General features: G+C 39.6%; 106 protein-coding genes, 1 tRNA gene and 1 pseudogene (2 of these 108 cut by a window edge). 52 read left to right on the top strand and 56 right to left on the bottom strand.

The genetic code is table 11. The features are described 5' to 3' along the window. From E0H80_RS02515 to E0H80_RS02490, 6 genes are all read right to left on the bottom strand, one after another. Nucleotides 1-105: the 5' portion of a PA4642 family protein gene (locus tag E0H80_RS02515; RefSeq protein WP_131362810.1), read on the bottom strand. The gene continues 183 nt to the left of window position 1, outside the view; the window shows 105 of its 288 coding nt (coding positions 1-105); the start codon lies at nucleotides 103-105; its stop codon lies beyond the left edge, outside the window. Between the two features lie 190 nt (nucleotides 106-295). Continuing rightward, on the bottom strand, nucleotides 296-568 hold the full coding sequence (gene minE / locus E0H80_RS02510) for a cell division topological specificity factor MinE (RefSeq protein ID WP_067862935.1): 273 nt from the start codon (nucleotides 566-568) through the stop codon (nucleotides 296-298). A gap of 3 nt (nucleotides 569-571) precedes the next feature. Next, the gene (gene minD / locus E0H80_RS02505) at nucleotides 572-1,384 is read right to left on the bottom strand and encodes a septum site-determining protein MinD (protein ID WP_067862937.1); all 813 of its coding nucleotides are present in this window, start codon (nucleotides 1,382-1,384) and stop codon (nucleotides 572-574) included. Between the two features lie 67 nt (nucleotides 1,385-1,451). After that, a complete protein-coding gene (gene minC / locus E0H80_RS02500; RefSeq protein WP_131362807.1) occupies nucleotides 1,452-2,186 on the bottom strand; it encodes a septum site-determining protein MinC in 735 nt (244 codons plus the stop codon). A 121-nt stretch (nucleotides 2,187-2,307) separates the two neighbouring features. Then, nucleotides 2,308-3,360 (bottom strand): preprotein translocase subunit SecA, encoded by a 1,053-nt coding sequence (locus E0H80_RS02495; protein WP_131362805.1) that lies wholly within the window; start codon nucleotides 3,358-3,360, stop codon nucleotides 2,308-2,310. Nucleotides 3,361-3,380: 20 nt separating this feature from the next. Next, on the bottom strand, nucleotides 3,381-4,304 hold the full coding sequence (locus tag E0H80_RS02490; RefSeq protein WP_131362803.1) for an acyltransferase: 924 nt from the start codon (nucleotides 4,302-4,304) through the stop codon (nucleotides 3,381-3,383). A gap of 248 nt (nucleotides 4,305-4,552) precedes the next feature. Between E0H80_RS02490 and E0H80_RS02485 the strand changes: the two genes are divergently transcribed. The 9 genes from E0H80_RS02485 to E0H80_RS02445 all read left to right on the top strand — a co-directional run bounded on the left by E0H80_RS02485 (nucleotide 4,553) and on the right by E0H80_RS02445 (nucleotide 14,206). Next, nucleotides 4,553-5,203 carry an OmpA family protein gene (locus tag E0H80_RS02485; protein ID WP_067862944.1) on the top strand — a complete coding sequence of 217 codons (651 nt, stop codon included), beginning with the start codon at nucleotides 4,553-4,555 and terminating at the stop codon, nucleotides 5,201-5,203. Between the two features lie 124 nt (nucleotides 5,204-5,327). Further along, on the top strand, nucleotides 5,328-7,367 hold the full coding sequence (locus E0H80_RS02480) for a UvrD-helicase domain-containing protein (RefSeq protein WP_131362801.1): 2,040 nt from the start codon (nucleotides 5,328-5,330) through the stop codon (nucleotides 7,365-7,367). A 35-nt stretch (nucleotides 7,368-7,402) separates the two neighbouring features. Beyond that, complete coding sequence (gene dut / locus E0H80_RS02475; RefSeq protein WP_131362799.1) at nucleotides 7,403-7,855, top strand: dUTP diphosphatase; 453 nt, start codon at nucleotides 7,403-7,405, stop codon at nucleotides 7,853-7,855. 447 nt (nucleotides 7,856-8,302) lie between these two features. Further along, nucleotides 8,303-9,727 (top strand): phosphomannomutase/phosphoglucomutase, encoded by a 1,425-nt coding sequence (locus E0H80_RS02470; protein ID WP_131362796.1) that lies wholly within the window; start codon nucleotides 8,303-8,305, stop codon nucleotides 9,725-9,727. Between the two features lie 10 nt (nucleotides 9,728-9,737). Next, nucleotides 9,738-10,637 carry an acetylglutamate kinase gene (gene argB, locus E0H80_RS02465; protein WP_131362794.1) on the top strand — a complete coding sequence of 300 codons (900 nt, stop codon included), beginning with the start codon at nucleotides 9,738-9,740 and terminating at the stop codon, nucleotides 10,635-10,637. Nucleotides 10,638-10,844: 207 nt separating this feature from the next. Then, a complete protein-coding gene (locus E0H80_RS02460; RefSeq protein WP_131362792.1) occupies nucleotides 10,845-11,693 on the top strand; it encodes a class II glutamine amidotransferase in 849 nt (282 codons plus the stop codon). A gap of 509 nt (nucleotides 11,694-12,202) precedes the next feature. Then, the gene (locus E0H80_RS02455; protein WP_131362790.1) at nucleotides 12,203-12,658 is read left to right on the top strand and encodes a bacteriohemerythrin; all 456 of its coding nucleotides are present in this window, start codon (nucleotides 12,203-12,205) and stop codon (nucleotides 12,656-12,658) included. Nucleotides 12,659-12,800: 142 nt separating this feature from the next. Beyond that, on the top strand, nucleotides 12,801-13,883 hold the full coding sequence (locus E0H80_RS02450) for a hypothetical protein (protein WP_131362788.1): 1,083 nt from the start codon (nucleotides 12,801-12,803) through the stop codon (nucleotides 13,881-13,883). Beyond that, the gene (locus E0H80_RS02445) at nucleotides 13,883-14,206 is read left to right on the top strand and encodes an RnfH family protein (RefSeq protein WP_131362785.1); all 324 of its coding nucleotides are present in this window, start codon (nucleotides 13,883-13,885) and stop codon (nucleotides 14,204-14,206) included. The genes E0H80_RS02450 and E0H80_RS02445 overlap by 1 nt, the downstream gene beginning before the upstream one ends. A 45-nt stretch (nucleotides 14,207-14,251) precedes the next feature. On the opposite strand, the gene E0H80_RS02440 is transcribed toward E0H80_RS02445, so the two are convergent. Further along, nucleotides 14,252-14,650 carry an outer membrane protein assembly factor BamE gene (locus tag E0H80_RS02440; RefSeq protein WP_131362783.1) on the bottom strand — a complete coding sequence of 133 codons (399 nt, stop codon included), beginning with the start codon at nucleotides 14,648-14,650 and terminating at the stop codon, nucleotides 14,252-14,254. A 112-nt stretch (nucleotides 14,651-14,762) separates the two neighbouring features. On the opposite strand from E0H80_RS02440, the gene fur reads away from it, so the two are divergent. Then, nucleotides 14,763-15,200 (top strand): ferric iron uptake transcriptional regulator, encoded by a 438-nt coding sequence (gene fur, locus E0H80_RS02435; protein WP_067862967.1) that lies wholly within the window; start codon nucleotides 14,763-14,765, stop codon nucleotides 15,198-15,200. A 56-nt stretch (nucleotides 15,201-15,256) separates the two neighbouring features. On the opposite strand, the gene E0H80_RS02430 is transcribed toward fur, so the two are convergent. Next, nucleotides 15,257-16,378, bottom strand: coding sequence for a PilT/PilU family type 4a pilus ATPase (locus tag E0H80_RS02430; protein ID WP_131362781.1), 1,122 nt, complete (start codon nucleotides 16,376-16,378; stop codon nucleotides 15,257-15,259). Nucleotides 16,379-16,403: 25 nt separating this feature from the next. Next, nucleotides 16,404-17,441, bottom strand: a complete 1,038-nt coding sequence (locus E0H80_RS02425) for a type IV pilus twitching motility protein PilT (RefSeq protein ID WP_131362779.1) — start codon at nucleotides 17,439-17,441, stop codon at nucleotides 16,404-16,406. Nucleotides 17,442-17,564: 123 nt separating this feature from the next. Here E0H80_RS02425 and E0H80_RS02420 point away from each other — a divergent pair, with 123 nt between their 5' ends. Continuing rightward, the gene (locus E0H80_RS02420) at nucleotides 17,565-18,251 is read left to right on the top strand and encodes a YggS family pyridoxal phosphate-dependent enzyme (RefSeq protein ID WP_131362777.1); all 687 of its coding nucleotides are present in this window, start codon (nucleotides 17,565-17,567) and stop codon (nucleotides 18,249-18,251) included. 161 nt (nucleotides 18,252-18,412) lie between these two features. Then, nucleotides 18,413-19,210, top strand: coding sequence for a thioesterase family protein (locus E0H80_RS02415; protein ID WP_131362775.1), 798 nt, complete (start codon nucleotides 18,413-18,415; stop codon nucleotides 19,208-19,210). Nucleotides 19,211-19,272: 62 nt separating this feature from the next. Here the strand turns inward: E0H80_RS02415 and E0H80_RS02410 are convergent, their stop codons facing one another. After that, nucleotides 19,273-22,869 carry an AAA family ATPase gene (locus E0H80_RS02410; RefSeq protein WP_131362773.1) on the bottom strand — a complete coding sequence of 1,199 codons (3,597 nt, stop codon included), beginning with the start codon at nucleotides 22,867-22,869 and terminating at the stop codon, nucleotides 19,273-19,275. Nucleotides 22,870-22,878: 9 nt separating this feature from the next. Further along, nucleotides 22,879-24,129 carry an exonuclease SbcCD subunit D C-terminal domain-containing protein gene (locus E0H80_RS02405; protein WP_131362771.1) on the bottom strand — a complete coding sequence of 417 codons (1,251 nt, stop codon included), beginning with the start codon at nucleotides 24,127-24,129 and terminating at the stop codon, nucleotides 22,879-22,881. Between the two features lie 674 nt (nucleotides 24,130-24,803). Between E0H80_RS02405 and E0H80_RS02400 the strand changes: the two genes are divergently transcribed. Next, on the top strand, nucleotides 24,804-25,784 hold the full coding sequence (locus E0H80_RS02400) for a diguanylate cyclase (protein ID WP_131362769.1): 981 nt from the start codon (nucleotides 24,804-24,806) through the stop codon (nucleotides 25,782-25,784). A 46-nt stretch (nucleotides 25,785-25,830) separates the two neighbouring features. Here the strand turns inward: E0H80_RS02400 and E0H80_RS02395 are convergent, their stop codons facing one another. Further along, nucleotides 25,831-26,802: an MBL fold metallo-hydrolase gene (locus tag E0H80_RS02395; protein ID WP_131362767.1), complete on the bottom strand. Its 972-nt coding sequence runs from the start codon at nucleotides 26,800-26,802 to the stop codon at nucleotides 25,831-25,833. Nucleotides 26,803-26,901: 99 nt separating this feature from the next. On the opposite strand from E0H80_RS02395, the gene E0H80_RS02390 reads away from it, so the two are divergent. Beyond that, complete coding sequence (locus E0H80_RS02390; protein WP_131362764.1) at nucleotides 26,902-27,945, top strand: hypothetical protein; 1,044 nt, start codon at nucleotides 26,902-26,904, stop codon at nucleotides 27,943-27,945. Between the two features lie 261 nt (nucleotides 27,946-28,206). Here E0H80_RS02390 and metG read toward each other — a convergent pair whose 3' ends face one another. Continuing rightward, nucleotides 28,207-30,264, bottom strand: coding sequence for a methionine--tRNA ligase (metG, locus tag E0H80_RS02385; protein WP_131362762.1), 2,058 nt, complete (start codon nucleotides 30,262-30,264; stop codon nucleotides 28,207-28,209). A 171-nt stretch (nucleotides 30,265-30,435) separates the two neighbouring features. Between metG and E0H80_RS02380 the strand changes: the two genes are divergently transcribed. Further along, nucleotides 30,436-31,248 (top strand): hypothetical protein, encoded by an 813-nt coding sequence (locus tag E0H80_RS02380; RefSeq protein ID WP_131363005.1) that lies wholly within the window; start codon nucleotides 30,436-30,438, stop codon nucleotides 31,246-31,248. A gap of 519 nt (nucleotides 31,249-31,767) precedes the next feature. Here E0H80_RS02380 and E0H80_RS02375 read toward each other — a convergent pair. Next, nucleotides 31,768-31,962: a hypothetical protein gene (locus E0H80_RS02375; RefSeq protein WP_131362760.1), complete on the bottom strand. Its 195-nt coding sequence runs from the start codon at nucleotides 31,960-31,962 to the stop codon at nucleotides 31,768-31,770. A gap of 667 nt (nucleotides 31,963-32,629) precedes the next feature. On the opposite strand from E0H80_RS02375, the gene sbmA reads away from it, so the two are divergent. The 4 genes from sbmA (at nucleotide 32,630) to E0H80_RS02355 (ending at nucleotide 37,292) form a co-directional block, all read left to right on the top strand. Next, a complete protein-coding gene (gene sbmA / locus E0H80_RS02370) occupies nucleotides 32,630-33,826 on the top strand; it encodes a peptide antibiotic transporter SbmA (protein WP_131362758.1) in 1,197 nt (398 codons plus the stop codon). A 241-nt stretch (nucleotides 33,827-34,067) separates the two neighbouring features. Then, nucleotides 34,068-35,138: a DUF1176 domain-containing protein gene (locus E0H80_RS02365; RefSeq protein WP_131362756.1), complete on the top strand. Its 1,071-nt coding sequence runs from the start codon at nucleotides 34,068-34,070 to the stop codon at nucleotides 35,136-35,138. 391 nt (nucleotides 35,139-35,529) lie between these two features. Then, complete coding sequence (locus E0H80_RS02360) at nucleotides 35,530-36,522, top strand: hypothetical protein (RefSeq protein ID WP_228259937.1); 993 nt, start codon at nucleotides 35,530-35,532, stop codon at nucleotides 36,520-36,522. 248 nt (nucleotides 36,523-36,770) lie between these two features. Further along, complete coding sequence (locus E0H80_RS02355; protein ID WP_131362754.1) at nucleotides 36,771-37,292, top strand: hypothetical protein; 522 nt, start codon at nucleotides 36,771-36,773, stop codon at nucleotides 37,290-37,292. A gap of 385 nt (nucleotides 37,293-37,677) precedes the next feature. Here the strand turns inward: E0H80_RS02355 and E0H80_RS02345 are convergent, their stop codons facing one another. Together E0H80_RS02345 and E0H80_RS02340 are read right to left on the bottom strand one after the other, a co-directional pair. Next, nucleotides 37,678-39,318, bottom strand: a complete 1,641-nt coding sequence (locus E0H80_RS02345) for an SLC13 family permease (RefSeq protein WP_131362752.1) — start codon at nucleotides 39,316-39,318, stop codon at nucleotides 37,678-37,680. A gap of 309 nt (nucleotides 39,319-39,627) precedes the next feature. Then, on the bottom strand, nucleotides 39,628-40,233 hold the full coding sequence (locus E0H80_RS02340) for a hypothetical protein (protein WP_131362750.1): 606 nt from the start codon (nucleotides 40,231-40,233) through the stop codon (nucleotides 39,628-39,630). Between the two features lie 307 nt (nucleotides 40,234-40,540). Between E0H80_RS02340 and E0H80_RS02335 the strand changes: the two genes are divergently transcribed. Next, a complete protein-coding gene (locus tag E0H80_RS02335; RefSeq protein WP_131362748.1) occupies nucleotides 40,541-41,248 on the top strand; it encodes a DUF4145 domain-containing protein in 708 nt (235 codons plus the stop codon). 57 nt (nucleotides 41,249-41,305) lie between these two features. Here E0H80_RS02335 and E0H80_RS02330 read toward each other — a convergent pair whose 3' ends face one another. The 4 genes from E0H80_RS02330 to gatC form a co-directional block, all read right to left on the bottom strand. Further along, complete coding sequence (locus tag E0H80_RS02330; protein WP_131362746.1) at nucleotides 41,306-41,947, bottom strand: hypothetical protein; 642 nt, start codon at nucleotides 41,945-41,947, stop codon at nucleotides 41,306-41,308. Between the two features lie 85 nt (nucleotides 41,948-42,032). Beyond that, a complete protein-coding gene (gene gatB / locus E0H80_RS02325) occupies nucleotides 42,033-43,526 on the bottom strand; it encodes an Asp-tRNA(Asn)/Glu-tRNA(Gln) amidotransferase subunit GatB (protein WP_131362744.1) in 1,494 nt (497 codons plus the stop codon). Continuing rightward, nucleotides 43,526-45,004, bottom strand: coding sequence for an Asp-tRNA(Asn)/Glu-tRNA(Gln) amidotransferase subunit GatA (gene gatA / locus E0H80_RS02320; RefSeq protein ID WP_131362742.1), 1,479 nt, complete (start codon nucleotides 45,002-45,004; stop codon nucleotides 43,526-43,528). The genes gatB and gatA overlap by 1 nt, the downstream gene beginning before the upstream one ends. Nucleotides 45,005-45,057: 53 nt before the next feature. Further along, a complete protein-coding gene (gatC, locus tag E0H80_RS02315; RefSeq protein WP_067863027.1) occupies nucleotides 45,058-45,372 on the bottom strand; it encodes an Asp-tRNA(Asn)/Glu-tRNA(Gln) amidotransferase subunit GatC in 315 nt (104 codons plus the stop codon). Between the two features lie 132 nt (nucleotides 45,373-45,504). On the opposite strand from gatC, the gene E0H80_RS02310 reads away from it, so the two are divergent. The 6 genes from E0H80_RS02310 to E0H80_RS16565 all read left to right on the top strand — a co-directional run bounded on the left by E0H80_RS02310 (nucleotide 45,505) and on the right by E0H80_RS16565 (nucleotide 50,257). Continuing rightward, nucleotides 45,505-46,551, top strand: coding sequence for a rod shape-determining protein (locus E0H80_RS02310; protein WP_067863029.1), 1,047 nt, complete (start codon nucleotides 45,505-45,507; stop codon nucleotides 46,549-46,551). Between the two features lie 16 nt (nucleotides 46,552-46,567). Then, on the top strand, nucleotides 46,568-47,425 hold the full coding sequence (gene mreC / locus E0H80_RS02305) for a rod shape-determining protein MreC (protein ID WP_131362740.1): 858 nt from the start codon (nucleotides 46,568-46,570) through the stop codon (nucleotides 47,423-47,425). Further along, on the top strand, nucleotides 47,412-47,903 hold the full coding sequence (gene mreD, locus E0H80_RS02300) for a rod shape-determining protein MreD (RefSeq protein WP_131362738.1): 492 nt from the start codon (nucleotides 47,412-47,414) through the stop codon (nucleotides 47,901-47,903). The genes mreC and mreD overlap by 14 nt, the downstream gene beginning before the upstream one ends. After that, the gene (locus E0H80_RS02295; protein WP_131362736.1) at nucleotides 47,891-48,457 is read left to right on the top strand and encodes a Maf-like protein; all 567 of its coding nucleotides are present in this window, start codon (nucleotides 47,891-47,893) and stop codon (nucleotides 48,455-48,457) included. Before mreD ends, E0H80_RS02295 begins: the two co-directional genes overlap by 13 nt. 42 nt (nucleotides 48,458-48,499) lie before the next feature. Next, nucleotides 48,500-49,954 carry a ribonuclease G gene (gene rng / locus E0H80_RS02290; protein WP_131362734.1) on the top strand — a complete coding sequence of 485 codons (1,455 nt, stop codon included), beginning with the start codon at nucleotides 48,500-48,502 and terminating at the stop codon, nucleotides 49,952-49,954. A gap of 132 nt (nucleotides 49,955-50,086) precedes the next feature. Next, nucleotides 50,087-50,257: a PA1571 family protein gene (locus E0H80_RS16565; protein WP_165494270.1), complete on the top strand. Its 171-nt coding sequence runs from the start codon at nucleotides 50,087-50,089 to the stop codon at nucleotides 50,255-50,257. Nucleotides 50,258-50,310: 53 nt separating this feature from the next. Here E0H80_RS16565 and E0H80_RS02285 read toward each other — a convergent pair whose 3' ends face one another. After that, nucleotides 50,311-51,693, bottom strand: a complete 1,383-nt coding sequence (locus tag E0H80_RS02285; RefSeq protein WP_131362732.1) for a WS/DGAT/MGAT family O-acyltransferase — start codon at nucleotides 51,691-51,693, stop codon at nucleotides 50,311-50,313. A 171-nt stretch (nucleotides 51,694-51,864) separates the two neighbouring features. Then, a complete protein-coding gene (locus tag E0H80_RS02280; protein WP_131362730.1) occupies nucleotides 51,865-52,599 on the bottom strand; it encodes a phosphoadenylyl-sulfate reductase in 735 nt (244 codons plus the stop codon). Nucleotides 52,600-52,798: 199 nt separating this feature from the next. Here E0H80_RS02280 and thrH point away from each other — a divergent pair, with 199 nt between their 5' ends. Beyond that, nucleotides 52,799-53,416, top strand: a complete 618-nt coding sequence (thrH, locus tag E0H80_RS02275; protein ID WP_131362728.1) for a bifunctional phosphoserine phosphatase/homoserine phosphotransferase ThrH — start codon at nucleotides 52,799-52,801, stop codon at nucleotides 53,414-53,416. Nucleotides 53,417-53,487: 71 nt separating this feature from the next. On the opposite strand, the gene E0H80_RS02270 is transcribed toward thrH, so the two are convergent. Both E0H80_RS02270 and E0H80_RS02265 read right to left on the bottom strand, forming a co-directional pair. Beyond that, on the bottom strand, nucleotides 53,488-54,684 hold the full coding sequence (locus E0H80_RS02270) for an OmpP1/FadL family transporter (protein ID WP_131362726.1): 1,197 nt from the start codon (nucleotides 54,682-54,684) through the stop codon (nucleotides 53,488-53,490). 326 nt (nucleotides 54,685-55,010) lie between these two features. Continuing rightward, nucleotides 55,011-56,537 (bottom strand): outer membrane protein transport protein, encoded by a 1,527-nt coding sequence (locus tag E0H80_RS02265; RefSeq protein WP_131362724.1) that lies wholly within the window; start codon nucleotides 56,535-56,537, stop codon nucleotides 55,011-55,013. Nucleotides 56,538-57,537: 1,000 nt separating this feature from the next. Here E0H80_RS02265 and E0H80_RS02260 point away from each other — a divergent pair. After that, nucleotides 57,538-59,517, top strand: coding sequence for an ATP-binding protein (locus E0H80_RS02260; RefSeq protein ID WP_131362722.1), 1,980 nt, complete (start codon nucleotides 57,538-57,540; stop codon nucleotides 59,515-59,517). Between the two features lie 59 nt (nucleotides 59,518-59,576). Beyond that, a complete protein-coding gene (locus E0H80_RS02255) occupies nucleotides 59,577-60,968 on the top strand; it encodes a hypothetical protein (RefSeq protein WP_131362720.1) in 1,392 nt (463 codons plus the stop codon). A gap of 114 nt (nucleotides 60,969-61,082) precedes the next feature. On the opposite strand, the gene E0H80_RS02250 is transcribed toward E0H80_RS02255, so the two are convergent. From E0H80_RS02250 to E0H80_RS02235, 4 genes are all read right to left on the bottom strand, one after another. Next, the gene (locus tag E0H80_RS02250; RefSeq protein WP_131362718.1) at nucleotides 61,083-61,703 is read right to left on the bottom strand and encodes a hypothetical protein; all 621 of its coding nucleotides are present in this window, start codon (nucleotides 61,701-61,703) and stop codon (nucleotides 61,083-61,085) included. A 12-nt stretch (nucleotides 61,704-61,715) separates the two neighbouring features. Further along, nucleotides 61,716-62,741 carry a hypothetical protein gene (locus tag E0H80_RS02245; protein WP_131362716.1) on the bottom strand — a complete coding sequence of 342 codons (1,026 nt, stop codon included), beginning with the start codon at nucleotides 62,739-62,741 and terminating at the stop codon, nucleotides 61,716-61,718. 116 nt (nucleotides 62,742-62,857) lie between these two features. Further along, complete coding sequence (locus tag E0H80_RS02240) at nucleotides 62,858-63,343, bottom strand: hypothetical protein (protein WP_131362713.1); 486 nt, start codon at nucleotides 63,341-63,343, stop codon at nucleotides 62,858-62,860. A 147-nt stretch (nucleotides 63,344-63,490) separates the two neighbouring features. After that, nucleotides 63,491-63,769, bottom strand: coding sequence for a pyocin activator PrtN family protein (locus E0H80_RS02235; protein WP_131362711.1), 279 nt, complete (start codon nucleotides 63,767-63,769; stop codon nucleotides 63,491-63,493). Nucleotides 63,770-64,354: 585 nt separating this feature from the next. Between E0H80_RS02235 and E0H80_RS02225 the strand changes: the two genes are divergently transcribed. Beyond that, nucleotides 64,355-65,581, top strand: coding sequence for an acetamidase/formamidase family protein (locus tag E0H80_RS02225; RefSeq protein ID WP_131362709.1), 1,227 nt, complete (start codon nucleotides 64,355-64,357; stop codon nucleotides 65,579-65,581). A 1,170-nt stretch (nucleotides 65,582-66,751) separates the two neighbouring features. Here E0H80_RS02225 and E0H80_RS02220 read toward each other — a convergent pair. Then, nucleotides 66,752-67,630: a TIR domain-containing protein gene (locus E0H80_RS02220; RefSeq protein WP_165494269.1), complete on the bottom strand. Its 879-nt coding sequence runs from the start codon at nucleotides 67,628-67,630 to the stop codon at nucleotides 66,752-66,754. Between the two features lie 673 nt (nucleotides 67,631-68,303). Here E0H80_RS02220 and E0H80_RS02215 point away from each other — a divergent pair. The 9 genes and pseudogenes from E0H80_RS02215 (at nucleotide 68,304) to E0H80_RS02175 (ending at nucleotide 75,121) form a co-directional block, all read left to right on the top strand. After that, nucleotides 68,304-68,606 carry a hypothetical protein gene (locus E0H80_RS02215; RefSeq protein WP_131362705.1) on the top strand — a complete coding sequence of 101 codons (303 nt, stop codon included), beginning with the start codon at nucleotides 68,304-68,306 and terminating at the stop codon, nucleotides 68,604-68,606. 3 nt (nucleotides 68,607-68,609) lie between these two features. After that, nucleotides 68,610-69,119: a hypothetical protein gene (locus E0H80_RS02210; protein WP_171457796.1), complete on the top strand. Its 510-nt coding sequence runs from the start codon at nucleotides 68,610-68,612 to the stop codon at nucleotides 69,117-69,119. Between the two features lie 90 nt (nucleotides 69,120-69,209). Then, a complete protein-coding gene (locus E0H80_RS02205) occupies nucleotides 69,210-69,710 on the top strand; it encodes a hypothetical protein (protein WP_131362703.1) in 501 nt (166 codons plus the stop codon). Next, the gene (locus tag E0H80_RS02200; RefSeq protein WP_131362701.1) at nucleotides 69,710-70,126 is read left to right on the top strand and encodes a hypothetical protein; all 417 of its coding nucleotides are present in this window, start codon (nucleotides 69,710-69,712) and stop codon (nucleotides 70,124-70,126) included. The genes E0H80_RS02205 and E0H80_RS02200 overlap by 1 nt, the downstream gene beginning before the upstream one ends. Before the next feature lie 157 nt (nucleotides 70,127-70,283). Then, nucleotides 70,284-72,839, top strand: coding sequence for a hypothetical protein (locus E0H80_RS02195; RefSeq protein WP_131362998.1), 2,556 nt, complete (start codon nucleotides 70,284-70,286; stop codon nucleotides 72,837-72,839). Between the two features lie 138 nt (nucleotides 72,840-72,977). Next, nucleotides 72,978-73,388, top strand: a complete 411-nt coding sequence (locus E0H80_RS02190; protein WP_228259936.1) for a hypothetical protein — start codon at nucleotides 72,978-72,980, stop codon at nucleotides 73,386-73,388. Nucleotides 73,389-73,410: 22 nt separating this feature from the next. After that, entirely contained in the window at nucleotides 73,411-73,917 is a 507-nt protein-coding gene (locus E0H80_RS02185) for a hypothetical protein (protein ID WP_131362697.1), read from the top strand. Continuing rightward, a pseudogene (locus E0H80_RS02180) lies at nucleotides 73,914-74,344 on the top strand (hypothetical protein). The gene E0H80_RS02185 and the pseudogene E0H80_RS02180 overlap by 4 nt, the downstream one beginning before the upstream one ends. Nucleotides 74,345-74,371: 27 nt before the next feature. Continuing rightward, a complete protein-coding gene (locus tag E0H80_RS02175; protein WP_131362695.1) occupies nucleotides 74,372-75,121 on the top strand; it encodes a hypothetical protein in 750 nt (249 codons plus the stop codon). 61 nt (nucleotides 75,122-75,182) lie between these two features. On the opposite strand, the gene E0H80_RS02170 is transcribed toward E0H80_RS02175, so the two are convergent. The 10 genes from E0H80_RS02170 to E0H80_RS02120 form a co-directional block, all read right to left on the bottom strand. After that, nucleotides 75,183-75,554, bottom strand: coding sequence for a hypothetical protein (locus E0H80_RS02170; RefSeq protein WP_131362693.1), 372 nt, complete (start codon nucleotides 75,552-75,554; stop codon nucleotides 75,183-75,185). Nucleotides 75,555-75,556: 2 nt separating this feature from the next. Then, on the bottom strand, nucleotides 75,557-76,933 hold the full coding sequence (locus E0H80_RS02165; RefSeq protein ID WP_131362691.1) for a replicative DNA helicase: 1,377 nt from the start codon (nucleotides 76,931-76,933) through the stop codon (nucleotides 75,557-75,559). Continuing rightward, the gene (locus tag E0H80_RS16765; protein WP_228259933.1) at nucleotides 76,930-77,862 is read right to left on the bottom strand and encodes an Lrp/AsnC family transcriptional regulator; all 933 of its coding nucleotides are present in this window, start codon (nucleotides 77,860-77,862) and stop codon (nucleotides 76,930-76,932) included. The genes E0H80_RS02165 and E0H80_RS16765 overlap by 4 nt, the downstream gene beginning before the upstream one ends. Nucleotides 77,863-78,020: 158 nt before the next feature. Continuing rightward, nucleotides 78,021-78,563: a hypothetical protein gene (locus E0H80_RS02155; protein ID WP_131362689.1), complete on the bottom strand. Its 543-nt coding sequence runs from the start codon at nucleotides 78,561-78,563 to the stop codon at nucleotides 78,021-78,023. Nucleotides 78,564-78,870: 307 nt separating this feature from the next. Continuing rightward, nucleotides 78,871-79,542 (bottom strand): Rha family transcriptional regulator, encoded by a 672-nt coding sequence (locus E0H80_RS02145; RefSeq protein WP_131362685.1) that lies wholly within the window; start codon nucleotides 79,540-79,542, stop codon nucleotides 78,871-78,873. Nucleotides 79,543-79,544: 2 nt separating this feature from the next. Further along, complete coding sequence (locus E0H80_RS02140; RefSeq protein ID WP_131362683.1) at nucleotides 79,545-79,760, bottom strand: transcriptional regulator; 216 nt, start codon at nucleotides 79,758-79,760, stop codon at nucleotides 79,545-79,547. 116 nt (nucleotides 79,761-79,876) lie between these two features. Then, complete coding sequence (locus E0H80_RS02135) at nucleotides 79,877-80,836, bottom strand: hypothetical protein (RefSeq protein ID WP_131362681.1); 960 nt, start codon at nucleotides 80,834-80,836, stop codon at nucleotides 79,877-79,879. 113 nt (nucleotides 80,837-80,949) lie between these two features. Continuing rightward, complete coding sequence (locus E0H80_RS02130) at nucleotides 80,950-82,275, bottom strand: tyrosine-type recombinase/integrase (RefSeq protein WP_131362997.1); 1,326 nt, start codon at nucleotides 82,273-82,275, stop codon at nucleotides 80,950-80,952. Nucleotides 82,276-82,442: 167 nt separating this feature from the next. Then, nucleotides 82,443-82,518 (bottom strand) — tRNA-Arg (locus E0H80_RS02125). Between the two features lie 91 nt (nucleotides 82,519-82,609). Then, nucleotides 82,610-83,965, bottom strand: coding sequence for an amino acid permease (locus tag E0H80_RS02120; protein ID WP_131362679.1), 1,356 nt, complete (start codon nucleotides 83,963-83,965; stop codon nucleotides 82,610-82,612). A 321-nt stretch (nucleotides 83,966-84,286) separates the two neighbouring features. Here E0H80_RS02120 and prpF point away from each other — a divergent pair, with 321 nt between their 5' ends. Together prpF and E0H80_RS02110 are read left to right on the top strand one after the other, a co-directional pair. Further along, nucleotides 84,287-85,477 (top strand): 2-methylaconitate cis-trans isomerase PrpF, encoded by a 1,191-nt coding sequence (gene prpF / locus E0H80_RS02115; RefSeq protein WP_131362677.1) that lies wholly within the window; start codon nucleotides 84,287-84,289, stop codon nucleotides 85,475-85,477. 154 nt (nucleotides 85,478-85,631) lie between these two features. Then, entirely contained in the window at nucleotides 85,632-86,540 is a 909-nt protein-coding gene (locus E0H80_RS02110; protein ID WP_131362675.1) for a polyprenyl synthetase family protein, read from the top strand. Between the two features lie 81 nt (nucleotides 86,541-86,621). Here the strand turns inward: E0H80_RS02110 and putP are convergent, their stop codons facing one another. The 5 genes from putP to E0H80_RS02085 all read right to left on the bottom strand — a co-directional run bounded on the left by putP (nucleotide 86,622) and on the right by E0H80_RS02085 (nucleotide 91,339). Next, entirely contained in the window at nucleotides 86,622-88,112 is a 1,491-nt protein-coding gene (putP, locus tag E0H80_RS02105; protein WP_131362673.1) for a sodium/proline symporter PutP, read from the bottom strand. 176 nt (nucleotides 88,113-88,288) lie between these two features. Continuing rightward, complete coding sequence (locus tag E0H80_RS02100; RefSeq protein ID WP_131362671.1) at nucleotides 88,289-89,143, bottom strand: SPFH domain-containing protein; 855 nt, start codon at nucleotides 89,141-89,143, stop codon at nucleotides 88,289-88,291. A 14-nt stretch (nucleotides 89,144-89,157) separates the two neighbouring features. After that, a complete protein-coding gene (locus E0H80_RS02095; RefSeq protein ID WP_131362669.1) occupies nucleotides 89,158-89,631 on the bottom strand; it encodes an NfeD family protein in 474 nt (157 codons plus the stop codon). A 98-nt stretch (nucleotides 89,632-89,729) separates the two neighbouring features. Then, nucleotides 89,730-90,647 carry a patatin-like phospholipase family protein gene (locus tag E0H80_RS02090; RefSeq protein ID WP_131362667.1) on the bottom strand — a complete coding sequence of 306 codons (918 nt, stop codon included), beginning with the start codon at nucleotides 90,645-90,647 and terminating at the stop codon, nucleotides 89,730-89,732. A gap of 65 nt (nucleotides 90,648-90,712) precedes the next feature. Then, nucleotides 90,713-91,339 (bottom strand): 1-acyl-sn-glycerol-3-phosphate acyltransferase, encoded by a 627-nt coding sequence (locus E0H80_RS02085; RefSeq protein ID WP_131362665.1) that lies wholly within the window; start codon nucleotides 91,337-91,339, stop codon nucleotides 90,713-90,715. Between the two features lie 145 nt (nucleotides 91,340-91,484). Between E0H80_RS02085 and E0H80_RS02080 the strand changes: the two genes are divergently transcribed. From E0H80_RS02080 to E0H80_RS02060, 5 genes are all read left to right on the top strand, one after another. Then, a complete protein-coding gene (locus tag E0H80_RS02080; protein WP_131362663.1) occupies nucleotides 91,485-92,732 on the top strand; it encodes an MFS transporter in 1,248 nt (415 codons plus the stop codon). A gap of 141 nt (nucleotides 92,733-92,873) precedes the next feature. Next, nucleotides 92,874-93,995: a porin gene (locus tag E0H80_RS02075; RefSeq protein WP_131362662.1), complete on the top strand. Its 1,122-nt coding sequence runs from the start codon at nucleotides 92,874-92,876 to the stop codon at nucleotides 93,993-93,995. Nucleotides 93,996-94,113: 118 nt separating this feature from the next. Next, entirely contained in the window at nucleotides 94,114-95,781 is a 1,668-nt protein-coding gene (locus E0H80_RS02070; protein WP_131362996.1) for a phosphoethanolamine transferase, read from the top strand. A 9-nt stretch (nucleotides 95,782-95,790) separates the two neighbouring features. Beyond that, nucleotides 95,791-96,468 carry a response regulator transcription factor gene (locus E0H80_RS02065; RefSeq protein WP_131362661.1) on the top strand — a complete coding sequence of 226 codons (678 nt, stop codon included), beginning with the start codon at nucleotides 95,791-95,793 and terminating at the stop codon, nucleotides 96,466-96,468. Nucleotides 96,469-96,480: 12 nt separating this feature from the next. Beyond that, a complete protein-coding gene (locus tag E0H80_RS02060) occupies nucleotides 96,481-97,803 on the top strand; it encodes an ATP-binding protein (RefSeq protein ID WP_131362660.1) in 1,323 nt (440 codons plus the stop codon). A gap of 7 nt (nucleotides 97,804-97,810) precedes the next feature. On the opposite strand, the gene E0H80_RS02055 is transcribed toward E0H80_RS02060, so the two are convergent. Beyond that, nucleotides 97,811-98,497 (bottom strand): phosphatase PAP2 family protein, encoded by a 687-nt coding sequence (locus E0H80_RS02055; protein WP_131362659.1) that lies wholly within the window; start codon nucleotides 98,495-98,497, stop codon nucleotides 97,811-97,813. Between the two features lie 212 nt (nucleotides 98,498-98,709). Here E0H80_RS02055 and E0H80_RS02050 point away from each other — a divergent pair, with 212 nt between their 5' ends. After that, nucleotides 98,710-99,396, top strand: coding sequence for an HAD family hydrolase (locus tag E0H80_RS02050; protein ID WP_131362658.1), 687 nt, complete (start codon nucleotides 98,710-98,712; stop codon nucleotides 99,394-99,396). Between the two features lie 156 nt (nucleotides 99,397-99,552). Here E0H80_RS02050 and E0H80_RS02045 read toward each other — a convergent pair whose 3' ends face one another. After that, entirely contained in the window at nucleotides 99,553-100,740 is a 1,188-nt protein-coding gene (locus E0H80_RS02045; protein WP_131362994.1) for an ammonium transporter, read from the bottom strand. A 616-nt stretch (nucleotides 100,741-101,356) separates the two neighbouring features. Between E0H80_RS02045 and E0H80_RS02040 the strand changes: the two genes are divergently transcribed. Beyond that, nucleotides 101,357-102,091, top strand: a complete 735-nt coding sequence (locus E0H80_RS02040; protein WP_131362653.1) for a carbonic anhydrase — start codon at nucleotides 101,357-101,359, stop codon at nucleotides 102,089-102,091. A 56-nt stretch (nucleotides 102,092-102,147) separates the two neighbouring features. Here E0H80_RS02040 and E0H80_RS02035 read toward each other — a convergent pair whose 3' ends face one another. From E0H80_RS02035 to E0H80_RS02015, 5 genes are all read right to left on the bottom strand, one after another. Further along, nucleotides 102,148-102,873, bottom strand: a complete 726-nt coding sequence (locus tag E0H80_RS02035) for an amino acid ABC transporter ATP-binding protein (protein WP_171457801.1) — start codon at nucleotides 102,871-102,873, stop codon at nucleotides 102,148-102,150. Nucleotides 102,874-102,887: 14 nt separating this feature from the next. After that, a complete protein-coding gene (locus E0H80_RS02030; RefSeq protein ID WP_131362649.1) occupies nucleotides 102,888-103,571 on the bottom strand; it encodes an ABC transporter permease subunit in 684 nt (227 codons plus the stop codon). Beyond that, nucleotides 103,571-104,314, bottom strand: a complete 744-nt coding sequence (locus E0H80_RS02025) for an amino acid ABC transporter permease (RefSeq protein ID WP_131362647.1) — start codon at nucleotides 104,312-104,314, stop codon at nucleotides 103,571-103,573. The genes E0H80_RS02030 and E0H80_RS02025 overlap by 1 nt, the downstream gene beginning before the upstream one ends. Before the next feature lie 69 nt (nucleotides 104,315-104,383). Continuing rightward, nucleotides 104,384-105,334, bottom strand: coding sequence for a transporter substrate-binding domain-containing protein (locus E0H80_RS02020; protein ID WP_131362645.1), 951 nt, complete (start codon nucleotides 105,332-105,334; stop codon nucleotides 104,384-104,386). A gap of 339 nt (nucleotides 105,335-105,673) precedes the next feature. After that, nucleotides 105,674-106,351, bottom strand: a complete 678-nt coding sequence (locus E0H80_RS02015) for a DUF421 domain-containing protein (RefSeq protein ID WP_131362643.1) — start codon at nucleotides 106,349-106,351, stop codon at nucleotides 105,674-105,676. 267 nt (nucleotides 106,352-106,618) lie between these two features. Between E0H80_RS02015 and E0H80_RS02010 the strand changes: the two genes are divergently transcribed. Both E0H80_RS02010 and E0H80_RS02005 read left to right on the top strand, forming a co-directional pair. Next, entirely contained in the window at nucleotides 106,619-107,689 is a 1,071-nt protein-coding gene (locus tag E0H80_RS02010; protein ID WP_131362641.1) for a molecular chaperone DnaJ, read from the top strand. A 205-nt stretch (nucleotides 107,690-107,894) separates the two neighbouring features. Beyond that, nucleotides 107,895-108,269, top strand: a complete 375-nt coding sequence (locus E0H80_RS02005; protein ID WP_131362639.1) for an endonuclease domain-containing protein — start codon at nucleotides 107,895-107,897, stop codon at nucleotides 108,267-108,269. Nucleotides 108,270-108,398: 129 nt separating this feature from the next. Here E0H80_RS02005 and E0H80_RS02000 read toward each other — a convergent pair whose 3' ends face one another. Both E0H80_RS02000 and E0H80_RS01995 read right to left on the bottom strand, forming a co-directional pair. After that, nucleotides 108,399-109,301: a hypothetical protein gene (locus tag E0H80_RS02000; protein WP_131362637.1), complete on the bottom strand. Its 903-nt coding sequence runs from the start codon at nucleotides 109,299-109,301 to the stop codon at nucleotides 108,399-108,401. 75 nt (nucleotides 109,302-109,376) lie between these two features. After that, nucleotides 109,377-112,268 carry a valine--tRNA ligase gene (locus tag E0H80_RS01995; protein WP_131362635.1) on the bottom strand — a complete coding sequence of 964 codons (2,892 nt, stop codon included), beginning with the start codon at nucleotides 112,266-112,268 and terminating at the stop codon, nucleotides 109,377-109,379. A 185-nt stretch (nucleotides 112,269-112,453) separates the two neighbouring features. Between E0H80_RS01995 and E0H80_RS01990 the strand changes: the two genes are divergently transcribed. Next, the gene (locus E0H80_RS01990; protein WP_131362633.1) at nucleotides 112,454-113,116 is read left to right on the top strand and encodes a hypothetical protein; all 663 of its coding nucleotides are present in this window, start codon (nucleotides 112,454-112,456) and stop codon (nucleotides 113,114-113,116) included. Nucleotides 113,117-113,181: 65 nt separating this feature from the next. Then, nucleotides 113,182-113,988 carry an SDR family oxidoreductase gene (locus tag E0H80_RS01985; RefSeq protein WP_131362631.1) on the top strand — a complete coding sequence of 269 codons (807 nt, stop codon included), beginning with the start codon at nucleotides 113,182-113,184 and terminating at the stop codon, nucleotides 113,986-113,988. Between the two features lie 183 nt (nucleotides 113,989-114,171). Here E0H80_RS01985 and E0H80_RS01980 read toward each other — a convergent pair whose 3' ends face one another. The 3 genes from E0H80_RS01980 to adeK form a co-directional block, all read right to left on the bottom strand. Further along, nucleotides 114,172-114,606 (bottom strand): YbjQ family protein, encoded by a 435-nt coding sequence (locus tag E0H80_RS01980; protein ID WP_131362629.1) that lies wholly within the window; start codon nucleotides 114,604-114,606, stop codon nucleotides 114,172-114,174. A 3-nt stretch (nucleotides 114,607-114,609) separates the two neighbouring features. Next, on the bottom strand, nucleotides 114,610-114,966 hold the full coding sequence (locus E0H80_RS01975) for a YbjQ family protein (RefSeq protein ID WP_131362627.1): 357 nt from the start codon (nucleotides 114,964-114,966) through the stop codon (nucleotides 114,610-114,612). A 105-nt stretch (nucleotides 114,967-115,071) separates the two neighbouring features. Then, nucleotides 115,072-115,343 carry the final stretch of a multidrug efflux RND transporter AdeIJK outer membrane channel subunit AdeK gene (adeK, locus tag E0H80_RS01970; protein WP_131362992.1) on the bottom strand. Its footprint extends 1,189 nt past the window's final position, so only the last 272 of its 1,461 coding nucleotides appear in the window; the start codon falls outside the window, past its right edge; its stop codon occupies nucleotides 115,072-115,074.

The raw sequence follows: 115,343 nt of genomic DNA, 5'->3' as shown, positions 1-115,343 counted from the left end.
GTGAAAATCGGCATTCACGCCTGCAGGAGGAAGCTGTGTTAAATAGGCAAATACACGCTCGTCTGACCATTCTTCATTGAACGTTGCTGGCTGAGATAATGCCATCGCAATCTCTCCTTGGTAAATTGAATAAAATAAAAAAAGGCAAAATATGCAGGACAAGGGAAAGTAGTTTTGCTTGCGCCTGCCAACTTGAAGCAACAGCTTCTCATCTTGCGGCTGGGCAATGACTACTTTGCTGATCCAGTCTCATATTTTGCCTTGATTCAATTTGCTTGACTAATCAGAATTCAGATTATCGCTCTTCAGGCAAATTGATATTCATTTCTAACATTTCGAGGTTTGCTTCAGAACGAACCGACATTTGAATATGCTGTTCATCCACACCACGAACATAACGATTGACCACCTGCATGATTTCTTTCTTCATTTGGTCAATTTTGTCTTGGCTTAAGCGTTTACTTAGACCTTGCTCAGAGGCAACAATTACTTTTAAGCGATCTTTAGCAGTTTGTGCGCTTGAAGGTTTATCATCGTTGCTGAATAACTTACTCCAGAATCCTGCCATTTCTTACGCTCCAAATAATCGTGCTAACCAACCCTTAGGTTTTACCGAAATGTGACGGTAAGGACGTTCTTCACCCAAAAAGCGTGCTACAAGGTCATCATAAGCCTGACCTGCTGCATCTTCAGTAAACAGAATCACCGGTTTACCTTCATTTGATGCTTGTAATACGCTTGGACACTCAGGAATCACACCCAGTGTTGGTACGCGTAAAATATCTTTAGAAATATCGTCAATCGTTAACATTTCCTGTTTATCAGCACGTTCTGGATTAAATCGTGTAATACACAAATGTTTACGGATACGACCTTCGTTTTGTTCTACTTTTTTGGTTTTGCTGTCGAGCATTCCAATAATACGGTCAGAGTCACGTACTGAAGAAATTTCAGGATTGGTCACAATGATCGCTTCATCAGCATGGTACATCGCCATGATTGCACCGCGCTCGATCCCCGCAGGTGAGTCACAAATAATGTAATCAAATTCTTGCGAAAGTTCATCCATTACACGTGCTACACCTTCATCTGTCAAGGCATCTTTATCACGGGTTTGTGATGCAGGAAGGATATATAAGTTCTCAATATCTTTATCGCGAATAAGCGCTTGTTGAAGACGAGCTTCGTTATTTAAAACATTCACAAAATCATAAACAACACGGCGTTCACAACCCATGATTAAATCTAGGTTACGTAACCCCACGTCAAAATCGATCACAACAGTTTTGTGACCACGAAGGGCTAAACCTGTTGCAAAAGATGCACTAGTCGTAGTTTTACCTACACCACCTTTGCCTGATGTTACGACAACAATTTTCGCCACCGAATCCACTCCTGTTATGGTTCAAATCCCCTTTTAGATATGGGGGCTTTTGGTGTTTATTTATACATTAAAATTCGAGAACTTCAAACATAAGTTCTTGTTGATCATTCAAGCAAATATGCACAGCTTTTTTGAGGACATGCTGTGGAATGTCATCTGCTACACAATATGTACCTGCAATCGATACCAGTTCTGCTTCTAGGGAATGACAGAAAATACGTGCTGCACCGTTCCCGCCTACGCCGGCGATGACTCTACCACGCGCGCTACCATAAATATGTATATTTCCTGAAGCAATGACTTCAGACCCACTATTAATGCCGGCATTGAGAATAATATCGCCATGATCTTGTACCAGACATTGACCGGTACGCAAAATTTCATCGTGATAAGAAGTCACATGACGAATCACTGGCTCGGGAATGTCTTCCACTACAGTTTCTTTTACCAGAGTGGCTTCTGATGCTGTAGAGGCAAGTTTGCTTTCAACCACCTGTTCTTTGGTGGGTTTCACTTGCTGCATTGGGCGGTCTGCAGGAATCACCGGAAATTGAATTGAGCGAGCCTGATCTGCCAGTAAACCTTCAGTTACCGCCATTGGTTGTACTTCCAGGCTGATCAATAACTGAATTAAGGCAATAAGTTCTTGTTCAACTGAACTTTCAATCACAACTAATGTACCCGGCGGAAATGCTTTTTGTAGCATTGGCGCGAGTTGCTGGCGGATTGCATCATGATCATTGGTGTCTAAGCTAATGCGAATCGCATTGACCATTCTGCCTTTTATCCGTATATCAGCCATAATTATTCCTTAATACTTCTGACTCATTCATTTTATGTCGAAGTGATGTTGTAAATAGAGCAAATCCTAGAACAAATTGAATGATTTCTCTAGCAACGTTTTAAATATTTTTATCTGATGATCATTCTTTAACTTGATCATGTTGTTCCAGCATTTGTTGCCATTGCTTTACTTTAACCTGTTGACGAATTGCTTCTAAGCTCTCAAAAACGGCAGACTCAACCAGTCTTTCAACATGGACATTATTTTCAAATTGTATTTGACTGATTCTATTTGAAATTTCTAAATAAGTCAGATTTTCTTTGTTTTTATTACTTTGAGCAAAAGGCTCAATCAGTCCTTGGGTAATGTTTTCACCCAAGCGTTGTCCAATACTTTGAATCTGTTGTTCGATCCGTCCGCCCACAATCGGAATTAGTCGTAATAATTGTGTTAATTCGGGCGTATCTTCAATGGCCTGATTGACAATGCTTCCAACATTTTTTGCAATGGTCACTCTTTGCGCTTGCAACTCTTTGCCCAACGATTCTTGTAAAATATCGGCAAGGGCCGTGGCGAACATTTCACGGTGATGGGCGACCAAATCTTCAATCAGTTTTTTATGCGTGGTACTGGTGGAAAGTTCATGTTTTATGCTGTCTAAAACAGTAATCACAATACGGCTGGTTAGTTCCTCGAGCACCACGTTATAATAAAATTTGGCACGCTTATACCAACTGTCAGGAATCACTTTATAGCCATGTTCATGCAGGTTGTAGGCGATTGATCCGGCACGTAATAAACGCAAAAAACGCAGTTGTGGAATAATGGAGAGAATTTCATACCAATGAATAAAAGGAAAGAAAAACCAACGCTTATGATGCTGGCCCAGGATGGCAATGCCCCAACGGATCAGCAGTTCAATCACCAAAAAACTGGTAAACCAACTTTCGGTAATAATCACCCAAGGGCGTAACTCTGTCCGATAAAACTGCAACAGTTCAGGAAGATGGATAAAGTTAAATAACCAGCCGCCAAAATCACTCATGAGAAGGGCGTTGGCACTTAAGCAGAACAAATTAATGATGATCAAAAGCATCATAAAAATGTCATAGCACAGTGCAACTTTCCAGCCCCAAGAGTCTTTTTTCACGAAATGAAAGGTTGGCTTGGCTATTTTCTCGTCTTGATTCATTTTCTTCCTTAAATAATTATTTATGCCTTTGCAGCCAAGTCTTGCTTCATGCGTTCAATTAGTTGATCTTTCTCAGTCCATAATTCATCGACCCATTGCTGAAAGTATTCACGATATTCAGCATCATCTTCATAGTTGCCGCTTAAAACCCAACTTGGAATATCAATTTTACGCAAATTGACTGCAATACGATTAACATCCCCCAACCAAAAATCACCGTAGCCTAGTGGGCCATCCGGATAAACAATGGTCATATCTACCAGAGCATCAATTTTATCACCTAAAATATTTAGGGCCAAAGCTAAGCCACCGGCTTTAGGTTTGAGGAGATGTTTATAGGGAGATTGCTGTGCGTCATGTTTCTCGGGGTTAAAACGTGTACCTTCTAGATAGTTCAGCAAGGTAAAAGGTTGACTCAATAATTGTTCACATGCTTTACGTGATTCTTCTAAATCACGTGTTTTAAGCTCAGGATTTCTAGAAATTTGTTCCTTGCTATGACGTTTCATCATGGGGAAACCCAAGATTTTAAAGGCTTGTCCAACGAAGGGAATAAAGATCAGTTCCCACTTGGTGAAAAAGCGGGTCAGGGGCATACGGGTTAAACCAAAATATTGATTTACAGTGGTATCAACCCAACTTTGATGGTTACAGGTCATCAGATAACGGCCCTGCATGCTCAGATCTAAATCGTCATCAATACTAATATCCCATTTTAAATGCGGTAACAGATGATCAATCAACCAGTTATTGACCCCGAGCCAACTGTTGGTAATTTGAATATTGGTTTCATCCACTTTACGTGATTTTTTAACCAATTTGGTCAATCCTAAGGCAAGCACAGGGGGGCCATGAAAAAACGTACTTCCGGTAATCACTGAGCCGACAGTTAATCCACGAGATAATTTTTTTAATATAGATTGCTTCTTGATTTGCGATGACATAGAAGAACGGTCCTAAAGATGAAGTCGTCTAATGTTTTTTTTCACCATTTAATATAAGTGTAGAATTTGAAATAAAAAAGTCTATTCATGCAACTATGTAGGAATTATGACCAAGATATCTTGCTCACCAGTATAAATTATTACAAAATGTAACTGAGGCATTTATTATTTACAAAAAATCAATGGTATGCCCATTTTTTTTAATCCATCATTCCACCATACGATAAAACACAAGAAGGAGGCATGCAATGCGTGCACTAGCAATTTCAGCAGTAGTAGGGGCAATGGTATTATCAGGTTGTTCAACAACGGGTAATAACTTAGGTGGCGTAGAATACGACAAAACAGCAATTGGCGCACTTGTAGGTGCTGCTGCTGGTTATGGTATTTCTAAAGGTAGTGCAAATTCGAGTGCACAAAACAACCGTGCAGCAGCAATTGGTGCTGTGTTAGGTGGTGCTACTGGTGTTTATCTTGATAATAAAGAGAAAAAACTTCGTCAACAAATGGCGGGTACTGGTGTAGACGTAAACCGTAATCCAGATGGTTCTGTTGGTCTAGTTATGCCGGGTAGCATTACTTTTGATACCAACAAATCAAATATCAAACCAAACTTCTATACGACTTTGAATAAAGTTGCACAAACTTTAACTGAAGATAACAAGAGCGGTATTTTGGTAACGGGTTATACCGATAGTACAGGTAATGACTCAATCAATATCCCATTGTCTCAAGCACGTGCGCAATCAGTAGCTAGCTACCTCGCTTCTCAAGGTGTTTCTACTTCACGTATCAATGCACAAGGTCAAGGTTCTGCGAATCCAATTGCAAGCAACTCAACTGCAGCAGGTCGTGAACAAAACCGTCGTGTAGAAATTAGCATCTACGCTATTCAATAAGTTTTATTGAATATATAAAACCACCTTCGGGTGGTTTTTTTATGAATGTCAAATCTGTATTTTAGGTTATGCAAGTTTGGCTTTGACGACTATAATCTAGCTCGAATCAAAACGAGGAAATACTATGTCGTCGGCAAGTCAACTCAATGACAAGCAACTTGAAGCCATGAAATATACTCAAGGACCCTTGTTAGTACTTGCAGGGGCAGGTTCAGGCAAAACATCCGTTATTACGCGAAAAGTCGCACATTTGGTGCAGAATTGCGGTATTCCTGCACATCGCATTACGGCCATGACCTTTACCAATAAAGCCGCACGTGAAATGAAAGAGCGTGTCGGAAAATTATTATCTCGTGAAGAAGCCAAAGGCCTTTCTGTTTCGACCTTCCATACTTTTGGTTTGAATTTACTTCGTTTAGAAATTAAACATACGCCATTAAAAAATAATTTTTCAATTTTAGATGCAGATGACTGCAAACGTATTCTGATGGATTTAATGCATCGTGATAATTTGTCCGGAGCAGAAAGTAAAGAGCTTATTGCCAAAGCAATGAGAATGATTTCGGAGTGGAAAAATGACCTAATTCCGCCCGAGCAAGCACATACTACCTGCGAGACAGCAGAAGACGTGCAATTTGCGCATTTGTATCAACTGTATGAGCGCAACTTGCGTGCCTATAATGCAGTGGATTTCGATGACTTGATCGTGATGCCGACCCGTTTATTGCAAGAAAATGCCGAAGTCCGCGATAAATGGCAAAACCGTGTTCGTTATCTGTTGGTCGATGAATATCAAGATACCAATACTGCGCAGTATATTTTGGTGAAATTGCTGGTTGGGGTGATGGGACAATTCACCGCTGTAGGGGATGATGACCAGTCGATCTACGCATGGCGTGGTGCCAAGCCAGAAAACATGGCTTTGTTGAAAGAAGACTTTCCGAATCTAAAAGTAATTAAACTCGAACAAAATTATCGTTCGACCAGTCGTATTTTGAAAGCAGCCAATACCGTCATTGGTCACAATCCACATATTTTTGATAAAAAGCTCTGGTCAGATAAAGGTCATGGCGATGTGATTCGTGTCATTACCTGCCGTAATGATGATGATGAAGCAGAACGCGTGGTCAAAGACGTCATCACGCATAAACTGATGAACGGTAAAAACTGGAAAGATTATGCGATTTTATATCGCGGTAATTTCCAGGCACGGGTTTTAGAAACCCAGCTACGCCAAATGCAAATTCCGTATAAATTGTCGGGTGGTCAGTCGTTCTTTGGGCGTGCTGAAATCAAAGACATCATGAGTTATTTGCGTATTATTATTAATCCGGAAGATGATAGTGCTTTCTTGCGGATTATTAATACACCTAAACGTGCAATTGGTCCGGTGACTTTAGAAAAGTTGGGCTTGTTTGCACAAGAAAATCATTTGTCGTTACTCACCGCGGCCGCTGATCAGCGTTTGACCATGGTGATGCCGAGAAAAGCCACTACTCAATTGGCAGAATTTGCCGATTTTATTGGTAACTTTACCCGTAACTTGCTTGAAGATGACGAGCCTGTGCCGATCATTCGTCAGATGATGCTTGAAGCCGGGTATATCGATTACATCAAAGAGCAGGCGGCAACACCTGCACAAGAAAAAACCAAGATCGATAACATTGAAATCTTGTACAGCAGCATTCAAAGCCTGATTAACCGCGCTGAAGATGTCGATGAGAAAAACATTGAAAGTGTGATTCGTAAAATGGTGTTGCTGGATATGCTAGAGCAGCAGAAGGAAGAGGAAGATACCGACAAGGTCAATTTACTGACCTTGCATGCTTCAAAAGGTCTTGAATTTCCTTATGTTTATCTGATTGGTCTGGAAGAAGAGTTATTACCGCATAAAAACTCGATTGCTTCAGAAACCGTTGAGGAAGAACGCCGTTTGATGTACGTGGGGATTACTCGAGCACGTCAAGGTTTAACCATTACGCTTGCCGAACAGCGTAAAAATGGCGGGCAAATGAAGCAAATGAAGCCAAGCCGGTTCCTCGATGAATTGCCTCAAGATGATTTGGACTGGTTAGGTCGCAAGAAAAAATTGGCAGGTAATATTGATCCAAAATTGCAAGCACAGCATTATCTCGAAAATTTACGTGCGCTGATTAAGCGTTAATACCCTATTTAAACCATGCGATTAGGAAAGAACAGATGAAAGTTCAAGTGAAAGTGCTCGATACACGTTTAGGCAGCCAGTGGCCTATGCCAACCTATGCGACTTCGGGTTCAGCAGGTTTAGACTTACGTGCTTGTGTAGAAGAAGCGACTGTCATTGAGCCCGGTCAAACTGTGCTGGTTAAAACAGGTTTGGCCATTTATATTGAAGATACCCACTTCGCAGGTTTGATTTTACCGCGTTCTGGCCTAGGTCATAAACACGGAATTGTTCTGGGTAACCTTGTAGGTTTAATCGATTCAGATTACCAAGGTGAATTGATGGTATCGGTTTGGAATCGTAGCCAAACCGCATTTACTTTAGAGCCGGGTGAACGTTTGGCGCAATATATACTGGTTCCTGTGGTGCATGCGGAATTTGAACAAGTGGAAGATTTTGTAGCGACAGAACGTGGTGCAGGCGGTTTTGGTCATACCGGTAAAGGCTAAACTGTAAATTTAGTTTAAAAAATTGAGAACCTGATAAATGAACAATAACATTGGTTTTTTATCAGGTTTTATTCTTTATTTCACTGTTTATTTCATAAAAGAATTCATAAACAAGGATTTACAATATTGGAATTAGAATGATTGCTTTTAATGCCTTTTTCATCTTTGGATGATTTTTGTTTTTATTTTGTAGATTATTTATTTTTAAATAAAAAATTGCTTGCTAAATATAGTTGTAAAATGGAATAAATGATCTGTTTTTCAATTGTGTATCCTCTCTCTTAAAAATATTTGTAAGACCTTTTACCATTGATAAAATATGAAATGCTTTTAAAATGCTAATCTTCTTCTTTAAGTAAGATGATGCAAGGCTTATGAAATCTAGCCTAATCCAGCATTCCATAAGATTTTCACTTTATGGACTACTTTTAAGTAGAAGAACTCATCATGAATTTAAAATATAAAAAATTTCCGGCACAAATTTTTCGTGCTTATGATATTCGTGGAAAAATATCATTTTTGACGCCTGAAGTTGTAAAAGCGATTGCCAATGGATTGGTGGTCCAATATCAGAAGATGGGACAGACTCAACTTGCCATTGGTTATGATGCGCGTTTAACCAGTCCAGCATATGCAGAAATTATTAGACAGGTGTGTGAAGAGAAAGGCTTGAATGCAACGATCATCGGTTGCTGTTCAACGCCAGTATTATATTTTATTGCGCGTCAATTTAATGGTAACGGGATCATGCTCACGGCAAGTCATAATCCAAAAACCGATAATGGAATTAAATGGATTATTCAGGGCCAACCTCCATGTCCTGAGATGATTCAACAGGTCGGCATAAATGCCAGTCGGGTTTTTGATCCCTCCGAAAAAGTAGGCATCAAACCTGTTCAGCATGAAGTTATTGTTGAATATTGCCTCGAATATCAGCAAGCACTGTTAAACGATATTCAGTTAAAGCGTCCTTTTAAAGTGGTACTGGATGGTTTAAATGGTTCGGCAGGGCGCTGTGCGGCATTGGTATTAAAAAAAATGGGCTGTGAGACCACGACTATTCGCTGTGAGGCGAATGGTGATTTTCCCGATCATGCGCCCGATCCTTCACAAGAAAAAAATCTGGTTGAATTGCGAAAAACGGTAATTGAACAGCAAGCTGATATCGGTATTGCACTGGATGGTGATGGTGATCGTCTGGTGTTAATAGATGAACATGGCACGATTATTTCAGCAGATCGATTACTGGCTTTATTTTCCGAGATGTGTTTGAAAACGCATCCCGGTCATGAAGTTGTTTATGATGTGAAGTGTTCGACCATGGTCAGGAATACGGTTCATCAATTAGGTGGACAGGCGAAAATGATTCGTACAGGCAGTTCTTTCTTGCGGACGTATATGTCGCAATCTAAAGGAAAGGCAGTCTTTGGTGGAGAATATGCAGGTCATTATGTGTTTAATGACGGGCGTGGTTTTGGCTATGATGATGGTTTATATGCAGCCTTGCGTGTGCTGGAATATTTGAGTCAAGAGCCTGGTTTAACCCTGTCAAAAGCATTGCAAGCCTATCCAGAGCGCAGTTGCACTGAAGACCTTTACATTAGTACCCATAGTGAAGACCCTGCAGCGGTATTACATGATGTTGAAGTTAAAAGTCAGAATTTGGGTGCACAATTAAGTAAAATTGATGGTGTACGACTTGATTTTGAAGATGGATTTGGCATTATTCGAGCATCGAATACCGGTGAATATTTTACAGTACGCTTTGATGCGGACAATCCTGTAAGATTAGACGCGATTCGACACACATTTGTTTCCATGTTAAGTGAACGATATCCTAAAATCGCACAAGACATTTTAGATGCTCAATAAGGAGAGGCGAATGCCACATCAGCATACTGGCATCGACAAAGCACAAATTTTGACTGAAGCTTTGCCGTACATTCAACGTTTTGCGGGTAAGACGCTAGTAGTGAAATATGGTGGCAACGCAATGACCGATCCGGAGCTGGAAAGCTCGTTTGCACGTGACATTGTATTGTTGAAAACTGTCGGTTTAAATCCAATTGTGGTGCATGGCGGTGGTCCGCAAGTGGACTCCTTCTTGAAGCAGCTCGGTCGTGAATCTGACCGTATTGATGGCATGCGTGTAACCGATGCTGCAACCATGGAAGTGGTTGAAATGGTTTTGGGCGGCAGCGTGAACAAATCTATCGTCAACCTGATTAATCAACATGGCGGTCGTGCCATTGGTTTAACCGGTAAAGACGGTAATTTGCTGCGCGCTCAAAAGCTGTTGATGCAAAAGACCGCTGCAGATGGCACAGTACAAGAGATTGATCTTGGTTTGGTCGGTGAAGTGGTTGGCGTGAAGACTGACGTGCTTGAAATGTTCACAAACAGCGATTTCATTCCGGTGATTGCACCACTGGGTGTGGATGATGAAGGCAATACTTATAACATCAATGCCGATTTAGTCGCGGGTAAAGTGGCTGAAGCCTTGGGTGCAGAAAAACTCATTCTTCTGACCAATATTTCTGGTGTCCTGGACGAAAATAAAAACCTGCTCACAGGTTTAACCACTCAAGAAGTTGACCGTCTGATTGAAACAGGTGTGATTTACGGTGGCATGATTCCTAAAGTGGGTTGTGCACTTGATGCAGTGAAAGGTGGCGTAGTTAGTGCGCATATTGTGGATGGTCGTGTTCCCCATGCAACCTTGCTGGAAATTTTCACAGATCATGGCGTAGGGACGTTAATTACCAACCGTGCCAAACATTAAATAAGCCATTAAAAAAAGCCTCTTATGTGAGGCTTTTTTATTGCCTTAGGTGGCTATCTTAATTGAATTATTAATAAAATTAACGATTTGAACTTTATTCTTGAGCTAATACATAAAAGAGTGATGAGTATTGTAAATTGAGATTTGCAACGCCTAGTCCAGTCATGCAAAATAGAAAAATCCTGTATTTTCTGTTTGATCAAAACTATGTGCCAGTTGCTCGGAATGAATTGTGCTACGCCAACGGATGTAACTTTCTCATTTCGTGGTTTTTCTCAACGCGCGGGCATTACATCCGACCATTGTGACGGTTTTGGCATTGCCTTTTTTGAAGATAAAGCCTGCCGACTTTTTGTCGATAATCAATCGGCAGTTGAATCTCCGATTGCTGAACTGGTGCGTAATTATCCAATCAAGTCACGCAATGTAATTGCCCATATTCGTAAAGCGACGCAAGGTAAAATTAATCTGGAAAACTCTCATCCCTTTAGTCGTGAACTGTGGGGGCGGGAGTGGATTTTTGCCCATAATGGCGATTTGCATAATTTTAATCCCATTTTATCCGGTCGTTTTACCCCCGTGGGAAATACCGATAGTGAACGCGCTTTTTGTTTTTTACTGGATCAATTGGTGCATAAGTTTGGTTATCATGAACCGAAGCTGAATCAAATTTTTGATCTGTTGGCAGAAGTTTGTCCAAAAATTGCCGAACATGGAACATTCAATTTTTGTCTGTCAAATGGGCAGGCTTTATTTACTTATGCCATTACCAAATTGCATTGGCTGGTACGAGAATATCCATTTAAACCGGCTCAATTGATTGACCTTGATGTGGAAGTTGATTTCAGTCAGGTAACAACACCAGAGGATCGCGTCGCCGTGATTACCACAGAGCCTTTAACGCAAAATGAAGTCTGGACTGCTTTTGAACCTGGAGAGATGATTTTATTTCAGGATGGACGTCCTATTAGAAAACAACAGACTTATATAGAACGGCTAGAACGTGAAAAATTAAATCCAGAATTAAAAAGAATCACCAGAGCAGACCAATATTAATCAATAAAAGTTTAATATATGTAAATCTATAAAGTTATTCGAGTAAATAGTTTTATAGATTTTTTTATGAGTAGAATATTTTAAAAATTAATTCTTTCGGTGGAAATGGAGTTGAATATTTTATTTTAGATCATGTTTTTATCATTCTATAATCTTAATTATTTTTTTCTTAATTATCAAAAAATGTGTTGATTCTTCTGATTTATCTTATCTCCATCCATATTATTTTTTTTAGCTCTAAATTCAACTTAACTATTTTATTTTTTTAAATAATTTTATAAGAACTAAAGTTTTTTGATTCTTATTAAACAGGTTAATGGATTATATTGGTTAAAAAATACTTTATTCTTTTGATTGGGATTTATTTTAAAAACAAAAAATATCATGTACTTAAGTAAAAATTAAAGTTTTATCCTTAAAACCAACTGTTTTGGTTGATTTTTATTTGTTTAAAATCAATATATTATAAATTTATGTGATGAGTCGTATATATTTTATAGGTGGTCGTAATGAAAATGAAATGGATTCCAGAATATAATACTGGTATCGATGTGATTGACGATCAACACAAACGAATTCTTGATTATATCAATGAAATTGATGAAGTTGCACAACATTCAGATCGTGCCCGTATTAAACAGATTTTTGATAATATCATTGATTATACGCAATCGCATTTTACCTTTGAAGAATCTTTGCAAGAAGAAGCAGGTTATAAATACCGCGTACCACATAAACGTGTACATGATTTATTTATTAAGAAGATTGAATCTTACCGTGACCGTTTTGAATTGGGACAAGCTATTGAAAGTGAACTCCATGAAGTGCTTTCAAAATGGCTCATTAACCATATTCAGCACGATGATGCCGATTATGTCGGTGCAGTGAAAGAAAATATGATGGGAATCATTAAAGAAAAGGAAAAGAAAACAGGTAAAAACTGGTTTGCTCGTTTCTTTTCATAAGAAAAATAAACCTGATAACAGCAAATAAAAGTCATAATAATCTTGCGCAGCAAATCATTAGAGATGATGGTTTGCTTTTTTCTTTTTGATTTTCTTGCATGACAAAGGCAAAATAGCCAAAGACTTTTTTAAGGAACGCATCATGCAGGACAATGCTATGTCAGGATGGCTATCACCACTGATGGCATTTTGTTTATCTTTTCTCATCATTGCCACATTAGCACCGATTGTAGGGATTCAAGTTGAGCGTCAACTTGATTTTTGGTTGTTATGGTTAGGGACTATGCTTATTTTGGCATTACCGATCTGTTATTTAGAAATTGCCTTGGCGAAGCGCTCAAAAACCACTGCTTTAAATGCATTGTCTAGCTTGACGCGTGATGCGGATGCATCGCAGAAATGGCGCTTAGTCGGTTGGTTGGCCGTAGTTTTTATTCCATTCCTGGCAGGCGGCATGCTGTCTAATGCAAGTCAGTTATTGGGGCATTTTGCATTTAATGGCATTGCACCAAATCTGTTGTTCATTGGCCTGGCGGTTGTTGCCATTGCACTTTCATTTGCACCGCGAAAAATTATTGTCATTTTAAGTGTTGTGGGTGTTTTAGCCTCCTTAATTCTAGCGAACATAATGGGAACGACTTTGCCTGCTTGGCAAGTAACGCCCGTTGAATTTAGTGAATGGGGCAGTGCGACCGTATTGGCACTCGTTGCTAGCGGTTTGGGTATGGGCTTGTACTGGCAAAGTAGTTTGCCAACGGTGAATCAACAAGAGGTTGTAACCAAAACTGTATTACCAATCTGGATTGCACAATTACTAGCCGTGATTGCTTTTGGCTTCTTTGCTGCCAATGCTCAAATCCCTGGTTTCGCATTCGTGCTAGCTGTAGTGAGTGCATCGGCGCTTTTACTCAATATGGCCCGTGAACAATTAATACAACGTCAACTGAATATCGCGATTCAATGGCTTGTCATCTTAGCTGCTGTATTGGTTTGGGCTATTCCTGCAATGAGTCCAATTTTTAATACAGTGCTTATGCTTTGGGGCTTAGTGATTTGCTTGATCTATGCCATTTTTGCTGGCTGGATTATGAAAATCAGCCATTTACGTAAAGCTATGAATTTTAGTAATGAGCTGTTTTATAACCTGTGGCGTATTGCAGTACGTGTCGTGCTTCCTGTATCGATCGTCTTGGCGATGATTGCAATCATTGGACAATTGGTCTAATGAGTGAGATACAACAGGTTTGGGTGGCGTATGCGGCTCAGGATCAACAGTTTCATCTGGCTATCCCTTTTCATTCGGGCATGACCGCTTTAGATGCGATTGAGCAAAGTGGTATTCGGGCACAAATTACGTTACCCGACCCGCTTGTATTGGGAATCTTTGGGGTAAGATTGCAAGATCCAAATCAATTATTACAAGTCGGTGATCGTGTCGAGATTTATCGTGCCTTAACCATCAATCCGAAGGAAATTCGCCGCAAACGTGCTGCAGAAAATCCGGTCGGACTTTATTGTCGCGGAAATCGCTTTAAACAATTGAAGTGATAAGAAAAACCCCTCATTGAGGGGTTTATTTTTATTTCAAAGCGGCTATAGTGGTGGCGCATTTAGAATCGCTTCTTTTGATCCTGGTAAGCCGGGTTGAGATTCTGGAATGGTTTCCAAACCTTCAATCTTTTGTACTGTTCCTGTTTGATCAAAATAGATTCTTAAATGTTGACCCTGAGCTGCAGGAATTTTGGCCTTTTTAGCATAGGTTCCTGGTGTGTAGTTGTAGATGTAGTCCCAACGTAAAGGATTCATTGGGTCTGAAACTGTAGGGCTACCGAGCAAGAAGCGAACTTGTTGGTGACTCATACCGACCTGAATTTTTGAAGCTTGTGCTTGAGTTAATGGGGTCCCTTGCGGAATATCAACTTTATACACGCCCAAGGTCGAACAGCCTGCGAGCAGTGAAGTGACGAACAACGTCAACATGATTTTTTGCATTTTGCTACACTATCCCAAATTAATTATGATGCATTTGATCCACGGATAGATCATACTGCATCTAAACTTTGTTGCATATTCCAACTTTAAATTTGTTGAGAGACCTTTTTACATGCCTATTTCAAATCAAGATTTACGCAAAGCTGGACTTAAAGTTACGCTTCCACGAATAAAAATATTGGAATTACTAGAAAATTCAAGACAACATCATTTAAGCGCAGAAGACATTTATAAAACTTTACTCGAACAGGGTGAAGATGTCGGTTTAGCAACTGTGTACCGCGTGTTAACACAGTTTGAAGCTGCGGGTATTATTCAGCGCCATCATTTTGAAAACAATCATTCAGTTTTTGAAATCATGCAAGAAGATCACCACGATCATATTGTTTGCCTGAATTGTAACAAAGTCGTTGAATTCATCAATGACGTGATTGAACATCAACAACATGAAGTGGCTGAAAAGTATGGTTTTACTTTGACAGGTCATTCATTAAATCTTTATGGTTATTGTGATGCACCTGAATGCCAAGAGGCATTACGTAAAAAATAATACTGACTTCAAATCAGTTAAAAAACAGGCTTTATTTGAAGCCTGTTTTTTTGCTTTTAAGCTTGACCATCAAAGGTGATATTCGAACTTGCATGTAATAAGCGATCGGCACCTTCTTCGGACAACTTGATTTGTAAACGCAGATCGTTGGGAGAATCCGCATGTTTCAAGGCATCTTTATAAGTAATCTGTTTGGCTTTATACAAGTCAAACAGTGCCTGATCAAAGGTTTGCATACCCAGTTCTCGTGAACGCTTCATCAACTCTTTAATTTCATGCACATCACCTTTACGGATCATATCTGCAATTAAAGGGGAGTTGATCAAGATTTCAATTGCTGCGCGGCGAGACTGACCATCCACAGAAGGAATGAGCTGTTGTGCAATCACTGCTTTTAAGTTGAGTGATAAGTCCATAAACAATTGACTATGACGGTCCGCATCAAAGAAGTGAATAATCCGGTCAATTGCCTGGTTGGCGTTGTTGGCATGCAGGGTGGCAAATACCAAGTGACCGGTTTCAGCAAAGGCAATGGCATAATCCATAGTTTCGCGCGAACGGATCTCACCAATCAAGATCACATCGGGTGCTTGACGCAGGGTGTTTTTCAAAGCAATTTCGAAAGAGTCGGTGTCAATGCCCACTTCACGCTGGGTAATGATACAGCCCGCATGTTGATGAATAAATTCAATCGGGTCTTCAATGGTAATGATATGACCTTTGGAATTCTGGTTACGATAGCCAATAATGGAAGCTAAAGATGTGGATTTACCGGTACCTGTTGCACCCACAAACAAGATGATGCCGCGCTTGGTCATGGCCAGTTCTTTTAAAATAGGCGGTAACTTCAGCTCATCCATAGTGGGAATCACGGTTTCAATACGACGCAAGACCATACCGGGTTCATCACGTTGTTGAAATGCACTGACACGAAAACGTGCCGTTTTGTCGCGGTTGCTAATAGCAAAGTTACATTCGCGGCTTTCAGCAAATTCTTTACGCTGTTTTTCACTCATAATTGAGTTTAAAAGCTGACCGACAATTTCGCCAGTCAGTTTGGTCTTTGCGATTGGAACAATCTGACCATTAATTTTCATGGATGGTTCAACATCGGCAGTAATAAATAAGTCAGATGCCTGCTGTTGAATCATCAAATTCAGTAAGTCGTTAAAATCCATAATAAGATCCTAAATCCGTTTAAACTTATAAGAATGCTTCTGGTTGTTTTGCCATAGTGCGGGCAACTTGCGGACTAATAATGCCTTTGGCGACCAGCGTTTTTAGGCTTTGATCGAGCGTAGTCATACCGTAGTTGGCACCTGTTTGAATGGCAGAATACATTTGAGCCACTTTGTTTTCACGGATCAGGTTACGGATAGCAGGAATACCAATCATAATTTCATGTGCCGCGACACGACCGCCGCCATTTTTCTTCAATAAGGTTTGAGAAATCACGGCTTGTAATGATTCAGACAACATTGAACGCACCATGTCTTTTTCTTCAGCAGGGAATACGTCAATCACACGGTCAATGGTTTTTGCCGCAGAGGTCGTATGCAGTGTACCAAAGACCAGATGCCCCGTTTCAGCGGCAGTCAAGGCCAAACGGATGGTTTCAAGGTCACGCATCTCACCGACCAGAATAATGTCCGGGTCTTCACGTAACGCTGAACGTAATGCTTCGTTAAAGCCATGTGTGTCACGATGCACTTCACGTTGGTTAATCAAACATTTTTTCGATTCGTGTACAAATTCGATTGGATCTTCGACCGTTAAAATATGGTCATAACGGTTATCATTAATATAGTCGATCATCGCCGCAAGGGTGGTTGATTTACCCGAACCCGTTGGACCTGTCACTAGAACAATACCGCGTGGAAAATTACAAATATCTTTAAAGATTTGGCCCATGCCAAGATCTTCAATGGTCAGAACTTTTGAGGGAATGGTACGGAATACAGCACCGGCACCGCGGTTCTGGTTGAATGCATTGACACGGAATCGTGCCACACCCGGGACTTCAAAAGAAAAGTCAGTCTCTAACTTCTCTTCAAAATCACGACGCTGTCTATCGTTCATGATGTCATACACAAGTTTGTGTACTTCTTTGTGTTCTAAAGCCGGTAAATTAATACGACGAACTTCGCCATCGACACGGATCAGTGGCGGCATACCCGCGGATAAGTGTAAGTCCGATGCCCCGTTTTTAGCAGAAAAAGCTAAAAGTTCAGTGATGTCCATAATTTCCCCGAGATCATTTAAATGTTATTTATTTTGTTAGAATAATAAGGCTTTCCCAGAGCTTAACCAACAGTTAGTTTAGAGGGAAAGTAAAAAAGATGAATGAAAATGAGAACCTTGTCAATGAATAGTCTTCAAGCGTCACGAAATCAAGTTTTACAGCAAATTCAGGATGCCTGTAAACAGGCCCAGCGTGAGCCGGAAAGCGTACAGTTACTGGCTGTTTCGAAGACTCATCCAAGTGAGTCCTTACGCGAAATGTACCAAACCGGGCAGCGCGCATTTGGTGAAAACTATTTGCAGGAAGCTTTGGATAAAATTGAAACTTTAAATGATTTGGATATCGAATGGCATTTCATTGGCCATGTGCAGCGCAATAAAACCAAACATCTGGCTGCAAGCTTTGCTTGGGTACATGGGGTAGATCGTTTCATTATTGCCGAGCGTTTATCCAGTCAGCGCGAAGCCTCTCAAGCGCCCCTCAATATTTGTTTACAAGTCAATATTGATGCACAGGACACCAAAGACGGTTGTCAGCCAAATGAAGTGGCGGAACTGGTTAAACAGATTAGCCAGCTTCCACACTTAAAACTGCGTGGTTTGATGGTGATTCCCGCACCGAATAATACTCAAGCTTTTAGCGATGCCAAGCAATTATTTGAACAAGTGAAATCTGAACATGCACATCCCGAAGATTGGGACACCTTAAGCATGGGCATGTCAGGCGATATGACTGAGGCGATTGTCGCAGGTTCAACTATGGTTCGAGTGGGAACGGCATTATTTGGGGCACGAGATTACTCAAAATAAACCATCCTTGCATTCATTTTGATGATTTAGAAAACTGAACTTTAGGGTTCAGTTTTTGTTTTAAAAATTGAACTTTCCACTAAAGTTGAGTACAAGAAGAACCAGCTAAAGAAATAATCTGTATAAAATCCATTGATTCGACCAGGGAAATAGGCAAGTTTATGGCGGCATATTATCAACTCATTGAACGAAATACTGATAGCACTGGAAAAGTTACGGCGCATTATCGCTCAACGATACTGGCTCAAGGCGCATGGAATGAACATGAACAACATATGGCACCAGCGACTGGAATTATCTGTGCGGAATTAGACCGTTTCATGCCTCGTCAAGATATGCGCATCGGCCGGATCAGTTTAGATATTTTAGGGCTGATTCCGGCGGGAGAGTTTAGTATCACAACTAAAGTGATTCGCCCGGGCAAGACCATTGAGCTGATTGAATCAGAAATGATGGCGGGTGGTAAAATGTGTGTGGTCGCAAGAACCTGGCGCATGATTACTCAAAATAGCCAGTTGATAAAAGGCCTGGAAGATACTGATACTGCGGGTCCTGAAAATGCACCGATCTGGGAAGGCATTCGTCAGTGGCCGGGTGGATATATTCAGTCTATCGAAGCTAGAAGTCATCAGCGCCGTGCCGGGAAGGGCATTGTTTGGTTGCGAACGCAGCACGATATGGTTGAAGGTGAACCGACCCGTGATTTTGTCCGCTTAATGGGAATGGTTGATACCGCCAACGGGGTTGTGCCACGTCAAGAAATGCCTTCTAGCTGGGGTTTTCCAAATCTGGATTTACAGATCCATATGCACCGTTTACCGCAAGGTCAGTGGTTGGGTTTGGAAACCGTACAACAGTATGGTGAAGATGGCATTGGCCTGACCAGTTCCGTGTTACATGATATTTATGGACCATTTGGACGCAGTGAACAGATTCTGACTTTGCGCCCCATGGCATAGTTTTTTTGCAAATAAAAGCCTGGATCATTTTCTGGGCTTTTTTATGAAGTTTGGATTTTTAATTAACCCACGACTTGAATGGTACTTGCACCGGCACCCAAAGGCTTGACCTGAATCTGTACCGGAATACGTTCGTGCATTTCCTGAATATGCGAGATCAGCACCACTTTACGTCCTTGGCTTTGCAACTGATCTAGGGCATTCATCACCATATATAAAGAGGATGCATCTAAAGTCCCAAAACCTTCATCAATAAACAGTGATTCAATTTTCATCGAACCGGAAGCCATATTGGCAATTGCCAAAGACAAAGCCAGAGCAGTCAGGAAGGATTCACCGCCAGAGAGGGACGAAACTGAACGGGTTTCACCATCCATGTCGTGGTCGACAATCGCGAGGCTTAACGAGTGATCTAAACGCTTGAGGGTATAACGCTGCGATAACATGGCAAGTTGCTGATTGGCATGTTCAACCAAAATATCGAGATTGTATTGCTGTGCATAATCACGGAAATCTTTGCCTTTGGAATCACCAATCAAGCCTGAAATTTTGCCCCAGCGATGTTCCTGTTGTTGAATGCTTTGAATCTGATCGGCATATTTTTGCAGTTTGTACACATTTTGCTGATGCACTTCGAGCTTTAAATTTAACTGGTCATAAGCATCACGCTGATTTTTTAATAAGCCAAGATGTTGCTCCATGCGCTGTTGTAATGCTGCGAAATCACAGTCAGGCTGTGATTTTAAATGCTCAGTCAATTGTCCATGCATGGTTTTTAAAGCAGAGGATGCTTCATTCAGCATCCGTTCGGCTTGCTGGAGTTGCTGACGAATCTGATGTTCTTGAGTGCTATCAATTAGGAGTAACTGGGTTAACTGATCCGCTTCAAAATCAGGATGCAGCATCAACCATTGCTGAATTTCAGTATCCGATTTCTCTTTGGCATCTATATGCTGTTGTTGCTGGACTTTAAGCTGGTTTAACTGATTTTTCTGTGTTTCAAAATTTTGACGTAATTTTTCAAACTGTTGTTTCAATTGAGCATAAGTGGTTTGCTGTTGCTGACGTTTTTGATCATGGGCTTTGAGCCACTCATTCGGCTTATCTTGCTGTGTGCGAGTCATCTCAAAAATAAGCGAACTGGCAATTTTGCTATTTTGTTGGCCTTTGTCCGAGAGTTCATTGACGGCTTGTTGCGTCTCCTTAAGCTGTTTCGAAAGATAGCCAAGATCGGATTGGAGTTTTTGTAATCCCTGCTGTTGCGCGCTCAGATCTGTATTGAGCTGTTGCAAGTGCTGCAGTTGTTTAAAGCGTTGCTGCAAATCCTGTTGAATTTGCTGCGCCGTATGAATGGTGTTCTGTTGCCAGGCTTGTTGTTGGGCTGCATTTAGGCAAGAGAAAACATCATTCACTTGAGTTTGCAAAGTCTGAGCAGATTCAAGTAAATGCTGTTGTTCCTGAATCTGATTAGATAATGACTGCTGATCTTTAGCGGCTTGAAGCAAGTTTAAAATCTGCTGTTCAGCTTGCGCTAAACTCAGTTTGAGTTGTGTTTGGGCCGTCAAAAATTCTTCATTTAAACCTTGTTGCGGCTGCTCTAAATTAAGCTGTAATGCAGCAACTTTAAACAGTGACTCTAATGCATCTTTTGTCGCTTTAAGTTTTATTGTTAATTGGAGAATCGTCGTTTCAGTTTGGGTATGTTCAGTTTGTAATTGAGTCAAATGCAGTTGCTGATCTTGCCATATTTTAAATGTCGACTGCTCAAGTTCAATCGCCTGCTGTTCTTGTTGCTGCTGTAAATTAAACAGGGTTTTAGAAATAACGCTTTGATCTGCTTTATAAGGATGATGGGTACTGCCACAGACCAAACACGCTTCACCTGATTGCAAGCTGTCACGCAGCTGTTCAATATTTTCGGTATGTAACAAGCGTTGCTGTTGTAAAAATTGTTGCAGTTTTTCACGCTCTAATTTAGCCGCTTGATAGTCTTGTTCGGCCAGTTGAACCTGATGTTGCAGTTGTTGCAAGCTGATGGTTGACGTATCTAATTGTGATTGAGCAGTTGTTTTTTCATAATTATCTGAAAACCATTGAATGAGTCGTTGCTCGATCAAACTGAACTGATTCAGTTGTACCTGTTGCTGTTCACGTTGCTGACGGATTGCTGCCAACTTTTGTTCTAATGCTGCAATATTTCCAAACTGCGAAATATGCTGTTCAAGCTTTTGTTTTTGCAATACAAAATTCTGCTGAGCCGTCGCAAGATTGCCTAAACTATTTTCAACGTTTTGATAGTGTTGAATAAAGCGTTGTAATTGTCCGAGATGAACATCTAAACCTTGGTCTAGAGTTAAAAACTGTTGGCTATGTTGCAGTTGTTGCGTAAGGGTGGCTTGGTTGTGTTCAAGCTGTTGAGCCTGTTGCAAGCTTGCGTTGAGTTGCTGTTCTAAAGGCAGCTTTTGAAGTTTAAGTTCATCCAGTTTGCTATTGGCTTTACGAAAGTCTTGCGCAATAAATTCACGTTCCAGAATGCACTGACGAACCTGTTGTAAGGCATGGTCGTGTTGTTGTTCAAATTGCTGGGTGATTTTTAGGTCAGTTTCAGCCGCTAGATAAATCTTTTTTTCGGCTTCAAATTGTGCCTCAAGAACTGAAAACTGCTGTTCAGCCTGCAAGATTTTCGGTGCAAGCTGTTGTTGGGCCTGAATGCTGTGTTGTTGCTGAAAGACCACAGGGCGGATACTGGAAAATTCTTCTAAGCGTTGTAGCTGTTCACGTTCTTTTGACAGCTGCTGATGACTCAGCTGCTGTGCATCAAAATGCTGCTGTTTAAGGATGATTTCTTGTTGCAGTTTATGTTTATGTTCAAACCATTGCTGCTGGAGTTCAAGACGGGTTTTTTCTTGCTCCAGTTGAGTCAGCTGCTGCTGGGTTTGATGATGTTGCTGTTTTAACTCAGCCAGATCTTGCTCCGAAATAATCTCAATATGACCCAAAACTTCTTCGATTTTTTTACGTTCTTTTTCAATATTTGCCGTTTTACGAAATGCAATCTCTCCAATTTTGGCAAAAATATTGGAGTTGGTTAAATATTCAAGTAAAGCACCACGTTCATTATCCCGAGCTTTTAAAAATGCAGTAACTTCAGATTGAGCCAGTAAAACTGCCCGGGTAAATTGCTCAAAACTGAGTTGGGTGATTTTATGAATGCTGGCATCTACTGCCTTGGCTTTATCTGCAATCACCACACCATCGGTTAAACATTTTAAATGACGTTGTACACTCTGTAATTTACCTGTGGCACTTTCCCGCGCACGTTTAACTTCCCAACGCGCCAGATAATGTTTCTGATCCTGTGCGACAAAGACCAGTTCGGCAAAACCATGTCCGGTACCACGGCGCAGCACGGTTAAAGGGGAACTGGTCAGTAATTCTGAACCATCCACATCGACCAATTTGCCATCACTGCCTTTAAGACGCGGCACCTGGTTAAACAGTGCCAGACACATGGCATCTAAAATCGTGGATTTGCCGGCACCGGTTTTGCCAATAATCGCAATTAAGCCGGCACTGGCCAAAGGTTCACTTTCAAAATCAATAAAGTGTTCGCCAGCAAGAGATGCCAGATTTTTTATACGTATAGATAAAATTTTCACGGCACATCCTTAAATCGTATTTTTATTTTCAAGTGAATGATGCGCTTCCTGAACCAGGGTTTGAAAATCTTTTAACACGGCATCATCCTGCACATAACCTTTGTTTTGCCAAATTTGTTCAAACAGTTTTTCTGGCGTTGGCGATTCAAGCTGAATTTTTGTAGCACTATTTTGTATTTCAAGATTTTTATACTGACGTGAAATTTTCACCAGTCGATAACGGTTTTTAGGCAAGGCATCTTCAAACTTTTGTCTTAAATTGGGTAGCGGAGGCGTGTCGGTATGATATTCAATATCGATATATTCACGTTGATCAATATTGGCAATTTCGCCACTGGCTAGCACTTTAAGCTGTGCAAACACCTCAGTCAGTTCACCCCGAATCCGGTGCAATTGAATACTGCGTGGAATGGGTAGGGCTTCAAATTGAAAAGCAGTTTTAGCCGCTTTCGATGGTTTAATTTTGACTTCAACCACCTGATGCTTATAGTTAATTTCACTGAAGGAAAGTGGAATCGGGGAACCGCTATAACGAATATGCGGATGCTGAACTTTTTGTGGTTTATGCAAATGTCCAAGCGCTACATAATCAATCACATCATCAAATAACGCTGTTGAAAGCGCTTCTTCATTACCAATAATAATCGGGCGTTCCGAGTCGGAAGTTTCACCGCCTTGCATATGCGCATGCGACATTAAAATCAGTGCTTGGTCATCGGTCTTACGCTTTTTGGCTTCACTAATCAGTTGCTGGTGCAAATAGGCAATCGCAGTTTGACTATTGCTGGTGTGCTCATTGAAACCGGTAATTTCCGCAGCACGTAAAAAGGGCAGACTTAAACACCACGCCACAATATTTTTATCTACGTCATAAATCGGCAGCAATAAACGATCGAGATCTAAAGTCTTGTCTTCCTTCCAGCGCACTACGCCCACCGTTCTGGCATTGTATTTTTCCAGTAAAGGTTCGACCTGTTCAATGCGATAACCTGAATCATGATTACCGGCGATCATCAGGGTTTGCATATGCGGGGCAAGTGCATGAGCATCTGCTAAAAATTGATAAAGCTGTTTCTGGGCACTTGATGCAGGATTGATGACATCAAAAATATCGCCTGCAATCAGGAGCGCATTGGGTTGTTTTTGTTTAACTTGTTCGAGCAACCAGCTTAGAAACTGTTCATGTTCATATTGGCGTGAATGGTTGTAAAAAAATTGTCCCAAATGCCAATCTGATGTATGAAAAAAATGAACAGCCATGAACGCCCCAAATCACAAAATTATGATAAGGCTATAAATTACCATAAATCATGGGGGGGGCTCTGCAATTCATAGTGACTAAAATCGCTATAGTCATGTTAATTGATTAAAATTACAGGATTTTTTTATTTGGTATATTTATCTGCTTTAACCAGAGCAAAGGTGTCTTGATATGATTTGATTTAAGCCGAGAAAATATCCTTGCCATCCATATTCTGGAATCGCCAATTTTGGGAAGGCCATTTAAATATCCGAGCTAAGAGTCTTGTCCGAAACTGCATCAAAGTTTTTGACTATGACAGACCGGTAAAAGCCGATGTCTGCGGCTGAATGTGAAAGCTGGATTTTAAAATAGAGCGTGTTATGTCTAATGTAGTTCAGAATATTATTTGAAATTTTTCACAAAAATAGAGCTGATATCTTCATGGTATGAATGATTGTTGATTGCTTTAAAAATTAATCAAATTGTCGGAATAATGTGTTTCTTCCTTGGGAAGTATTGTATAAGAATTAAGCAGATTGAGCTTTGGAAAATAATAAGCCTGCAAAAAAGTATTTATATTTTGGGGGCCTACTAGAGTAGGTATTGAATAGAGAGCAAATTGAAATTCACTTCGATCGCCCGTTTATATGGCCTCATTGAATTGCTTTTGCATCCAGATTAGAGCACAACTATGCCGAATAATTCGTTTGATGAACATCAATTGCCGAATGACATGTTTTATAAAACATTATTAGAGTCAACTTTAGCTATACCCTGGAGTATAGACTGGGCAACAAAACAGTTTAGTTATATTGGCCCGCAAATTGAAAAGTTACTGGGCTGGAAACAGGATTCCTGGAAGTCGGTGCAGGATTGGGCAGACCGTATGCATCGGGATGATCGTGATCATGTGCTAAATTTTTGTGTATCGCAATCCATTGCCGGTATAGATCATGAGGCGGATTATCGAGCATTGAAAGCTACGGGCGGATATTGCTGGATTCGGGATGTGGTGCATGTGGTACGCAAGGAAAATGGTGAAGTTGAAAGTTTAGTCGGCTTTATGTTTGATATTTCTGACCGTAAGAAAAAGGAAGAAGAACTAACCGCCTTACATCGCAAGCTGGAAGAATTTTCCTATAAGGATGGTTTAACCGAAATTGCAAACCGCCGTCTATTTGATGATTTTTATTCGCGTGAATGGTACAACGCAATCCGTGAGCAAAAACCACTCTCGGTGATTATGATCGATATCGACTTTTTCAAGCAATACAATGACTTTAACGGACACATTATTGGCGATGCCTGTATTAAGCAGATTGCGCAGATGTTGCAAAGTTGCTGTGTACGACCACGTGATCTGGTGGCGCGTTATGGTGGAGAAGAATTTGCGATTGTATTGCCAGAAACCCCTTTAGAGGATGCAATGCAAGTTGCGACAAAGATACTTCACATGATTGATCAGGCAAATCTGCCGCATCGGGCATCACCCATTTCGGAAAATGTCAGCTTAAGTCTTGGAGTGAAATGTATTGTTCCCACAGACAAGAATGACAAAATACACTTCTTGAATCTGGTGGATCAAAATTTATTCAAAGCCAAACAGAGCGGACGGAAACGCTTCATTGCCGATGAAATGTCAAATTTTATTTTAAGTTCAGCAGACAATTGAAATGCAGATAAATAAAAACTCCCTTCATTGAAGGGAGTTTTTTTAATTAATCTTTAAAATGCACCGGAATCCACTGATAACTCTTACCGTCTTTAGAGTAAATATGTCCAATGCCCGGGAATGGTAAATGGGGTGCAGCGATAGTCTGTCCATTTTTAGCTAAACGTGAAAACTGTGCCAAACGTGTTTGCACAGCTTTTTTCGGGTCAGTATCAAAATCAATCGCAGTTTCAGGATGATCAAACTGAATGCTATGTGAATGCACAATATCACCGATAAATACGATTTCTTCATTACCAGATTTGAATGCAAAACTAAAATGTCCCGGTGTATGACCTGTGGTACTGATCACGTCAAAACCTTTAATTTTGTCGCCTAACTTAAAGGTCTTAAAGCGTTTTGTGTCTTGGTAGGGCTGAATAGCTTGCTGAATTTTTTCTACAGTTTGTTTGAATCGGGCTTGTTTATCTTGTGGTAACTTCGATACTTGTTTGGGATTCAGCCAATAGTTTGCTTCCGTATCAGCGACATAGACCGTGGCATTTGGAAAGCTAGCGCTACCTTTATCACTGATGCCACAGACATGATCTGGATGTAAATGAGTCAGTAAAACAGTATCTACCTGTTCAGGCTGATAGCCGGCAGCTTTTAGATTCTTTACCACTGAACCAAAATCTGGACCATTACAGCTGGATGAGCCGCTATCCACCAAAACTAGAGATGACCCTGTATTGACCAGAAAAGCATTGACCGAGGTTTGCACGCCTTTAGCTTGGTCGGCATGATGTTTTTTTAGGGTTTTCGTTACTTCTGTTGCTGGAATGCCTTTAAACATCGATGGATTAAGGTAGTTTGTACCATCAAGAAGGGCGGTGATTTGTATATTGCCCAATTGGTGTTGATAAAAGCCAGCGACCTGTTTTTGTTGGGCGATGGTTTGGGGGGCTGCTGCTTGTACGCTGCTCATATTTGCAGTGATAAGGCTAAGGGCAATGAAGAGTGGTTTTAGGTTTTTCATAGGATTTTTATTAAATTTAAAGTGATAGATTGTTTTAGCATATTCTCAAAAGAATATTAAAGATTATACTGTTGCAAATATTGTTAAAATTAGAATTTAATGCGAGACGAAATTAGTCTATTAAAAAAGTATCATGATTATTTGGAACAATTTATTTCCCAATTAGAGAAATATTCTGATGACATAATTATAGAAAAATTCTTACAAGAAAAAGAAAAAAATAAAGTATCAGACATATATCAAGCCATAAGGTTAATGCGAGGCAATATCTATCAAAGCAGAAATATTAGTGCGGCAATTTTGCAATTAATCGATAATTGGAAACAAGAGCAAAAGATTTTTTTTACAAGTTCAATTCAATCAGAATTACAAAGCCTAGAAACTGTATTTCGAGGGTTTTCACATGTAATACCACAAGCAAATTTACCTGTTTTTGGTGAAGGTGGCTTATACTTCTTATTAGAAGGCTCTGAAGTCTTACTTGTTAAGTATAAAATTATTCATGGGTATTTTTTAGTTTGTGAACCACTTTTTAATCGTTTAGACGAAAAAATCCAGAACGAAATAAATCCTATTTTAAAGCAAAAGAATCAAGAAGTAGATCAGCTTATAAAGGATTTACAACTTTATAAAGGTGAAGCTTCATCAAGAAAAACTAAAGAAATCTATAAGAAAAAGTATGTAGACTATAAAAAGACTGTAGACATATATGAATTATATATAATGCTATTGGTCTGTTTATCTGTAACCTTAGTTTTAGGGCAGTTATTTGCACATAGTTTCTTTGATTCATTAAATGTTTCTAATGCTGTGATGATCAAACTGACTATTATTGCTTTAATTGCCACTTTATTTGCATATTGCTTTAAACAAATTAGCTTTTATCGAAAAATTTCAGAACAAGCTCATCAAACTTATCTGGAATTAGAAGCTTTACCTGAATTTCTAACGCATCTCCCTGTCGAAAAACAAAATGAAATACGAGCTGAGTTAGCCAAATGTTATTTTGGACAGAATTTATTTGATTCTATTAAAGAAGATTCGGCCTCAATTCAAGAACAAGCAAAAGCTAATACTGAGGTTTTAAAATCTACTTCTGCTTTACTAGATGTAATTAAAAAGCAAAGTTTTCCTCAAAATTAATTATTCAGATAGGCGACAAGGATGTCGCCGTTCACTTGTGATACATGGACGTATCATCAAGTGAACAAAAGATTTTTGTTACTTTTGATCTTTCAAAAGTAAGGCAATGCCTACGCAATGAAAATTGAGTTTAGATTGTAAAGCGGGGCAGTACTTTTTAGACCTCTCCCTAACCCTCTCCTAAAAGGAGAGGGAATAAAAAGCAGCAATAAAAAAGCCCCTACATCAGTAGAGGCTTTTTATTATATTAAAGACTAAATCTTAAGACACTTTATCACCCGGTTTAGCACCAGATTCAGGTGAAATCACCCAAACACCGTCGCTATTACCTGCAGCGAGCACCATACCGTTTGAAATACCAAAACGCATTTTACGTGGTGCAAGGTTAGCAACCATCACCACCAGTTTGCCTTTAAGGTCTTGTGGTTGGTAGAACTCACGAATACCACTAAACACATTACGTGGCTCAGCTTCACCAACATTTAACGTCAATTGAAGCAGTTTGTCCGAACCTTCCACAGTGGCAGCTTCTAATACTTCCGCTATACGAAGGTCAATCTTCATAAAATCATCAATATTAATGATTTCAGCTTCACCGACTTTAGGTTCAGGCTTCTTCTCTTTGGCTTTCTCTTTTTTCTTTTCAACTTTTGGTGCTTCAGCAGACGCAGCTAAAGAATCCTTAGATGCATCGACCATTGCCGCAACAGCTTTTGGATCTACACGTTGCATTAAAGGTTGGAACAAGGCAATTTCATGACCAAGTAAAATTTGCTTACGAGATTCGAAGTTGAAGCTTTCAAGTTGTAAGAAGTCTTGAACTTGCTGAGTCAAAGTCGGCAATACAGGGGCTAAGTAAACTGCCAATTGACGGAACAGGTTGATTCCGACAGAACATACGTCATGTACCTGTTGTTCCTGACCTTCCTGCTTCGCAAGCGCCCAAGGTTTTTTCTCATCAATATACTGGTTGGCTTTATCTGCAAGTGCCATAATTTCACGAATCGCAGCAGAGAACTCACGTGCTTCATATTGAGCAGCAATAGACGTGCCTGCATCAATAAAGCTTTGTACCAGTTTAGGCTCAGCACATTCATTTGATAATTTATTGTCAAACTTGGTGTTGATGAATTTTGCACAACGGCTGGCAATATTGACCACTTTACCGACCAAGTCAGAATTCACTTTTTGCACGAAGTCATCAAGGTTCAAGTCAGAATCTTCAACTTTGTCCGAAAGTTTAGAGGCAAAGTAATAACGTAAATATTCAGGGTTTAAATGCTCTAAATAGGTTTCCGCTTTAATAAACGTACCGCGAGATTTCGACATTTTCTGACCATTTACAGTCAGGAAACCGTTCACAAACAAGCCAGATGGCGTACGGTAGTTCGCACCTTCAAGCATCGCAGGCCAGAACAGGGCGTGGAAATAAACGATATCTTTACCAATGAAGTGATAGACCTCATTTTCAGAGTCTTTTTTCCAGTAATCATTGAAGTTCAATTCTGGACGTTTGGTTTTGATGTAGTTCTCAAAACTCGACATATAACCAATTGGTGCATCGACCCAAACGTAGAAATATTTGTTTGGTGCATCTGGAATTTCAAAACCGAAATAAGGTGCATCACGAGAAATATCCCAGTCGTTTAAGCCCGCTTCAAACCACTCATCTAACTTGTTGGCAATAGAAACGGGTAGGCGACCTTGATCACGGGTCCATTTTTGCAGATATTCAGCAAAATTTGGCAGTTTAAAGAAGTAATGATCTGATGATTTCTCAACAGGGGCAGCACCGCTTAACGTTGATTTTGCATCCAGCAATTCTGTTGCATTATAGGTGGCACCACAAACTTCACATGAGTCGCCGTATTGATCTTCCGCTTTACATTTCGGGCATGTACCTTTAATAAAACGATCCGACAGGAACATGCCTTTTTCAGGGTCGAATAACTGTTTTACAGGACGAACTGCGATATTGCCTGCATCACGGTTTTTAATATAAATCTCGGACGAGCGATTTTTATTTTCTTCGCTGTTGGTCGAATCGTAATGATCGAAATGAACACCGAACCCATCAAAGTCACGGATATGCTCTTTTTGCACATTGGCAATTTGCGCTTCCGGCGAAATACCGTTTGCTTCAGCACGAAGCATGATAGCGGTACCGTGAGCATCATCCGCGCAGACATAAGTCACGTCATGGCCCATTGCACGCATGGCACGAACCCAAATATCTGCTTGGATATAACCGAGTAAGTGACCCATATGGATTGGACCATTGGCGTATGGAAGGGCGTTAGTGACTAGGATATTACGCACGGATATGACTCTCTCATTCGTCTATTATGCAAGGTGAACGATTTTACCTTAGTTGCATGCCAGATGCACAAGGGATTAGCTGAATTCTTTTCAAAAGTAGATTTTTATATATTCGCTCATCAAGAACAGCGATAATAGCCTGCTATATAGATGTGAATGAGTAGCAAACCCATGATTGATGATGATTTTGATTTAGATGATTTCGAACGAGCAGTGACCCGAATTCCACAAAATCAGAATGCTCAGAACAAACTCGGGAAAGGTATTTTGCAAAATGCCGAGCAATATCTTCAGGCAATGTCTGCGGGTGAACATACGCATTTAATGCAAACATTACGTCAACATGCTCAAGTTGAAGCTTATTTTGATGTGCTTGCTGCTGATCTGGATCAGCCGGTCGATGCAAAATTTGCCAATGATGCCTTAAACCTGATTCATATCTGGAGCTTGGTCAATCAACATGAAGATGATGTCGCAAGCTTTGATCTTTTAGAGGTAATCAATACCGATTATTTTCAGGATGAACTGCTTGAAGCCTTTGATGCTTTAGAGATTGATGCGGAAAATAAAGCCCAGCGTCGCCTGGTGATTGAAGAAGCATTTAAACTGTATGAAATACAGTGTTTTGCAGGTTGTATCCCGCTTTTGTATGCGCAACTGGAAGGTCTATTGACCGATGTCCTGATTGAACGTGGTTTCTTAAAACAGAACCAGACCAAATTTGTCGATGTTTATAAAATTGTTCCGGGTTTAAAAGGGCATGAAATAAAGAGCTTGTGGCATAAAGCGAAAATTGCCTGTGAAATGAATGTTTATTTTTCAGAATTAGCTGCTTATAAAATGGACAGCAGTTCTACCGTGACCATGACACGCCATAATGTTTTGCATGGCACCGATGTCAGTCATTTTAATAAAGAACGCAGTTTTATCTTGTTTATTTGGCTGTTCTCGGTCGTGAGCTTTATGAGCACACTTAGAAAGTAATAAAATAAGCCTCATTAAATTGAATACTACTGCTTTAAAATTTACTTAAATGCAGCTCGGAAATGATCCTACAAATACGCCATCCAAATACAGGATGGTGTATTTATCTACAGATAAGCTTTGTTAAAGTAATGTTTAATCCATTCTATTTTTGGATATAAATGGCATGAAAAGAACAATAAATATTGAATGGATGATGAAGCGGATCTTTATTTATTGAACGAGCACTGGATATATAAACAAGGTTGATAAATTCAAATTTTTCTTAGAATGAATGAAATAGAGAAGGTAGTTAGCTTGGCAGTTTTGAATCGCTGCGAGATAGTAACTTAAAAACAAAAGAACTGAAGAAACAAGGCAAAGTATTCTGGTGCTATTTAAAACAACAACACCAGAACCTACTGAAGTCATGCTGATAAATTAAAAAATTGTAGGCTCTTAAGCTTGAGATGGGGGAGTTGCACTCAAGTTTAGATTATACAGTACAGCCTTTTACGCCGGGAAAGTTTGGGTTGAATCTTATAACTCACGCCATACTTCATTTTTATCATTTAAAGAAACGGTAAAATTAAAGTTTGAGTCGTCAGATACAAGCAGACCGGTAGGGGTATGCATGACGACTTTTAAAATAGTACCTTGCTCAAAAACCAAAGGACTGCAATTTTCTTTTTTTAAAATGACAGGTTTTAATAATTCGATGACTGAATTTTCCATTTTGCTTCCCCGAGCGGTTTTAAAAATATACTTGAATAATATCATGAATAGATAGAGATTTAACCAATTTTATCAGTAATGTGAGTTAAATCAATAAAATCAGATAGAATTTTTATGTGTCACGCAGATTGAATAAATAATTATAAACTGGTTGAATTCGATAATTTATTTTCTTTCCAATAAAGGAAAATCCATTCGCTCATTGGATGATTTTTAATGATGATTTTTTAATATAGTTTTAATTTATCAGTATTAGCCTATTGAGTCATAGGATTCATGGTTTGGGTATGCTCTCATCTGCTTTGGAGGCTCAAAATAGATGAAAGCACATTGCTTGACAGTGGTTTAAGCATGTCTGTGGTGCACATCTCTAAGAATTTTATCCTGAGAAAATAAAGCTTATCTTCTTTGAGCTTTGTATCTATGATGAGTCGAAATGATGAAAACATCATCGTTAGCTTAATTTAAAAGTACATATCGTTTATTGAAATGTCGGGTGGTTGAACATGATTCACGCAAAAAAAACATTTCACAGACAGTGAAGAAGTTGCTACAAAGATGAAAATACTAGAATAATGGCGGATCCATCCATGGGGCTAAAAATCGCTTTGGTTTGAGTGGATGGCTTAGGTTGTACATTAAAAAATAAAAGGAATATCCATACGCAATGTTTAAATCTTTTTTTCCGAACCCGAAGTGGTTCTTTTTGTCGTTGGTGCTTTGGTTTTTAATCAATGTGGCTTTGTGGTATTCAGGTGGAAGTGGTTGGGGAACATTTTTAGGTTTTGCACAAGGTTATCATGAGGCTGAATTGCCTATTGGCGTGAGTCGTTTCTGGACACCCTCATTTTTATGGTTTTATCTGTGGTTCCTTGTTTCAACAGTTATTTTTGCCCTGTTTTGGCGGTTTAAGTCCAGCAATCCTTGGCAAGGTTGGTCAGTCTGGGGTTCAGCCTTTATTCTGTTTAATATCTGGTTTTCAGTGCAAGTCAATGTCGTGGTGAATGCTTGGTATAGCCCATTTTACGACTTGATTCAGAAAATGCTCGGCAGTGGCGGGGGAGATGTCAATTTACTTTACAGTGAAACCATGACCTTCTTATATGTTGCCATGGTTTATGTCACCATTGCAGTATTTAACCTGTTCTTTGTCAGTCATTATATTTTCCGTTGGCGCACAGCAATGAATGACTATTACACCTCACATTGGGACCAGTTACGCCATATTGAAGGGGCTTCGCAGCGTATTCAGGAAGATACCATGCGCTTTGCTAAAACCACGGAAAGTCTGGGGGTGAGTTTCATTCAAGCCTTAATGACTTTAATGGCATTTTTACCCGTGTTATTGCAGTTGTCATCGCATGTGAAGCAATTGCCAGTGATTGGCGAAATTCCGTATGCACTGGTCTGGGCAGCGATTAGCTGGGCAGTCTTTGGTACGGTGGTGCTGATGGTGGTGGGTTATAAATTGCCAGGTTTGGAATTTAACAACCAGAAGGTTGAAGCTGCATACCGTAAGGAACTGGTCTATGGTGAAGACTATGCTGATCGTGCCGATCCGCTGACCTTAAAAGAATTATTTAGCAGGGTTCGTTTTAACTATTTCCGTTTATATTTCCACTATGCCTATTTTAATATGGTGCGGATCTGGTATATGCAACTGGATAATCTGTACGGTTTATTTGTGTTATTCCCGAGTATTGCTGCAGGGACGATTACCTTAGGTTTAATGATGCAGATTGCCAATGTATTCGGCAAGGTACGTGAGTCATTCCAGTATTTGATTGAGTCATGGCCAACGATTATCGAACTGCTGTCGATTTATAAACGTCTAAGAGCATTTGAGGCGACATTGCATAAGTAAGCATAAGTAATTTGAGTTGAAATAAAAGCCCGCTTCAAGCGGGCTTTTTGATTTTTATTTTTTAAATCGGCTCCGTAGAATAGACCGAGGAGTTCGCTGGGTCAGGTACTTGAAAGGAATAAATAAAAGCATTTTGAAATGATTAAGCAACACTGGAAGTCGTCATTAGGATGTTGTTAGAACCCATTTTAATCGGTGAGTAACAGATGTATATTGATAAAAAAGGCTGAGATAAGAAAAGATGAAAGTTTTCTACAGTTTGATGTCTGTCATTTGTTTAACTACGCTGAGCCCCTTCACTGTGGCCCAAGAAATTCAAGGTCGGTCTTTTTCTTATCTGGATTGGGAAGTGCATTGTAGCAATACCGGCACGTGTCGAGCGGCAGGTTATCAGCCGGATAGTGCTCAGGCAATGCTGGCCTCGATATTGCTGACGCGTCAAGCGAGTGCAAAACAGACAGTTCAAGGGGAGTTGGCCTTATCCGGTGATGCGCAGACTTTAGAGCGCAAAAAACTGAACAATATTCGCCTTTATTTGAATGGCAAAGATTTTGGTGCAGTCCAATTAAATCCTTCAGATCAACCTTTAATGGGAACGCTGAATGCCCAGCAAATCAATGGATTATTACAGTACGCCCAGAAAAACCTAAAAATCGTGTTTAAAAATAACCATTACATATGGCAGGTTTCCGATGCGGGCATGACTGCAACTTTATTGAAAATGGATGATTTCCAGAAGCGTACTGGCACAGTCGGAGCATTGGTAAAAAAAGGATCGGCAAATGAATCAAAAGTTCTAGCTGCACAACCCAAACCGATGGTTAAAAAGGTCAACACAGCGGCAAAACCTTATTTGACCCTACAGCCGAATACCGAACAGTACCCAGCCGTACATGCACTTCTTATGGCTGCCCAACCAGAGCTTCAAGATGCGCATGTATTCTGTGAGGGTATTAATGAAGAAACGGTTGCAAAACCCCAAGTCATAGACCTTTATAAACTCACCGATCATAAAGTTCTGGCAACAACACTCTGCTGGCGTGGTGCCTATAATGAAGGCTATGGTGCCTGGGTGCTGGATGAATCTTTAAAAGGCAAGGCGACCTTTGTGACTGAATTTGCCTCAGACTTTGCAGCAGGTGAAATCCGCAGTGCGCAAAAAGGTCGTGGTCTTGGAGATTGCTGGGCAATGAGCCAATGGATCTGGAACGGTCAAGCTTTTGTCAAAACGCTGGATGGCACGACAGGCATGTGTAAAGGTTTTCCAGGGGGAGCTTGGAATCTGTATCTGATTGAAGCTATGGTGAAGTGATTCATATAGTAAATAAAGAATATATTCAGTTGAAGTATCGGTTGCTGATGAGGCGATTCTTGAAAAGTAATCAGTCAGATATAGGTTGAAGAAAACAAAAAAATTATTGTGATAAAAAGATAAAACTTCGTCAGTGAGTAATTGAAATTGTCAAAAAGCTACGATGGTCAATTTCTCTAAACCCGTTATAAATTTTAAAAATTCGATTTAATTGTTATGCAGTTCAAATTTTAAGCGAGAAGCATTTATGACTTGGCAGTTTTTAGTCAGTTTTGAACAAGAAATTCAAAAAACAATTTAGTAAAATCAATAATGAAATCAAAGTTATGAGTTTGTTATTTTGGGGCTTTTAATATATTTTCATTGATACGGCATAATTGAGAATTGATACGTGAATTTTAGAACATTAATCTTGATGGGGGGAGCGGGCATCGCTTTACATGGCTGTACAAGTCTGAACAGTTTTAGCTCGAATTCAGCTGAGAATTTTGCTTCCCCACAGGAAATGATTGTTCAAAAAAATATGAATGCTGCCAACGGTCGGGCGAAAGAATATGTCTATTCTTGGGGGCCAAAGCAAAGTAATAAAGAAGTACAATCGTTATATCCAAGAAAACATTTAAATAGTTATTGTTCTGCCAAGGGCGGAAAATTCTCTCTTTTATATAAAAGTTCAATGAACTTAGTAAAAAATCAATGGGATAAAAAACAGTTATCAAGCTATAGCAGTGTCAAGCAAGGCATAGGTGCCTATAAGTGTATGCAAAGTGATGGGCAAAGCTGGATTGTATCCATTGAACCTGTAGCTGAACGCAAGTTGGATGATGGTAGTGAAACCCGTATGGTCGCGCTGCAGACTAAAATCATGACGGCTTTAGATGCTCAAAGGTTTTATTCAAGTGCCAATTCTTCAAATAATTCTGCCGTAAAAAAAACCACTGTAAATAATCAAAACATTAAAAATTCAAAAAATAAAACGGTCACACCCAAAGAATTTGAAGTAAATAAAGAGATTGAAACAAAAAAGGAAACCAAATCTACACCTGAATTGCCAGTAAAACAGTCGATACAAGTTGCGGAAACACCACAACAGCAGCAACTAAAATACTATGTTGCAGCACGTCGGGATTTAAATAAAGGCACCAATCAGGTTGCTGCCTGTAATAATGCGCAACGTGCTTATAGCTACGGCAAGTTACAGGGAACGGACGGAACCAAAGTTTATACGGAATCCGGAATGCTGGTCGCGCGCTGTTTAACCAGTGTGCCAAGTTATAGCAGTCGTTTTTCTAATTCTAATGGTCAGGCTGTCAAAATTTTGCAGAATTTGGCTAATAATTATAATCATGCTGGTGCGAAGAATATGTTGAGGCAGGTCAAGTGATTTGCTGCCACTAAATTGGAGTTTTAAAAGACTCTTCCTGAGTTGGATGATCCCACTGATGGGATAGAGGTAGATTTCTAAACCATCGCCCAGATAAATCCCATTTTTTTGGATCAGATAATTTGAATGGAGAACATCATTTTTAGGCTTTAATTTAATTTTCAGTGAGTCCAATTTACACAGTCATAACAGGTAAAACCCTCAGCCTTATGATACAAAGAGAATGATTTTTCACTGGAGTTCGCCTGATGTCTCACAAAGTTCTAAGCTCTGCTCGTCACAGCAGGTCACGTATAGGCTTCTCAGCTTTGATAGCGGTTGCATTGCTGGGTTCCGCGCAGTTGGCGACAGCAGGGCCAACGGTCGATCAATTAAGTAATTGTCTGGTGAAATCGACTACTGCAACGGATAAGAAAACCGTATTGCAATGGACCTTTGTGGCTTTGTCTACACATCCTGACTTGAAAGCCTATAGCAATGTGACTGATGTTCAGAAAGAGCAACTGGATAAAAGTCTAGCGACCGTTTTACAGCGTATCTTGGTGGAGCAATGCTCGATTCAGACCAAAGCTGTGATTGCTGCTGAAGGAGTGCAAGCGGTGGGTGATAGTTTTCAGGAGCTTGGAAAAATTACGGGTGAGGAAATTTTAGAAAACCCTGAAGTGAAAAGTCAGCTTAAAGGTGTGCTGCGTTATGTCGACCTGAATAAGTTAGTGATGACATTTTTGACACCCGATATATGGAATAAGTTGGGTGTGATACGTAAGTAACTAGATTGGTTTATTTAAAGATCGAAAAGATGATTTTAAATAGCCAAAACATAGGGTAGAGGATAAGCTCTAAACGCTGGAATAATATAATTCCTATTATTTTTGGAAGAAATACTCTTCTGGCTCTGGGATATATCTGTGTCATTTAGCATGAAGAAGTAGCACAATTATGTCCCGAGTGAATAGTCCAAGGCTGCATTGGATTATTTTTGATAAAAGTTCCGGATTTATTTTTATTCTTTTTAAAATTTATTTATTATTATCTAATAACCGTCAGGCGGGCTTTTAAAAAAATGACTTTGTTAAATCTAAAATGAGCTTACCGAAAAAGATATAAAAAAATCCCCGGGGAAAGGGGATTTTTTATTTTGATGCAATATTTAGATTATTTCCATTCAGTTGGAAAACTAAATAAATCTAATCCAAAGGCAAGTGGGAAAATCAGGTAAACCGAGGCAACAATTAAAAGGGTGGCTAGTACAGTCACCAAGGTACCTTGCTTTAACATATCTCGAATACTGACTTTACCGGTGGCAAAAATAACCGCTTGAGAAGGTGTACCAATAGGAAGCATAAAAGCAAAACCTGCACCTAATGCCGCAGCTGCCATGAGTGGTAATGGATGCACATCGAGCGCTAAAGCAAGCGTTGCTGCAATAGGTACAAAAATAGTGGTTACTGCTGTATTCGGTGCGACTTGCGTCAAGCTAATGGTCAGAGCAGTCGTGAGTAATAATGCGATGAGATAAGGCATATTTTGTAACGAAAGTAACTGCAGTCCAATCCATTGAGATAAATCTGTATTGCTGAATCCGGCTGCTAATGCAAGACCGCCACCGACCAACAGCAATACATCCCAAGGCATTTCATTGAGTGCATCTGCATTTAACAGGCGTTTGCCATCAGTAGCCGGCACAGCGAATAATACCAGTGCTGCAGTAATTGCAATCATGGTATCGGAAATGCCGGGAATAATATCTTTCCAAATAAATGTTCGAGTAAGCCACATAAACGCTGTGACTGTAAAAACAATCGCTACAGCTTTTTCTTCATAAGACATGCTGCCCAAACGCTCTTTTTCTGCGGCAATAAATTGTTTGCCTTCAGCGATGTGTTTTACCTTCATCGGAAATGCTATTTTGGTCAGCCAGAATGTGGTGAAAATAGCTAAAATTAAACAGAGCGGGAAAGCAAAGATAAACCACTGAGCAAAGCCAATTTCATATCCGTATATTTCTTTAACTAAGCCTGCCAAAATCAGGTTAGGTGGCGTACCGATCAGGGTTGCGCTGCCGCCGATAATCCCCCCAAATCCAATGGCGAAGATAATTGATTTTGTGAACTTGATTTCATCGCTAGGATCATGATTTGCATCTTGCTTAAGCAAAGAAATAATCTTATACACAATGGCTGTGCCAATTGGTAAAAGCATCATGACGGTTGCAACATTTGAAATCCACATGGATAAAAATGCTGTTGCAAACATGAAACCGTAAATCAGACCATTAATGGTTGAACCTGAAAAGCTAATAATACCTAAGGAAATTCGCTCATGCAGATTCCATTTTTCAATGGCAATTGCGATTGCAAAACCACCCAAGAATAAGAAGATATTCGGATCTGTATAGCTTGAAGTGACTTTGGCAATGGTTAGCGTTCCCATCATTGGCATAATAATAATAGGCAATAATGCGGTAATACCTAAGGGTAATACTTCCAAAATCCACCAAATTGACAACCATGCGGTCAGTGCGAGTACACCTTGTCCTTCAGCTGATAAGCCATCAAAATTCATTCCAAAATAAATCCAAGCAAATATCAGTGGACCCAAAAATAATCCAAGCCATTGGGTTTTGTTATATGAGCCGTTAAAGCCTGAATTTTGACGTGTTGACGATTGATCTTGTGCGTCTGAGCCAGATGAGTGGTTGATCTGTTGTGACAAAATATAATGAGGATTTAAGTGTTTAAATAACTCTTTGGTCTTGTAATGCCGAGTCCAAATATTATTCCAAAGTTGATTCATGAATAGTTCTCTCCCTGTAGGTGAATTTTGGGTGAGAAGTGGCGTTATAGTCAAAGCACATAGGAGTATATCTTTATATGTAAAAGGTATGAGTGCGGAAGATTGTTAGATGAAATTAAAGGAAAAAATAGTTATAAAATAGAAATTTTATTATTCATAATCGTGATTCTTTATAAATCAGAATATATTCTTGAGGATGCTCATCACTTGAATTTGCTTTTAAAGCAGTTCTTTAAAACTTTCTCAGAATACCTCTCCCTCTAGGACGAGAAATACTGTTTCGCAAGAGGGATGAGGGCATCTATAAAGTTAAACCAAATCCGGATAGAACTTTTCAAACTCTTTATTCACCGTTTCATCTCGCAGTAAATAGCCTTTCGGTTGTATATAACTATAAATTTCCCGTGCAGGCTGTTCATGCCAACCAATATTAAAAGCGCATAGTTTTGGGAAAAATTGCAGGTGGCTATAATTTAAATTGTTATGAATCCAATACGCCAATTGTTGCCAATTACTTGGGTTCTTCTCATAAAGTTCCAAGAATGGTGGAATGACAATACACGCCGTTGCACCAAAGCCTTTTTCGTCAGGGTAGTCCCAAATATGACTGGCAAAGTTTTTCTCATTACTTGCACAGTTATGACCTTTTTCGTTGCCAAGTTGGTTCACGTTTGATGAACGATAAGCAGATCTAATGGCAATGCGTCCAAACTTGTCTTGCAATGGTTCAAGTAGTTGTTGGCAGAGTTCTGTACCTGTGCGAATCGCAATATCAGGATGATCGGGAAAGTTGGGTACACCGTACCAATTGGCAATCTCGCTATAGAGAAAGTCACGCATAAAAAAGGACTTGGAGAGTTGAGTACGTCCTAAGTCTTCAAGTTTGGCGATAGAGGATACTTTTTTGATGGTCATATTGTTTTTGGTGTGAAGAGTTTGGATTGATTGTATGTTTAAAATGGTGGATTTTAAATGGTAATCATCTTCCTTGCGCAGCAGTGCTGCTCATCTCCTAAAAGGAGAGAGAACTACGCGTATCAACTTAATAACATGACACTCCCTCTTCCGTGGTGAGAGGGCATTCAGAAGTCCCGTATAAAGAAAGATTGGATAGGCGAATGTAACCTAAATCTTCGAGTTTGATGATATAGATTGCTTTTAAGACTTGCTGATTCTTATTAATGACTGTTAAATAAGAAAAAATGAAAAATTAGACAAAACTATGAAACTACCAGAATTACCAAAGACTACCTTAGATCAAAAAAGTTTTAAATGTCCGCATTGTGGGGCTTTTGCTCATATGGAATGGAATAATCTATTTTTTATTACGTATGATGAACAAGGTAATGAACATAATGTTCAAACTAGAGTTCATCAAGCAAATTGCGCATCGTGTAGCAAGGATAATATTTGGTATAATCATAAGGGAGTTTCAGATTTTTTAGTTTTAAATAGAATCCCACGACCAAGTAATGATTCTGAGTTATCAAGATTATTTCCAACTCAGGAAATCACCAATCAAAATATTCCTGAATATTTACCAGATATGCCCGAGGATGTTAAATGTCTTTATAAAGAGGCGGCTTTAATTTATGAGTTATCACCTCGTTCGGCGGTAGCACTTATACGCTTAGCATTAGAAAAATTATGTGAGTATTTAGGTGTTAATAAGAAAAATATTAAAGAGTCAATTGAAGAATTAGTAAAGCAACAAATTATTCCGTTAAGAGTTGCCCAAGCTGCCGATAATATTCGATTAATTGGTAATGCAAATGTTCATGCAGGAATTATATGTGATGAGGTTTTAGATGATATAAACCCAGCTATTTTTTCATATATTAACTTGATCGTAGATTATTCAATAAAAAAGCCAAAAGAAATTGAGGAAATTAATTTATTGTTCCCAGAGCAAAAAAGAGCTTCATTTTAGATTAAAAAACGAATCAGTTTTAACCAATCAATTCATTTGCTTGAGTGGAGGTAGGCTTTATGAAACCAGATCTATAGAAGGATCAGTCCCTATCTTGGCTTGAAATTGAGTGTTATCTTGAGCAGCATTTATTATCTTTAGAAACTTTTCAGCTTCTTCTAAATTTAGTGTTTTGTCTAAAAGTTGAATAATTAAAATTATTGTAAATAGTGCACCTAGACTTTTCAAAACAATATGTAGACTATCTCCTACTTCTGTTCCATATAAAACATATATATAAACAATTAAAGGAATGATAGAAAAATAGTAAAGATTTCTACGCCATAATAATCTTTTAATAGTTGGCTTGAATATTAAATTTTGATCATCAATATCAATATACTTATGTCCAAAATGAAAAGTATCAATGACTTTTTGAAAGTCAACTTTACCATTTTCATGGAGTTCAACAAAGTAATTTGCTAATTTTGCATTGATAAATATTGAGCGAGTGAGCGTATGTGCTGCTTTATCTCTAACTAGAAGAGGAGTGCTTGAATCTTTCTTCTGATAATAATTTTCAAAGTATTCTTTATAAAAATCTAGTTCATCTCGAAACTTCTTACGCTTTTGCTCACTAATCACATGCAGTGTTTTAGGTATAGAGAATATAGCAACAATGAGTGCGATAATTGCGGCTATGGGATTTATAAATTCCATTCTAATTATTCAAAGTTATGATTTTAATCATTATATAAAAAAGCCCCGATAAATCGAGGCTTTTTTAATTAAATTAAAAGGTTAATCAACCAATCAATTTCTTCATTAATTCATTTACTTGAGCAGGGTTAGCCTTACCACGTGACGCTTTCATCACTTGACCAACTAGACCGTTGAAAGCTTTTTCTTTACCAGATTTATACTCTTCAACCATTTTCTCGTTGGCAGCAAGCACTTCTTTAATAATCGCTTCAATCGCGCCTGTATCAGTTTCCTGTTTCAAGCCTTTTTCCGCAATAATTTCGTCCGCAGTTTTGCCTTCTTCCCACATAAAGCCGAACACTTGTTTCGCGATCTTGCCGCTGATTGTGTTGTCCACAATACGTGCCACCATACCGCCAAGTTTCTCAGCAGTTACAGGAGAATCCGCCAAATCTAGGCCTGCTTTGTTTAAGGCAGCCGAGAATTCACCCATCACCCAGTTTGCCGATACTTTACCTTGTGCAGCACCGCCCGCAGAAGCAACCACAACTTCATAGAAGTCTGCAAGTTCACGAGAAAGCGTGAGTACGTGAGCATCATATTCAGTCACGCCAAAGTCCGCGATGAAACGTGCACGACGTGTTTTCGGTAACTCAGGCAACGCAGCACGTGCTACTTCAATTTGCTCATCAGAAATGATTACAGGCAACAAGTCGGGATCAGGGAAGTAGCGGTAATCGTTCGCTTCTTCTTTCGAACGCATTGAACGCGTTTCCATTTTCACCGGATCGAACAAACGTGTTTCTTGGTCGATCTTGCCGCCATCTTCCAAAATATCCATTTGACGTTCAATTTCAACGTTAATCGCTTGCTCAATGAAACGGAAAGAGTTGAGGTTTTTCAGCTCACAACGTGTACCAAATTCATTGCCCGGACGACGTAACGACACGTTGCAGTCACAGCGGAATGAACCTTCCGCCATGTTACCGTCAGAAATACCCAACCAACGCACCAAGGTGTGAATTGATTTAATATAAGCAACCGCTTCTTCAACCGAACGCATATCCGGTTCAGAAACGATCTCTAAAAGTGGCGTACCTGCACGGTTCAAGTCGATACCTGACATGCCTTCAAACTGGTCATGAATTGATTTGCCAGCATCTTCCTCAAGGTGCGCACGCGTTACGCCAATGCGTTTAACCGTGCCATCTTCAAGCTGAATATCCACATGACCCAAGCCCACAATCGGGTTGTCCATCTGGCTAATCTGGTAGCCTTTTGGAGAGTCAGGGTAGAAATAGTTTTTACGTGCAAACACGGAAGCCTGGTCGATGTAAGCATCAATACCCAAACCAAAGCGAATCGCAAGATCAACTACTGCTTTGTTGAGTACTGGCAAAACGCCCGGCATTGCAAGGTCTACAAGGCTTGCCTGTGTATTTGGATCATTACCAAAAACAGTGGAAGAACCTGAGAAGATTTTTGAGTTGGTCGCAAGCTGAGTGTGAATCTCGATACCAATTACGACTTCCCAGCCATCAATCAATAATGACTTAGGTTTAGCCGCTTTTGTAGAATTATTTTGAGCTTGAGTCATTATGCGTTCTCCTCAGCAACTGCAGCGCGTTTTGTATGCCAATCGGTTGCTTGCTGGTATTGATGCACAACAGACAATAATTGAGATTCTGACCAGTAGTTACCAATCAACTGCAAGCCCACAGGTAAATTGTCTTTGTCAAAACCTACAGGCGCATTGATGGCTGGCAAACCGGCCAAGTTCACTGCGATGGTGTAGATGTCGCCCAAGTACATTTCAACGGGTGTCAGATTCGCACCGATTTTATACGCTGTGGTTGGCGCAGAAGGTGCAGCAATCACGTCAACAGATTCAAAGGCTTTCAAGAAATCTTGCTGGATGAGACGACGTACTTTTTGTGCTTTCACATAGTACGCATCGTAATAACCGGCAGAAAGCGCGTAAGTACCAATCAGGATACGACGTTGAACTTCCGGACCAAAACCTTCTGAACGTGAACGTTTGTACAAGTCGGTTAAATCCACCGGATTTTCACAGCGGTAACCGTAACGAACACCATCAAAGCGTTGTAAGTTAGACGACGCTTCAGCAGGTGCAATCAGGTAATAGGTTGGAACATAAGCATCAGTCATGTTGAGGTCAATCTCAACCAGAGTCGCGCCCATGTCTTCCAGTTTTTTCAACGATTCTTCCACACGTGCTTTCACATCCGCATCTAAACCGGCAACGTTGAAGTACTGTTTCGGAATACCAATGCGTAAACCTTTCACCGAAGTAGCGTTCAAGTTCGCAACGTAATCATCTACGTCTTGATCCATTGAGGTTGAATCTTTGGCATCGTGACCAGCCATCACGTTCATCAAGTAGGCACAGTCTTCAGCCGAACGTGCCATTGGGCCGCCTTGGTCTAGTGAGGATGCATAGGCGATCATACCGAAACGAGATACACGGCCATAAGTCGGTTTTAAGCCTGTAAGACCACAGAAAGACGCAGGTTGGCGAATTGAGCCACCAGTGTCAGTACCGGTCGCAAACGGTGCAAGGTCAGCCGCTACAGCTGCAGCAGAGCCACCTGAAGAGCCCCCGGGAACATGATCAAGTGCCCACGGGTTTTTGGTCGCGCCATAATAAGATGACTCGGAGGTTGAACCCATGGCGAATTCATCCATGTTTACCTTACCTAAAGTCACCAAACCTGCAACTTTACCTTTCGCTACAACGGTGGCGTCGTAAGGAGAGATAAAGTTGTCCAGCATTTTAGAACCGGCAGTGGTTTTAATGCCTTGGGTACAGAAAATATCTTTATGTACAATGGGTACGCCTGTCAGTATATTTGCGTTGCCTGCTTGACGCAGAGCATCGGCCGCATCAGCTTGAGCTAAGGCTTGTTCCGGTGTAACCGTGACATAACTGTGTACTTGAGCATCAATTTTTGCAATGCGTTTTAAATAATGTTCGGTGAGTTCACGAGACGAGAATTTAGAGCCAGCTAAACCCTCAGAAAGTTCACGAATCGATAAGCGATGTAAATCTGTCATAAGAAATAATTCTTTACGTTTAATTTAACAAAAATGGTTTGACTGATTGGAAATTATTCAATCACGCGTGGAACAAGGTACAAGCCATCTTGAGTTGCAGGTGCAACAGCTTGATATTCTTCACGATGATTTTGTTCAGAAACCACGTCTTCACGTAAGGGTTGCGGATGGTCAAATGGGCTTTTAAGCGGCTCGACACCTTCTGTGTCAATGCCTTTTAAGGTTTCCATCATGCCTAAAATTTTATTTAGACTTTGAGCATATTCAGCAGATTGCGTATCATCTAGCGACAATCGTGCTAGATTGGCGATTGCTGAAACTGTTTGTGCATTTAAATCTGCAGAATGCTGTGCATCCGTTGTAGACATAACATCACCTGATCAGTATTAAAAAAATTCAAAATATCGTACGTTATAATAAGCGATTGACTTGTTCAAATCATCACATTTAGTTAAAGTTGCCACCTTGCGTCCACATAATGTTTAATCGAGAACGTCTCCGTGATTCTAAAAAGACTAATTGGCTTGTTTTCGCCCGATCTAGCCATTGATTTAGGTACAGCAAATACACTTATTTATGCACCAGGACGAGGCATTATATTAAATGAACCGACGGTTGTGGCGATTCGTCACAGTGGTTCACAAAAAATTGTTGCCGCGGTAGGTCTTGACGCAAAGCAAATGCTTGGTCGTACTCCTGCGAATATTACCGCAATCCGTCCCATGAAAGATGGTGTGATTGCCGATTTTGAAGTGACTGAAACCATGCTGAACCAGTTTATTGGTAAAGTGCATGAAAGACGTTTATTTCCACCTGCACCGCGCGTTGTGGTGTGTGTTCCTTGCAAATCAACACTGGTAGAACGCCGTGCCATCCGTGAAGCGGTATTTAATGCCGGTGCGCGTGATGTTCGCTTAATTGAGGAGCCAATGGCTGCTGCAATTGGTGCGGGTATGCCGGTTGAGCAAGCATGTGGTTCAATGGTGGTGGATGTCGGTGGCGGTACCACTGAAATTGCCATTATTTCATTACAAGGCTGTGTCTATTCAGACTCGCTACGTATTGGTGGTGATGTGTTTGATGAACAGATCATTAACTACGTACGTAAAGCACATGGCTGCGTGATTGGTGAAACCACTGCTGAAGTGATTAAAAAAGAAGTGGGGATGGCATTGCCGGATGAAGGTGCTAAACCACTCGAAATTGAAGTTCGTGGTCGTAACCTGGCAGAAGGTGTGCCTCGTGCCATTACTGTGACTTCTGATGAAATCACTCAAGCCATTTCTGATCCATTACAAAATATTGTCTCTGCAGTTAAATCTGCACTTGAACAAACACCACCTGAACTGTCCTCTGACATTGCAGAACGTGGCATTGTCTTGACAGGTGGCGGTGCATTATTGCGTAACCTTGATAAATTGCTTGCACAAGAAACAGGTTTACCTGTGGTTGTCGCAGAAGATCCTTTAACTTGCGTGACACGTGGTGGTGGTAAAGTCTTAGAATTCTTTGATAATCCCAATCATGACATGCTATTTGTAGGCTAAGTTAAGGACCAGGCGGGTGCAAACAAATCTGTTTTCTAGACAACCGCCATCTTTTCGCTCATTTATCATTGCGGTCATCACATGCTGGGTTGTGCTATTTTTTAACTGGCGCATGCCACATGTGATTCAGCCCGCACGTGATGTCTTGTATGCGGCATATAATCCCATTTATGCCTTGGCAAGTTATCCAGTGTTATCGCGAGAATGGCTAAATCAACAAACCAAGTCTGAAGCCCAGTTACGTCGTGAAAATACCGCGATGCAAGCCGAGCTTTTACAGGCGCAAGTTCGTCTGCAAAAATTATCTGAACTTTCTGCTGAAAATACCCGTCTAAGAGGTTTGCTCGATACCCCACTGATTATTGATGGGCGTATGGAAATTGCAGAAGTGATTGGTACGGATGCAGATCCACTTAGACATATTATTGTGATTAACCGGGGTGCAAGCAGTCAGCTTAAAGTCGGTCAAACGGTTTTGGATGACAAAGGCATTATGGGGCAAATCATCAATGTCTATCCGCATAGTAGCCGGATCATGTTGCTGTCCGATAAAGAACATTCTCTCTCTGTACGTTTAGAACATACTGGAATGCGTGCCATTGTTAGCGGTACAGGTGATTTAGGTCATTTGAAGATGGAATATGTTCCAACCAGCGCCAACATCAAAGTGGGTGAAAAAGTATATAGCTCAGGTTTAGGCGAACATTTCCCTGCGGGTTACCTCGTGGGAACAGTGTCTAAAGTAAATCGACATAATTCGGGTGAATTTGCCAAAATTGAAGTCATTCCAGCCGCGCTATTGGCAGGTGGACATCATGTAGTGGTACTTTTTTCTGATTCTTTAGCGATGGAGCAACCGCATGCTGATCGCTAAATTACGCTCTGAGAATAAACGTGATCCTCTGATTGCTATTATTCTTTCAGTTATTATCTGTTCAGTACTGATCGTTTATCCATTGTCCTATGGGGTATCGGGTGCACGTCCATTATTCATGTTGCTGGTGATGCTCTTCTGGATCATGTGCCAGCCGACATGGTGTGGAATCTGGTTTGCTTTCGCGACCGGTATTTTTACCGATCTTTTGGTTGATGCTCCTTTGGGAATGAATGCTTTAACCTTTGTGATGATCACTTTTATCGCCAGGTTTTTAACCCGGGAACGACGCATTTTGACCTTTGGGAATTTATGGATCATTAGCTTCTTGGCGGTGTTGGCACATTTGTTTATGACTGGGTTGGCTCAAATTATGGGCGGTATGCAATTTTCAATTGCAAGACACTGGCAGCCTTTATTGAGCAGTGTGTTGGTTTTCCCTGTTATTTATTTTTTCCTAAGAAAATGGCGCATTTAATTCTCGCTTCGAGTTCTCCGCGCCGTCGGGAGCTGCTTCAGCAACTTGGATTGGAATTTGAAATCTTTAGTCCCGAGATTGATGAATCAGTTTTAGCCGGCGAGGGCGTTGCTGCCTATGTGGAACGTCTCGCATGCAGCAAAGCTCAAGCGGTCTTGGATCAATTTCCCGATGCAGTGGTTATTGCTGCGGATACTAGTTTAAGTGTCGATCAGCAAATTTTAGGTAAACCTGAATCTAAACAACATGCTTTTGAAATGTGGCAACGTATTTCAGGTCGTGAACATGATGTATTTTCAGGTGTTTGCGTACGTACAATGACAAAAAAATCAAGTATAGTGGTACGAACGCAGGTTGAGTTTCAACAGTTAAGTCTCGATGATATGGAAAGTTATTGGGCAACAGGTGAACCTCTAGGTAAAGCGGGAGCTTATGCCATTCAGGGTATTGCAGCACGTTATATTCCTCGTATAGAAGGAAGTTATAGCAACGTTGTAGGCTTACCTCTATATGAAACGGTACAGTTATTACAGTCGGTTAAGGCACTAAATTAACGGCTGAAAAAAAAGAATTTTTATAATGTTTTGAGTCTTATTATGTCTGACGAGTTGTTGATTAACGTCACACCCATGGAATGTCGGGTGGCCTTAATCCAAAATGGTACGGTCAATGAACTATTCGTAGAGCGCACGGCTAAACGTGGTCTGGTTGGAAATATTTATAAAGGCAAAATTGTCCGCGTTTTGCCGGGTATGCAAGCTGCCTTCGTCGATATTGGTTTATCGCGTACCGCTTTTTTGCATATTAACGATATGGTCTGGCCGCGTAACCAGCCGACCCCGAATGTTTTTGAGCTGCTGCAACCGGGTCAAATTCTCACTGTTCAAGTGATGAAAGACATGCTCGGAACCAAAGGGGCGCGTTTAAGTACAGATCTTTCCATTCCTTCGCGTTATCTCGTGCTCATGCCGTTTGGTCATCATATTGGCGTTTCCCAACGGATTGAATCTGAAGTCGAGCGTGATCGCTTACGGTCGATGATTGACGGTATTCAAACTAAACATAAACTACCGGGTAGTGTGATTGTACGTACCGCTGCTGAAGGTATTGCGGAATCAGAAATTGCTCAGGATATGGCATATTTGGCCAAGCTTTGGGAATTTGTTCAGCGCAAGCAAACCAGTATTGTTGTACCTTCACTGATTTTTGAAGAGCTTCCGCTTCCGCAACGGGTGATTCGTGATTTAGCCAATGAAAATACTGCCAAGATTTCAGTAGATTCACGTGAAATTCATGCCAAGTTGCAAGAGTTTGTCGAAGAATTTGTACCGAGTATGCAAACCAGATTGATGCATTACCCGGGTGAACGTCCTATTTTTGACTTGTACAATGTAGAAGAAGACATTCAAAAAGCCTTGCAAACGCGGGTAGCTCTCAAGTCGGGTGGCTATTTAATGCTAGACCAGACTGAAGCGATGACCACAATTGATGTCAATACCGGTTCATATGTCGGTGGTCGGACTCTGGAAGATACTGTCTTCAAAACCAATATGGAAGCGACGCAAGTGATTGCTCGTCAGCTGCGGTTGCGCAATTTGGGCGGTATTATCATTATCGACTTCATTGATATGCAGGAAGCACAGCATCGTGAGGAAGTGATGAGCCAGTTTGAGCGCATGCTTGAACGTGACCACGCGAAAACTAAAATCACGCAAGTATCCGAGCTTGGCTTGGTCGAAATGACCCGTAAGCGTACTCGTGAATCTTTAGAGCACCTGTTATGTGAATCATGTTCGATCTGTCAGGGACGAGGTTATGTGAAAACCGCAGAGACAGTGTGTTACGAAATTTTTCGAGAAATTTTAAGATATGCGCGTGCTTTTGAATCAAAAAGTGAATTTACCGTGATTGCCCATCCTTTGGTGATTGACCGATTGTTAACAGCTGAAGCACCGGCAGTGGCCGATTTAGAGCACTTTATAGGGCGTATGATCAAGTTCCAAGTGGAAAATCTATATACGCAAGAGCAATACGATATCATTCTGAGTTGAAATTGTAACAGAATGTCGTTAAACACTTGTTACATCTGAAATTTTACTTTCTAAGTGTAATTTCTAATACTAGTCATACACAGTAGCCAAAGCCAAAATCTCCCTTTTTGGCTTAGCAAAAAGAGGTATGACATGAGTATGAGCCAAGTCGTTATTAAAAAAAGTTTGAAAGCTTTAGATCACAAATCAACACAGAAAGGTTATATCGTTGATGAGCAAGGTAAAGAAGTTCAGATTACTGCTGCCATGATTCGTTCGGTTTGCCATCAATTATTAAATCAATGCCGTAGTATTAAAAATTAAGGGGCGAATAAACGCCCCCTAATTGATTTATATTTATTCTTTTGAAACTGCGGTTAACTTACCGCCTGTAACTTTGGGGTTTCTTGACCCACGATCTCTTCAAATCGCTGAATTTCATCTTCCAAGTGAATCAATAGGTTTTGCATTTTAGGTAATGCATTACGACAGCCTGTTAAGCCCACTTCCAGTTTATCTAAATAACTGGTCATTGTAATATTCAGAGCTTGCCCATCTAAAACAATAGAAGCCGGGTAGAGTGCATCCAGTTTTGCACCATTCCAATATAACGGTTCACGTGGGCCGGGAACATTGGAAATTACAATATTGAACGCTTGACGTGTAGGCATCATGCCTGAAACGATATTTAAACCAGCCGCCCCATAAACCAATGCACTATAGTTCAAAATTTGATTTGAGTTCATGCGTTTAAAACGCTGCTTCGCATTGAGTACACTACGACGGATTATCTGCAGACGTTCTAATGGGGTTTCTTTATGGGTGCCCAGATTGGCTAAAATCATCGTAATACGATTTGAAACCTCGGAATCATCATCACGAATTGACGCAGGTACCATGGCAATGAGGGGCTTTTTCGGCAAGGCTTGTTGACTGATCAGATACTCGCGTAATGCACCCGAACAAATCGCCAGTACCACATCATTTATGGTCACACCGAGTGCTTTGGCAATCTTGCTTAAGCGACCCAGCTCAAAGGATTGTGCTGCGAAACGGCGTGATGAACTCACGCGTTGATTTAAAATACTGCTTGGAGCCTGGAAACTTGAAACATAGTCAGGATTACGTCCCATATCTTTAAAGATGGTTTGAGATAATTCATACATGACTTTTGGGGTGGATTCAAATTGTTCTTTTAAAGCACCCATGATTTTTTTTATGCGACTCTTCTTCTGGGGCTCTTTAGAACGTTTAGCGCGAGGGCCTTCAACACACCACAGCGGCACAATACTTTTTGCCTCTGGATCTTGCGACAATGATTTTTCAACTAAACGCATTCCTGCAATGCCATCTACCATCGCATGGTGAATTTTAAAATACATGGCAAAGCGGTTGCCTTCAATCCCTTCAATAATATTGCAGGTCCAAAGTGGTTTAGCACGATCAAGTAAAGCGCTATGTTCTTGTGAAATATAAGTCAGTAATTCACGGATTCGAGCTGGGTGAGGAAGTGCAATGTGACGAAAATGGTGGTCTAAATCAAATTCCTGATCTTCATCCCAAAATAGGCCATTCAGTTTATTATTAAAAGGGGCAACAGGAAGAGACTTGGACTTACGGATATCGGCAACGAGGTCTTGAATAAATGTATCAGGGGCATTGTCAGGAATCTGAAATAGAAAAAGTCCACCAACATGCATGGGTTGCTGACGTTTTTCTAGCGACAAAAAAATAAAATCAATAGGGTGTAAAGGACGCATAGCGTGGAATGCCTCACTGCAATTTCATTGGCTGTTCTTATTTGAACAGGCTTGTTAGAATTATAAAAACCGTTTTTTCAGTATATCTTTTTTCAAAAATAAAAGAACCGCTTTCTATGTAAGGAAAAGTGAATAAAAAGCCACTAAAAACAGTGGCTTTTTTTGAAAAAATTATTTTATTAAATTTCCGGCATGTAAGCCACATTCTTTATGAGTGGCTTCTTCCCACCACCAGCGACCCTCACGTTCATGTTGATTTGGAAGAACTGCGCGTGTACACGGTTCACAACCAATAGAAATGAAACCACGTTCATGTAAGGGATTATAAGGAATTTCCATCATACGAATATAATTCCATACATCAGCGCTTGACCAGTTAGCTAGGGGATTATATTTGATCAGTTGCTTTCCGGGTCCAGAAAAACCTGTATCGGCCTGAACCACAGGAATTTCATCACGCGTACCTGGGCTCTGGTCTTTGCGTTGACCGGTTATCCAGCCATCTAAGCTTGCCAGTTTTTTACGTAGCGGTTTAACTTTGCGAATACCACAACACTCTTGGTGACCATCGCGATAGAAACTAAATAAACCTTTGTCAGTGGTAAGTTGCTGAATTGCCTCGTTCTCTGGGAAACAAATTTCGATATCAATTTTATAATGCTTACGCACAGTTTCTATAAATTGATAGGTTTCTGCGTGCAAACGACCAGTATCTAAACTAAAGACACGAAAGGGTTTGCCTAGATGGGAAGCCATATCAATTAAAACCACATCTTCAGCACCTGAAAATGAAATGGCAATTTCACCCTGCTGACTCAAAGCAAGTTCCAGAATTTCGCTGGGAGATTTATCAGCATATTCAGATGCAAGTGCATCAACAAGGTCAATGGTGGGGATTGTAGTCATGACAGTTCCTGGCGTATAGGCTTGGACACTTAAAAACCTATATTAATTTAATTCACAACGATTTTAATAGAATTGGAATAGCGTGCTTAGCACTAAAAAATAAATACTTATGAATTAAATAGATTTAAAAAACAGCACATGGAATGTCAATTTTTAAGCTATCATAATGCAAATTTTTTCACTGACATTGGGAGAACCCATGGAAATCGTATGTCTTGATCTTGAGGGTGTATTAGTTCCAGAAATTTGGATTAACTTCGCCAAAAAAACTGGAATTAAAGCATTGGAAGCCACTACACGTGATATCCCAGACTACGATGTATTGATGACACAGCGCCTGAATATTTTAAAAGAGCACGGTTTAGGCTTGAATGATATTCAGGAAGTGATTGCAGATATGGGACCATTCCCGGGTGCAAAAGAATTTGTGAAATGGGTCAGTACTCATTTCCAGCTGATTATTCTTTCAGATACTTTCTATGAATTTGCGCATCCACTGATGAAGCAATTGGATTGGCCAACGATTTTTTGTCATAAGTTGGAAACCGATGAAGCAGGAATGATCTCTGCCTATAAACTTCGCCAGCCAGATCAAAAACGTCAGGCGGTCAAAGCACTGCATGGCTTGAACTTCCGCGTGATCGCAGCGGGGGATTCATATAACGATACCACGATGCTTGGTGAAGCAGACCACGGGTTCTTGTTTGATGCACCTGAAAATGTGATTGCTGAATTCCCACAATTCCCGCCAATTAATGGTTATGATGCCTTGAAAGAAGCAATTCGTAATGCTTCAGTTCGTGATATTCCAGCTTAATATTTAAGTTTATAGAATAAGAGAAGGGCGCTAATAGCACCCTTCTTTATTTAGTGCTAATTTTAACGTAATTAGAAACGGTAACCGATTTTCATACCATAGCCAATGGCATGGTTATCTTCAAAATCACCTACCTGAGTACCACCAGTTTGTGCAGTTGCATCACCTAACCAGAAGTATTTTACACCAGCTTGAATAAAGTAGTTTGCAGCAGGGCTGTATTGACCGCCTAGACCCACACTCCAGTAACCTTCAGTCGGTCCTAAAGTAGTTACAGGGTTACCAGCGCCAGAATCGTATCCAACTGCTGCTGTACCCGACCATTTGTTAGTAAATTTATGACCTAAGCCAACGGTTGCAGACCATTGATCATCGGAGTAGTCGATTAAATTTTGTGCTTTGCCTTTAGCAAGCGCAGAAGCTTGCGCTAATAATTCTGGCTTAACAGCAAATTGGTCCCAATGTACCCAACGAAGATTTGCAAATGCTAAAGTGTTTTGAGCAATACCTGTTTGTAAATCAATGTTTACAGATTGTGGGGTAGTCGCTTCTACAATGCTTTCTCTAGCACCCAATGTTGCCAATATCGGTTTAGCAGGGCTTAATGGATGACCTGTTGCAGGTAACTGTTGTCCTAACAGAGCTAAGCCTGACGTTTCATGAGCTTGGGCTTCATGTTTAATTTCAGAACGATAGGTTACTGATGCTTTAAGAGCGATTTCGGGAATTTGATAAGCAAAACCAGCGAGCCAACCGTATGCTTCTTCTTGATCAACTTTAATATTGTAGCCACTCAATAAGGAGTAAGCTGCACCACGTAATTTAATATCAGCTTCAACAGTCTGCCAAACTGGACCGGCATAAAAATTCCAGTTTTCAGTTGGCTGATACCCGATTAAAGCTGTGAGGGTATTTGTTTTTACTTCTACAGAAGTGCCTTCTGTACCATTACCAAATGAACCAGCAGTTGAAGCATATTGAGAGTCAGCACCAAATGGTTGGTCATATAAGAGACCTACAGAAATTTTATCAGTTGCTTGAACTTTTATTGCGGCAGAAGGGAAGTAATAATCTTCTGCCATATCGCTAACATTGAGTTGGTTTGATTTTACTTCAGGATCTAGAACAGAAATACCTGCTTCAGCATAATTCCCTGGCTGTAAAAAAGCCGAAATGGATTGACCTGAACGGTCTAAACCGCCTGCAATTACTGAAGTAAGTGGAAGAGTGCTAATAAAGATAGCAATAGATAAGGTATTGAGCTTCATAGTTCTTTCCCTGATGCCATTTTGTAACTAAAAGTCATGGAAAAGTAACATAAATAAAAAAAGAGTAAATGCTCAGCTATGATTAGATAATGAACTGATCAATTCAAAAAATGAACTTGAATAGAGTAAAAGTACTAACAATACTTTTGTATATTAATGATTTATAAGTGAAAAAATAGAGTAATAAGCTTAGATAATGAGGAAGCTACAAGTAATTCCTTTTGATCAAATTTAAAACATATAGATTGTGATATTAAAAAAACAAGAGATGTAATGTAAAAAAGCCATTGTAAACAATGGCCTTTATATTAATTTATTTAATAATTTTAGAAGCGGTAACCGATTTTCATACCATATGCGATGGCATTGTTATCTTCAAAATTAGCAACGTATTCATTTCCACCAGCTTGAGCACCAGTTTGGGCTTTTGCATCACCCAACCAGAAGTATTTCACACCACCAGCGATAAAGTAATTTGGTGCTGGGCTGAACTGTAGTCCTAAACCAACATTCCAGTAGCCTTCTGTAGGACCTAAAGTAGAAACGGGGTTACCCGCACCAGAATCCCAACCTACTGATAGATTACCAGCCCATTGTTCGCTTAGTTTACGACCAACACCGACAGTTGCTGAAATTTGGTCATCAGAATATTCAACTAAGTTAAAACCATTTGGACGTTGGACTAGAGGACCCACTGCATCAGATAATAGACCAAATTTATAAGGGCGAATTGAGAAACTAGACCAATCTACCCAGCGAACATTAGCAAAAGCAACTGTATTTGCCATAATACCGGTTTGAAAATCTAGGTTTACAGATTGTGGAGTCGTGATTTTAGTCTCGCCACTTGCTGCCGCAATCCCTGCTGCTGCAGCTGCACCATTTGGAAGTAATGTTAAAGCGGGTAAAGTTGGGATACTCTCATTAATATTTACATCGTGATCAATTTCAGAACGATAAGTCAAAGATGCTTTCAAAGCAATATCAGGAATTTGAAATGCTAGACCTGCTAACCAACCTACACCATGGGTTTCTTTAATACTTGCATCATAGCCATTGAATATGCTGTATGCCTGACCGCGCAAACTCAGATTGCCTTTAACAGTTTGATAAACTGGACCAGCATAAATATTCCAGTTTTCAGTCGGTTGGAAACCAGCAATAAATGATAAGTTTTGAGTATTTACTTCAACCTTGGTATTTCCAGTGCCTAGTAAACCATTAATGCCAGCTATTTGAGCTTGTGCCTGAGCTAGTCCCCCAGCATATAAAGTATCATAAGCTGTTTGTGCGGCTGCGACAGCATTACCACCTGCTGCATTTACCTGATTTTGTACAAAGGTCTGCAATGCTGCGCCTGAAAAGCCAGCTTGAACACCTAATGCACCAATCACTGTTGTTGGGCTACTTGTAATAGCTTGAGTAGTAATACCATTTGCAGCTAGTGTATTTTGAACAGTCTGATTAGCAAGACTATTTAAAGTTGATTGACCTAAAATTGTGTTGGTTGAATCTGAAACAAAAACATTATTACCTGTATATTCAGCATCTGCACCAAAAGGTTGGTCGTACAAAATACCAAATGAGAACTTATTAGTAGGCTGAAATTTTAGGGCGGCACTTGGAAAATAATAATCACCAGCCATATCTGAAATATTGCGTTGTGTAGCACTGGCACCTGCTTCTTGTCCTTCTACAGTAGGATCTAAAACAGAAATACCAGCTTCAAAGTAGTTGCCTGGTTGTAAGAAAGCGGCAATAGATTGACCTGAACGGTCTAAAGCTGCTGCGAATGCACCTGTCATTGGCACAGTTGCTAGAAGAATCGCTGTACTAAGTGTTTTTAATTTCATTGTGTGTCTTTCCTTGAGGTACAAATTTTTTTACTGCAGATTAGTATTATTTATGCTCAGTATTAATTTTTGGTAACATCGGCCTTTCAACCAGATATCATTTGTTACTCCATGTGACAAAAATAACACAATAAAAAAAAGAGTAAATGCTCTAGAAAAACTAATTAGAATAAAAATACCACTTATTAGAGTTTTTAATTTGAATTTGATTATTTTTGGATTTTAAGTTTTTGATAAATAATCATATATTTAATTTAGACTTAAAATCTTATTTGGTTAAAAAATAATCATTTATCGTGAAAAGTGTAGTAATTATTTGTTATCTAGATCACATTATTTTTTTACATAAAAGTTACGCCAGAAATATAAGATCTGGAATGAATAAATCGTAATAGGGTAAATTATTATTTTTAGCTTTAATTCTTTAATATTTATTTTTAATTCTTAAAAAATCATACTCTTACTCATTGCAAGAATAAATTTTAAATACTTAATGCGAAGTTAGGGATAGTGAATTAATTTAATATTTATTCATGGAGAGGCTGCATCTAAGAGATTCTTGATACGAAATTTCATTTTTATTGATACGCTTGTGCGCCCTGCGCGAATAGAACTATGATCCATATGTCTTTATAATATTGGGTTTAATGATTTCTATTTTTGATTTGTATCCCTATTTGTATCCTTATTTGCTTAAGTACTGGATGATTAGGTAGATGCGATCATTAGCCGTTACTTTTATAGCTGTTCTTGGTTTGAGAGCGACAGATGAACGCAGGTAGTTAGGTGAAGTGCGGATTGGCTGCGTTGCATAGTCGGTATGGGGTTATTGAGTATGTTTTAGTTTAAGTATTAAGTTTGGTTGACAAGTCATTAATTTATACTTATATAACTGTTCTTATTAACTTTAATCATTGACGGATTAGCTAAAGATGGTTCAATATGAGCCATCTTTTTGTTTGGGTAAGTACTGTATTAGACGGTATTTGGGTAGAGGGTTATGAATAATAAAATTAAAGATTTTAAACCTTTAAAAATAGTCGCTACACCAGGACATATTAAAACCCTAACGGAAGCTTCAGCAACGAAAGCTTTAAGTGAGCTAATTTGGAATGGCTTCGATGCTTCTTCTAAAACTGTATCAGTAAAACTTAACCCAACCGCCCTAGGTGGTCTAGATACGATTGTCGTTGAAGATCAGGGGAACGGAATTCCGTTTAAAGATGCTAAGACATACTTTGGAGAAATTGGTGATTCTTGGAAAAAAATTAAAAAAGAAACTTATCACCATCCGTTGCATGGCCAAAATGGCAGAGGAAGATTTAAAGCTTTTTGTTTAGGTGCCGATATCGAATGGAATACTACATTTGTAGATCAGAATTCTTATAGTACTTATTCAATAGTTGGCAACCATAATCAAATTGAAGAATTTAAAACTAGTGCATTAGAAAGTAATAATGAAGGTCAAAAGGGTACTAAAGTTATTATTTCTAACTTGTACAAGAAAGCTGATGAGTTATTAAAAGAAAAAACACAAAGCGAGCTAACAAAGAGTTTTGCAGTTTTCCTTACGGAGTTTCCGCATCTTCAGCTAAATTTTAACGGTATTAAAATTGATCCTAAAAGTGTTCAAGTTTGTTCGAGAGATTATGATTTAACAGAAGATTGCAGAAAAATCACAACGCATCCTGTTAAATTAACTATTATAGAATGGAATATTGAAACAGAGCGCGTCATAAACTTATGTTCTGCTAAAGGGATTTCATTAGAAGAATATGAACCTAAACATAGAATAAAAGCGAAAGGCTTTAACTTTACTGCTTATCTGAAAAGTGAATATTTTCAGGAATTAGAAAATGAAGGTGTGCTTTCACTAAGAGAGCTTGAACCCACAGTAGGAAAGATTATCAATGTAGCTGTTGCTACAATTCAAGAACATTTCAGAAAGAGGATGGCTGAAAAATATAGTGGAATTGTCCAAGAGTGGAAAGACCAAAATATCTACCCTTACCAAGATAAAAACAGTTTTACCTCTGTAGAGAAAGCAGAACAAGAAGTGTTTGATATTCTTGCTGCCAATGTACAAACATTCTTACCTAATTTTGAAAAAACTGAAAAGACTTCTAAGAAATTTATGTTTAAACTAATCGCTCAAGCTATTACTGAAAATCCAGAATCTGTTCAAAAAATTATTACTGAAGTTTTGGATTTAAAGAAAGAGGATCAAGATAAGTTGGCTGAGCTATTAGATAATACAACACTGTCTTCAATTATTTCTTCTGCCACAATTGTGGCAAATAGACTAAATTTTCTTGATGAATTAGAAAATCTTCTATTCGGTGAGCGTACTAAAAAGGTATTCACTGAAAGAGACCAGCTACACAAAATACTAGAAAATGAAGCATGGATTTTTGATGAAAACTTTACGTTATCTCAATCTGAAGAACGGTTAGAGACAGTATTGAAAAAGCATTTATCAATCCTTGGAAATCGTGAAGATCCGGTTGAAAGTATTGATCCCGTACTACTGTCTGATGGCAGAACTGGACGTATTGATCTGATGCTAAAAAAGGTCAATCAAACACGGCACGGTGAGTTTGACTATTTGGTTGTTGAGCTAAAAAGACCATCCAAAAAAGTTGATGCTGAAGTTATTGTTCAAATCAAAAAATATGCCACGGCTGTTGCCGCAGATGAGCGATTTCATAATATTCCGGCTAAGTGGACCTTTTTAGCTATTTCCAATGAGTTAGACGACTATGCTCAAGATGAAGCTAACCAAAGAAATAAACCTAAAGGTTTAATTCATGATTCAGCACAGCATAATATTACAGTATGGGCTAAAACATGGTCAGAAGTTATTGCTAATGCCCGTGCCAAGTTGCAGTTTATTAATCAACATCTTCAATATGAAGTAACTCAAGAGAGTTCTCAAAAGTATTTAAAAAAAGCGCATGAGAAATTTATTCCGAAGATTTAGTATTATTCAAATAGAAAGTTATTTTACAGTGGAAATTACTGAAGTTGATTAGGTGTTAGATGCATATTTTTAAGCTACATGAAAAAATTGTTGAAGCTCTCAGAAAAGATGCCAAAGAAAATAATTTGGATCTTAGTAAGCTAGAAGAATATATAAGTAATTTTAGTAGTGATGATTTTATTTTTAAAAATATGGAGCCTTCTTTTCAAGAAATTTTTTTAAAAAATATACATAATAAATTTATTGATTTAAATAATAGTCAATACCCAGGTCATAAGGTTATTATTAGAAATTGGTTTGATGGTTTTGTAGATAGAGATAATGATATTATTTATAAGTTTCAAAAAGTATTTCATGGGCCTTTTTGGGAAATATATTTGTATGCAATTTTAAAGGAAAATAATTTTATTATTGATTTTGATAAGTCTCCTAATCCTGATTTTATTGTTACAAGCCCTGTTGAAATGTGCATTGAGGCATGTAGTTCTAATGTTGCTGAAATAAATAATCGTCCAATTGTACAAGATAAGGATAGAAGCCTAAAAAAAAATAACTTTAGTTTAAAGAAACCATTATGGAAAGAAGATGAAAGCTTAATTAAAGAAATTATAGATGTAGCAATCATAAGATATACTCACTCTATATTAAGTAAACATAAAAAATATTCAAAAATCTACTCTAAGAAAGACTTTGTTAAAAATAAACCATTTTTACTAGCACTAACATCATATGCTCAATTAGATTATGGGAGAGAAAATCACTATGGTGCAGTAGCTACTTTTTATGGTAAGTATTTGTCAAAAATGGATGAATCATATGGTTTTACTCAAATTGAATCTATAATGACTGAAAAAGGTGAAAAGCGTATAAATTTATTTAATTTAAAAAATAATGGAGTTTATAAATATAAATATATTTCTGCTGTTATTTTTTCTAGTAAAATAACTTTAGGAAAAGTAACTTCGTTAGCTGAACAGCTTGATATAAAATATAAAAAAAATATTAATTATATTTTTCATGTTTATGAAGATTTGAAAAATGGTAAAATAGATTTACGCCCAGTTACAAAGTATATTGAAGATAAATTTATTGATGAAAATTTAGTAAGGCATTATAGTTCTATTCTTTCTGAGGTAGATTGTAATCCTGAAAATGTATCAAATTTTAGGGATGAATTATTAAAGAATACAGAAAATAAAGTTGAACCATATGATTTAATTGATGGGCTATTCATTTTACATAATCCCAATGCTGAAAATAAAATTTCAATGGATTTATTCGACCATCCTAGAATAGTTCAGGTTTATCAAGATAGTACAACGGGGGAATTAAAATTTTATAAAAATTCAAAAACCTTAGTATCTTCGTTTAATTACCCATGGTTCATGTATCCTGAAAATGATCCAATTGGTTTTCAAAACCTAGTCAGAGAAAATTTTAATTCTATCTAAATATTTAATAAAAAGCACTTCACGGTGCTTTTTTTAATCCCTAAAACTTTCACTTCGTTATTAGGGTTTGAATTATAAAATAGGGTAAGAAAAAGAAAACCCACCGGAGTGGGATTAATGGTCATTAGGAATATGAATTCTATTACCCAAGTAATATAGACAATAAAAGGTAATTAAGATCATCTGTGAAAAGAATAGTGTTAGAAAGAATATTGATATTCCATAAAGAACTAAATTTAAATAATAATTTAGAATTAAAATTCCAATACTGAAAAAGAATTTAATAACTGTACAAAATAAAAATAAACATATACTCAAGAAAGTTAGGTAAGAGAAGGCTTGAGCTAAGAATCTACGTCTACTCATTTCATTGAAATTTTTATCCAAAGGGGGACTACCAGACATTGGATTATCCATATCTGGATTATTAAAAGTGGATATAGCTGCTAATGCAGCTATATAGAATCCCGGTAGTGTTTGTAAAAAACCTAAAACAATTCCAAAAGCATCATTTTGGAAAAAATTTGTCTTACATGATTCTGTACAAACTTGAATAAAATGAGAAATCAATAAGGCTATGAGTGTAGAGAAAATTGCAATAATAACTGGATAAACCCAGTCTACTTTATCTTTATCAGCTGCATTTTCCTTGTTTTGCTTATTAATTTCATCATCTTCACTTTGCGCCCAGGATATATCTAGATAATCACATGGCCTAAATATATTTTTGATCATAGTTGAATATCCTCAACTTCGTTTTAGCTCAATCAAAGCTCTATCACAAAGACTATCATTAATTTTAGGCTCTTTTTCCCAAGCTTGAAATTTAAAGACTTTGGGATCTAATTTAAAGGTTTTTGCAAATAATAGATCCAGCCCTTCACTAGGAGAGTATGTCACATTATGGGGGTAACCTTGATCATCCGAGTATTCAATGCGATATACTTGCTCACTGATTGGAATATGTTCTTCTGTCTTAAACCAGTCTGAGATTTTATTTAATCTTTGCTTAATTGTATTCTGAATTGCTTTTTGATCTGTGATTTGATTGGGGATAAATTGAGAGTCAATATCAAAATGTAATTGAGACTTTTTTCTCCGAATAAATGGTAAATTATCATTTTGATTATGAGTTTCTTTATAAATTAATTGTAAATTATTAATCTTACCCATTTTAAAGGCATTTAGGATTTCATTACTGAACCTATTATCAACATTGCAGGCTACTGTGCGATGGAGCTGCACATATGAACCATCTTTCTCCCTGAATCCTGACGGGTGATCTTCGTGAAATAATGGAAGGTCAGGTTTGTTTTCTCGGATGTCTTCTATCAAGTTGTTGAAAAAGACCCTTACTAAGTTCGAGTTTATTCCAGATCCTCTTTCACGTTCAATACCTAAAATAGCCTTATATTTTGAAACTACATAGAATACTAAATGGATACGGCAATCATCACCCTCGGTCTCTTTTTTATCAGTGAGGCGTGTATCTCCGGTTTCAGTATCAGTAAAACTTCTATTTCTTGCATCTTTATCAGATATTACGATCAATAACTTAGCTTGTTTTTTAGATTTATCTAATGAAATTTTTCGCAAATGTACTCGTAATTGACCTTTATGTAATGAATAAATGTATTTTTCAAAATTTTTATAGGACTCAATTGCTGCGAAGTAGTCCCAAATCTCAACATGTTCCTTGGGTTTGTGTAAGTCTTTTAACTTTTTTGGTTCAAGATCAAATTCATGAACGGAAAATGCAACCGGTTTATTCATTGTGGCCCCTGTAAAAATTAAAACTTATTTTAAAAAACCTTCGCTTCGTAATAAGTACGATTTATTCTAAAGAGAGATTAGCTTGCCAAATATTTATGGCTAGTGTTGGATATAACTTATATTTGAACTGGTACTAAATTTATTTTCCATTGATCGCCAAAACGCTCATTTAGGTATTGTGAAATAGCCTCTTTACGAGCTTCATATTGAGTATCTTTATACAGCACAGCATTTTTACCGGTAGATACCCCATAACGAGTAAAGCCATCCATAGCATCATTTGCAGTCGTCACATTAGTAAGGAATATATGTGCCTTACCATTCTTAATGAAGCTATTGATATCTTTTAGTTTCGGGGAAATTTCTTCAGGAATAATAATTTCCACAACATGGTATGGGTCTTTAGAAACTGGCTGGATTATGTAATCAATGCCTCTGGTCATCCCCCCACTGAAACTTTGTGCTGTTTCATCTGCGGATTCCATATCATCAAAGAGTCCTATATCAATCGCTTCTTGCTGTGACTTTGTAGTAGTAAGCCAACCGTCATCATCAGGAATGATGTAGGAATTTTCTGATATCAATTTGATGATGTATGACATAAGAACCCCAAAAAATAATAAAATAAAAAATTTATAAATCATGAGAGTTATAACTTTTATTGGGTGCTTTTCCAACAACTATATTTTGCTATATTCGGAGATAAATTATTTAAACTTTGAAATTTTGATTGTTGGCTTAACAGAGGATTATTTATTCATAGCATCATAGTCATGACGATGCAGGGCATATTGTTGATCAAGATAGATTGCAAAATCTTCGAGTCGTACCATCCATGGAGCTTTTGCTGATTGTTCAATTTTAAACGCTGGAAAAGGTAGTTCATGAAAATTAGCTTTCTTACGTGCGGTTTTCACATCGATATGGGTAAAGAAGTCTTGAACAATAGTATCTAGATGTACTACGGGGGAGACATATTGCATACATAACATTGTATAAGTATTAAGCTTCGGTTCCTGTCTATTCATTTGTTAGTTTTTCCTTTACCGCCCAGGTTTATGTTCAATTTTATTTTTTAAAAAAGGCACTCCAATATTCGGATCATAAAGTTTCTTCCCAGTACTGCCAATATTGAATAGTTCTAATTGCCTAGAAAGGGTATCTCTTGACATCGGAAAGCGTTTAGTAAGCCAGGTTAGATCTACCAGATCAGGATATTGCTCTGTTTCTAAGGAAACTACTGTAGGGCCGTGTATTTTATCTCTCAAACATATGTTAGGAGGGGTATTGCTCTATGGAATAATTCTCTTTTATTTTTGTATATAAATGCACTGTATAACAAAAATTACTTGGATGTACTTAGATCAAATAAGTAATTTTTCACATTTCTTGCGACACGTAGCGACACAAAATAGCATTTTCAATTTTGAGTGAAAAAATAGCGGTCTTTGCTGTCACTTACTCACTTATGCACCTGATTAAATCGGATGGCTGTAAGAAAATAGTGCATTTTTCATTTAAATTATTCAATAAACTCAATTTTACCGTGGCATGGAATTTGCTGTAGACGTATTTACAATATTTTTATTTTTCAATTATTAAAGGTATGTTCTATGTTTAAGCACACGCTCATTCCACTGTTTGTTTTCAGTGCTCTTGGTACTTCAGCAGCCTATGCTGAAAATTTTAATGTTCTTAAGCAAATATCAAACAAACCTGTTCAGCTAAAAGATGGTGAATACAAAGGTAACTATTATGTACCTTCGACTTTAAATACGATTACTTGGGGATATTTACCAAATAAAGATGCTAAGCCTGTCATTTCTGTTCCATCTGGCAGTGTAGTGACTTTTGATACAGTTTCGCATGAAGGTTTACTTGAAGATCAAGGACGCGATGCAGAAAAGTTTTTTAAATCAAAAGGTGTTAAAGCCGAATACATTTTAGATGAAGCAAAAAAAATTACTCAATCTAAATTGAATCATGATTTTCATAAAGATGGTCCGCACATTGTAACTGGTCCTGTTGAAATTCAAGGTGCTCAACCGGGTGATGTCTTAAAAGTAGAAGTGATTAAGGTTGAGCCGCGTGTTCCTTATGGCGTCATCTCCAGCCGTCATGGTAAAGGTGCTCTAGTTGGTGAATTTCCGAAAAAGCCAAAACAAGAAAATGCCTCCGCTGCCCATCCTGAACGATATGGCAATGTTTCAGTATTCACCCCTATAGAAAAAAATTCCAAAGGTGAGTATGAAGGTGTCCTAAAAACAGAATCAGGTAAGTCCATTCGTTTCCCACTTTATCCATTTATGGGCATTATGGGGGTAGCTGCGAATACCTCCGAGCCTGTTCATTCTGTTCCGCCAGCAATGTATGGCGGTAATATTGATATCAATGAATTAGGCGCTGGATCAACTGCGTACTATCCCGTGCAAGTCAAAGGTGCTCTGTTCTACACAGGTGATAGTCATTTTGCACAAGGCGATGGTGAAGTAGCTTTGACAGCACTTGAGGCTTCCGCTCGTGCAACACTTAAATTTACTTTACTAAAAGCAGGAAAAGATAAAATTCCTGGTAAGAAAATTGTGCAACCTTTAGCAGAGAATGCTGAATTTTGGATTACACCGGGTTTAGATGTAGATTTAGATGAGGCAATGAAAAAATCCACTCGTGAAGCAATCCGTTTTTTAAATCAGGAATACGGTATTGATGAGGCAATTGCCTATGCTTATTTAAGTGCTGCTACAGATTTTGAAGTTTCACAGGTTGTGGATAAAACAAAAGGAATTCATGCCAAAATACGTAAAGCAGACTTTAAAGAGTTTAGTGGAGAACAAAAATAAACAGTGCCTATATAACTAAAATATACGGCATTTTTTGCAGGGTATAGCAGGACAAAATAAAGAATTTCCCTTGATGATTCTTGGTGAGAAAGCATGCATCTAAACTATCTGTACTTCCCGAAATACAAGGACGTTAGGCTGTTTTTAATGGTGTCTTGGTCGAGCTTCATCAAGGAAATATTTAATAAGTCTTATCCTACACAAATATGAATTCTTCTTAGACGTACTTAGACAGAATGCAGTTTTATGAAAAACATATAAAGGAGCTGTGTTCTATGATTGATAAGGCTTATAGGTAGCTTTATAGAATATTTACGGCGCACCTTGTCCAAGTAGATTTTGAGTGATTTAGCAGGACGAAATCCAATAACCAGCAAATAGCTATAGTCATGTATATTGTGGCTTTGATGCTGTTTTATAGGGGCGTTTATTGTGATGCCGCCAAACATTAAAAGTACTGGTTAAGCTCATAAAGCATGGCTTAAAAATTGAAATTAAAAATAAGATAAAGGCGTGAATTAAAACCAATAGCATTGAGTATGTAACGGTGCTTTTTCGGGCTGAGTAATGAACTGTAGTTATGTATGAAACGGTCAGTTTTTCCGTATGTAACGAACCTAAAAAACAGGGTTATTTTGCATGTAACATCGGTTTTAAGGCTGAGTAACGGTAGACATGAATAAAAAACAATCACTATTAAAATGCTTGGTTGATGACAACGCAATTTTGCGCCGTGCATAGTCTTACTTACTGATACTTTGCTCGAATTCGTCTATCAATATTCATAGGTATTTGGAACTTAGTTTTTATTCTAAATAGATTTACCTTTTTAATAGAGAGGGAGCAATAAAAATGCTTTTAATAATGTTACGAAATCTAAGTCCACTTGATAAAAATTTTATTAGATCATGATAAATTCTGACATCACAAAGGACATGAAAAACCCTATCAAAGCCTTATACACTAAGCATTAGAGTTTTATAGTTTTTACGGATAAATCATAGAATTATAGATATATGCTAAATGTCCGTACTTTTGATTATTTTATAAATGTCGACTATGTTACTGCATCAAAACCTGATATTAAAATGTCTAAAACATAATTACTTGAGGAATAGTTTTTACTACTCCCCATGTTCAGAATAACGTTATTGAATTATAAATCTCAGGCTATTTTTCTAAAATAACATCAGCCAACTTATAAGCAATCTCTTCGATAGTGCTAACAGAAGTATTCAAAGCAATTTTATCCGCAAGATTTGGACTATAGTTCATCACATCGGTTTTGGTTATCTTATGCCAAATTGGCAATATCATCTTATGACCATTCATTTCTCTAGCCACTAATGCATCTAATTCATAGTTGGTCCATTCTTTCTTTATGAAATCTGCTGACAGAACTACAGTTCCATATCGTGAATTCCTTAGACCACTATCAATTTTTCGACGCAGGCTATCTCCAACTCTCATAGAAAATTCATCATACCAAACCTTTAAACCTAGCCCTTGTAATGTCTCGGCTAGAGGTCGTACAAAGTCCTCTTTGTCTTCTGAAGCATGTGAGATGAATAAATCATATTCAGGCTCAGATTCTGCTATGACATCGAGATAAGGCGATGCAGTGGCATCAGTGATATGTTGGGTGGAAGCTTTAATACTTTCAATTTCACGTTTCAGTTTTTTCTGATGTTCAATTTCTTCCTTTTGTTGCTTCTTAGCTAAAGCATCTAATTTTTTGCGTTCTGTCGCTTCAGCTTTTGCTAAGTTCTGATTTTCTTTTAATAACTTGTTTTGAATGTCTGTTTTCTTTTTTTGGAGGTCTGAAATTTTTTTCTGGACCTGTGCATTTTCTTGCTCTTTTCTACTGATTTCAGAAAGCTTGGATTTTAGTGTATTAGCTGTAGTGGTCTTAGTGATTGATGTTTGGATTTGAATAGCCTTGGCTGTGACATCACTTGCTTTCTTTTGCTCTAAACTCATCCTATGAGTTACATCAGCTAGATCTTTATTAAGTCTCGAAATAGTTGAGGATATGGATTGAATGGACATCGTAACCTGTTTCTATAATATAAAAATTAAGATTATTGGTTGATCATATTAAATACAAGTCAGGGAGTTGAAAATGTTTATGAGTAAAAACTATCTATTTGTAGTTCGCTTTAGTAGTAGCTATTTAATTTGCCCGTTTTTGGTATGATTCTGAAAACGGTAATATTCCCAAATATGGGATTTTGAATGTACCCGTTTTTGGGGTTTTGAATGTACCCGTTTTTGGGATGCAGAACCTATCAATGAATCTACCATAGAATCTATCATCTCTCTTTTAAGAGAGCGCCGTCCTAATTCAAGGTTAAATTTTCTTCCATACCCAAGAGTAAACTTTAAAACTAACTTGATATATGCACCAATTTTGCACTGGTTTGAGCTGTGAGTGATTTGAATTAAAAAAATGATAAATGGTACGTCAATATTTTTAGTGGGCTTGTAGAGCAAATTAGAATGATATGAAAGTACCTACTATAAATCTTATTTGCTCACTCATTGTCGCCGTAGTTATCCAGGATAAGAAGGCTGTTATAACGGCAGTGCTATAGGGTGAAAATAGCTAGAAATATAGTGTTTTGCTCCCTGCCTCGCGCGCGCGCGCGTTTTATTGGAAAATATACCCAATTTTTAGGCGCTTAGATTACTTCTTAATAAGTTGAAAATTATGGAGGGGTCTATGGGGGTTTATATTGAACTTAATAATTTCGAAGTATCTAAAAGGCTAATATTCGTTAAAAATACTATCCATTACGGCGCACCAAATTATAAAGAAATGATTAATGAATTAAAAAAGCACCATGAAATGACAGGGGAGAAAATTGCATACATCTTACCAATATCAGGTCCATCAACTATTGAAGAATGGTGCCGTGGTAGCAAGCCTAATTACGAGGCAGGTGAGGCATTTATTGAACTCTGGAAAATATTCACTGGTAAAGAAGATCAAGATGTCCCAAGAATTAAGCACTGGAGCATGTAATAAATGGCGATCAATAATATGACATACAAGCCCCTAAATTGTGATGATATGGATAGAGCAATTCAATTGTGTAAGGGGGTTGAGTTTTTAATCGATGAATTTAAGAGGGATATTAATTGTAAAGAATCAGGTGAATTGTTCGAAGTAGCTTATCAAGCACAGTTATTACAAATTGCGGATCATCTAGAGGAGTTAATTTATCGGCTCACTTATTTGGCTGGCAAAAATTATAAGCATTATTTTTTCTGTAACTTGCATGGAATTATAAAAAGCTTAAGTTCTGCACCGAATGTATTGATTATTACTGCATACCATTTGGCTCCTCAGCGTCCATTCAAAAGATTGTTGAATAAAAATACCTTTGATTATGAGCTGAATCTAATTCTTAAAAAGGTTAGCTTTACGAGACCAGTGCTTCAACAATTATGGAAAGGTCGAAAAACAATTACTCGTGGGAATATTGCTAATTATATGAATTCTCCTAAATATTACGGATTAAAAAAGGAGCCATAACAGGCTCTTTTTTAATGGCTGATATACCCATTTTTTTGCACATACTCCGCTATAGACTAAAACTTTATTAATGAAGTTGTAGAAGTAAATATGAGCGAAATCATCTCACCAGAAAATACGGAATTATTGGCACATATACTGGGTGACTTGCAGCAAGAGTCTTATATTGAAGCAGCATTAGGGCTACAAAATCAATTAGAAAAAGGAATTGAAGCAGGAGATATGCAATCTGCAGAAATCAATGTTGTGGATTACTTTGCACCAGGTGTTTACATGCGTCAGATGAATGCAAAGGCTGGAACTTTGGTGGTCGGTAAAATGAATCGTAATGAGCACATAAATATCTTGCTGACTGGCTCATTAACCGTTGCTACTGAAAAGGGCATTAAGCTTCTAACCGCACCAGTTGTTTTGAAATCCATGCCAGGTACAAAGCGTATTGGTTATTTTCATGAAGATAGTTCTTGGATCACTGTGCATCCAACCAATGAAACCGATCTTGAGCTAATTGAACAGCAAGTAATTGTACCGGATCATGAGATTGATCAATTTCTTGCATCACTTCCGAGCAAATGCAAGGAGATTAAATAATGTCATGGGTGGCAGCAGCAGCAGTGGCAGCAGCAGCAAGTGCTGCGATTACAGGGTATTCAAGCTACCAAAATAACAAGGGAATGCAAGAACAAGCTGAAGCGGATGCAAAAGCTACAGCCGCCCAAGGTCGGGTTGAAGCAGCACGTATTCGTAAAGAAAAGGAGAAAGCACAATCTACAGCACGAGCATCACTGGCTGAAAATGGCTTAGATGTGAATGAGGGTACGTCAATTGTGATTAATGATGAAATTGAACGTGCCGGAAACTATGATGCAAATATGACTGAAATTACCGGTTATAACTCATCACAACGATTAAAGGCCGAAGCAAGTCAGTATAAGAGTAATGCCAGTACGGCTTTGGCGGCTGGCGCTGCCAATACCATAGCTGCCGGTGCTAAAGGCTGGAAATAATCAGAGCTATTAATTCTTGATCAATAAACTAAGGAGCTTCGGCTCCTTCATTGCTTTCTGACACACCCATTTTTTGAATGCTATCACTGTTCTAAATTAACTGTATTAAATGGGCAGTGCTGGCATTGTTCTGAATTACAGGAATTAGAATATGAAGATGAAAGACAAGTGTAAGCAGGCAGTAGCAACAGCATTGGGTAAGCAAAGCCTCACTGCTCAAGAAGCAATAAATATAGAAGTACGAATAAATCAAACAATGGTTAATCTTGCCAGACAAGATATTCAACGTTGGCGAGGACTATCGGATATTGAGAAGCTTTCCGAGGCCAGTAAGCAGGTTGCTATAGATATTCAAAGTGATTTGGCTAGAAAGAAGCGTATCGCCGTACAGGATATTTTAATTCATTCTAAAAATTTAGAGATATTAAAGGATACTCATAGTCGTATTTCTGCCAGTGAGCGTATTGATCGTATGGTTGCGGCATATGGAGATATGTCAGGTATTCAGTCCGTAGACTCAAAGACCAGAGCGATATCTGATATTTATCAAGGACAATTGGTGGATACCTATACGAATATTAAAGGAGCTTTAGGAATATATACAGATCAAAATTTGGTGCGAAATATTGTTAAAGAGTTACACGGAGAAGCAACCGGGGACACAATTGCAGTTAAGGCTTCTCAAGGTATAACGAAAACTTTTAATGATGTTCTTGAGCGATTTAACCGTGCTGGAGGTGATATTAAAAAGCGTAAGGATTATGCATTGCCCCAACATCATAGCCCTCAAAAAGTCGCTGAGGCTGGATTTGATAATTGGTTTAATGACATAAAACCTCTGTTGAAATCAGATAACTTTTTGGATAAGGATGGATATCCGTTAAGTAGTGCAGAAATGAAAGATGTCCTGTCCGGTATCTACACTACTATTGTTACTAACGGCGCAGATAAGTTTGAAGCAGGGAAGGCAGGTGCCAATGTCAGCAGTAAGACTACGAATAAGCATCAAGAAGGACGTGTGCTTAATTTTAAAGATGCTGATGCCTGGTTAGATTATCAGTCTCAATATGGCGGAATGCAATTTGTTGATATTGTTGGTCAGCATATTTATAGCATGTCACGTGATATTACTTTAGTTGAAACCTTTGGTAGTAGTCCTAAAAAGAATTTTGAAATTTTAACTAAGCATGCCAAGCAGATCGACACTAAAGAAAAAGGTATTCCAGTAGATAAAGCTGAAAAGAGCTTAATACGTGCACAAGATATGTTTGATGAATTTATGGGGGCTAACCAAGCGGAAAGTAAAGTTTTGGCGAATGCAGGTCTAACTTATCGTTCGATGAATGTAGCCTCAATGCTTGGTGGAACAGTCCTTTCTTCAGCTACAGATCAAGCAATGATTGCTAAAACAGCTCATGTACATGGCGTATCATATTGGAAAACTTTTGGTGAATTAATCAAGACTTTAAATCCCCTGAACCAGCAGGATAGAGAGTTAGCGCATAGTTTAGGTTTAGCCACTCAAGAGATGTTAGGCTCTATTAATCGCTGGTCTGATGATGGTTTAACATCTGTACATGGTACAGCTGAAAAGTTAGCTCAAGCTTCAAATGGTCTGGCTACACAAGTTTTACGAGTATCCGGTCTAAATGCTCTAACAGCAGCAAGTAAAATCGCATTCTCTAAGATGATGATGAATAAGTATGCCGATCTAAGCAGAAATAAAAACTGGGTAGACTTAAGCGCCGTAGATCGGGAGTTACTCCAGGGTGCAGGTCTGTCTGAATTAGATTGGAATGTATGGAAGTTGGCCAGACCAGTAGAGGATCTAAGTGGCAACCAACTACTTGCTGCAAAATCTATTTATGATATTCCAGATGATTTATTAAAAGGCTTTGGTGATAATCCAAAACAAATCAAAGATGCTGTAGCAACACGTCTACATACACATATCTTAGATGAACAAGGCATGGCAGTTATTGAGTCTGGATTACGTGAACGTACTAAGTTTCAATTTGGTAGATCTGGTACTGAAATGGGGGAGATTTGGCGCTGTGTGGCTCAATTTAAGTCTTTTCCAATGGCATTCCTTATGAGACATGGAAGTCGTGCTATGGCAAAAAATGGATGGGCTAGTCGTGCATGGTATGCAGGATCATTGTTAGGCATGACTTCACTTTTGGGTGGTTTAGTTGTTCAACTTAAAGAATTAGCATTAGGTAATGATCCTGCCACAATGTTTGATGATGACGGCGATTTAAAAACAGAAGCAAAGTTTTTCACACGTGCTTTCGTGGCTGGCGGTGGAATGCCAATAGTAGGTGACATCCTAGTAGCAGGTATGGATCCAAGTGGGCGTGATACGACTGATTTTATGACTGGTCCATTCGGTAGTGATGCAAAAGCCATATTAGGTTTGACTTTTGGTAACCTAAATCAATGGTATGAGGGTAAAGATACCAATGCAGGCAATGAAGCATACCGATTCGTTAAGAATAAAATACCTGCTCAAAACCTTTGGTATACCAAAGCAGTTACTAATCGAATGATATTTGATGGTATTCAAGACACAATTGCACCTGGCTATCGTGAAAAATTAATGCGTAAAGCCGAGCGTGAGCAGGATCGTACTCAATGGCTTGGTGATTTCGATTGGAGTGAGGGTTTTGATGAGGCCCGTGCTCCAGATACAGGAAAAGCATTTGGACAATAAAAAAAGGAGCTTCGGCTCCTTTTGATTTTTCAGTTAGAGTAGAAAAATAACTTATTCATAGATAACAAAATAAAGAGAATCTAAATGCTATACGTCATAATCGCCGTAATCATTCTAGTTTTAATAATAGCAATATTGATGTTTCAGAAGGCTAAGAGTAACCAAGCTTTGATTTTTGATACTTCAGAGGATCTAACGGCGTTTCTTCGTAAAAAATATAGCTCTCAGATCAAGCATAATCAGCCTATCCATGGATTTGTTCTTGAGGATGCATCAATACAAAAAACGCTTCAAGAATCTGTTATGGGAGATATGGGGCGATCTGCTGTAGATGTTCAAGTCAACCTTGTCACTCAAGATGGCTTCCAAGAGGTGAGTGCGCCGTGTGGAAATATAAAAGCTGAATTTAATAAGGGGGATTTTGTTGTTGTGCTTCCGATCCATAATGAACGTCATGGATTTTGGTACTATGTAACTGTTGCAAAGTTACAGCCTATTTATGATGGTAAGAAGAAAAGCTGGATAATTTTAGAGAACTATATTCATTAAAGCCCTGGGGGAAACGATTTCAATGATTTTAGATAGAGAGCTACAACTCAAACTACTCACTGTACTCAGCGATATGTATCCTTTCACATATGACTTCTCAAAAGATTTTCAGGATGGATCTGATGATTGTGATAAAGCTGTAGCTAATCTTTATTATTTACAATCACATGGACTGATTACTGAAAAAAGTATTTTTGTTTCTAAATCAATTGGGGGTGGAAGAGGGCGAGTACAATTTGGTTTGTCGGAAATCACTCATACAGGTATGGACTTTTTAGCAAATGACGGTGGCCTATCTGCAATATTAGGTACCGTGACTATCAAGTTTGAAACTGAGCAGCTAAAGGCTATTCTGGCTACAAAAATCATGAGTTCTGATCTTAGCCCTGAGCGCAAAACTACAATGATTGATGCAATTAAAGAGCTACCAGCAGAAGGTCTAAAGCATCTAACAACAAAAATTGTAGATGTTGGTTGGGATAACTTAGATTCACTTATGGCTTTGATACAAGGTAGCCTTTCATTATGAAAAAAATATCAATCTTCTCATTATTAACTTTTGTGAGTTCAATAGCTTTAGCCACGCCTATCACTTTGCAACATTCCAGAACTAGCTATGTGAATTCTGGTATTTGTTCCGCCGTGGTGGACGTAACCATTCATGATTTTCTGGGTACCAATGACAAGTTATATTTGGATCTTATAGCAAAGGATAAAGCCGGTGGGGTTCAAGGCACTTCTGAGAATGTAATACCTACGGCGATGTCCAAAACCTATCAGGCAAAGCGACAACTAATGTATTTATAGAATCAGAAACTATGTGTGGAGCAGATCGCACTTGGATAGTTCTGGTTAAGCGCGCCGTCTTGATTGTAGATGGTAAACGTCAGGATTTATTGAAAGCCAAACAGGTGCATATTGATGATTTTCAACCAATGGAAATCAAAATTAATTAACAATATTCGTGATTTATGGGTATGTTCATGCAAATAATAAAAGATAATTTTGGGATGGTTCTAATCACCATCATCTCCATTTCATATTTATATTTAAGCTGTAATTTTATAATTAATTTAGATGAATTTAATTCATTGAAGTTAAATGAGAAAGGAGATTTTTTAGCTGGTGTTTTTTCGCCTTTAGCTTTTTTATGGTTGGTTTATGGATATCTCCAACAAGGGCGCGAATTAAAGCAAAATACTAAATCATTACGTCTTCAAGCCACTGAATTGAAAAATAGCGTTGAGGAACAGAAAAAATTAATAAAAATTCATGAGGATGATCAAAAAGTTCGGCATGAACAAGCTAAACCAATATTAGAATTTGAAGGTTTGCATTTTGATCCTGAACAAATAGTGATGGTAGAGGCCAATCCTTTTACTGGAGAGCAAGGTTATGAGCATAAACAGCAGGATATAAGCTTTCATTTAAAAAATTTAGGATCACCTATTAAGAAAATAAAAATTTTTAGGAATGAAAGTTTAATTGAAAGTATTACTTTGCTGGAAAAAGGTGCAAAAGAATTTATCGTTATTTATTTGACAGATGAAGAACAAGATAATTTGCATAAGAATTCTAATTTTGAACTTCAGTTTATATTGTCTTATTTGGATATGCTGGGATTAGAACACTCAGAACTCTACCATATTGGGCTTAATGATCGATCTGAAGATGATGAAGGTATGGCTTATTACAAATGTCACATAAGAAAAATTAATATATCTCCAAGTTAATTATATTATTCCTCGATTTGAGTCCGCCATTTAGATGATGGAAATGGCGGACAATTTGATATTAAAGTAACTCTAACTGCCCAACTTCATATTTATATATCTGCCATTCGCCTTCACGCGGTACTCGCTCAACACGTGTTTCAGCTTTCCATAGTTCTATGAAGGCTTCGCCGTGTTCAAAGTTTGGGATCCCACCACGTGCCCATTCTGAAACAGTAGATGCGCCTGCTACTGGGAGAACAAAGGCTATCTTTTCGTGTGTCCATTTAAGCTTACTTAAATCCAAAATCATCCTATTGAAATCTGGACGCTTATAACCACGCTGTTTAACAAGAAACTCTTTAACTCTCTTTTGCTGCTTAAGGTTGATAAAGCGTTCAGCTTGGGATTTTTTAAAAACGGTGCCGTCCATGCCGAAATTACTTATAAACATAGTTATTCAATCCCCTGAATTTGATTAAGTGCATCATGGTCTAAGTTAGTAAATTGACAGTACTTCAACTGAGCATGCATGAATGCGGTGCCAGCTTCGCCGTGGCGGTTCTTTCCAACAATAGCTTCAGCTATACCTCTATATTGAGACTCCTTGTTATAAATTTCATCACGATATAAGAAAACAATTTGATCAGCATCCTGTTCGATTGCACCAGACTCGCGTAGATCTGATAACACGGGGCGCTTATTTGGTCGTTTTTCTAACTCACGGTTAAGCTGTGATAAAAGTACGATGACACAATTAAACTCTTTGGCCATCGCTTTGAGTTCACCGGTGAAATAAGCAATCTTCAAGTCTTCTCGGGCAAATGGCTTAGTCGTTTTCATGATCTGTAGATAATCAACCAGTACAGCACCTACGGAACCATATTGGTGCTGTATCTTACGAATGGATTCACGGATATTGGCAATTGATGGACGTGAAGTATCGTTGATCTGCATCGGTACATTTTTAAGCATCACCACGGCGTTCGTATAAGCCGTAAATTCATCTTTTGGGAGTAAGTGTGGGGAATTACGCACTAACCCAATATCAGCAGGTGCCATGGCACAACAGAGGCGCATAGCAATCTGTTCCTTTGGCATTTCACCCGACATAATCAAGACTGATTTTTTCTGAATGATTGCTACGTGGTTGGCGATTAGCTGCATCATTGTGGTTTTACCCATTGCAGGTCGTGCTGCTACAACCATCAGACAGCCTGGTTCAATATCACCTAATTTTTTATCAAGATCATATATACCGGTCTGGATACCTTTAATCATTGTTTCGCCAGCAATCATTGCTTCCATCTTGCGGCTGATTTCAAGAAACGTATTTGATGCAGCATCATGAATGTGAAATAAAGATTCACTTCCTGACTCAGTATTCAGGTCGGCAAAAGCTGCTTGAGCATTATGTACCAGCTCACCACGACTGATAGTTAAATGCCGGGCTTGTTGGATTACCTTCAGCGCCTCAGCTTCAACTTGACGGCATGCAGTAAAATCCTTCAATTTCTCTGCGTACGATTGCAGATTGTAAAAACTGGAAGGGGCATCACTCATCAATTGCATGAGGTATTTTTCACCGCCTGAAGCTTCGCTAAAACCATGCGTTTCTAACCACTGGTGAACAAGTACGGCGTCATAAGGTGAGTTCTTAGAATCCAGATCCAGCACAGCCTTAAAAATCAATTTATGGCGTGTAGCGTGAAAATCATCTTCAGTGAGCAGATTCTCAACTTGAGCGTATGAGTTTGCAACCGTCATCAATGCTGCAAGTACAGCCTGTTCAATTTGTAGGTTATGAATAGGGGGAAGGGTATTAGAATTCATTGCATGCTCCCCAGTAAACTTTTAGGTTTTAAAGGTAGATTGATCAATGATTGAGTTGGTGATTGTGGTACTGGAGCTGTTGACGGCCTCCCGTGATTCTGATTGATCTGACTCACCCAATAATCATTCTCCCACTGACGCTGATTTAGCCATGCTTGTGGTGCCGGAATGTAATCACCATCATCTTTAATCCAATCTTTGGAATTTTTCAGTTTTTCAAGAATGGTTAGCAAGAGATCAAGATTGAAATCTGGTTCATATTTTTTGAAAGTTTTGAATGATTCAGATTTTTTAGTTTTACGCTTGCAGATCGGATAGGCTTTCCAGAACTTCTCAAAACTCTCTGGGTATTCGTTTTGCTTTTCAGCCTTAGGTTGTTCAGAACTACCCTTTTTCTTTTCTGTAGTAATCTTTGTAGTAGTCTCTGTATTTGTCTCCTCTTTGAAATGGGGAGGGTCTACCTTTTCAGATGGAGAGCCTCCCCATTTTGATAGTGATAGGGTAGTTACTTTAAAGAGGACAGGGGTAATTAACTCAATAAACAAAACATTGTTGTATTTCTGATTGTTAGCTGCAACTGTACGAAAGTGACGTTTGATCACTCCAAATTTCTCAAGACGGTCTAAAGCCTCTCTGACTTGTTGTTTAGAAAAGCCGAATTGATCTGAAAAACTTTGGTAAGAACGTTGTAAAAGATCAGCCTTAAATTTCTTTTTGATGCCAGTTATTTGACCTGTTTCTTCATTACGGACAATAGAGGGGCGATGCCAGTAGACAATCTCAGAAAGAATAATAATGGCATTTACATCAGGCTTTCCATTTGCCAGCTTGAACACGCTGAACCAGTTCGCAGGAATGATATTTCCTTCAAAATTAAATGTGCCAATTGCATCAACAGCAGGATTTCCAGTGCTAAACATTTTACTCATCTCGAACACCCTTAACTCCTCCTTGCTGGATTTTAATTACAGCATTAGCAAGTCTGCTTCCAGTCATACGTACTGAGTCTGCATAGGTAGGAAGGACAGATTTAGCTGGTGGTGTAGGCTCATTTTTCAGAGTCGTAGAGCTGATAGTTTTAGAAGACTTATTCATTTTTGACAGTCTCCCATTCAGCTTCGTACTTTTTGCATTCAACATCGAAAGTGTTGCTGTGATTGTCAGCTAAGTATTCTGCAATATAAATTAGACGCTCAAGACTGGCGAATATTGCATTGCAAAGAGCAGTAGACTTTTCTTTGACAGTAAATAATTCATCTTTGATTTGATAAAGTATTGTGCTAAGCCAAGAGCTTGCTTCGTGCGCAAGAGAATAAGCTTCCAAAAGATCACCAGCATCATATTGAACGCTTGAATTTTTTAATGCATTTTGATATTTTTCGCGCTCAACATCTAATGTATTGCTGTGATTGTCAGCTAAGTATTCTGCAACTGAAATAAGACTTTCAAGTTCAGTGAAAACATTGTTTTCTTGTGCGACTTTTTTAATTCGAGCTGTTTCTTTGCTGATTCGATTTATAAGTACTTGAATCTGAGAAGTGGTTTCGAATGCAAGTGAGTATGCATCAAACAGATTAACAGCACTGTAGAAGGGAAGTAATTGTTCTGGAAATTTAACTTTAGCGTTCATGACGAATGCGCTCCTAATGATAATTTAGAAGCTCTGCCGTTTACTGCCAAGTAAGGGTGGCAAAGCTGAAAAGGGTTGGCAGACTGGTTCATTAGGTTACCAGCACACTCGAAAGTGTCCCTCTCCAGCTTCACCATAGAGATGCGGAAGCATAGAGATTTTACGCATAAAAAAAGCCCGAAGCGGACTGTATGCGCCAATGATTGATAGTCTGCCAAGACTAATTCGATGATTTTGCACCGAACAGAATCAATATAGCCGAATCGCTTTAGTTTGAGAAGAGCTATTAAAAAAATAATTTTAAATTTCATGAAATAGCTCCTTCACTTACTAGTTTTTCAATTACCCAGGCTTCACCTTTCAAAGTAAACATTGGTTGTGAGTAACCAAGTTCTGTCTGTTTAAGTAGACCCAATTCCTGATCTACAAACCATTGTTGGAAGGCGCGACAACGTTTTATAGATCTGTTATATACATCTAACTCTTCAAGATGTTTATTAAGAGATATAGCTGAGATACTGAGTTTTTGAGCAACTTGGGTAGCATTAAGCAAGGTGTCACGGACTACAATTTTTTCGTAGTAATTCACTTTAGGTTTGTCTTGCTCGATTTTTCGTGCCTGATCCGCTGCTAACTGGAGTGCTTCAGATAGTGATGTTGGTATTTGAAATTGCGTTATTACACTTTTTGTGTAGTTCTCTAGTTCCTTCCAGCGTTTAATCACGCGATTGCGCAAAACAATGTTGTATCCCGTAACCAAAGTCATTGTTAATTCTTCATCTAACAAATATTCGGTTTGTTGGCGATTCATTGAGTCAAAATAGATGTGTCCAAATCTGGACGCATCTAAACCAAGTGAGATAAACATGTTTTCACAGTCACGCTTAACGTGTTGTGGTTTCTTCTCGCAAAGATCCGCAATTACGCGTGTGGACATGGTTTTTTTTTGATTTGAAGCAAATTGGGTTGGCATATTCATTATTAGGCCTCCATTTCAGCAGAAGCTTTTTTGCTGTTATGCCATTCAATAATTTCTTGATAATCAAAAAAAACAGGCGATTGTTTTGATGTACCCATCTTCAACGGGCGAGGAAATGAAGGGTCTTTGCGGATAGTGTGACGAAGAGATTCGCGCGTGACATCAAGTAGCTGACATGTCGTACTGAATTGAATTCGAATTGGAGTTACTTGAAGCATGATTACAACCAAATATTTGTAAGAACATGGTTGTATCTAAGCAAATGAGTAGAGGTGCCATGCAAGTGACAAGAATGGAATATTTACTGTCACCTTAGGTGGCACCTCTATTAACATTATGAAATTTTTAATTTTTTGTTATTGGTTATGACTGTGATTCTTTCAATGAGTCGTTTATTTTTAATTTCCATTTCTTTTAAAATCTGCTGGATTGCTGGTGAGTGATCCTCATATTTTGTTGGGTAACCATCTACATACTTTTTCTGCCATACTTTAATTGCAAGCTCAAGTTCAGGTGCATAATGAGGATGAGAAGGGTCAATAGATGGGTGTATATTTCTAGAAGAATAAGATTTTGGCGCTTCATTTATTGCACGATCAGTAAATCCAGGAATATGAAATTTGGGCTCCAAATACTCGTGAAGTAACTTTGATGGAATAATTTCTGCCGGTAAGATAGCTGCTTCTTTAGCTTTCTTTAGAAAGTTAAAACAACTTCTAAATTGAGGATTTATGTTATGAAATTCATCGGAATTTTCTTCATATAGATCTTTAGCATCAATTGCATCAAGGCATCCAATCATAAGACAAGCGGCTTCGAAATAAGAAAATTGATCTTGGAAATAATAAGTAGGAGTGTACGTGGTAATTGTTGGATTTTTTCCAAAAATAAAGCAACTCTCAAATTGGTATATTAAGGAATCCTGTTTAATAAATAATTCACTTAGAGTTGCTTGAGACCAATAAACATCATGTAGTGCTATGTAGTTTTCAGGACTTAAATTTTCTTTGATATTAAAATTGTGGAAAGCTTTGATCGATTCAGAGCTATTTTCTTTATAATTATTTGGATTTATTAATGTTTCAATAAATTTTAATATTTGATTATTTTGTTCTTGAGATAAATTATTATCAGGCTGATAGATAAAGTAATCTAAAAAATCACCAAGATATTTAGTTCCTGATATGTATTCATCTGAAGCTAGCTTAACAATATCATAAAGTGATACTTCCTTATGTTTGGTTAATAACGGAAGTAGTTTCGTGTTCCATTTGGATTTAAAAATTTGCTTCATATGATGCCTCCCAGGGCGCCCAAAATAGGAGCTAAGCCAATCGGATTGGGCATCCGACTTTCGCTCCGTCGAGCTAGGCTTAGCAAACTGGCAAAATAAGGCTTAGTAAGTTCTTATTTTACTAACTTTGCATATTTGAAATTGATTACATCCTCACTGAGCAATTGCTGAGTGAAGTCGTATGGACTGATGTATTTCACTCGGTTGGCTTCCAGGTAGTCGCTCCACCAGCTGAGCATGGCTTTACGTTCTTCTAAATATTCGGCTTGGTGAGTATAAGCAAGGCGTACCTGATCACGCTCTTGGTGACTCATTTGCTTCTCTACAGCTTCTTTTTGGAATAGGGTACTCTGTACCAAGGCAGAACAAGCCATGCCCCTAAAACCATGTCCGCATATATCTTTGTTAGTGTCATAGCCAATACGGCGTAGTGTCTTATTAATAGTAGATTCACTAATAAAACCTTGAGGGTCGCCATTCTTTGGAAAAACATTTTTAGTCATACCACTATAAGGATGGATATCTTTTAAGATATCAATAACCTGAGGTGATAATGGAATCAAATGATCCATTTTCATTTTGGCACCGCGATTAGAAAACTTCTGTCCAGGAATTAATTCCCGTTCTCCCGGTATGGTCCATATGCCTTTTTGAAGATCAAACTCAGTCCAACGTGCAAAACGAAATTCACTGGAACGTACAAACGTATGAAGTGCAAATGCTGTACATAACTTGGTTATAGGGTAACCCTTATCATTTTCTAATCTTTGCAAGAGCTCAGGCAGTTGCTCTAAAGGTAATTGAGGGTGATGCTTAGACTTCTTCGTTTTTACAAAAACATCTTTTAGAAAGTAAGCGGGATTTTCTTCTATGAGGCCACGTGATATCGCATAAGAAAATATGCTGCTAAATCTTTGACGAGTTTTCTTTAATACTTCTGCATATCCAGATTCTTCAATGGAGCGTAAAACCTTAACAAGATCTCTAGGCTTTACTGCATCTATCGACTGTTGCCCAATGATAGGGAAAACATAGTCTTCTAAGTTCTTTAATGCTCTTTCAGCTGTGTGCGCAATCCAGCGACCTGTGTTGCTATATTCCTTATGCCAGTCCCGAGCTATAACCTCAAAACTGTATGCATTATCTAATTTAGCCTTTTGTATTTCGCCATGTTCAATTGGATCTATGCCATTGGCTAATAGTTTTTCTAATTCACGGCGCTTGTCTCGAGCAGCTTTTAAGCTTAAAGCGGGAAAGTTGCCTAAAGTCATTAAACCATCTTTACCGTTGGCTCTTTTGTATTTAAATCGCCATACCTTTGAGCTGCTCTTTCGGATGAACAAAATAAGTCCATGACCATCATACAAAGAGTAGTCTTTTTCCTGTGGTTTTGCCCCCGTGCACTTGGAGTCAGATAGCGGAATAGTCTTTTTGGCCATAATGAAATAAGGATACATATTAAATAGAACTGCATGTATCCTCAATCATATCCTTATATTTTGCAACTATATCCTTGTATACTTAACTGTATTCTTCTATATAGATGGTTTATCTATTTGAATATAAATGTCTTTTAACTAAATTGTTTTATATTCTGCTATTGGGGTGGTGCGCCCTGCGGGAGTCGAACCCGCGTCGGTCACTTAGGAGGCAACTGCTCTATCCAGTTAAGCTAAGGGCACAATGCGCAGCTAATTTAGCGCAAAAAAGGATAAAAAAAAAGTTATTGTCGAAACAATAACTTTTTCAAAGACTCATCTTTATAGCGTCTGCTTAAGATTTATTCATCTTGAGGACTTTAAATAGACCCAACATGATCACAATCCAGATCGGAATCATCAGTACAGATTCTTTAAAACCTTGCATCCACATAATATAAAGTACGGTCACAATAAAGATGAGTACTAAATAATTACTGATTGGAGACCAAAGTGCAGGGAACTTGGTTTGGATGGAAGCTTGTTTAATCGCATGTCTAAACTTCAAGTGCGTCAATGTAATCATGGCCCAGTTGAGTACTAATGCACCCACCACCACATATATTAGATGGCTTAAGGCATTTTCTGGCACAAAGTAGTTTAAAAGTACACAACCAAAAATTAACAGTGCTGAGAATAAAACAGCAGGGATAGGCACCCCTTGTTTATTTACTTTATTAAATACTTTAGGTGCATTGCCTTGTTGTGCTAAACCGTAAAGCATACGGCTATTGGCATACATACCGCTGTTATAAACAGACAGCGCAGCAGTCAAGATAATGAAATTTAGTAAGTGAGCTGCCCAGCCAATACCGAGTTGACTGAAAATCATTACAAATGGACTTTTATCCAGACCACCTAATTCCAGCTGATTCCATGGCACCAACGATAAAAGAATTGTCAATGAACCGATGTAGAACAGCAAAATTCGGAACACCACCTGGTTAATGGCTTTAGGAATAGTTTTTTCAGGATCTTTAGCTTCTGCTGCAGCCATCCCAATCAGCTCAATCCCACCAAAGGCAAACATAAGGAAGGCAAGCATATAGAACAGACCTTCAAAACCATTGGGGAAGAAACCACCATGTGTCCAAAGATTGCTAAACGAAGAAGTTGAGCCTGCATCTGCGGTGAGCAGCAAATACACACCAAAGACAATCATGGAAATAACAGCGGTTACTTTGATGATGGAAAGCCAGAATTCCGATTCACCATAAAATTTCACATTGCCGAGATTGACCAAGGTGATGACAACGAAAAAGAACAGTACCGATGCCCATGGAGGAATAAAAGGCCACCAGTAATTAATATATTTGGCGACAGCAGTCAGCTCTGTCATGGCGACTAAAATATATAAAATCCAGTAATTCCAGCCCGCTAAAAAGCCGGGAAATTTCCCCCAATATTTAAAGGCAAAATGGCTGAATGATCCTGCTACAGGCTCATGTACAATCATTTCACCCAGTTGACGCATGATTAAAAATGCAATCAAACCACCAATGGCATAACCCAAAATGATGGAAGGACCTGCAGATTGAATCACCTGTGCGGAACCTAAGAATAAGCCTGTACCAATTGCTCCGCCCATGGCGATGAGTTGGATATGACGGTTCTTTAAGCCACGCTGAAGTGTAGAAGACTCGCTATTCAAAGTAATCAGCCCGACAATGGATAAGTGAAGTGATTGTAATGGATTGATTTGTATTAGCCTAGTACAACCCTAGTAGGGTCAGGATTATGTGAATAAGTGCAAAATATGATTTGCATAGAATTAATAAATGAATCAACAGATTAATTTTATTAATACAATGACTTGTAAGTTATAAATGCTTTTTATCAATAAGATTGAGCGTTTCTTTTTTATACTTAAGTCCTGTGGTAAATGCTTTTGCTGAAAAAAGCATTATGATAAAAGTGATCAACATTCCCCATATATTGTGTAAAACAATGATAAATATCAAGGATCAATGAAATGAGTTTTGCTCCACAAATCAAAATTCCAGCAACCTATATGCGTGGCGGTACCAGTAAAGGTGTGTTCTTTAAACTCGATGACTTGCCGGAAGCCGCACAGCAGGCTGGAACAATTCGCGATCAATTGTTATTACGTGTGATTGGCAGTCCCGATCCATACGGCAAGCAAATTGATGGTATGGGGGGAGCAAGTTCAAGTACCAGTAAAACCGTGATCTTGGCCAAAAGTTCACAGCCCGATCATGATGTAGATTATTTATTTGGACAAGTCGCAATTGATCAGCCTTTTGTTGACTGGAGTGGGAACTGCGGCAACTTGACTGCTGCCGTGGGATCATTTGCGATTTCCAATGGTTTGGTCAGTCCAGAGCGAATTCCTGAAAATGGCGTGTGTACGGTACGAATCTGGCAAGTGAATATTCGGAAAACCATTATTGCACATGTGCCTATGACCAACGGACAAGTGCAGGAAACCGGGGATTTTGAACTCGATGGCGTGACTTTCCCCGCCGCAGAAGTTCAGATTGAATTTCTAGATCCGGCAGATGATGGCGAAGATGGCGGTGCCATGTTTCCGACTGGCAATGTGGTCGATACTTTTGAAGTTCCCAATATCGGCACTTTTCAGGCGACTTTTATTAATGCCGGTATTCCGACCATCTTCTTAAATGCAGAAGAGATTGGCTATACAGGAACTGAATTACAAGAAGCCATTAATGGCGATGCGCAAGCATTGGCACGTTTTGAAACCATTCGTGCTTATGGTGCAAAACAGATGGGCTTGATTCAGGATATTTCCGAAGCTGAAAAACGTCAGCACACCCCAAAAATTGCCTTTGTCTCGAAACCTAAAGCCTATACATCTTCTAGCGGCAAGCACATTCAAACCACGGATGTCGATTTACTGGTACGTGCCTTGTCGATGGGCAAACTGCATCATGCCATGATGGGAACCGCTGCTGTTGCCATTGGCACTGCTGCTGCAATTCCCGGAACCTTGGTGAATTCGGCAGCAGGCGGTGGGGCACGTGAAGCCGTGCGTTTTGGGCATCCCTCAGGCACTTTACGTGTCGGTGCGCAAGCCGTGCAGGAAAATGGACAATGGCAGGTGAAGAAGGCGGTGATGAGCCGTAGTGCACGCGTGTTGATGGAAGGCTGGATTCGAATTCCAGAAGATAGCTTGAAATAACAAACCAGATAGAGAATCTTGCGAGAAAGCAGTATGATGAGTCGCAAGTTCTCTGTCGATGATGACAAGAGCGTTGTAGATTAGATTAAGCTAGATCTGGCAGTATTCCTGTGGATTTAGATTTACTCACCAAAGCAAAGTATTCGAGGCGAATGTGTCATCTTTAACTGACGTACATGCAAATGTATTAACCCCAGCACAGCAACGTATTCAACAAGATTTATTGACGGCATTAGACGCATTTTCCATTCCAGAACCGCTGAAAGGCGCTGTGCATCATGCGGTGATGCTCGGTGGAAAACGTGTACGTCCAGCGCTTTGTTATGCCACAGCGGCCATCAAACCGAATGCAAATTTTGCGGCAGTACGCCGTGCGGCAGTAGCCATTGAAATGATTCATTGTTATTCACTGGCACATGATGATTTGCCGTGTATGGACAATGATTTACTGCGTCGCGGTCAGCCAACCTGCCATGTGGCTTTTGGTGAAGATACTGCCTTACTTGCCGGCGATCTTTTACAGTCGATGGCCTTTGAAATATTAGGCAGCCGTCTGTTTGATCAAGGTCCCGCGGTTGCTCCATCCATTGTGTTAAAACAGATGCAAATTTTGGCGACTGCCAGTTCAAAAATGGTCTGTGGTCAGGTACTGGATTTACAAGCCGAAGGCAAGCATGTCAATCAGCAAGCTTTGGAAAATATTCACCGTAATAAAACTGGTGCACTTATTTCTGCTGCAGTGATGATGGCTGCGGTATGTGTGTTTGAAGGCACCGATCAAGCGATTCCTAAATTACGTGAATATGCGCAAGCGATTGGACTGGCTTTTCAAGTGCAAGATGACATTCTGGATATTATTTCAGAAACAGAAGTTCTAGGAAAAACTGCGGGCAAAGACCAGCAAGTAGATAAATCGACGTATCCTGCATTGATGGGATTGGACAAAGCTCAGGCTTATGCTCAAGAGTTGCATGATCAGGCCTTGAACGCTTTAGCAGTTTTTGGTGACAGTGCAGCTGAACTGAATCAGATTTCACAGTTTTTGTTGTCGCGTAAAAGCTAAATACTGGATTAGAAAGTATGATCTAGAAAAATTGAATCAAAAAAAGAGGACTTATAAGTCCTCTTTTTGATGCACTCAAGATTATTTAGAGTCTTGATATAAACGGTCACCTTCATCGAAACGTGTGGTGATTTCTTCAGTAGGTGCTTTACCCATTAAGCTGACCACGATAATGGCGATCAATGAGCAAATAAAACCGGGAATAATTTCATACAGCCCGGTCGCACTGAACATATTTTTCCAGAGAATCACCACAACCGCACCAATCAACATGCCGGCAAGTGCACCATTTAAAGTCATACGGCGCCAGAACAAGGACAGAATAATTAGGGGGCCAAAAGCCGCCCCGAAGCCAGCCCAAGCATATGCCACTAAGCCAAGAACTTTAGATTCAGGATTTTCCGCCATCCAGATTGCAAGTAGGGCAATCAGTAGGACCATCAAGCGACCAATCCACACCAGTTCTTTTTGCGTTGCATTTTTGCGTAAGAATGATTTGTAAAAGTCTTCAGTCAAGGTACTTGAGCACACCAGTAACTGGCAGCTTAAGGTACTCATCACCGCGGCTAAAATGGCAGCCAGCACAATTCCGGCAATCCATGGATTAAACAGAATTTTGGTCAGTTCCATAAACACCGTTTCTGGATTGGCATTTACCGCACCGGCAAGTTCAGGGTGTTGCTGGAAGTAGGCAATCCCAAAGAAACCGGCAGCAACCGCACCGCCTAAGCAAAGAATCATCCAGGTCATGCCAATACGGCGCGCATTGGGAATGGATTTGACTGAGTCGGCAGCCATAAAACGCACCAGAATATGCGGTTGACCAAAGTAGCCCAAACCCCAAGCCAATAATGAAAGAATCGCTACGAAGCTTAAATTGCCAATCACGTCAGTGGCTTGTGGACGAGCTGCTTCAAGAGCCAAAGTCAGCTGATTGATATCGGAAAAACTTAACACGACCACCACAGGCGTCAGCAACAGGGCAAAAATCATCAGGCTGGCTTGAATGGTATCGGTCCAGCTGACTGCCAAGAAGCCACCAATAAATACATAACTGATGGTCGCAATCGCACTGATCCAAAGCGCCGTGTTGTAAGACAAGTCAAACATGTTTTCAAACAGACGTGCGCCAGCCACCATGCCTGAAGCACAATAAATCGCAAAGAAAATCAAAATGATGAAAGCAGATGCTATACGCAGAATTTTCTTTTGATCGTTAAAACGGTTGGAGAAATAGTCTGGCAAGGTCAAGGCATTGTGCTGAACTTCGGTGTGCACGCGAAGACGTCCGGCCACCAGTCGCCAGTTCAGCCATGCGCCAATAATCAGGCCAATGGCAATCCACATTTCAGACAAACCTGAAAGATAAATTGCACCAGGCAGACCCATCAGCAACCAGCCACTCATATCTGAAGCACCCGCAGAAAGCGCCGTTACGAAACTACCTAAACGACGACCCCCCAAAATATAATCAGAGAAATTGGCTGTTGCACGATAAGCCATCAGGCCAATCGCAATCATGGCGACAATATAAAAAAGAAAGGTAATTAAGGTCGGATTCAGGGAGCTCATACGGTATCCATTTACAAGGTGGACAGTAGATCGAAACAAAGGCTTATAAAAAAGCACAAATAATTTCAAAAAATAACGCGAAATTTAATCATAATTTCACAATGATTGCAGAGTTTTTCGCAACTGAAATAAAAATAGACAGCCAATGCTGTCTATTTTACAGAAAAATTTAGAGCTTATGGATTACGACCCATCACGCCACGAATGGTGTTCATGATATCTGCAGGCAACACCACAGTTTTGGCATTATTCGATTTCGCCATCTCTTGCATGGCTTTGACATACTGTTCACCGAGCAAGTAGGCAACCGGAACTTCTTTATCACCGACCGCAGAAGTAATCATCTCAATCGCACGTTGTGATGATTCAGCCAAGACCACTTGTGCTTCAGCATCACGACGTGAAGCTTCCAAACGACCATCTGCTTCTAAAATAGCGGCTTGTTTTTCACCATCTGCTTTGGTCACGGTGGCACGGCGCTGACGTTCGGCCGCAGCTTGCGCTTCCATTGCGGATTGCATGGTGCTTGAGGGTTGAATATCCTGAATTTCAACGGTTTTTAGGGTAATACCCCAATCAGAAATATCATCAGAAATGGCGGCTTTCAGTTTGGCTTTAATATGATCACGTGATGATAACGCATCATCCAGATCCATTTCACCCACAATAGAACGTAGAGAAGTCTGTACCAGGTTTTGAATGGCCCAGGTATAGTTTTCAATACCATACACCGCTTTTTCTGGAGTGGTAATATTGATATACGCCATGGCATTCATCAGTAAAACTGCATTATCACGGGTAATCACTTCCTGAGAAGGAATATCCATCACAATGTCTTTGGTGGTGACTTTATAAGCGACTTCATCGACATAAGGAATCACAAAGTTTAGACCCGGTGTCAGGGTGGTATGGTATTTACCCAGACGTTGTACAATCCATTTATAACCCTGTGGGACAATGCGTACACCTTTAAAAATGGTGACGCCTGCAAATACTAGGATGGCTAAAACAATAATAAATCCGCCAGACATGTTATTTCCTCGCTTTATATATTTTCATTATGTGAATTGTGGGGTTTTACCACCAGATCATTGCCGAGAATATCGACTACGCGCACGCGATCTCCAACACGTACAGGTTCTAAGCTACGGCAGTTCCATTCATCAGAACCCAAAACCGGCATGGGGAAACGTACTGTAATCAGGTCATGTTCCATATGGATTTGAATGACCATACCCACCTGACCAATGGTCGCTTCACGGGATAAACCGGCTTTGGTCTTATCGGTTGAAAGCGGTTTAATAAATTTAAACCAGAGTAAGGTGCATAGGACGGACAGGATAATCCAGGTGACGAGTTGGGTGGTGAAGCCCATCATCGGAAACAACCAAAATAAAACACCCACCATGATGGCTGCGATGCCAAACCATAGTGCAGCAAAAGCGGGGAGTACCAATTCTGACAGAATAAGTAAAACACCCAATACAAACCAATGCCAAGGTTCGAAAGCAAATTCCATACATCTACTCGTGTATTGTTAAAATTAATATAGATAACCAAGCCTCTATATCAATCTAGCAGATGAGTAAGTCTTTGAATATTAAAAAAGCATCTTTTTTAGATTTTGGCTTTTAGTGCAGGTTTGAAGGCGGCTGGAGACTTTTTGAAATCGGTAATGGCTTTCTCAATTGCGATGATTTTCAGTTGAGCCGCTTTTTCACCTTCCAGAATCGACTGGTTACTGGCTTTCAAATCCAGTGTGCCCAAGTGTCCCACTTTAGGCTGAATGATCACAGTCGCTTGGCTGAGTTCTTCATTAATACTTTGCTGTCCCATAATGTTTATGGTTTGATCAAGCAAGCCCCACATGTTGAGCGACTTAGCACCGACTGGACGTGCCGAAATATCTACCGCAATCACAATATCAGCACCCATATCTTTCGCGGTCTTCACCGGAATCGGACTGACCAAACCGCCATCAACATATTGTTTGCCAGCAATGGTCGCAGGCACAAAGACATTTGGAATACTGCACGAGGCACGAACCGCCTGACCTGCATTGCCTTTAATAAATTCGGCTTTACGTCCGGTGTCGAGGCGCGTTGCAACTGCGGCAAAACGAATCGGAAACTGTTCAATCGGTTTGTTGGCAATGTGCTTGTTGACATAGTTCTGCAATTTTTGGCCTTGCACCACGCCTTGACTGTTGAAGGTTAAATCGCGAATGTCAGATTCTTTTAGAGTGAGTGCAATTTGCTGTAGTTGGTAAGGCGTTTTACCACTGGCATAGATACTGCCGACAAAACTGCCGGCACTGGTGCCTGTAACAATTTTCGGTTTAATACCATGTGACTCTAAAACTTTCAGCACCCCAATATGGGCAAAACCTTTGGCTCCGCCACCCCCTAAAGCAATGGCAATTACCGGTTCACGCGCTTGTATCGTTGTGGTTTGTGGGGAGGTTTTTGTGGCTTTATCACAGCCGATCAGGCTAAACGCAAGGAGACCGATTAAAGAGTATTGCACAAACTTCATAATTAAAATTGAACGCTAAATAGACAAAAAGTTGCGCACATGACAGCAGATTGTTGTCATTATGGCTAGCTATTTTTTATACGATTTTGTAACGGTCTGGCTAACCATTTCGGATTTTTGGGAGAAAATTTCCCTACATAGTGATCTAAAATTTGCTCTACATCTTGTTGATAATTTCCCGTTGGGTGAAACACACCTAAGCAGTGAAGGGTCTTATGCTGGTAATCAAAAGAAAACATCACAATCGGAATATGGGCACCCACGGCAATACGGTAAAAACCACTTCTAAACGATTCTGCCTGTTTGCGCGTTCCTTCAGGTGCCATACCGACCCAGATCCGATCTTGGGCATCAATAAAGTCGATAATTTGCTGAGTTATACCTTGCTGAATACTGCGATTGACCGGAATCACCCCAATCCATTGCAGTAAGGGTTTCAGCGGTGTGTTAAATAAGGTGTGTTTACCAAAAATGGTAATTTTAATGCCCAGTCCGAGCAGGGCAGTAAAACCATGCCAGGCATCTAGATTGGATGTGTGCGGGGAAATAATGGCGACGGCTTTAGACAGGTTTGGAAATTCGCCTTCAAAACGCCAGCCTTGGGCCAGAAATAATTTTTTGAACATGGTTCGGCTCAAGCTGCTACCGCGAGCAGGCACTTGATCGGGCAATGTTGGGAAATGGGCTGACATGGTTTTATCGGCCTCCCTGATAAAAAAATATCGCGTTTTAATGATGTTAAGCTTTTGTAAAATAAGATTCATTGGCAAAAAGTAAACTACAATTCAGCTGGTTTGATATAAATAATCAGTCTGCTTTTTCATCATAAGGGATGCTATGCCGAGTACACCTAACATTTATATCGTGTTGTTCTCTTTATATTGGGCACAAGGTTTACCGGTCGGTTTTATGACCCATGCCTTACCGGTGATTTTACGTGCACAAGGGGTGTCACTGGCACATATTGGTGGCTTTGGATTATTAATGTTGCCATGGTCGATTAAAATTTTTTGGGCACCGTGGGTCGATCGTTTTGGTTCTTCCGCTGTTGGACATTACCGTAGCTGGATTGTTCCGACTCAGTTATTGAGTGTGGTGGTACTCATCGGCCTATCCTTTCTTCCGATTCAGGCTTTAAATCAACCTGAATATTTACTGGCATTTTTTGTGGCTTTACTAAGCATGAATCTGGTCGGTGCGACCCAAGATATTGCAACCGATGGCTTGGCCGTTAATATTCTGAAAAATGAGCAGCAGCATTGGGGCAATACTTTTCAGGTGATTGGTTCACGGCTGGGCTTTATTGTCGGAGGTGGCGCGATTTTATGGGCACTGGATTGGCTGGATTGGCAAATTACGTTTTTAATTTTGGCAGGACTGGTGCTTTTAAACACGCTACCGGTTTTATGCTTTAAAGAACCTGCTCGATTCCAGCATATTCAGCAAGTTTCTGAAAAAGAGACATTTAGCTGGAGCAAAGTAAAAAGTTATCTGGCTTATTTTCATTACGACCGCAGTCTGGTTTTATGGTTAGGGGTGCTGATCACTTTTAAAATTGCTGATGGTTTAGCCGGTCCTTTGCTAAAACCTTTAATGGTTGATTTAGGACTGACTTTTTCCCAGATTGGTATTTATGTGACCATGCTGGGGGCATTGGCTGCACTTATGGGCGCGGGATTGGCCGGCCTAAGTTTGAAGTATATTTCTCGTGCCAATGCCTTGCTTAGTTTTTCTATTTTGAAAATTTTCAGTTTGGCTGCATACACCTGGCTGGCATTTCAATATGAGGCACAACAGTCAATTAAACCATGGCTTATTTATTTAATTAATGCCGCTGAAGATATGATTTCAGCGATGTTGCTGGTGGTGATGCTGACTTTGGTCATGCAATATAGTCGTAAACATTTGGCAGGCACCGATTTTACTTTTCAGGTGGCGCTGATGGCAACGGTCAGTGGGGGTCTATATAGCCTAAGTGGAATATTAGGTGATTTTTTGGGTTATGCAGCTTATTTAGCCTTTATCACCTTGCTTGCTGCCATCTGTTTATGGCCTGTTGTTAGATGGAAAACCACCCTGAAATAATGCATAAAAGCGTTTTAATTCAATTCAATATCTATTTAAAATCTAAGCAGTAAAAAAGATAACTTAATAAAATCTAAATCATTTTTTTAAATATTTCTAAACAGTAACATCTGTTACAAAATAACTTAGGGGTATTTAAAAATGAAAAGCAAAATTGCAGCAGTAATTACTTTAACGCTACTTGCAGGCTCTACTTTTGCCGCGCCAACATTCTATGGGGAAATCGATGCTTCTATCGATTATTTACCAGAAGATAACGCATCACCCGTTGCTGATCGTGACGTTGTTGAAGTCAGTTCGAATAGTTCTTTCATTGGGGTTAAAGGTGATGAAAAGCTGACTGATCGATTAAGCGCAGTTTATGCTATTGAGTGGGGCCTAAGTGCAGATGGGGATAGTACAGACTGGACCACGCGTAACCGTTTTGTGGGTTTAAAAGATGTTCAATTAGGGACTTTAAAAGTGGGTGCGCATGACACTCCATTGAAACAACTTTCTAGTTCTGTTGATTCATTCAATAACTTTGTTGCCAATAAAGCTGACGTGAACGGTATTTTTACTGGTGAAGCCCGTATATCTAATGCCGTCATTTATGAGTCTCCAGCTATTAAATTACCTACAGGTGCAATCAAACTGAATGCACTGTTGGCATCTGGTGAAGATTCAGGCATTGCCAAAGGTAATGGATCATCTAAGACTGCTGGTCGTGGCTTAGGCGATGCCTGGTCTGCATCTGTTGTTTATGATAGTCCAGTGGTTGTGGCCGGTATTGCGTATGATAAAGCGATTCCAAGTAACTTCGCAGGACGTGGTTTTGTCAATGCATCCTCGCCAGAAGTGACTGCTGCTGCTGCAGGAACTGCTTTTGCTGCGGCAAATACTATTCGTGCGATTGGTCGTGTGAATTTGTTAGATAACGCTTTAGCATTAAAAGCTTTATATCAAACTTCTGAAGTAGAAGATGCTGTAGGAAATGAGCCAGCAGCAGCAGGTATTGATGATTCACAAGGCTGGTTAGTAGGCGCTGAATATAACATTCCGACCGCTAAAGCTTGGACTATAAAAGCTCAATATAGCCAAAATACAACCAGTTTTAAAAATGCAACGGCAGACTTTGAAGCAAAACAAATTTTTGCAGGTGCAGATTATGCCTTTAACAAACAAGTTAAGGCATATGGTTATGCAGGTTATTTAACCCTTGAACAAGGTTCTAATGAAACCAAACAACCTGTTGTGGGTACAGGTTTGGAATATAAGTTCTAATCAACTATTCCTTTTAGGTGATCAAAAGGCGATGTTTACATCGCCTTTTTTTATTTAAGTGATTTTTAAGTTTAGTATTCTAGATTAAAGCATCAGTAAAAAGACTCGCTACAAAATGATGCTAAATACGATTACTCGACTACGGAATAAAATTAAGCCAATTTCTTTAAGCCAATTTAATTTATTGCTCGCCATTTGGTTGGGTGTGATTCTAAACTTTGCTTTTTTTCAAAAAATACAAAATTTAACGCCTTATCAAGGTCCTAAAGCCTACTTATTTTTAATGGCAACCGTATTGGTGATTGTTGCAGCTTATAACTTCATTTTTCAACTGATCCAATGGAAATGGAATGCAAAAATATTTGCTTATCTGTTGCTTTTCATTGGCGGTTTTACTGCATATTTTGTGAACAGTCTGGGTGTGGTGATTTCACCTGAACAAGTTCAGAATATGATGCAAACCGATGCACGTGAAGTCCGGGGCTTATTGTCTTTACGCTTTGTATTATGGACAGTGTTCTTGGTGATCTGTCCGCTCATTGTAGTGGCGCTGGTTCGTATCAAGCCTGAAGTTTTGTTATCTAAAGTGACTAAAAAATTCATCAATAGCATCGTTTCATTGTTATTGGTGGGTGGATTGTTATTTCTCTTCTATGTCGATTACGCCGCGATTTTTCGGGAACATCGCGATTTAAAAGGCATGATTTCTCCGCAAAATACCATCTCATCGACACTGTCTTATTATCATAAATCTAAACCTGCGCAGAATTTGCCTTTAGTGACTTATGGTGAGGATGCACATTTGCTTGCGCCTGTAACTCAGCATCCTAAACCTAAACTGATGGTTTTGGTGGTAGGTGAAACGGCACGAGCAGAAAGTTTTTCTTTAAATGGTTATGCGAAAAATACCAACCCTGAACTTTCTAAACTAGATATTATTAATTTTAATCAGGTCAGCTCATGTGGTACGGCAACCGCAGTTTCAGTACCTTGCATGTTCTCCGGTATGTCGCGTAAAGATTATGACGAACAGCTGGCCAGTCACCGTGAAGGATTGCTCGATATTGCACAGCGAGCAGGCTACAAAGTGACATGGATTGACAATAATTCAGGCTGTAAAGGCACCTGTAACCGGGTGGAGCAGTATCAAATTCCACAACAGTTAAAAGACAAATGGTGTGCTAAAGACGGGGATTGTTATGATGAAATTCTGGTGGATAGCTTAAAGACTTATCTTGCAGCGATTCCTGAAAATGACCAGACACCGCGTTTAATTGTACTTCACCAAATGGGAAGTCATGGACCTGCTTATTACCAGCGTTCCACAGATAAATTCCAACCGTTTAAACCCAGCTGTGATACCAATGCGATTCAAGGCTGTAGCAGCACAGAATTATTGAACAGTTATGATAATTCGATTGTATATACCGACCATGTTTTAAGCTCGCTCATTCAGGTGTTAAAAGGCAATTCCACCCATCAAGCAGGCTTCTGGTATTTGTCCGATCATGGTGAGTCGACAGGAGAGCATGGTTTATATTTACATGGCTCACCGTATGCCATTGCACCCACGCAACAAACCCATATTCCAATGTTGATGTGGTTTTCACCTGAATGGACTCAACACAATTCTGCACAAATTGCTTGCTTAGCCAAGCAAAAAAGCAAAGAATTGAGCCAAGATAACTTATTCCCAAGTCTGCTCAGTTTGTTGGATGTTAAAACCCAAGTGATTGATGAACAGCATAATATGTTGCAGCAATGTGAATCAAAAAAGAAAGCGTGAGTTTAAGGCATGACTAAAATATTAATAATTGAAGATGATTTTATGATTGCTGAATCCAGCATGACTTTGTTGAAATATCAGCAATTTGAGGTGGAGTGGGTCAACAATGGGATTGATGGTTTAAAAAAACTGACCCAAGCAAAGTTTGATATTGTTTTGCTCGACCTGGGCTTACCGATGATGGATGGTATGCAGGTGTTAAAACAGATTCGTCAGCAGTGGCCGGCTTTGCCGGTACTGATTATTTCTGCACGTGATCAATTACAAAACCGTGTAGACGGATTAAACCATGGGGCAGATGACTATTTGATCAAGCCCTATGAGTTTGATGAATTGTTGGCGCGCATTCATGCTTTGTTACGCCGTAGTGGCGCAGAATCGGCACTGCAAGACAGTCTGAAAATTTTAAGTTATGGGGATTTAGTTCTGGATGTCGAACAGCATATTGCCAAGTTCAAAGGTCAATATATTGATCTGTCTAATCGTGAATGGGCAATTTTAACGCCTTTGGTGAGTCATCCGAACAAGATTTTTTCTAAGGCCAATTTAGAAGATAAGTTATATGATCTGGATAGCGAAGTAAGCAGTAATACCATTGAGGTCTATGTGCATCATTTGCGTGCCAAACTTGGAAAAGATTTCATTCGCACCATTCGTGGTTTAGGCTATCGACTCGGACAACTATAAGGTTAGCATTTGGTGCAGTCACAGTATTCATTAAGAAAACGCCTGATTATTTATATTTCTGTTTTTAGTATTGCCTTGGGTTGTCTGCTGATTTTTTCTGCGTATCGGATTGCACTACAAGAAATTAATGAAGTTTTAGATGCGCAGATGAAAAATTTAGCAGAACGCGTCGCGGCTCATGATCCTGTGCCGGTTAAAAGCCAGTTTGATCCATCCAAGCATTATCATGAAGAAGATTTGTTTGTTGATGTGTGGTCTTATGCACGTGAAGAACATAAAAGCCATGCTTTAAATTTATTGATTCATCCGGTTCATAAAGCAGGATTTTATACCCACAAAACCCCACAAGACATTTGGCATACTTATGTTTTGCCTTTAGAGCATGATCAGATTCAGGTCAGTCAGCAGCAATCGACACGGCAGCGTTTAGCACTCGAGCTTGCCGGCAGTATGTTTATTCCTTATCTGCTGTTTATGCCTTTTGTGATTTGGGGTTTAAGCTGGATTATTAGCCGCAGTTTACAGCCAATTGATGATTTTAAAGCGGAATTGGCACAGCGTGATTTAGATGAGCTAAGTGCAATACAACTGAATAATTATCCTGTGGAAATTGTTCCTACCATTACCGAAATGAATCATTTGTTTGAGCGTATTCTACATTCGCAACAGGAACAGCGACAGTTTATTGCCGATGCTGCACATGAGTTACGCACGCCCATCACTGCATTAAATTTGCAAATGCAAATTCTGTTAAAACAATTTCCAGAAGATCATGATTTACAAAATTTAAGTAAAGGATTAATCCGTATTCAACATTTGGTTAGCCAGTTACTCAATCTGGCAAAACAAGATGCTTCAATTCTGGAAGTTGAAAGCAAGCAGCAGTTTTTACTCAATCAGGTGGCAGTCAATTGTGTAGAACAGTTAATTCATTTAGCGATGCAAAAAGAAATTGATTTGGGGATGGAGCGCCAGGAAGAGATACTGCTAAATAGCCAGGAATCTGCGGTGCATTCGATTATTTTCAACTTGATTGATAACGCAATTAAATACACGCCGAACCACGGGGTGATTAATGTTTCTGTGTTTGAACAAGCGGGTTTCGCCATGGTTCAAGTCGAAGATAGTGGCCCGGGGATAGCCCCCGAGTTACACCAGCAGATTGTTAAGCGGTTCTATCGGATTCATCATCATTTAGAAATGGGGAGCGGTTTAGGACTTTCTATTGTCGATAAAGCCACGGAACGATTAGGGGGCCGTATTTCTTTCTCAACGAGTGCCAGTCTGGGGGGATTACAAGTGAATGTACAATTGCCGCTGGTCAAGCAGATTTAAACAACCCTTATTCTTGAGATGAGGGAGCCGTGATAAAATGCTTGTAATTGAAAAAGTAAAAAACCACATTGACCAGCCAGATAACCCAAGCTGTCCACAGGTTATGACTGAGAAAATGCGCTCCACGCATCATCTGGGCCCAGCCCATGGCAAAACCTAAAATACATCCCGCGATCAGAAAAAAGTAGGCACGCTTTTTATTCGATAGGCGAAACACTGCGTAACCTGCCATGAGCGCAAAACCGGTAGCCGCATGCCCACCCGGGAAACAATGCCCTTTAGTGGTTGAAAAATCCCAAAAGAAGCCTTGAGGTGTAGGGATGGTGATATTCCAAGGGCAGGCGTGTGCCGATTGGGACTTTAACAGTCCAATGATTGAGGTCGATAGAATGACCATGCCGAAAAAATAACCATAGCTCCAGCGTAACGGTCTTAACTTTTCAATTTTAAAGGAAGCGAGCCAGAGTATAAAAAAAATGACATAGACCAAAATGATCAGATCTTTGACATAACGGTGATTCAGTTCGGCTAAATACCAGTTATCACGCAACAAAAATTGTCCAGATTCACTTACCCAAGGATGAATCAATGCAAGGTCGATTGATCCACCGATAGGAAAAAATACCCAAAGCATGCAAAAACTAATGACCAGGAAACAGCCTTGATAGAGAATGAAGCGTTGCTTGTCGTGCATAAAGAGAAGATCGATTGATTTTATTTGCGCTATTACAACAACAAAAACTTAATCTAGACTTAAGTCATGCTCGAGGCAGTCTAAACACCTCGAAAGTTGTATATAGATGGACAATAGCGTTGTGCTGAATGGTAATAAACATATAAAGCAAACTGCTTAAGCATGCCTGGCTTCGGTGCTACATTAGTCGACAAGAGTTGTGAGCTATTAAAATGACCATTCGTGCTGTTTTATTTGATCTGGATAATACCTTGACCCATCGTAATCAAAGTATTTTGGCCTATAGTCAACATTTGGCTCGTACATATCAGCATCAATTAGCGCATGATCAGTTCAGTCAAATTCAGTCGATTATTCGCCGTATTGATAATGGCGGTTACCCTAAAAAAGAGTTACTCACCCATCCGAGTATTGCTGCTTCTGTAGCTGATGCGCTACTGCAAGAATTGAATTGGAACAGTGTTCCTGAACTGGACGAACTGACTCAATTCTGGTTTCAGCAATTTGGATTATCTGCGGTTGCCATGCCAGGTGCCAATAGTCTGCTGTCCGATTTAAAACAGCAAGGTTATAAACTGGCAGTCGTTTCCAATGGCGGACATGCCACCCGTTTAACCATTCTGCAAGGCTTGGGTTTTAGCCATTATTTTGACGAAATTGTCAGTTCTGAACTGGTCGGGATGAGTAAACCGAATCCTGAAATTTTTCTGCATACCAGCCGTCAGTTGCAGGTCGAGCCGCAACATTGTCTATTTATTGGCGATCATCCAGTCAATGATATACAAGGCGCGACCCAAGCCGGCATGAAGGCCTTATGGCTGCAAGGTTTTCATGAGATCGAAGCGCATAAACCCATCAATACAATTCAAAATTTAGCTGACATTCAGCAATATTTATAATGCTCATTGTCCCTTAGCTATTTTTAGAAATAGAAATAGAAATAGAAATAGAAATGATATGGATACAGATAAAAAAAGCGACTCTTTCGAGTCGCGCTGAAAATTGTAATCAAGTTTTAAAAGCCGGGTTTAAAGATAAGGTTTATAATTTAAGCCTTAAAATAGGGCGTCTTCTGAATTGGCTGAAATTTTGTGAATAGATAAGTCCGCACCACGAAATTCATCTTCTTGCGATAAACGAATGCCCATAGTGATCTTGAGTGCACCGTAAACCAGAAAGCCGCCCGTAAGTGCAATCGAGATAGCCAGCAATGTACCAATAATTTGCGAAATCATGGAAACATTCCCCAGACCACCTAACCAGTGTTGTCCGAAAATCCCCACGACTAAGCCACCAAATGTACCGCATACACCGTGTAATGGCCAAACCCCCAAAACGTCATCGACTTTAAGTTTATTTTGGGTATAGGTGAAGAGTTTCACGAAGATCACCCCTGCAACGGCTCCAATTATAAGCGCTCCAACCGGATGCACCACATCAGAACCGGCACAAATGGCCACTAAACCCGCCAAAGGACCATTGTGTAAAAAGCCGGGGTCATTTTTACCGATGAAGTTGGCAGCAATGGTTCCACCGACCATGGCCATGAGCGAATTAATTGCCACCAGTCCTGAAATAGCATCCAAACGTTGCGCGCTCATCACGTTAAAACCAAACCAGCCCACGATTAAGATCCATGAACCCAAAGCCAGAAAAGGAATTGAAGAAGGTGGATGTGCACTTACTCGGCCATCTTTTTTATAACGGCCTTGACGCGCACCGAGCAAGAGGACAGCGACTAAAGCGATCCATCCACCCATGGCATGCACGACTACAGAACCGGCAAAGTCATGAAAACTCGCCCCAAATGTGCTTGCTAACCATTTTTGTAATCCTAAATTACCATTCCAGGCAATGCCTTCAAAGAAAGGGTAGATCAAGGCGACCAATAACAAGGTGGCAATGGCTTGGGAACGCATTTTGGCACGTTCGGCAATACCGCCAGAAATAATGGCAGGAATAGCGGCTGCAAAGGTCAGCAAGAAAAAACAGCGCATCAGGTTATAGCCATGATCCGCAGCTAAAGTCGTACCCATATGAAAAAAATGTTGTCCATACGCAATGTAATAGCCCACAAAAAAGTAGGCGATGGCTGAAATGGAAAAATCAGTCAGAATTTTACTCAGCGCATTGACCTGATTTTTATGTCGGACTGTGCCCAGCTCCAAAAATGCAAAACCTGCATGCATGGCTAAAACTAAAACCGCACCAAGAAGGAGAAAGAGTAAATCTATATTTTGCATATTTTGCATATTTTGCATATTTTAGCCCCATTTTAGTGCTGTTTTTCACAAAAAGAAGATCAGTATATCGAGGCATAGGATTTGAGGAAGAACTTTGAAAAAGGGAAATATTGATCATTCATTCAAAAAAATGCTCAAGACTCGATATAAAGCAAAGCATGATTGGTAGATGCATTGGACGCACTAAAATGAGGCAAAACGGTTAAATTAAAGTATAAATAAATATATGATTATTAGATTAAATTTAGAGTTTATAATTTTGCCTATTTTTTCAGTTTTTTTGCAGAGCACTGAATAGTGGCAATGTAATTAATTCTAAATATTAAAAATAATTTAAAGATAAAGGCATAAATGCATTTTGATAAAGCAATTCGAGCTGCTTTTATAATCAATGATGCTGCGTTTGGAAAATTATTGCTCATTCTCAAGCTAAATCGAAGAGGGTATAGATGCTCATACACTCAAGCTAAACTCAGTATATTTAAAGTAGATAAGGTGAATAATTAAACAATATGGGATACAAAACCTATAATGAATTGGTAGCTTTAGTTTTGATATTACAGTCTTATCCTTAGAAGATAAGTGCTCATTTTATATTGTATTTTAAGGTTTAAAGATGAAACGGAGTTTGCTCGCATTACTGGCATTGGTTGGTTTTAATTCATTTGCAGCAGAAGGAACTCAATTTGATTGGGGTTATTCTAAAGAGACTGCACCTGAACAATGGAGCAAAATCAAACCTGAGTACCAAACCTGCGAAGGGCTGAATCAAGCACCGATTAATATTGATCAAACCGTATCCGCACAACTACCGGCTTTAAAATTGAATTACAGTTCAAAAGCAGACACGATTATCAATAATCAACGGACCGTACAAATCAATTTTGCTGCGGGCAGTAACCTCGAATTAGATCATAAAGTCTTTGATCTCAAACAATTCCATTTACATAGTCCGAGCGAACATACCATTCAAGCAAAAAGCTTTGCCATGGAAATGCATTTTGTGCACGTCACTGAACAAGGCGAGTTAGCCGTGGTCGCAGTAATGTTTGAAGAAGGTCAGGAAAATAAAAAGTTGAAACAACTGTGGAAAGAATTACCGAAAAAATCAGGCAATACCGTACAGCTGAAACATCAAGATTTAGCTACAGCATTCTTACCTGAAAAATTAGATTACTATCGTTTTAATGGTTCTTTGACTACGCCGCCGTGTTCAGAAGGGGTACGCTGGATTGTACTCAAAGAGATTCAACAGGCATCAAAACAACAGATTCAGGCATTTTCAAGCTTGATGGAACATCCGAATAACCGTCCTGTACAACCGACCAATGCACGCTTAGTGCTTGAATAATTACCTTCCAATAAAAAAGCAGATCATTTGATCTGCTTTTTTAAATGCTGATATGTTTAGTGCAAAATTTTATTCAGGAATTGCTGAGCGCGTTCACCACGCTGGCTATTAAAGAATTCATCCTTGGTACAGTCTTCTACAATTTTGCCTTGATCCATGAAAATCACGCGGTTGGCCACCTGACGCGCAAAGCCCATTTCATGCGTGACACACATCATGGTCATGCCTTCTTTAGCTAGACCCACCATCACATCTAATACTTCGGTAATCATTTCAGGATCAAGCGCGGAGGTCGGTTCATCAAACAGCATGGCAATCGGGTCCATGCTTAAGGCGCGGGCAATGGCAACACGTTGTTGCTGTCCGCCAGAAAGCTGTGCAGGGAATTTATCTGCCTGAGCACTGAGTCCAACACGGTCCAGGTAAGCCAAGCCTTTTTTCTTGGCCTCCGTTTCCGAACGTCCCAAAACTTTAATCTGGGCAATGGTCAAGTTTTCAGTAATGGTCAAATGGGGAAACAGTTCAAAATGCTGAAATACCATCCCCACACGGCTGCGCAACAGGTTTAAATTGGTTTTCGGGTCTTTAATGGAAATACCATCGACCGTGATATTGCCTTGCTGAAAGGCTTCCAGACCATTTACCGTTTTAATTAATGTAGATTTCCCTGAACCCGAAGGGCCACAGACCACCACCACTTCACCTTGACGAATTTGTGTTGTGCAATCTGTGAGTACCTGAAATTTGTCGTACCATTTACTCACGTTCTGAATGTCGATCATCACTTTGTTATCATTCATACGTGTAACCTTCTTTGTAATTTTTTAACAGTATAAGTGGCCAAAAGACTAATGGTGAAATACACCAACCCTGCAAATAAAATGTACTGGGTCAGCAGTGACATCAGGTCACCACGGACATAATTGGTTCTGAAAAAGTCCAGTAAACCAATGGCATAGACCATGGTTGAATCCTGAAATAAAATAATGGTTTGTTGCAGCAGCAAAGGGGTCATTTTACGAAAGGCTTGTGGCAAGATAATGAGACGCATCGATTGCCCATAACTCATGCCTAAAGCCGAAGCTGCAGCGGATTGTCCACGCGAAATCGACTGAATACCGGCACGCACAATTTCAGAAAAGTAGGCGGCTTCAAACAGCATAAAGGCCACAATACTGGAGACCAACGCGGTATCAATGGTCAGATAATTCCCCGTGACTGCGGTATAAATAAAAGGCACCGCAAAGTAGAACCACATCAGCACCAACAGCAAAGGAATGGAGCGGAACAGGTTTACATACCCTTGTGCAATAAAGTTGAAAACTTTAACCGAAGACAAGCGCATTAAAGCCAGTATGGTGCCAATTAAAATTCCACCGACGGTTGCAATACAGACCACTTTTAAAGTGATACTAAAGCCATGCCATAAAGCAGGAGCAGAGAGTTGCAAGTCATTTAAAAATGCAGAGAGCCATTCCATTATTTACCTCCTGCAATTAAACCGGGCACATATAAGCGCTTTTCCACCAGAGTCATTGCCGAGATTAAACAAACATTAATCACAATGAAAATCACGGTTACGATGGTGTAAATCTCGATGGTATTTTGCGTATATTCACTGATGGTTTTCATTTGGGAAATAATTTCCGCAACACCCACCAATGACGCCACCGAAGTATTTTTGACACAGTTGGTCAGCTCTGAACTGAGCGGCGGTAAAATGGTGCGAAAGGACTGCGGTAAAATCACGTAGCGATAGAGCTGAGCAGTACTAAAACCCATGGCATAACCGGCATTAACCTGTCCGACCGGCAAGGCTTCAATGCCTGTGCGTACCTGTTCACACACACGTGCAGCGGTAAATAAACCCAAACCGACACTGGCTGAGATTAGTGCGGTGGTGTTGGCGCCTAGGTCATTGATCCACCAGTCGCGAATGACTGCTGGTAAAAAATTGGGAACCACATAAAACCAGATAAATAATTGAATCAGCAAGGGTATATTTCGGAAAATGGTGACATAGCCTGTACCAATGGCACGTGCAGTCTTATTCGGCAAGGTTCGCATGATGCCCAGAATACTGCCCAAAACCATGGCAATAGTCCATGCTACAAGGGCAATCACCAACAACCAGCCCAGACCCACTAAAACCCATTGCAAATAGGTACTATCACCGACCCCTGTGGATTGCCACAAAACACTCCAATTCCAACTATAATTCATAGTGACTCCACCGAAGAATCAGGTAAAAATCCATGTTTACCTGATCTTGAAAGTATGTTGTTTTAAAGTTTATTGATCGCGATCGTGCGGTTTAGCAATTAACGCTTTAAGCTGATCTGACATTTTGAAGTTTAGATTGATATTTTTTGGTGGGATCGGCTGCTGGAACCATTTTTCGTACATTTTGTTGATTTCACCCGAACTATAGGCAGTCTTAATCGCATCATCGACCACTTGTTTAAAGCCGGTGTCACCTTTACGCATCATACAGCCGTAAATTTCATGAATTGGTGCAGTACCGACAATGACCCATTTATCCGGATCGGAGGCTTTGGATTTTTCACCTGCTAGCAAGATGTCATCCATCATAAAGGCAGCGGCACGACCGTTTTGCAGCATCAAGAATGATTCAGCATGGTCTTTGGCAGAAATAATTTCACCAATGCCAAGCTCTTGCTGATGCTGGCGGATATAACGCTCGGATGTTGTTCCGGCTGTAGTCACCAGTTTTTTACCTTTCAGGTCTGTAAAATCTTTCACTCCAGAATCTTTAGCGGTAAGCAGACGGGAACCGACTTCAAAGAAACCGACAGAGAAATCGACTTGTTGCTGGCGTTCCTTGTTGTTGGTGGTTGAGCCACATTCCAGATCGACCGTGCCATTTGAAACCAGCGGAATACGGTTTTGACTGGTGACCAGGTTATAGCGAATTTTTAGGTCCGGCATATTCAGTTTTTGTTTTACCGCGTCCACCACTTTTAATTGCAGGTCATGTGCATAACCGACCGGCTGATTCGGGTTGTCTGCGATGTAAGAAAAAGGAATGGAAGAGTCGCGATAGCCCAGCACAATAGTGCCGGATTTTTTGATTTTATCGAGGGTACCTGAAGTAGTAGCATCGGTACTGGTTCCCGCTGCCTTTTCGCCCGCTGCTGGAGCCTTATTGTCACTACAAGCACTTAGGCCAAGCATGAGTGCACTTGCACAAAGTATGGATGTTACGCTGCGTTTATGGGTCATCTATAAAACTCCTTTTTTATTTCATTATCATCAAGTGCTAAGTTGTTGGTGGAACGCCACCAGTTTTTATGCATAAGATGTTTTTTTTCTATGTATATATAAATACATCAGATTTCATCTTAAGCGAGTTTCGAACAATTGCTCAAGCAAAATTTTGGCAGAATTTGTTAATGATAAATATTGAGGAAATAACCAGTTTTTATGACAAAAGCGGTATAGCACGTGACTTTAACTGCAGCAGAAAACATGCCAGATTGAGTCTGATTTTCAGACTCACGACTAAAGTTTAACAAGGCTTCATTTGAACAAAAGATAAAATTATTTAGTTTTTATACTATTTTATCTGAGCATCTGTTCATTCATGGCTTTGGCCCAGCGGCAGCATTTGCAACGTGAACACTGCTGATCCGGCTTGGAAATATAATCGACATAACCGCAGTACATGCAGGCATAGCAGGTTTCCGGTTTTACTTGCGCGGTTTGCTGATACTGTTTGGGGAAGAGCGGCAGGCCGTAACGCACTTCCTCAGGTTTGAACAATAAAATACTAAATTCACCGTCGGTTTCCAGCAGGCCGGCACGCACCTGACCCAAATGTTCGATGCCTTGCTGACGCATTTCAGCAAAGAATTCATCATGCGACATTTTTCCGCGTTTAATCTTGTCTAGAACCAGCATGCCATCTTCCACAATATACAGCGAGGTTCCTTCAATTAAGTCTTCAAAAGGTTGGTATTTCATCATCAGCCAAGTGGTCAGGCGGTAAAGGATGATCACAATACTCATAATCAGCAGGGCTTGAATCAGCGGCAGGTCTTCAGTGAACATCGGGTCACCGGCAATGGAACCGAGGGATAAAATAATTGCCAGCTCAAAAATGGACAGTTGCCGGATACCGCGTTTACCGGTTAGGCGCAGAAAGATCATGATCATGCTAAACATCAGCACTACGCGTATGCTGATTTCTGCGGCAAAGGTCCAAGTGGTGTCATGAATAAAGATAGTTGCCCAATCCATCAATGTCGTTCCTTTTTATTATTGGTTCATCATTCTCTTTATACTATGCCCCAGTAGAGCAGGGTGTATGTTTATATTTAGGTAAAGAACTACCAGTATTTTAGTAACTTACTGAACTTAAAATCACCAGTATTACGCAATAAAAAAATGAATAATCCAATAACTCAATGTGCATTTTTAACTTTTGCCTAGCTGTACAGTGTTTGCTGTTATCTGTCATTGAGTCAGGAATATTGTTATAGTTTTTCTTTTGATTTTTTCCTCGCCATGTCTTTCGATTTAAAAACCACAGTTCAGCCAGATACAGAGCTTTCGCCACAACAGAAAAAGCTCAACCGCCTGATTGAAAAAATCGAACAGCAAAAAATAGACTTGGCAGCTTGGGAAAAAGCTCAAAACAACATTCAGCAATATGCACGTCAAACCTTGATACCTGCTTATAACGAATTACATACTGTATTATTTCAGCAGCTTGAACAGCTATGGAAACACTTACATGGCGGTGAATTTTCAAAAGCAGAAATGGTGCAGCTCGATGAAAAAATCCAGCACCTTGCAGCATACCTAAAAGACTCAAATGCCTTGTCAGCGCAACAAGCCAGTACAGTTGAAGAAATTGATACTTTTTATCAGCAATATGCAGAGCATACCAACGCAAAGAAAACCAAGAAAAAGCCTTTCGTTGAAACAGATTTTAGATTTGAAAGTGCTGAATCAGATCAAGAGGAAACAGTATTTGATCTCTTTGAGGATTGGGACAGTACACAGCACGAACAGCAACGAGAACAAGCCAAGTTCAAACGGCAACAAGCCAAGTTCAAACGGCAACAAGAGAAGCGCGAGCAAGCAGAGAAAATGGCAGAGCAATCTTTAAAAACTGTTTATTTGAAAATTGCAGCGACCATTCACCCTGACCGTGAACAAGATGAAAGCAAGAAAATTGAAAAAACAGAAATGCTGCAACATGCCAATGCCGCTTACGAGAAGCAGGATTTATTCTATTTACTGAAATTGAAAATTCAGATTGAGCAGAATAGAGGGACAACGCAAAAAGGTTTAACTGCAGATCAAGTGAAGTTTTATCAGCTGGCCTTGGATGCACAAAGTCAGCAGTTAGACAGTCAAATAGATGAGATTATTGATTCATTGGTCTGGACAGAAAATGCCAAAATTGCAGTGCAAAAGTCCAAAGGGAAGCTTCAGATTAATGACCTGTATAAGCAGATTGATGCAGATACAGCAGCAATTAAACAGCAACTGAAATGGGAAAAAGAACGGCTTAAATATATGAGTCGGGTAAAAGGATTGGGGATGTTGTTGGAGAATGGGGCGATTTAATGCTTTTCTCCCTTTCCCTATGGGATGAGCATCCTCAGAATATATTCTGAGTGCGCAAGGGGTGAGGGGGAGAAGTTATAAAGAAAGAAAATCAAAAGCACCTCTCCCTAACCCTCTCCTGAAAGGAGAGGGAACTTCATTAGAGAATGATTGAAGATATGGAGCATTTTTTGCTATTTTTGAAAAATAATAAAAACGAAATCCTATGAACAAAAAGCTAGATTCCCAACTTTTAATCTTCGCTAAATCAATGCGAACGAATGCCACAGATGCAGAAAACCTCATATGGCAATTATTACGTGCCAAGCGTTTTATGAATCTTAAATTTCGTCGTCAGCATGTGATTTCACCTTATATTGTCGATTTTTACTGTCATGAAATTGGTTTAGTCATTGAGCTAGACGGTAGTCAGCATGGAGTCGATGGTCCGGTTGAATATGATGCTGAACGCACCAAGTTTTTAGAGGCTTTAGGTTTAATGGTGGTGCGGTATTGGAATCATGATGTATTAAGTCAGACAGAAATGGTTTTAGAGCACTTTTGGCAAATATGTTCTGAATTAAAAAGCACCTCTCCCTAACCCTCACTTGCGCTTCGTTTTAAAGCAGTGCTTTAAAACCTGCTCAGGAGGGAACTCTATTGTGAAATTTATACAGGCACTAAATCAATTGACGCTCCCTCTCCCTTTGGGAGAGGGCTGGGGTGAGGGTTATCTGACAGTTGATGTATTACGTCTTAAAACATAACCTTCAACCTCGTTTTGATTGAGGGTTATTTTTACTTTTAACCAAGATTTAGGAATGGTTTTATCAGGTAAAACAGTTAGTAAAGTACTTGATGGCAAGTTTTCAATAATTGAGCTTTTTAACTTAGGGTGTTCAAATAAGTCTGTAGGGTTTTTAACAACTCTTTTATTTATAAAGAATTTATCAAGAGTTTCTTTTTTAGATAGATCAATTATATTATCGGTCTCATACTTTTTCTCTTCAATGTACGGCTTTAATCCATAGTCATATAAAATCGAAATAATAATATCTAGGCTAATATCTTTCGCTATTTTTCCGAACTCAGAGGTACTAAATAATGTTAATAAGGCAAAAACTGCAGGCAATAATTTTTGTAAATACGTAGTGGAAATTGTAGGGGAGTTAGAATGAGGAGCTACGATAGCTTCATCACTGATTTTGACCGTATCTACAATAAATGACTTATGCGTATAGGTTCCATCAGAATTTTGAAACTTAAAATAAGCTTCTTTTAAATTAGTACCTTGCATTGTAAAGATGGAATCATTTGCAAATTCAAGTAGTTTTTCTATATCTTCCAAATTAATGTCTTCTAATGAGACGATATTTTTATTGTGTTGAATGTTAATACCAAAATCTACTGCTAACTTTTCTAAATTAGAAATGATTGTATTTAGAGAGGTGATAGGTTTAGCTTTTTTAAATGGTATGGCAACAGCTTTGCTTAAACTCTTAGTTTGCTTTATTGGCACGCTAACTGTTGTTGATATAGTTTTAGCTTGATTCGAAGAAATTCCAAATGATGCAGAAATTGAAATTCGATTAGGATTATCAAAATCGTATTCTTCTATATTTTTAGAATTCATAATTATCTTCTTATAAAAATAAAGGACTGAATAATCAGCCCTTTATACAGTAATAGAGATTAAATTACCAACACATTAAAGCGCTGCAATCTGATCCATATTCGCTTTAATCTTCACTAACTGGTCAGCAAGCTCAGCCAATTTAACTTTCTCACCTTCAACCACGGCAGCAGGTGCTTTTGCTACAAAACCTTCATTTGAAAGTTTTCCTGCAATTTGGTCATGCTGTTTTTGCACTTTGTCGAAGTCTTTTTGCAAACGGCCCAATTCTGCTTTCGGGTCAATTAAACCCTTCATTGGAACGAATACTGAAGCATGACCGACTACAGATGAAGATGACAATGGTGGTTGTTCGCCATTTGCCAAGTAAGTGATGCTTTCCACTTTCGCCAATGCTTTAAACAACGGTTCGATACGTGAAATTTGCGCCACTTCAGCATCAGTGATGTTTTGCATCAATACTGGAAGTAAACGTGCATTACCTAAGCCCATTTCACCACGGATGTTACGTACCGCACCAATCAAACCTTGTAGCCAGTGCATATCTGCTTCAGCTTGGTCGTTAATGAGTGCTTGATCTGCAACTGGGTAAGCCGCAGTCATAATGGTTTCACCGCCCACACCAATCATTGGTGCAAGGGTTTGCCAAATTTCTTCAGTCAAGTACGGCATGATTGGATGGGCAAGACGTAAAGATGCTTCCATCACTGCAAGAAGAACACGACGAACTTCCGCTTTACGTTCCTCAGCCACATTGTCATCATTTAGAACTGGCTTGGTTAACTCGACATACCAGTCACAGTATTCATTCCAGATGAACTCATAAATTGCTTGAGCAGCCAAGTCTAAACGATAGGTTGCAAATGCTTGTTGAACAGCAAGTTCCGCTTTTTGCAGACGGCTCACAATCCATTGTTCAGGCAATTCCCAAAGATCAGGACGTGCAGTTTGACCGACTGTTTGACCTTCCACATTCATCAGAACGAAACGGGTACCGTTCCAGATTTTATTACAGAAGTTACGATAGCCTTCAACACGTTTCATGTCGAACTTGATGTCACGGCCGGTATTGGCAAGTGCACAGAAGGTGAAACGAACCGCATCCGTACCGTAAGACTGAATGCCTTCCGGGAATTCTTTACGGGTCGATTTTTCAATCTTCGCCGCCTGTTTCGGGTTCATCAAACCAGTGGTACGTTTTTGTACCAGAGTTTCTAAATCTACACCGTCAATCAAGTCTAAAGGATCAAGCACGTTACCCTTAGATTTAGACATCTTCTGACCTTCGCCATCACGTACCAAACCATGTACATACACCGTTTTAAACGGCACTTGCGGTGTGCCATCTTCATTTTTCATGAAGTGCATGGTCATCATGATCATGCGGGCAACCCAGAAGAAGATGATGTCAAAACCGGTCACCAACACATCGGTTGGGTGGAAAGTATTGAGGAAATAGTTTTCCGCATCTTTCTTCGCATCGCCAGTCCAGCCGAGTGTTGAGAATGTCCACAAACCAGACGAGAACCAAGTATCCAAAACGTCTTCGTCTTGTTTCAGTTCAACATCAGCGGCAATGCCGTTTTCTTCACGAACTTCAGCTTCCGAACGACCTACATAGATGTTGCCATCTACATCGTACCAAGCCGGAATACGGTGACCCCACCAGAGTTGACGTGAGATACACCAGTCTTGAATGTTGTTCATCCAGGCCATGTACATGTTGCTGTACTGTTCTGGCACAAATTTAATGTCGCCATCTTTCACCGCTTTAATGGCAGGTTCAGCAAGTGGTGCAATTTTCACATACCACTGATCCGTCAATAACGGTTCAACGATCACGCCTGAACGGTCACCGCGAGGGGCTTTCAAGTCATAGGGCTGGATTTGATCGAGCCAGCCTTCGCTTTCCGCTTGTTCAACCAGTTTTTTACGTGCAGCAAAACGCTCTAAACCAATATAGTCCGCAGGTGCAGCAATGGTTTTAGAAATCTGTTCACCGGCTTTGGCAATGTATTCAAACTCCGCCAGCACTTCAGCATTTTTGTTGAAGATGTTGATGATTGGCAAGTTGCAACGTTTACCCACTTCATAGTCGTTGAAGTCATGTGCAGGGGTGATTTTTACACAGCCTGTACCGAAGTCTTTTTCGACATATTCATCCGCAACTACAGGAACTAAACGACCTGAAATTGGCAGAACAATATTCTTGCCGACAAGATGTGCATAACGTTCATCTTCAGGGTGTACCGCAACAGCCGAGTCACCGAGCAAAGTTTCAGGACGAGTCGTTGCGACAACCAGGAAGTCTTTGCCATCTTTGGTACGAAGGTCTTTATCTTCAAAGAAATACTTAAAGTGCCAAAGTGAACCTTTTTCTTCTACTGATTCAACTTCAAGGTCAGACAGGGCAGTTTGCAGTTTTGGATCCCAGTTCACCAGGCGTTTACCGCGGTAAATCAAGCCTTCTTTATGTAAACGTACGAAGACTTCTTTCACCGCGTTCGATAAACCATCATCCATGGTGAAGCGTTCACGTGACCAGTCTACCGATGAACCTAAGCGGCGAATCTGGTTGGTAATGTTGCCGCCAGACTGTTCTTTCCATTCCCAGACTTTTTCAATGAACTTTTCACGGCCCAAGTCATGACGGCTGATGTCTTGTGCAGCCAGTTGACGTTCTACCACCATTTGGGTTGCGATACCGGCATGGTCAGTTCCCGGTTGCCACAGGGTATTTTTACCTGACATGCGGTTATAACGGGTCAAGGCATCCATAATGGCATTGTTAAAACCATGACCCATGTGCAAGTTACCAGTGACGTTTGGTGGCGGAATCATGATACAGAAAGAGTCGCCTTTTTCAGACGGCTTAAAGTAGCCGTTTTCTTCCCAAGTCTTGTACCATTTTTTCTCGATCTCGGTAGGATCGTATGTCGTAGCAATATTTTGCGCAGAATCAGTCATAGTCAGAACAGATCAAAAGTGAATGAAAAATTAGGACTATTGTAGCAAAAAAATTACCGAATGAGGCAGCTTCACCAAATGCAAACTTTATGCAATTGGCATAGACTAAATAAGATCTTATGATAAGAGTTGAATAAAAACAGCGCGAATGGTCGCATAACAATTCTAAAAAGGACATTATCGGTATGAGCTATTTTATTTCTTTAAAATTAACCCGGGAAACCCATCAGCGTTTTCAGCAGATTCATCAGCAATTGAATCAGGGTGAAAGTCAGAGTTTAGCCAAACCTTTAGGTGAGGTTTTGGCGGATATTTCCTGTGAAATTGTCGATCAGGTATTTGGCGAAATTGCGCGGTTATCGACTTCGGCTGACCGAGAATCGGAAAAGATGGTGCAGCACATTTTAGATACCTTACGCAAATATATGCCATGGTCGGTTTCATTCTTTGGTAATGATCGCTTGGTCCCGATGGTGAATTATTTAAAAGATAAGGCCTATGAAAAAAATGGTCAAAATTATATTTCTTATAGCGTCGATCATGTCTTGGTGGTGGAATTGCTGGAATGTGTAGAGCAAATGAAACAGGGCAATACGCATTATATTTCGCCAGGCTTAAAAGCATTTACCCAGTTGGTCGATCAAGGGGTGACCAGTCTGGTTCGTGAGCCTAAAAACATATTGAAATTCAATTTGGTGGTCGATAAAACCTTAAATGGGGTAATTCATTTGACCACCCAGATGGGCTATAAGCGTTTGGAAAAGCTGGGTACACAGTACGATTCACAAATGACCCACCGTTATTTTGATCATTTTCTGATGTTTTTAAATCACGAGCAAAAACATTAATAAAGTATCAATGCATTAAGGTATCAACACATTATCAATCTATAAGTGGAATGAGGAACAACAAGATGGCGCAGCAGAACAGTTTAGACAATAAAGTGGTATGGATTACCGGTGCATCTTCAGGTTTGGGTAAGGCACTTGCACAACAGTGTGCTTTACAGGGTGCACAGATTGTACTTACTGCCCGCCGTAAGGATGAACTGGAAAATGTGCGTCAAAGTTTAGTCAATCCGGATCAGCATATTTGTATCAGTGCCGATATTACCGATGAAACGCAAGTTCGCCATGCATATGAACAGGTTTTAAATGAGAAAGGGCGTATTGACTGGTTAATTAATAACGCCGGACTGAGTCAGCGTGCCTTAATTGCCGATACCACCATGCAAACTGAACGTGCGATTATGGAAGTGGATTATTTCTCTCAAGTGTTCCTTACCAAAACCGTTTTGCCGACGTTCTTAAAGCAAAAATCAGGTCGAATTGCTTTTGTTTCCAGTGTCGCAGGTTTATTGGGAACTCAATACCGCGCAAGCTATTCAGCAGCCAAAGCTGCGATTCATATGTGGGCAAACAGCTTAAGAGCAGAAGTGGCGGATGAAGGCGTGGGCGTTTCTGTTATTTTCCCCGGTTTTGTTAAAACCAATGTTTCATTTAATGCCTTAAATGGCGAAGGCAAAGCCCAGGGCCATCAAGATGAAGCGATTGAAAATGGCTTGCAACCAGAAGAGTTTGCGAAAACTGTCGTTAAATCCCTCCTGAATGATGAAGAATATATTGTGGTTGGGGGAACTAAAGAAAAACTGGGCGTTTTGGTTTCGCGTTTATCACCAACTACACTGTATAAAATGATTCGCAAAATGAAGGTGAAGTAAGCAAAGCTTCCTCACTTTTTAAAGTGCGGAAATATTTGTATATCGAGTGGAAGTTGAACTCACAAGGGATACTCCCTCCCTTAGGCAACATTGTTGCTCAGCTTGAATAAAGGGAGGAGCTATTAAAAACCTCTCTTATGCAGTTGTACTTCTTGATTTGAGCAAAGGAAGATTTTTATAAATTTAAGGTTTAATTGCCGTTCCATAAGCAAATACTTCTACTACTCCGCCTTGCATGCCCAGTTCAGTGGTACTCAATCGCAAGCCCAGAATATGCGATGCACCCATTTTTTCAGCTTCCAGTTTTAAACGCACAATAGCTTCGCGTCGAGCACGCTCAACTACGCTTTCATAACTGGTTAAACGGCCACCCAAAAAGTTCTGAATATTGGCAATCACATATTTGAAGTAATCATGTGAAATGACGACATTGCTACTCACCAACTGTCCCTCATGAGCTGAAGTCTTAAAGCGGCTATTATCCAGCGTGATATAGGCGAGCCGCTGTTCTTGTTCATCCAGTTCATTTAAATGCTTTCTTTCTACATGGCGACCGAAGCCCCAGCCTATGGCAAATAAAATCACAAAAATGACAATTTTTAATATCAAGGCATCCATAGCTTAGCCTTGAGTCGGGAAGGGATCAGGCAGATTTTGTGCATTTGCTTCAACCACCACCGCAGTGCCATATACAAACAGTTCAGAAGCACCTTGGGCAATATTTGAAGTCGAAAAGCGGATACCCACCACTGCGTTTGCCCCGATGGATTTTGCTTTCTCAATCATGCGGCTCATGGCTTCCTGGCGTGATTCTTCAAGCAATTCGGTATACGCCGTCAGCTCACCACCGACTATATTTTTTAAGCCAGCCAGCAGGTCACGTCCAACGTGTTTGCTACGCACCGTACTGCCATAGACCACATCAATTTGGCGGAGAATGGTATGTCCCGGAACAGATTCTAGATTACTTAAAAGCATTTTTTAATATTCAAATAAGGGAGCTTGTAATGAAGATAGGAAATCAGGCTTTAAAAAGCAATAAAAAAGCCTGCAGAGTGCAGGCTTTTTTACAAGGCTTAAATATTATTGAGTGCTGTTTTCAGCTTTACGTTCAGCCGTAGAAGGTGCTTGCTGAACGACATCACCGGTGTTGGCTTTAATCCCTCCACCGAGGGTTTTATACACTTCAACCTGGTTATTCATGTTGGCTTGTTCAAGCAACAATAGACCTTGTTCCGCTGCATAAGATGCACGTTGCGCATCCAGTACCGTCAAGTAACTGTCAATACCCGCGCGGAAGCGGGCATTAGACAGTCGGTAGGTGGTATTGGTGGCATCAACCAAACGACGTTGTG

This window comes from Acinetobacter sp. ANC 4779 (assembly GCF_004331055.1).
Taxonomy (GTDB): Bacteria; Pseudomonadota; Gammaproteobacteria; order Pseudomonadales; family Moraxellaceae; genus Acinetobacter.
Note: the sequence above shows the minus strand (reverse complement) of the source record. Positions and strands in the feature narration are given on the sequence as shown.

Bases quoted from the DNA above. Each gene is read 5' to 3' on its own strand.
- minE (WP_067862935.1), bottom strand. From the start codon at position 568: ATGGCAGGATTCTGGAGTAAGTTATTCAGCAACGATGATAAACCTTCA.
- minC (WP_131362807.1), bottom strand. From the start codon at position 2,186: ATGGCTGATATACGGATAAAAGGCAGAATGGTCAATGCGATTCGCATT.
- E0H80_RS02495 (WP_131362805.1), bottom strand. From the start codon at position 3,360: ATGAATCAAGACGAGAAAATAGCCAAGCCAACCTTTCATTTCGTGAAA.
- E0H80_RS02490 (WP_131362803.1), bottom strand. From the start codon at position 4,304: ATGTCATCGCAAATCAAGAAGCAATCTATATTAAAAAAATTATCTCGT.
- E0H80_RS02485 (WP_067862944.1), top strand. From the start codon at position 4,553: ATGCGTGCACTAGCAATTTCAGCAGTAGTAGGGGCAATGGTATTATCA.
- E0H80_RS02480 (WP_131362801.1), top strand. From the start codon at position 5,328: ATGTCGTCGGCAAGTCAACTCAATGACAAGCAACTTGAAGCCATGAAA.
- dut (WP_131362799.1), top strand. From the start codon at position 7,403: ATGAAAGTTCAAGTGAAAGTGCTCGATACACGTTTAGGCAGCCAGTGG.
- E0H80_RS02470 (WP_131362796.1), top strand. From the start codon at position 8,303: ATGAATTTAAAATATAAAAAATTTCCGGCACAAATTTTTCGTGCTTAT.
- argB (WP_131362794.1), top strand. From the start codon at position 9,738: ATGCCACATCAGCATACTGGCATCGACAAAGCACAAATTTTGACTGAA.
- E0H80_RS02460 (WP_131362792.1), top strand. From the start codon at position 10,845: ATGTGCCAGTTGCTCGGAATGAATTGTGCTACGCCAACGGATGTAACT.
- E0H80_RS02455 (WP_131362790.1), top strand. From the start codon at position 12,203: ATGAAAATGAAATGGATTCCAGAATATAATACTGGTATCGATGTGATT.
- E0H80_RS02450 (WP_131362788.1), top strand. From the start codon at position 12,801: ATGCAGGACAATGCTATGTCAGGATGGCTATCACCACTGATGGCATTT.
- E0H80_RS02445 (WP_131362785.1), top strand. From the start codon at position 13,883: ATGAGTGAGATACAACAGGTTTGGGTGGCGTATGCGGCTCAGGATCAA.
- E0H80_RS02440 (WP_131362783.1), bottom strand. From the start codon at position 14,650: ATGCAAAAAATCATGTTGACGTTGTTCGTCACTTCACTGCTCGCAGGC.
- fur (WP_067862967.1), top strand. From the start codon at position 14,763: ATGCCTATTTCAAATCAAGATTTACGCAAAGCTGGACTTAAAGTTACG.
- E0H80_RS02430 (WP_131362781.1), bottom strand. From the start codon at position 16,378: ATGGATTTTAACGACTTACTGAATTTGATGATTCAACAGCAGGCATCT.
- E0H80_RS02425 (WP_131362779.1), bottom strand. From the start codon at position 17,441: ATGGACATCACTGAACTTTTAGCTTTTTCTGCTAAAAACGGGGCATCG.
- E0H80_RS02420 (WP_131362777.1), top strand. From the start codon at position 17,565: ATGAATAGTCTTCAAGCGTCACGAAATCAAGTTTTACAGCAAATTCAG.
- E0H80_RS02415 (WP_131362775.1), top strand. From the start codon at position 18,413: ATGGCGGCATATTATCAACTCATTGAACGAAATACTGATAGCACTGGA.
- E0H80_RS02405 (WP_131362771.1), bottom strand. From the start codon at position 24,129: ATGGCTGTTCATTTTTTTCATACATCAGATTGGCATTTGGGACAATTT.
- E0H80_RS02400 (WP_131362769.1), top strand. From the start codon at position 24,804: ATGCCGAATAATTCGTTTGATGAACATCAATTGCCGAATGACATGTTT.
- E0H80_RS02395 (WP_131362767.1), bottom strand. From the start codon at position 26,802: ATGAAAAACCTAAAACCACTCTTCATTGCCCTTAGCCTTATCACTGCA.
- E0H80_RS02390 (WP_131362764.1), top strand. From the start codon at position 26,902: ATGCGAGACGAAATTAGTCTATTAAAAAAGTATCATGATTATTTGGAA.
- E0H80_RS02380 (WP_131363005.1), top strand. From the start codon at position 30,436: ATGATTGATGATGATTTTGATTTAGATGATTTCGAACGAGCAGTGACC.
- E0H80_RS02375 (WP_131362760.1), bottom strand. From the start codon at position 31,962: ATGGAAAATTCAGTCATCGAATTATTAAAACCTGTCATTTTAAAAAAA.
- sbmA (WP_131362758.1), top strand. From the start codon at position 32,630: ATGTTTAAATCTTTTTTTCCGAACCCGAAGTGGTTCTTTTTGTCGTTG.
- E0H80_RS02365 (WP_131362756.1), top strand. From the start codon at position 34,068: ATGAAAGTTTTCTACAGTTTGATGTCTGTCATTTGTTTAACTACGCTG.
- E0H80_RS02355 (WP_131362754.1), top strand. From the start codon at position 36,771: ATGTCTCACAAAGTTCTAAGCTCTGCTCGTCACAGCAGGTCACGTATA.
- E0H80_RS02345 (WP_131362752.1), bottom strand. From the start codon at position 39,318: ATGAATCAACTTTGGAATAATATTTGGACTCGGCATTACAAGACCAAA.
- E0H80_RS02340 (WP_131362750.1), bottom strand. From the start codon at position 40,233: ATGACCATCAAAAAAGTATCCTCTATCGCCAAACTTGAAGACTTAGGA.
- E0H80_RS02335 (WP_131362748.1), top strand. From the start codon at position 40,541: ATGAAACTACCAGAATTACCAAAGACTACCTTAGATCAAAAAAGTTTT.
- E0H80_RS02330 (WP_131362746.1), bottom strand. From the start codon at position 41,947: ATGGAATTTATAAATCCCATAGCCGCAATTATCGCACTCATTGTTGCT.
- gatB (WP_131362744.1), bottom strand. From the start codon at position 43,526: ATGACTCAAGCTCAAAATAATTCTACAAAAGCGGCTAAACCTAAGTCA.
- gatA (WP_131362742.1), bottom strand. From the start codon at position 45,004: ATGACAGATTTACATCGCTTATCGATTCGTGAACTTTCTGAGGGTTTA.
- gatC (WP_067863027.1), bottom strand. From the start codon at position 45,372: ATGTCTACAACGGATGCACAGCATTCTGCAGATTTAAATGCACAAACA.
- mreD (WP_131362738.1), top strand. From the start codon at position 47,412: ATGCTGATCGCTAAATTACGCTCTGAGAATAAACGTGATCCTCTGATT.
- E0H80_RS02295 (WP_131362736.1), top strand. From the start codon at position 47,891: ATGGCGCATTTAATTCTCGCTTCGAGTTCTCCGCGCCGTCGGGAGCTG.
- rng (WP_131362734.1), top strand. From the start codon at position 48,500: ATGTCTGACGAGTTGTTGATTAACGTCACACCCATGGAATGTCGGGTG.
- E0H80_RS16565 (WP_165494270.1), top strand. From the start codon at position 50,087: ATGAGTATGAGCCAAGTCGTTATTAAAAAAAGTTTGAAAGCTTTAGAT.
- E0H80_RS02285 (WP_131362732.1), bottom strand. From the start codon at position 51,693: ATGCGTCCTTTACACCCTATTGATTTTATTTTTTTGTCGCTAGAAAAA.
- E0H80_RS02280 (WP_131362730.1), bottom strand. From the start codon at position 52,599: ATGACTACAATCCCCACCATTGACCTTGTTGATGCACTTGCATCTGAA.
- thrH (WP_131362728.1), top strand. From the start codon at position 52,799: ATGGAAATCGTATGTCTTGATCTTGAGGGTGTATTAGTTCCAGAAATT.
- E0H80_RS02270 (WP_131362726.1), bottom strand. From the start codon at position 54,684: ATGAAGCTCAATACCTTATCTATTGCTATCTTTATTAGCACTCTTCCA.
- E0H80_RS02265 (WP_131362724.1), bottom strand. From the start codon at position 56,537: ATGAAATTAAAAACACTTAGTACAGCGATTCTTCTAGCAACTGTGCCA.
- E0H80_RS02260 (WP_131362722.1), top strand. From the start codon at position 57,538: ATGAATAATAAAATTAAAGATTTTAAACCTTTAAAAATAGTCGCTACA.
- E0H80_RS02255 (WP_131362720.1), top strand. From the start codon at position 59,577: ATGCATATTTTTAAGCTACATGAAAAAATTGTTGAAGCTCTCAGAAAA.
- E0H80_RS02250 (WP_131362718.1), bottom strand. From the start codon at position 61,703: ATGATCAAAAATATATTTAGGCCATGTGATTATCTAGATATATCCTGG.
- E0H80_RS02245 (WP_131362716.1), bottom strand. From the start codon at position 62,741: ATGAATAAACCGGTTGCATTTTCCGTTCATGAATTTGATCTTGAACCA.
- E0H80_RS02240 (WP_131362713.1), bottom strand. From the start codon at position 63,343: ATGTCATACATCATCAAATTGATATCAGAAAATTCCTACATCATTCCT.
- E0H80_RS02235 (WP_131362711.1), bottom strand. From the start codon at position 63,769: ATGAATAGACAGGAACCGAAGCTTAATACTTATACAATGTTATGTATG.
- E0H80_RS02225 (WP_131362709.1), top strand. From the start codon at position 64,355: ATGTTTAAGCACACGCTCATTCCACTGTTTGTTTTCAGTGCTCTTGGT.
- E0H80_RS02220 (WP_165494269.1), bottom strand. From the start codon at position 67,630: ATGTCCATTCAATCCATATCCTCAACTATTTCGAGACTTAATAAAGAT.
- E0H80_RS02215 (WP_131362705.1), top strand. From the start codon at position 68,304: ATGGGGGTTTATATTGAACTTAATAATTTCGAAGTATCTAAAAGGCTA.
- E0H80_RS02210 (WP_171457796.1), top strand. From the start codon at position 68,610: ATGGCGATCAATAATATGACATACAAGCCCCTAAATTGTGATGATATG.
- E0H80_RS02205 (WP_131362703.1), top strand. From the start codon at position 69,210: ATGAGCGAAATCATCTCACCAGAAAATACGGAATTATTGGCACATATA.
- E0H80_RS02200 (WP_131362701.1), top strand. From the start codon at position 69,710: ATGTCATGGGTGGCAGCAGCAGCAGTGGCAGCAGCAGCAAGTGCTGCG.
- E0H80_RS02195 (WP_131362998.1), top strand. From the start codon at position 70,284: ATGAAAGACAAGTGTAAGCAGGCAGTAGCAACAGCATTGGGTAAGCAA.
- E0H80_RS02190 (WP_228259936.1), top strand. From the start codon at position 72,978: ATGTTTCAGAAGGCTAAGAGTAACCAAGCTTTGATTTTTGATACTTCA.
- E0H80_RS02185 (WP_131362697.1), top strand. From the start codon at position 73,411: ATGATTTTAGATAGAGAGCTACAACTCAAACTACTCACTGTACTCAGC.
- E0H80_RS02175 (WP_131362695.1), top strand. From the start codon at position 74,372: ATGCAAATAATAAAAGATAATTTTGGGATGGTTCTAATCACCATCATC.
- E0H80_RS02170 (WP_131362693.1), bottom strand. From the start codon at position 75,554: ATGTTTATAAGTAATTTCGGCATGGACGGCACCGTTTTTAAAAAATCC.
- E0H80_RS02165 (WP_131362691.1), bottom strand. From the start codon at position 76,933: ATGAATTCTAATACCCTTCCCCCTATTCATAACCTACAAATTGAACAG.
- E0H80_RS16765 (WP_228259933.1), bottom strand. From the start codon at position 77,862: ATGAGTAAAATGTTTAGCACTGGAAATCCTGCTGTTGATGCAATTGGC.
- E0H80_RS02155 (WP_131362689.1), bottom strand. From the start codon at position 78,563: ATGAACGCTAAAGTTAAATTTCCAGAACAATTACTTCCCTTCTACAGT.
- E0H80_RS02145 (WP_131362685.1), bottom strand. From the start codon at position 79,542: ATGAATATGCCAACCCAATTTGCTTCAAATCAAAAAAAAACCATGTCC.
- E0H80_RS02140 (WP_131362683.1), bottom strand. From the start codon at position 79,760: ATGCTTCAAGTAACTCCAATTCGAATTCAATTCAGTACGACATGTCAG.
- E0H80_RS02135 (WP_131362681.1), bottom strand. From the start codon at position 80,836: ATGAAGCAAATTTTTAAATCCAAATGGAACACGAAACTACTTCCGTTA.
- E0H80_RS02130 (WP_131362997.1), bottom strand. From the start codon at position 82,275: ATGGCCAAAAAGACTATTCCGCTATCTGACTCCAAGTGCACGGGGGCA.
- prpF (WP_131362677.1), top strand. From the start codon at position 84,287: ATGAGTTTTGCTCCACAAATCAAAATTCCAGCAACCTATATGCGTGGC.
- putP (WP_131362673.1), bottom strand. From the start codon at position 88,112: ATGAGCTCCCTGAATCCGACCTTAATTACCTTTCTTTTTTATATTGTC.
- E0H80_RS02100 (WP_131362671.1), bottom strand. From the start codon at position 89,143: ATGTCTGGCGGATTTATTATTGTTTTAGCCATCCTAGTATTTGCAGGC.
- E0H80_RS02095 (WP_131362669.1), bottom strand. From the start codon at position 89,631: ATGGAATTTGCTTTCGAACCTTGGCATTGGTTTGTATTGGGTGTTTTA.
- E0H80_RS02090 (WP_131362667.1), bottom strand. From the start codon at position 90,647: ATGAAGTTTGTGCAATACTCTTTAATCGGTCTCCTTGCGTTTAGCCTG.
- E0H80_RS02085 (WP_131362665.1), bottom strand. From the start codon at position 91,339: ATGTCAGCCCATTTCCCAACATTGCCCGATCAAGTGCCTGCTCGCGGT.
- E0H80_RS02080 (WP_131362663.1), top strand. From the start codon at position 91,485: ATGCCGAGTACACCTAACATTTATATCGTGTTGTTCTCTTTATATTGG.
- E0H80_RS02075 (WP_131362662.1), top strand. From the start codon at position 92,874: ATGAAAAGCAAAATTGCAGCAGTAATTACTTTAACGCTACTTGCAGGC.
- E0H80_RS02070 (WP_131362996.1), top strand. From the start codon at position 94,114: ATGCTAAATACGATTACTCGACTACGGAATAAAATTAAGCCAATTTCT.
- E0H80_RS02065 (WP_131362661.1), top strand. From the start codon at position 95,791: ATGACTAAAATATTAATAATTGAAGATGATTTTATGATTGCTGAATCC.
- E0H80_RS02055 (WP_131362659.1), bottom strand. From the start codon at position 98,497: ATGCACGACAAGCAACGCTTCATTCTCTATCAAGGCTGTTTCCTGGTC.
- E0H80_RS02050 (WP_131362658.1), top strand. From the start codon at position 98,710: ATGACCATTCGTGCTGTTTTATTTGATCTGGATAATACCTTGACCCAT.
- E0H80_RS02045 (WP_131362994.1), bottom strand. From the start codon at position 100,740: ATGCAAAATATAGATTTACTCTTTCTCCTTCTTGGTGCGGTTTTAGTT.
- E0H80_RS02040 (WP_131362653.1), top strand. From the start codon at position 101,357: ATGAAACGGAGTTTGCTCGCATTACTGGCATTGGTTGGTTTTAATTCA.
- E0H80_RS02035 (WP_171457801.1), bottom strand. From the start codon at position 102,873: ATGATCGACATTCAGAACGTGAGTAAATGGTACGACAAATTTCAGGTA.
- E0H80_RS02030 (WP_131362649.1), bottom strand. From the start codon at position 103,571: ATGGAATGGCTCTCTGCATTTTTAAATGACTTGCAACTCTCTGCTCCT.
- E0H80_RS02025 (WP_131362647.1), bottom strand. From the start codon at position 104,314: ATGAATTATAGTTGGAATTGGAGTGTTTTGTGGCAATCCACAGGGGTC.
- E0H80_RS02020 (WP_131362645.1), bottom strand. From the start codon at position 105,334: ATGACCCATAAACGCAGCGTAACATCCATACTTTGTGCAAGTGCACTC.
- E0H80_RS02015 (WP_131362643.1), bottom strand. From the start codon at position 106,351: ATGGATTGGGCAACTATCTTTATTCATGACACCACTTGGACCTTTGCC.
- E0H80_RS02010 (WP_131362641.1), top strand. From the start codon at position 106,619: ATGTCTTTCGATTTAAAAACCACAGTTCAGCCAGATACAGAGCTTTCG.
- E0H80_RS02005 (WP_131362639.1), top strand. From the start codon at position 107,895: ATGAACAAAAAGCTAGATTCCCAACTTTTAATCTTCGCTAAATCAATG.
- E0H80_RS02000 (WP_131362637.1), bottom strand. From the start codon at position 109,301: ATGAATTCTAAAAATATAGAAGAATACGATTTTGATAATCCTAATCGA.
- E0H80_RS01995 (WP_131362635.1), bottom strand. From the start codon at position 112,268: ATGACTGATTCTGCGCAAAATATTGCTACGACATACGATCCTACCGAG.
- E0H80_RS01990 (WP_131362633.1), top strand. From the start codon at position 112,454: ATGAGCTATTTTATTTCTTTAAAATTAACCCGGGAAACCCATCAGCGT.
- E0H80_RS01985 (WP_131362631.1), top strand. From the start codon at position 113,182: ATGGCGCAGCAGAACAGTTTAGACAATAAAGTGGTATGGATTACCGGT.
- E0H80_RS01980 (WP_131362629.1), bottom strand. From the start codon at position 114,606: ATGGATGCCTTGATATTAAAAATTGTCATTTTTGTGATTTTATTTGCC.
- E0H80_RS01975 (WP_131362627.1), bottom strand. From the start codon at position 114,966: ATGCTTTTAAGTAATCTAGAATCTGTTCCGGGACATACCATTCTCCGC.